The following is a 107,657-nucleotide window of genomic DNA, read 5'->3' as shown; positions in this document are numbered from 1 at the left end:
CAGCTAGAACTACACTCTCCACAAAAAAAAGGATAAGGCATTAATCAATAACACCTTATCCCATAAACATTTCCTTATCAAAAGAACTTCTTACAATTCCTGTTTAAGGATTATTCTTTTAACAGAGTAACTATTCGGTAGAACAGATCGCGATAATTAGTTTATCCAACCATCATTCTGAACCAGATTGCTATTTCTTTCACATTCCGTGCTTGGAATAGCCCAGGTATAAAGATAATCTCCACCCCATGAGAACGGATTTACGACAGTACCCCAGATTTCTTTGGAGCCATCACCGGTTTTACACCAGTCACCGATCGTTCTCCAACGTATTTCGTCATACAGGTTAACACCTTCCAAAGATAATTCCCAACGACGTTCGTTACGGATACGGGTACGCATATTGTCCTGACCACTTACATAAGTAGGTTTACCGGCATCTGTTGTCTGCAATAATGCAGCACCGGCTCTCTCACGTACAGAGTTTACCAAATCGACAGCTTCCTGCTTAAAGCCTTGTTCATTGATAGCTTCAGCCAGCATCAAGACTACGTCTGCATAACGGATCAACGGATAATCCCAGGGGCAATATTCACGATTAGGAGTTTCAGACGATCCTTCCGCAACAAATTTGCGATACAGATAGTAGAACAAAGTCTGGCTATCCGTTCTCAGGTCATACGGTTCGACTTCATCCGAGTTGGTTGCCGGCCAACGCAAGGTATAAGTATATTCTTTTGAACCGATTGCCCCGTTATATTCAGCATACGGAGTAATGACAGTCGCTTCCAGACGAGGATCGCGATTTTCATAGGCTTTACGCAAACGGGCTTCATTTCCGGAAGGTAGATATTTGGACATATCAGCTCCATTTTTCACGGCCAGTTCAAAACCTGCACGCAGTTTTGATTTTATATCTTCCGAATAAGTATCCCACTCACCGACAGTATCGCGAAGGAAGAAAACCACACGTTCTTTAGGAGTCATCTCATTATATCCCGGTAGGAAGTCATTCCAGTTAAACGGCTTACCGTCTGCACATTCAAATGATTCCACCCAGTTTACACTCGGCAGATAACTATTCCAGCAAGAACCAAAAGAAACACGTGAACCTAACCAGAATTGTGTTTTGGAACCATAATCTTTGATACCAATATTCTGTTCCGAGAAAATCATCTCATCACATTGTTCATTATCTGTTTTGAAGAGTTGTTTGTAATCCCCCTGAAACAATGCAAAACCGACATCTCCGACTTTACGCAAAGCAGCTTCCGCTTTTGCATAATCTTTCATCCACATATATGTCTGTCCCAGCAAAGCATATGCCGCACCTTTCGTTGCACGACCATAATTGGCATCACCTTTCGCATACTTATTCGGCAAATTAGCACTATTGATGCAGTCGTTTAAGTCGGAGATAATAACTTCCCATACTTTGTCAGCCGTTTCACGTCCATTGGTACACTCGCTGTCTTCCACCGGTTCCAGATAAACAGGAACACCCTGGAATACACGGTTCAAACGGAAATAATAGTAAGCACGCAAGAATTTGGATTCAGCGATCAAACGATCTTTCTTTGCATCATCCAATGGAGCTTCCGGTAAATGGGCTATGGCATCATTTGCACGGTGAATTCCTTCATACAACTGTTTCCAGGTATCAGAGAACAAACTATTGCCGGCAGTAATTGTTCCATTCAACAAATCCTGAGGATCACGGGCCTGACCGGCAAATCCCATAGCATCTTGTGTAAACATTTCATGTGCAACCTTTGCCTCGCGCAATGTGGCATAGATACCATTCACACCCATATCACACATCGTTTCATTTCCCCACATGGCTCCGGAACCTACCTTATCGTATGGATTCGTATCCAACAAATCAGGTTTACAAGCTGTCATAACCGAAGCAACAGCTGTAACAACTAATATTTTATTTACTAATTTCATTGTCTTTTCTCTTTTTTAGAATGTAACACTAATACCCGCAGCAAACTGGCGTAAAGACGGATAGTTTGTAGTTGCCCCCATTTCAGGATCCTGACCGGGGAATGATGTTATGGTAAACAAGTTTTCACCAGACAGATATACACGAACCCTTTCTGCAGAAATTTTTTCTGTCAGAGTTACAGGCAATGTATAGCCGATTGTCAGATTCTTCAATTTCATATAAGTACCGTTGTACAAATAATAATTGCTGGTTTGACGGCTCTGTTTCGAGTTTTCTACCAAACGGGGAATATAACCATTCAGATTAGTTCTCGAATCAGTTGGATTTTCAGGATCGTAGAAGTAATGATCATTCGCAACCCGCTCAGATGTAGCAAAACCATTTCTGATTGCTACACTATTATACGGGTCTTCTTCCCAATACAGTTTGAAACCACCGTTACCAGCCCACAACATACTTAAATCGAAGTTTTTCCAACTGGCACTGATATTGATACCATAACCGAACTTAGGCATAGCTGAAGATCCCTGAAAATCATAATCATAAGAACTACCGTAAATACCGTCGCCATTCAAATCCGCATAAATCAAATCACCGTAATAGATATTATTCCGACCGACACTCTGGTTTGGCATAAATTTGTAACCGGCATCTATCATGGCATTCAACCATTTCATATCACCTTCCGTACGGATCATACCATCTTTCGGACCACCATTTATATTTACGGAACCATCGCTGTTAAAATGGGTTCCATTACCGGAATAAGTATTCAATGTATAATATTCTTTGATCGGATGTCCTTCTACGATACGTCCCTTATCTTTATCCACAGATACATCACCGATATTCGATTGCCATACTTTCTTACCGTCTTTCTCTACCCAACCGGCTTCATACTTACCCAGGTATTTTGTTACCTCATTATGATTGTAAGAGAAATTGGTAGAAACAGCATAATTGAAATCACCTACATGGTCTTTCCAGCCTACAGTCAATTCAAAACCGCGGTTCGTAACCTCGGCCGTATTCATGGTCGGAGGAGTCTTAATACCCATTGTCAAGTGAAGGTTCGGAGTTGTCAGGATACCATCCGTTACCTTATTATATACGTCCAACTCAGCTGTCAAACGATTATTGAGAAAACCGGCATCCACACCAAAGTTCGTAACAGTCGTGCTTTCCCATTCCAGACGCGAGTTACCGATCCTGTTCTGTGCCAAAGCAGCAGCCTGAGCCCCTCCAAAAGAATAATTATAAGTCTTATAAGTAGCCTGATAACCGTAATAGTCCTGGTAACCATCCTTATCTGTAATGCGGTTGTTACCTATTTGTCCCCAGGAAGCACGGATTTTCAGGTTAGATAACCAGCCGATATTCTTCATAAATTCCTCTTCAGACAGACGCCAGGCAGCAGAGAATGACGGGAAGATACCCCAACGCGAATCTGAATTGAAACGGGAAGAACCGTCATAACGAAAGTTAGCCTCAAACAGATATTTAGACAGATAAGCATAATTCAAACGGCCGAATACAGAACGAAGTGCTTCGTCTTTCGCCGTACCGGTACTGGTCTGCATTTCTGTGGCTGCATCGGGAACACTGATACTCGGGTCTATCAAACCTTTTTTCTGTTGCTTATGCTCGTATTGTTTATAGAAATATTCGTTGTAACCAACCATTACATTCAAATCGTGACCACCTTTGAAGCTCTTGTCATAACGCAGGATATTTTCAAGCGTATATGTTTCTTCTGCATATGACTTCCAGGTTGTCGTCATCTGGTCCGGAGTCGTTGCTGTAGAAGCAATCTCACCATTACTGAAGGTATAGCGGGCCAACGGAACTGTATGTGAGTTATATTCGTCAAAACGACGTCCGTAATTAAAGTTGAAATCCCAGCTCAGACCTTCCATAAACTTGATCTTACTATACATCGTTGTATTAAAACGGGAAGAACGGTTCTGTCCGTCGGTCTGTTTCAGATATGCCCAAATATTATTAGCGGTAGAACTTTCTTCGGCTGCTTCCTTATATCCCATTTTTCCATCATACATGCCAATCAAACCCGGGGTAGTCTGGCGGATAAAGTTCAACATACCGGTATCAGCGTAATTACCCTGATCCTTATCGTTCATAATAGCATATGTACGGGTTCCCAAGGTCAACCATTTGTTTACATTCGCTTCTACGTTGGCACGCAATGTGTAACGTTTCAAACCGGTGTTTTCCACCAAACCTGGGTTATCCATATAACCGGCAGACAGTAAAAATGTAACCTTTTCACTTCCTCCGTTCACGGACACGACATGGTCCTGAACCAGATTATTTTTATACATTTCTTTGTTCCAGTCCGTATTCGGATAAGCCAGCCAGTTAGGGACACCGTTTGCATTTACGCCATTCGGATCTGCATTGGCAGCTTCCCAGGCTTCGATTGTTGCTGCTGAAAATACATCATTGTAACCCTCATTGAATTTGGCTTCATTGATCAAACGCATATGCGTAGGATAATCCGTTACAAAATCGAGCAGGTTAGATGGCTGAGCCATAGAGAAAGTACCCGAATAAGTTACACGGATCTTTTCACGGTTACCTTTTTTCGTTGTGATCAAAATTACACCATTGGCAGCACGTGAACCGTAAATAGCAGCCGATGCAGCATCTTTCAATACGGAAATCGTCTCAATATCCTGCGGATTGACAGCGTCCATCGAGGCTTCCATTCCATCGACCAAAACCAACGGACTGGCATTGTTCAATGTACCTGTACCACGAACACGGATCGTAGCACCGTCGTCGGTCGGATTACCTTTGCTTTGCATAACCTGCAAACCGGCAGACAGACCTCCCAGGGCTGATGATACGTTTGTAATAGGACGGCTGGCTGCTTGTTCTGTAAAATCTACGGAAGAAACTGAACCTGTTAAATTCACTTTCTTCTGCGTACCGTAACCAACAACCACTACCTCATCCAATGCCTGGGAGTCTTCCTTCATCTGGATTTTGAAGGATGTTTGGTTACCTACTGTGATTTGCTGTTCCGTATAACCAATAAAAGAAACAACCAGAACTGCATTAGGAGAAACATTCAACGTAAATTTACCATCCATGTCAGTAATGGTTCCGTTCGTGGTTCCCTTCTCAACTACATTTGCTCCGGCAACCGGACCAAATTGATCTTCTACTACTCCACTCACCGTTTTCTGTGCTTGCTGTGGAGAAGCCATGAAAACATCTGATTCTGGAACATTCATTCCCAGAGCTGTCGGACTGGCCGAAGCAACTCCCACAGATGCAAGGAACATCGTAGCTCCTATAAACATCTGTCTTGAAAAATAATAACGATTAAAATCCTTCGTCATAATAACACCAGATTTAGTTAATAAATTGATTTTGTTTGCGCACACTAAATCTTGTCGACTTAAATGTGCAGGAATTTTAGTTTTGTTCGTTTCTACCAAATGAAATAGTCCTGTGTGGACTATGGACTACTATTTTTCAAGAATCGTTGTTTTTTTAGAGTCAAATATTAGTTTTCACAACGTAGATAGTAGTTTTGACAGATTCTATTTTTCAATTGGAGAGCAGTGATTATCATAGGAGAATGACAGGAGAAATTTTCAGCATAGTATTAACGATGATAATCACCAATAGAATAATTACAATCTTTTTTTATCTTGTATTTCTACCCTTTTTAATTCGGCTGAATATAGAGATATCTTACTAACTGAAACAATCGGTAAAAATATACTTGGCTTATATACAACTTATTATATATCTGTTAATTTTTCAGCTATGGACAATTTATACATATCTATTAGACAAAAATGTATGTTTATATTTTATACAATCTGCTACTTTTGTCCCGTTCTGTTTAGTTAAATATGAAAGACATAGTCCACACAGAACTATATTCACAAAAATAAAAAGGGATAAGGCATTAATCACTAACCCATTATCCCATAAAGACTTTCCTACTAAATAGCTCCCAATAACCTTTATTAAATTACCATTCTTTTTGCAAGAACTACAATTCAGTAGAAAAAAACATCGTATTCTGACTTGTCTACAATAAATAACCCATTAATTAAGTTTCATCTCTGAACTCCGCTGATATGGCAAATACACTTTTATCAAGCAATAAATGTAACCAAACAACACTTTTATCAAGCAATAAATGTAACAACACAACATTTTTATCAATATTTAGGTATAAAACATTGGTATATTCTCTTTAAATATATACTTTCGTCTATTCGTAATAATCCTAAATATGGAAAGAGATAAAATAAATGAGTTAATAGCCTGGAAAAACAATCCTGCCAGAAAGCCTTTAATAGTAAGAGGTGCCAGGCAAGTAGGGAAAACCTGGTTGTTAAAAGAATTCGGAAATCGATATTATGACAAATTAATCTATATCAATTTTGAAGAAGCAACTCAATTGCAGGCTCTTTTTCAAAACGATTTTGATATAGAAAGAATTATACGAACATTGCAAATATATAGCCAAACTCAAATCATCCCCGAAAATACATTAATCATCTTTGATGAAATTCAGAGTATAGAAAGAGGACTAACAGCTTTAAAATATTTTTGTGAAAACGCTCCTCAATATCAAATAATCGCAGCAGGTTCATTATTAGGTATGGGACTGCACTCCAATCACTCTTTCCCTGTCGGCAAAGTAAATTTCATGGATTTGAGACCTCTGTCCTTTTTTGAATTTCTGAAAGCTAACGGAGAATCTCTTTTAATTGAATCCATCTTAAAATCAGAATGGGATACTGTCACTATATTCCATGAAAAGCTAATAGAATACCTACGTATCTATTTATATGTAGGAGGAATGCCGGAAGTCGTCAATACCTATATACAGACTAAAGACATATCATCTGTACGAAAAGTGCAACGGGATATTCTAAACTCATACGAAGCAGACTTTTCGAAACATGCTCCGTATGAGATTATTCCTAGAATTCAAATGGTTTGGCAAAGTATCCCCTCGCAATTAAGTAAAGAAAATAAGAAATTCATTTACGGAATGATACGAGAGGGAGCCAGGGCTAAAGATTTTGAATTAGCTATCCAATGGCTTGTGGATTATGGATTACTTTTAAAAACACATCGCGTCAGCAAACCTGATATGCCTCTAATTGCCTATCAGGATCTAGCCGTATTCAAACTCTTTTTATTAGATGTAGGCTTACTTTCAGCGATGTCACAATTAGATATCCGCACAGTCATCGAAGGAAACAGGATATTTACAGAATTCAAAGGAGCACAAACAGAACAATATGTAATGCAAGAACTACGTGTTGCAGAAGACATTTATATCGGTTACTGGACAAATGAGCGCAGTACAGCAGAAGTAGACTTCATCGTTCAACAGCAAGGATTAATCTTTCCTATTGAAGTAAAAGCAGAAACAAATATTAAAGCAAAGAGTTTTCGACTTTTCTGCGAAAAATATCAACCTTCAAAAGCTTATAGAACATCACTCAAAACATTTCACACCGAATCATGGATGGAGAATTTGCCATTATATGCAATTGGTTCTGTCAGGAAATAATACAAAAAGGGATAAGGCATTAATCACTAACACCTTATCCCATAAAGACTTTCCTACTAAATAACTTCCAATAACCTTTATTAAATTACCATTCTTTTTGCAAGAACTACAATTCAGTAGAAAAAAACCATCTATTATGTTTACTTACAAGTCCAGTTTACTGTATCAGTTATGTTGTTTTTCTTCTGTATGCCACGCACTTCAATTGTATTTTCCCCGTCTTTCAGGTTTACACCATTCCAAACAAAGGTGGCATAATTATCCGCTCCCTGTACACCTATACTTTTTCCGTTTACGAACAATTCAACCTGGGGAAGATTAGAAAATACCATTATATCGGTCACTTTCGTATCACGGTCACGATGACGACGGTTAGCGATATAAACAAATTTGTCATCCTTATTCCAGTTCGCCTTATAATAATAGAAAGCATCCTTCTTCACTTTACGGTCGAAAGTAACCAGACCTTTATCATTGATTCCCGGACGATCGCCTTCCGTACGGTGAGCGGCACCAAAGTCAAACAGGTTCCAGATAAATGATCCCCACACAAACGGACGTTCTGCAATAGCCTCCCAGTTACCCATATGATAGAAAGTCTGGAAGTTTTCCGGATGCCACCAGCCTGAAGCAACACCTGGTTTAATAGAGTCCTGCTGATGATAGATACTTGCCCCGGCACCATATTCACTGATACCGATTTTATAATCCGGATGCGCCTTATGATTAGCGTCCAGCCATTTTCCCATATCCGAAGGAGAACCACCATACCAGCCGAAATACTGGTTCCAGGCAATCACATCGGTTATTTTACTGATATCGCTATCGTACGACAGGAAGCTGGCAGCCGTTGTCGGACGCGTCGGATCTTCCTGATGAGCCAATTCATTCAACTCTTTGATATATTCAATCGGATTATCACCATGTGTTTTCAGTTCGTTGAACAATCCCCAAAAACAAATGGATGGGTGATTGTAGTGCTGGCGAATCAATTCTTTCAACTGTTCTTTACCATTTTCGCGGAAAGAAGGCAGGTCGTTGAATCCCCTGTCCTGATAACCACCCGGACCAATGAAAGGAATTTCCGCCCAGGCAACGATACCATATCTATCCATCAGATCATAAAAATAAGTAGCCTGCGGATAATGAGCCAGACGGATCGCATTCGTTCCCATCTCGGCAATAATGGCAGCATCTTCTTCATGGTGCTCTTTATACAATGCATTTCCACGTTCGGCACGGTCCTGATGGCGGCACACACCATGCAGTTTCAGATGTTCCCCGTTCAGGAAGAAACCTTTTTCTGCATCCACATGATAAAAGCGTAAACCCAGCGGCTGAGTTACCTTATCTATTTCCTGTCCGTCAGCCAGCAATGTCACTTCCGTACGATACATAAACGGATCTTTCCGCCCATTCCACAAATGAGGATTTTTAATGGAAAATTCCAGTCCTGCGGTATGTATCTGATTTGCATCCACAGTCAGATTTATATCCTGCTGCTGCACAATCTTGTTTCCATCCCAGATTTTCACATTCACCTGTACCGGTTTTGCCGTGGACGAACCATTTGATACCAACACTTTAGCTTTCACATCCGCCTGTTCTTTCGTCACATTATTTTGTATCAGATAAACTCCGGGAGAAGCATAATCGGTCAGTGAAATATTTACCGGATCGGTAATGATCAGGTTTACATCACGATAAATGCCGCCATAGAAATTGAAATCACCGACCAACGGCATTATATCCAGTTGCAAGGCATTATTCACCTTTACCAATATTTTATTCTCGGCACCATACTGCACCTTATCTGTTATTTCAAAAACAAACGCACCGTAGCCACCCCGATGTTCACCCAGGCAAACTGAATTAACAAAAACCGTCGCGATTGTATTAACGCCTTCAAAACGCAGGAATAAACGCTTTCCTTTCCACTCGGGTTTCACGAAAAGTGTTTTTTCATAGTTACCCATTCCACGATAATAATCCTGTTTACCGGATAAGGCGTCACCGCTATTCCATGTATGAGGCAGATTGACTCTTTGTTCACTCTTCTTCTGCACCTGATGCGAGAAACGGAACATCCAGTCGTTATTCAAAAGTATCTCCTTACGGGATGCATAAGTAAATGTGCTGCAAAGTACCAGCAACAAACCAATAATAATGTGTTTCATGTTCTTTATTTCTGATTCCGGTAACAAAGATAAAACGATCCTTTCAATAGGAAAGACACTTTTTGTCTAAGAAAAGGTACTTTTTTGTCCAAATATACCTTTTTATGAATAGCGGACAGTAAAAAATTCATTAGCTTTACATCGAATCTTCATACCGTTCTTCATTACTCATCTATAGTATGTTAGAAGATTTTTCACCCTATCTATTTAGCGGCCGATAATTGTAAGCCGCTTGGTCGATAATTATGAGCCAATCGGCCGATAATTATGAACCGTTCGGTTGATGGTTATCAACCATTGGTTAGTTGCCGTAGTAATTTGAATTAGTAAGGCTGGTAAATGAAAATAGATAGTAGGAAAACAAAAAAGAGGATGTATCCCCTATATTACGATCCCCCAATATATTGCACAACGAAAGTGCACAAAACTATTATTTTCTGCACTTTTGTTGTGCAATTATCGTATATCTGTTCATAAATGATATGCGACGGATAAACTATGATTCAGCAAACTAGGAGGTAAAAACAAAGGACAACGACAAATAGCCGATGCACAAGAAGGGTATGTAGTCAAGGGTGATATTGAAACCGGTTATGGGAATGTGATTCCACTCTGGAATTTTGGAATGAACTATTAATAGAAATATTAGGCATGGATTTCATAGATTAACACGTTTCTTATTTATTCAATCCGTGAAATCGTGAAATCCATGCCTAAAAATTATTACATTGACTGTCCGCCGCCACCGCCACTACTTTCACCACCACTTTTTTGATCATCATTACTGATGCCACGTCTTACTTTCTTAATCGCATCTTTCAATGTTCCAAATCGATAGGATACACTAATACGAAAATCACGAGAACTCCAATGGTTCACAGAATACATTCGGAAAGTAGGATCTGATGTTTCATTTTCAAACTTGAGAGTCTTCCAGAATGGATTATTGGCACTTAAGGAAACTGTTAATTTTTTCTTCATGAAACTCTTATTTACAGAGAACCCTACATTATAATAGGAAGACCCTTTTCCCTGTAAAGTAATCCAAGGAGATGAATAAGAGCCATAGACATTTATAACAAAATCTTTTGGTAGATTAAGCTGGGGACCAGCGTATATATATCCAGTGAAACCACTATTTGACATATTCAATTCCTGAGTAGAATTCGTTTGTAAATCCACATAATTACCACCTGCATTCAAATTAATACGGAATAACGGTATGGGATTCCAACTACCATAAAGATAAAGACCCGCTCTTTGTTGCTTTCCTATATTTCCATAAGTCGACTCAGCTATTCCATCCGAATTAACGAAAGTGTAACGTTCAATAGAGTTGTTTACAAATGTATAGTTAGTACTTACATTAATACTTAACTTCTGCGAAAACATACTATAATTGAAATTCACATTGTTACTCTTCTCTGAATCCAAATTCGGATTACCATAAGAAATATTTTCCGGGTCTGTTGTATTTCTATATGGATTCAAATACCAAATACCAGGACGCTGAATACGCATATTATAACCAATACGCATCTGTTGTGTCATCCCTATCTGATAAGAGAAAGTCACATTCGGTACAACATCAAAATAGTTCGTACTAAAATCTTGCTCATGTGCCTTGGCATACTTTACACTCAAACTTGTTCCTTCTGCACGTACCCCTGCTTTTACTCCAAATTTAGAAAATTTCAACGCATACCCCAAATAACCAGAGTATACATGCTGAGTATGCTTAAAATCACTATTTAATTCAGATTTATCTTCCCAAACAGATGTTGTAGAATTTAATATCTGCCGCAACGTTTCACTATCACTTTGACGGAATATGTATTTACCTCCTACTTCCAAGGTATGATTCTTCCGGATTGGTGTTGTATAATCTACCTGCCCGGTATGCTCCGTCGTTGCTGCATCATTGATATTCCATTGCGGATACAATAGAGAATCCGGATAATTAACCATATTTGTCAATTCTGAACGACCTTCGTTATCATTTGGAGAATTACTGAAACGATATGAGAAAGTAAGTAATTCATCTTTTTTACTGGTTGAATGCTGATAATCCACATTTAAATCTGTTGAACCAAACACATATTTAGCATAACTGTTACGATCATAATGATAAGCCAAATCAGGATTTTGATTAATCATTTCCACAAAATTCTCAGAAAGATTTTTACTATTTCCTCTATACAAATTGGCTCCAACACTAATAAGATTCAATGTATCAATCTCATAACTTGCTTCTAAATAACCATATTGAAAAGGTCCTTTACGCTTACTACGACCATTTTGATTCATGATACTCTCTTTACCCGGAATCAGATTTTCACGATTCATATAAGAATCAGTCCACGGGGAATTCTGATTATTATAGTTATAATTGGCTGTCAACCCTAGACTTCCTATTTTAGCTGAAATATACGCGCCACCACCAAAGCGTCCTAAAGTACTTGCGTTTGCACGAACATTTCCAGTATACCCTTGCAGCGCATTCTTTGTAGTGATAATATTAATAATACCACCCACACCTTCAGCATCATATTTGGCACCCGGATCAGTAATTACTTCAATATTCTTAATTGAACTTGCAGGCATACCTTTTAATACATCTGAAGAATTTTCCCCACTTAACAGGTTCGAAGGTTTACCATTCATATATATTTTAAAGTTGGTAGAACCTTTCAGCTGTATCTTATCTTCACCATCAACAGTAATCATAGGAACTTTCCGAAGCATATCCAATGTATTATTAGTTTGTGCTTCTGGATCATCTTCCAAACTATAGGTAAGTTTATCTATTTCTACCTTCACCAATGGTTTCTGAGCAGTAACCGTCACTTCCTTGATCTGCTGAGAATCGTCATTCATAAACAACTTACCCAGATTCAAGCTTTTCTTACCTTCAGACAATGTAAAACGTTTTACGGCAGGAAGCTTCCCCAATGATTGCATGGACATGATGTATGTCCCGGGTTGTTTTAATGTGGTGGTAAACTTACCGTCATCATCACAGGCCAGCAGTTTGATTGCTTTCTGGGGCGCATTTGCCAAAGCGATACTCAACGTGGCATAAGGAACTGTTTCATTAGACAGGGAATCAACTACCTGTCCCTTGATCGTGTAATCAGCGGCATTCTGGTTCTGCGCACACAAAGGCACAGTCATCATCAACACCAACACTAAGTAGAGCAGTTTTTCTTTCATCAAATTTAAAGAATTTAGAGGTTATCGATTGATTTATTATATTTATTACTAAAAAAATAGTGTAAACCCGATGCAAATGTATAAGATTCTACGAAATCTTCGTATTTAGCAGGATTAAAGATTTGTAAAAGATGTATTTTGCTGTTCGATTAGATGAATTTGTTTTAAATTTGTAGGAATTACTATTAATAAATATAGATATGAGAAAGATTTCAATCATTTTAACCGCTTTATTATTCATTTCCGTTATGAATGCACAGGATCTTAAAGTCATTAAACTCAATGCCCCGGACAAGGCTCGCGGGACAGCTGTTATGAAAGCATTTTCCGACCGTCATTCCGATCGCGAATATGCAGCGAAAGAACTAAGCGCACAGGATCTTTCAGATTTGTTATGGGCAGCCAACGGCATTAACCGTACAGACGGAAAACGCACGGCTCCGTCGGCTTTGAACAAACAGGATATCGATGTGTATGTTATTATGAAAGATGGCGCTTATCTATATGATGCAAAAGCCCATGCACTGAATCCGATAGCTAAAGGCGACCATCGTGCTGCCGTTGGAGGAGGACAGGATTTTGTTAAAGATGCTCCCGTTTGTCTCGTTCTGGTATCCGATCTTTCCCGTTTCGGTAATGTCGGTGATCATACAAAACTGATGGCGGCAATGGATGCCGGTATCGTTTCACAAAATATAAACTTATGTTGTGCTGGCATAGGATTGTCTACAGTACCCAGAGCAAGCATGGATCAGGCAGCTTTGAAGAAAATCCTCAAACTGACAGACAACCAGGTATTGATGATGAATAATCCGGTTGGCTATCCGAAATAAATCAGACATTGTCAGATGTGAAACATTTTTCTACTTATACGCCAAAACCTTTTTTCACAAATGAATTGAAGATTATTATGTACATTTGCCGAAAATTTGACAAAATGCCTACAATTTTCATCGCTCTTTTTTGCGCTTACTTTGCAGGGAATATTTATATATTCATCAGAGGGGCACAGACGCTTGTGGCCCAGCCTTTCGGCGTAAAGGTGCTTCTGACAGTTCTATTCTGGAGTTGTGCACTTGCATTCGTAGTCAGTATGCTGGCAAGGAATGTAAAATATCCGGACGTGGTGGCACATACCATACATGAGGTGGGAACCGGCTGGCTGGTTTTTACTTTGTATATGGTATTATTCCTGGTTGCGTTCGATATATTCAAACTTTTCAACGGGAGTTTTAAATATGGGTTTTACATCTCACTTCTACTGACACTCAGCCTGTTAAGTTACGGTTATTATCATTATCAACATCCGAAGACACAAGTTTTCAACATAGTTATCAACAAGGTTGTCAACAGTAATCAACAACCGATGAAAGTTGTTGCCATAAGCGACATCCACCTGGGTTACGGCACAAACAAGGCACAACTAAAGAAATATGTAAGCATGATCAATGCCGAACAACCGGACCTGATCCTGATCGGAGGAGACTTGATAGACAACAGCGTAACGCCTCTTTATGCAGAGAATATGCAAGAAGAACTTTCGCAACTGAAAGCGCCGCAAGGCATTTATATGGTTCCGGGAAACCACGAATATATCAGCGGAATAAAGAAAAGCGTTGATTTTATCCAATCGACCCCGATCAAACTGTTACGCGACACAGTGGTTACACTCCCCAATGGGCTTCAGATAGCCGGACGTGACGACCGTCATAATCCGTCACGCTTATCCCTTCAGGCTTTATCGCAAAACATTGATCCGGATAAACCTGTTATTCTTTTGGATCATCAGCCGTATGACCTGCAGGAAACGGAGAAAGCCGGCATAGACCTTCAATTCAGCGGACACACACATCGGGGACAAATCTGGCCGATGAGCCTGCTGACAGACCGCTTGTTCGAGCAAAGTTATGGATACAGACAATGGGGTAACAGCCATATCTACGTATCTTCCGGCTTATCACTCTGGGGACCTCCTTTCCGGATCGGGACGAGCAGCGAGATGGTGGTATTCAATATTGCATTCAAATAAGGCCCCGCAAGGCAAACTGGTATGAAAGTCTTTATTCAATCGATAGTAGCACAATTGTTACTGAATCCCTATATCTTTTGGAGGGGCTATCAGGCAATACCGGCTAAAAAAAGCTGGCGTATTCCTTATACATTATTCTTTATACTGGAACTGGCGATTTACTTCTTCGGATTTTTCTTCCGCAAGGAATTGCCGGATCATATAATGACCACGATCCAATATATCTGCAACACCTGGTATATTGCTTCCGTCTATATCACGCTTTCATTGCTGACGCTGGAAGTGCTCAGACTATCCGACCGTTTCTTCCATTGGTTTCCCCAATGGCTGACACAACATTGGAAACAGGCTAAGTTAACCCTGTTTTTTGTAATCATAGCCGGAGTATCTTGCCTGATGGTGAAAGCCTACCTGACCGTCGCCTACCCGATAGTCAAAGACGTATATGTCACTCTGCCCAAAGGGAGCAACGACCGCGACAGCCTGACTGTGGTTATGATGAGCGATTTGCATATCGGCGAAGTGATCGGTAAACAGCTGGTTCAACGCTATGTCGCACTAAGTAATGCCCAACACCCGGATATGGTCGTATTGGTTGGCGACATTATGGATTACGAATCCCGTTTTGCCGAGATGGAACATATAGAAGATGATTTACAGCAACTAAAAGCACCGCTGGGTGTATACGTCGTAAACGGCAACCACGAATACCGTGCCAACCGTTTTGCCAAATATCGCTGGCTGGCAAAAACCGGAGCCGTACATCTGATTGACTCGGTCGTACAACCGGATTCAACCTTTTACCTGATCGGCAGAGACGATTATATCAATAAAAAACGGCAGGCTTTACATACGTTAATGGCGGACATCGATACCACCAAACCTATTATTGTTCTGGACCATCAGCCCTGGTCATTTGCAGAAATGACCATGAACGGCGTGGATCTGGGACTCCACGGACATACCCATAACGGACAGTTATGGCCCTATCCCCTGTTAATGAAGCTGATCTATGAATGCCCCTACGGTTATCATAAAAAAGGTCCGACCCAGTTTTATGTATCTTCCGGCATAGGCATAGCCGGCCCTCCTTACCGGGTCGGAACTGTATCCGAATTGGTTGTTCTGCATATTAAATTCAAATAGAAAGCCGGAAATCCTTTTCACAAAATAAAAAAGGGAATAAACAATTTTGTTTACTCCCTCAATATATCGGTATTATAGATTCTATCCTACAGTCTGATCAAACACATAGGCTATATTACCTCCTTTGGTCGAAGAATCGGCTTTTTCGTCAGCCGGTTTGGTTTCTCCTTCTTCCGGGGTGCTTAATGTCTTGCTATATAATTCAGGGTTGCTCAGAACTTCGATTGCTTTATCCAGTACTTCGTCATCTTTCAGGCTTTCAAGCAGTTCGCCTTTCTGGAAATAATAGCGTTTTACGATCTCCGAAGCCAGCAACTTTTTAATCTGATCCTTATAAAGATCGAAATCCCTGTCCAGATTTGGAGTTAAGCGGGCTTCCAATTCAGTGAAAATAGTTGAATCCCTGTCTGTATAACCTTCTAACTGGGCTACTTCTTTCAGGTTTTTCAAGATCTTTTCGCTCTGACGGTCATAAGTGAAATTCTTTTCTTTCGCATAGTTTTTGAATGCTTCAAAATCCTCATCGGAAACAGTAAACTCTTCCACAGAAGGAATTGTCTTATGTTTCTGTGCCCAATCCGTAACAAAGTCCACCAGGACAAAATCGGTCACCAGATAATACATGATAGTCGGCATCTCTTCTTCCTCTATTTCAAACTCCGGACGTACACCGCCACCGTCACGGACAGGACGCCCTTTCGATGTATAGAATACAGAGGTCAGGCTATCCGGAATAGCAGCCACACTGCCGTCCGCCTTCCTGTGGGAATAATCCATCTGCTGGATGCAACGGCCGCTGGGGATGTAATATTTACTCATTGTTACTTTCAGACGCCCTTCATAAGGAAGTTCACGGGTAGACTGTACCAAGCCTTTTCCATACGAACGCTGGCCTACCAATACGGCACGGTCCATATCCTGTAATGCGCCGGAAACGATTTCGGCGGCAGAGGCCGAATTGCCATTGATCAGGACTGCCATCGGCATTACTGTATCAATCGGTTCATTGGATGTACGGTAAGTACGGTCCCACTGACTAACCTTACCTTTGGTCGATACTACCTCTTTCCCTTTCGGGACAAACATACCAACGATCTGGGTGGCACTTTCCAACAGACCACCTCCGTTATTCCGTAAATCCAGGATCAGTGATTTTATCTGATGATTCTTCTTTAAATCTTCCAGGGCATTTTTCACTTCCTGTGCGCTCTTATCGGTAAACCCTTTCAGATAGATATACCCGACACCATCGCCGCGAACACCATAATAAGTAACCTGGTCTACCAGGATCTGCTTACGGACCAGTTCCACTTCGAGGGGTTTCTTTTCGTTCGGACGCTGTATCTTCAATACCATTTTTGTATTGGGCACTCCTTTCAGCAGTTCACTGACTTCACTGGATGTTTTATTGCTCGTATCGACTGTATCGATAGCCAGGATGCGGTCTCCGGCTTTCAAACCCGCCAAAGCAGCTGGCATACCTTCAAAAGGTTCAATGATATACACTCCCCCTTCTTTCCGCTCACGGATATAAGAACCGATACCGCCATATTCGCCGGTAGTCATTATTTTCAGTTCATCCATATCCTGTTCCGGATAATAGACAGTATAAGGGTCCAGACCACTCAACATGGCATTGATCCCTCTCCGGACTGTTTTTTCAACATCCACCGAATCCACATAGAACATTTCGACCTCTTTCACCAAAGCATTGAAAATGTCCAGGTTCTTACTTACTTCAAAGCGGTTATCTTTCTGAGCCTGTCCCGGCAAAATACTCCCAGCCAGGAGCAATAAGCAAAACAAACCTATCAATCTTTCTCGTCGTACCTTCTTAAACATAGAATATTTAGTTAATTAACGATGTAAATGTATACATAAAACCCTTTTCAGGATAATATCGCATCTACTTTTAACTTTATTTGTTCCCATTTGTCATCCGGAATCTGAGCCCCGATCACATCTATAATATATCCGGCCAGAAGCGAACCGATCCGGGCAGACTGTTCCAATGTAGCCCCCACAGATTGCCCATACAGGAACCCGGCAGCAAAATGATCGCCGGCTCCGGTTGTATCGACCGGCTTGCCCCCTTCTGCCGGAACGGCAATGACCTGTCCTTTACTTCCCACTAACGCACCTTCCTTACCCAGAGTAACCAAAGACACCTCTACCATTCCGGAAAGCACCTTTACCGCTTCCTCTGCTTTCAGACCGGTAAAAGCCTCTGCTTCACTTTCATTAGAGAAAAGAATATCGACATATTCAGGAATAATATCATCCAGCAATCCCTTAAATGCATTTACAATATTAAAATTAGAAAGGTCGAGGGCCACTTTCAATCCCAGTTTCTTTGCTTTTTGCATGGTAGTACGAACCAACTCTTCGTTTACCAGCAAATATCCTTCTATATATATACAGTTATACCGGCTAAGGATCTCCTCCTTTATTTCATCCGGCGTAATCGTCGGAGCCGGACCGAGGAATGTACCCATCGTACGTTCGCCGTCTTTTGAGATCAATACGGTACAACTGCCCGAAATACCCTCTGTCTTTATAAAATAAGGAGACACGTTCGCATCCTGCAACGCCTTTTCATAATATTCACCAACCGTATCCGTACCGATCTTTCCTATAAAACCGGTATTTGCTCCCAAGCAAGCCATTGCACGCATCGTATTACAAACAGAGCCACCCGGAGCCTGGCTTTTCTCCAACCGTTCCTGTGTTTTACGGATAGCGATCATCTGTTCCTGACCAATCATATCCATTGCCCCCTTCTTTATACCCACTTCTGCAAGCACATCATCACTATCTAACCGAAGTAAAACATCTACCAAAGCGTTTCCTAAGCCTATCGTATTCATTTTTTCAAATTTTTTCTGCAAAGATATTGCATATTTCAAAAAGAACCTCTACTTTTGCAGTGCAATTTCAGAAAGGCATACAACAAGCCGCTGAAAGATTGAAAATTCTTCCTTAGCTCAGTTGGTTAGAGCATCTGACTGTTAATCAGAGGGTCCTTGGTTCAAGTCCAAGAGGAAGAGCAAAAGACATCGGGAAAGACTGAAAGACATATTTTCTTCCTTAGCTCAGTTGGTTAGAGCATCTGACTGTTAATCAGAGGGTCCTTGGTTCAAGTCCAAGAGGAAGAGCAAAAAGACATCGGGAAAGACTGAAAGACATATTTTCTTCCTTAGCTCAGTTGGTTAGAGCATCTGACTGTTAATCAGAGGGTCCTTGGTTCAAGTCCAAGAGGAAGAGCGAAAAAGAGATACCTCAGTGAGGTATCTCTTTTTTTATATAGTATTTCCTACCGGAATCGTTTATAACTAAGTCCGAAAACAACTTATTCTAAAGATAAAAACAATAGCTTTTAAACCTAAAAGCTATTGCTTTTGCAAAATACCATCCCGGTGACGTTCTATCATGACCGGGATGGCATTCCGATATCATCCTGGTGATACAGAATCAATCAAAGCATCTCAAAGTTAACGCAACAGGGAATGTTTCAGGTATAATCAGTTTTGAACTATTTTCTTTAATGGGGCAAAGCCCCATGCCGCAGGCTCTCTTTTGCCGTCAGTTTCAACTGACGATAGATAAACCTTCCGGTTTTACCGGATTCCTCTGTGGGTTTCACCCCCTTTTCCTGATATGTATAATGAAAGGGGATAAATCCCACAGAGGAAGAGGCTTTACCTCTTGTATTTAGAACCGTTGGTTGAAACCAACGGCAAAATAGAACCTGCGGCACGAGGCGAGCCTCATTAAAAGACACCGTAGATAGTTCAATTATTTCTACAAACAAACCAAACAGGTGCAAAAGCGAACATCTATCAAACAATATGTTTTCAAATGTTAACTATGACAAACGCAAGGTCAAAAGTAGGTACTTTTTTACCCCGGTTGTAAGCCATTTACGATGTAACACATTAATAATCAGCTATGACAAACTTTTTGCTGCCCCCTATAAAATAAAGAAAGTAAGATTGTGTTTGCCAGCCTCCAGTTTGATCACTTTATCTCCTTTGACATAGTCAGGTAAATAAAGCGTAGCCGTACTGTTTGCCGGAACAACCACTTCATAATTGATCTTCTTTCTGTTCCACTCCCATTTGGAGATGATCTGCCCGTAAGGAGAATCATGTTTTGCTTCGAAATGCTTCAATTCCTTTACAAAATTCGGACGCAATATAATATGTTTGAAACCAGGCTGTTCCGGATCAGGAAAAATACCTCCCAGACCTTTATAGAACCATCCGCCTATCTCTCCGAACATCATATGATTATCCGAAATATCACGTTCAGCCTTCAAATCCCAGTTTTCCAATAAAGTCGTAGCCCCATTGACGATCCACCAGCCCCATGACGGATAGGTATCCTGTGCAGCTACCTTATAAGCTGTCTCCGGATATCCGTTTTCGCTCAATGCATTCAGGATTGCTTTTGCCCCCAATACACCGACATCCAGATGGAATCCGGCTTCTTCCACTTTCTTTGCCAGATTCTTCGCAACTTTAGCGATCATATCTTCCGGTACGATCTTCCATTGCAGAGGAACACTTAATTCCGTCTGGGAACCACCGGCATATATTCCGGTCTCCTTATTCAGATATTTATTATTGACAGCCTCTTTGATCTTTTCGGCTAATGCCGTATAATATGTATAATCATCCTGCTTGTTAAACAGCTTGGCGGCAGTCGCCAATATTTTAGTGTCGACATAAAAATAGACGGATGATGTAAACTCTTTATTGGAACGGGACTTAACCGGAACCCAGTCTCCACGTCCCCAGGATGTCAGATGATTCGGACTCGTACGATCCACATAATTGACATAACGCTTGATATTCTCATAACAATCAGCCAAAGGCTTGCTATCTCCATAAAACATATACAGGTTCCAGGGGATAATAGCTATTGTACTCGTCCAGTCCAGTCCGTTATCCGTACCATACCCCCAGCCTCCGGTAGGTATAATATCGGGAAGTACCCCGTTGGGTTGTTGCTCATCCCGGTGGTCGGCCAGCCATTTTTCATATACGGTAATTCCATCGAAGTTATATAAAGCTGTTTCGATCGCAAAATGACCGTCACCCGTCCATCCGTTCTTTTCGCGTTGCGGACAATCGGTCGGATATCCCATCAGATTCGACAGATAAGCATTGTTGGTAGCCCACCACAATTTATTTACCAGCTCACTCGATGTCCTGATCTCTCCGGAAGCAGGCACATCGCTGTGCATAAAGAAAGCGGTCAGGCTGTTCTGATTTAATTCAATAGGTTTGTCACTGGTTACTTCCACATAACGGAAACCTTTATAATTAAACTTTGCCATAAACTCATCCTCGCCACCGCTAAGAATTAAAATATCGGTCTGGAAAGGATCTTTTTCCTTATCACCCCTGTAATACACATCAATATTGGACATGTCAATGCGTCCGTTATCAAAAAGCCGTTCTCCATGCATAATTCTGACTTCGGTACCTTCTTCGCCTGATACCTTGATATTGGTTACACCTGCCATATTCTGACCGAAATCAAAAACATATGTCTTGTCATTTATCTTATTGACCGACTTAGCCGGAATAGTCAGCACATTACGGATCGGACGGACCTGCTGTGCCACGACATTTTGAGAAGGAACGCCTCTGAGTCCGACGCCTCTCCACTTGGAATCATCGAAGTCCGGAGTATTCCAGCCTTTCTGTTCGAGCCGGGCATCATAATGTTCACCTGTATAAATACTATTGAATACCAATGCTCCTGAAGATGTTTTCCAGCTAAGGTCCGTCGGAATGGTCTCTACACTGCCGTCACTGTAAGTGATACGAAGATCCAGGCAGAAAGCCGGCCTGTTCCGCCAGGGAGCACGGTCAAAATCCCACACTGCTTTCGATTGATGGTTGTACCATCCGTTTCCAAGCAAGACTCCTATGGCATTGTCGCCATTCCGGAGTTGCCCGGTAACATCATAAGTGACATACAGGTTACGTCTGTCGAAACGGGTATACAACGGATCCAGACGGTGGTTACCGATCTTTTCACCATTGATATATAATTCATACAATCCGCCCACAGCAATATAGGCACGTGCCGATTTTATTTTTTTGCCTGTCGTGAATTTTTTTCGGAAATAAGGAGCCGGTTCATAATTGACATCCTGCCCGTCACCAATCCAGGATCCTTGCCAGTTCTTGATATCCATCATCCCTGTTTCAAAGGAACTGACAGGCGAAACGACCTCTTTATTTTCCAGATCTCCGCCTATTACTTTCCAATAATATTTGGTAAAAGGTTCTAGCTGCTTCCCCGCATAAGTAATCAACCTATCTCCGGAATTTATTTTACCGGTATCCCATATATCAGCATTCCCGTTTACAACTTTCATGGAATCTTTATCCAGCAACACACGATACGAAACCTGTTTTGCGCCCGGCCTGCTGTCTTCCATCTTCCACGAAAGACGGGGATTCGGATTATCGATACCTATCGGAGTCTCGAGATGATCGCTCTGTAATCCGGTCAACTGAACGACTGATTGCCCGTTCATTTTGGAATAACTAAAGAGAGCAGTAACTGTAAATAATAATATCAGCTTTTTCATTCGCATGCTATTTTAATAAAATCGTTAATATGAATTAGATGAGCCAGTACATTGGTCGCCCCAAAGCTCTGTATTCTGTTAAAAAGGCCGGTTATAAAAATGATTTTTGACTTAATAAATTTGATATTATCCGGAGATAATGTCAAAAATCATCCTCTATTCTAAAAACTGGCAAGCCAGGCCTTCAGATCCTGCAACATTTCTGTATGATACTTGAAATCTGTCCTATATCCCCATCCATGCCCACCGGAAGGATAAATAAAGATGGATGCCGGAACTTTATTTTCTTTTAATGCCAGATAATAATATACTCCGTTCGGTGTAGGTACGCCGTCGTCGTCATCGGAGAAAGCAATAAAAGCCCTGGGAGTTTCGCCCGTCACCTGCTTTTCATTAGAATAAAGATTTTCCAGTTCCCGGGAAGCATCCTTTCCCAGCAGGTTATCATGCGAACCCAGATGGGTAAATGATTTATCCATAGTTATTACCGGATAAAACAGTACCTGGAAAGCCGGCCGCAAATCCTTCTTGATATGTGTCGCTATTGTCGATGCCAGATGACCTCCGGCAGAAGACCCCATGATACCGATGTCTGTCGGATCAATGTTCCATTCCTTTGCCTTTTCTTTCACCAACCGTATCGCCTCTTCCGCATCAGAGAACGGGACCTCTTTATTTCCTCTTGGCATCCGATATTTCAGAACAACATAAGCAATACCTAACTTATTAAAAAAGGGAGCCCAGTCGTAACCTTCATGATTATAAGCCAGTCCGGCATAAGCACCACCGGGACAAGCAATTATAGCACGTCCGGTAGCAATATCCTTCGGAGGCAGAAAAACACGTAACGAAGGTTTGTAGTTCTGAATATTGTCATCAAACGGAGTACGGTCTATACCATTGGTATTCGGAAGTCCGTTCTCCCATAAGTCAAGATTAAACTCTTTTTCGGTAACCTGAGCAGCAACAGGGTTGCAGATGACAAGAAATGCCCAAAGAATAAATAAAGATGTTATTGTTCTCATGATAAACTTAGATTTAATTATACTTATAATGTCTCTTTCCCTCAAAAAACAAGAGCCCGGCTTCTTTTCTCAACAGAGCGTGAAACCGGGCCCTGCAACCGTCCGATTAAAAAAGTTTTATTTTCATTGACCGGTTGTGCAAACAATGACCAACTTGTTACCAGACGGTACAAATCTCAACACATAATCCGTATTATTGCCTTTGACTATACTACCTTTTTCACATGCTACATTATAATTGAATCCTCTGAACTCAGACTTTACGGACGATTTTTCAAAGTCTTTAAATGGCAGGCGGTCAAGTCTGTCCTGCGGAACCCTCAACTCAAGTGCCCAATCCAAACCACTTTCTGCTGCATTACATGAAATATCGATCTTGTCCTCGTTAAACGTGAAAATAAAATTATTCCCGCTCTTATCTTTAGACTCGACATTTAAAACACTCTTTGACGGTTCGCTGACTACGGGATCGGCCAAAACAAGTTCCGTCCCTTTTCCATTCTTATCCAGCTTCACAACCCGAAGTCCGATCTTATCGTCCGGCGTACTCCAATAGAATCTATCGATTACCGGTAAGGTATAATAGAAAAATTGTCCTCCCGTACCCGGAGTATCCAGATATTCAGACTTCATTTTTTCATCAAACAAATGAATATCCCGGAAACAGAAACCATCTTTTTCCCAATACAAATTAGAACGGTAGAAACGGCTGTTATACCATACGGATTTGTTTCCTTCATTACGGACATCAACTAAAGTAGTTATCGCAGTAGCCGGAGTTTTTGGGAATTGTTCCTTAAACCAGCGACCGGATTCTTCCAGTGTCTCTACCCGAATCTTTCCGGCTTTACTCAATGAGTCGAATAGAGGAAATTGCATGATCAGACCTTCTCCCATTCCTGACCAGGTAAATGAGTTTTCCTGACCAGCCTGTGCATAATTGAATGCCAGACAGGGTTCATCAACAATCGTTTTAAGGAAATATTCCACCCACTTTTTACTTTTTCCCCCTTCGGTATATACGGGTTCAAGTGTTATAACCCCCTGATGGTTAGAGCCTATTCCAGCATCATACTGGTACATCGGATCGCTACCTAACATACGGAATACAGGTACCGGGATCTGATATTCGTCTGTCTGAGCCGGCATATATGCATTCAGCTTACTGGGATAATAGGCTTGGTTCCAATACCCTCCCCACAATGTATAGCCATCAGTACCAACCTGATCTTTGCAGTTACAGGAAGCGACAATACCATATTTTTTATACATATACTCCAAAGTATGTGAATCAACATACCAGGAACCTACAGACTTAGGATATTTACCATAAATCTCCTTAAATTTCGCCATATAGACATCCACCAGTTTTTCCCTTTCTTCCAGAGTATATCCCGGAGTAAAAGCGATATTGGCGGTCGATACCCATGAATGTTCTCCGCGCCATTTCAATCCGGCAGCTTCCACATGAGGCTGGGTAATTTCCCACCATGCACCAAGTTCACATGTAGGATTAAGCTTGGCTTTCATTAGCTTCTGATATTCCGGATTGATCAGGGCATCATACTGAAACAGGAATGTTGCAGGAAAGTCATACTGATTAACCAGGTCGATTTGTTTCTCCACCGTTTCAAACATCAGTGCATCCGAGTTTTCCAGACGATAGTCTGTCTGGCGAATAAAATTGACTATATTGATTATTCGCGGAGCGGTATTTTTCTTCTCCTCTTTTGCCTTACTTGCCTCAACACAACCTGTCGGAAGCAGCAATACACTTAAAAGTATGAATATAAAAACTTTTGAGTTCATCTTTTTCTATTTAAATAGCACATAATGACACAAATTAAGGAACAAAAATGATAATAGCATGTTTGTTATTTGACAAATTTGTGTCATTTATGCGCTTTTTTAATCAATTACTTATACTCGAATTAATTATAATAAGGATTCTGTTCCAAAGTATAATTACTCTTTATAATTTCTGAGCGAGGAATTGGCAACCAATAATGCTGCGGAAGGAAATTACGTTCCAAAACTGTGATTTCAGTATATTTGAAATTACCATTTTCATCCTTTTCAATTTTTATGCCAATAGAATTCTTGTTTTCATACTCATCAGCAATTTTCCATCTTCTCAAATCGAAATAGCGTTGGTTCTCAAAACTTAATTCTATTCTGCGCTCATTACGAAGTTTTTCAAGTAGTTCTGTACCGGAGGCTGTTACCGGAGGCATTTCTACCCCTTCACGGGAACGAACTACATTGATAGCTTTACGGCATTCTTCTTCATTTCCCAAATAGTACTGAGCCTCAGCATAATTCAAATAGAATTCTGCCAGTCTGAAGAAAGTCCATGGAACAGTAGTTGCTTCCGATTCATTAATAACCTGATTTTCATCATGAAATTTATGCAAATAGTAACCAGTCTTCGAACAGTTCCAGCTTCCAATGGCTCCTTGTTCGCTATCTTGTCCGTTAGGAATAAATGTTTCAACCGCACGTCCTCTGAACATTGCACCATTATGAAGAACCGTTGCATAAAAACGAGGATCACGACCTTCATACGGATTTGCCGGATCATAACCGGAACCTGCTTCTGCCGGTTTTTTACCCGTTGCTTTCATTTCATAATCATCCACCAAATTCTGAATAGGACAGTTACCTCCCCAACCGCCGTAGCCATTAGGAGAATTAAACAAATTCACCCTGTTAGCATTCGCCTTCGTATAATAACGTCTGAAAATAACTTCGTCATTATCTTCCAAGAAAAGAGTTCTATAATCCGAAGCCAAGCTATATCCTGGCAGATCGATTACAGCTTTAGCCGCATCACGTGCCAATTCCCATTTTTTCAGATCATTAGAAGTATTTACCAAAGGGCTTGCAGCATACAATAACAGTCTTGATTTCAGTGCTTTGCAAGCATCTGCAGAGGCACGACCTTTATTTTCTCCTTCCATTTTTGCCGGTAAATGCTCAATAGCCTCATCCAGGTCTTTTAAGATAAAATCTACACATTCCTCATACGTATTTCGTGTGATAGAATAATCCGTATCTTCCAATGTATACGCTTTCGTAATAATAGGAACACCACCAAAGCGCCAGATCAGATTAGAATACACAAAAGCACGAATAAATTTCATCTCACCATACAGACGACTCTTTAATTCTTCCGTAACCTGCGCTTCTTCATATTTTGCAAAGAACGTATTGATGTTACGCAAATACTCATAAGCTGTATTCCAGTAATTAAAGTTGGAGAATCGACCAGAGTCAAAATTTTCAACATTATCCGGGTTCATTTCTCCCCTGGCTACAATGTTAGAACTACCATCTCCATGACGAGTATATGATTCATCTGTAGCCGAGGAAGACATTGCTTCATCAAAACCGTTCGGATAAGCATTGTAACAAGCTGTCACATAAGCTGTGAGCAAAGCATCATCATTAAAAACAGCATCCTCTGTAAGTGAATCCAACGGTTTTTTATCCAAAAAATCGCTACAAGAACTAAAGCTTAACAGTGCGGAAACTGCCAAATATATTATCTTTTTCATCTTTTTCCCTTTTTAAAAAGTTAAGTTACATCCTATATTAAAGATTCTCATTTGAGGATAATAGCTGCCTTCTCCGCTTCCTTCCGGATCCACATATTTTATATGATCCAGAGTAAACAGGTTCTGTCCGCTCAAATAAACTCTACAGTTTGATATACGTAGTTTATTAAACCACAAATTAGGCAAGGTGTATCCTATTTCCAGGTTTTTCAAACGTACGAAAGAAGCATTTTGTGTCCAGAAACTACACGGATTTTCGACTCCATAGTTGATAGTACCACCGGCACGGGGCATTGTTCCATCGATATTATCTTCTGTCCAACGATCTTCAGCTCTCCATTTATAGAAATTCGACGTTGCATCCATACGACTAATTACATCTTTTACAGCACGAGCTTGTCCCTGAAACAGTACACTAATATCAAAGTTTTTCCAATCAGCCGACAAGTTCAAGCCAAAGATAATCTCCGGGAAACCGGTCAAATTCTGACGAACACGGTCCAGTGAGGTTATTTTACCATCGCCATCAACATCTTCAAAAATCAAGTCACCAGGACGGGCCGCATCCAAATGAGGATAACTATCCAATGCTGCCTGATCTCTGAAAATTCCTATAGCACGATATTGCAGACCAGCTCCCATCGGACCACCTGTTTCATTCATATATTCATGTCCTTCACCCCATGGAGTTTCATCCATGAACAAAACTTTATTTCTGGCAAACATAAAGTTTCCACTTGCACGGAAGTTCACTTCACCGATCTTATTGAAATGGCTCAACTGTATTTCCATACCCTGGTTTTGAACCCGTCCGATATTTTCATTCGGCAAATCGATCAAACCTGTATACTTAGGAATAGAAGCATTGCGCTTTGCCAGAATATTAGAACGTTTTGTTTTGAAATATTCAACTTCAAAACCTAAAAGTCCATTCCAGAATGTTCCTTCAGTACCGATGTTCCAGGTATCAGCAACTTCCCATGTTACATTATTATTAGGGAAACCTTTCTGATATAAACCAACCATGTCAGTTCCGCCAAACACGTAATTACGGCCCAAATTATATTTAAGCAAATACTGGAAAGGATCGATATTATCGTTACCTTGCTTACCGAATGATCCGCGTATCTTCAAATTATTGATCCAGTCGATATTATCTTTGATAAAGCTCTCTTCAGACATTCTCCAACCGGCAGACACACCCGGGAAAAAGCCCCAACGCTGTCCTGCCTGGAAAATATATGAACCATCATAACGGAAATTAAACTGAGCCATATACTTACCTGCAAAATCATAAGCGACACGTCCGAAATAACTGCGACGTGCGCTTTCTGAAGCATCACCAGAGTTATCATAATAATCTTTGTTGGATGTACCGGCAAACAACTGGTCGATAGCTGTAGACATAAAACTACCACGAGATGCCCAGAAATTATCCTTTCTATAGCTGTTTTGTTCAAAACCGAGGATAGCATCTATCCCGTGACTGCCAAATGTTTTCTTATACTTCAATTTGGCATTCAATGTCAGCGACCAATCAGCTAAATGCTCTTGTCTCAATGAGGTCTGCTGAACAAGTGTGTTCATGTGTTCCGTATAAGTATCGGTAGCCTCATCCCATGTATAAAAAGACCAGGGCGTCTGCCATTTTTTATGGTCTTTTCCTATACGGTCATAAGCCATATAAGCATCTGCAGCTAAACCATCCAACAACCACGATAAATTCCAGTCTGCAGTAATAGTTCCATTAAATACTGCCTTCTTATCATATTCATAACCAGTTTTATCTGTAGCCATCACGATTGGGTTACTATCCAAACCATTTGTCGGTAACCCATTCGGATACTGAGCTAAAACAGTAGGATAAGATCTGGTAATACGCCAGAATATATCACCGGCACTCATGCTGGGGAAATTTGCATCTTCCAAACGAGACGAGATATCCACCGACACTTTCAGGTCTTTAGTAATTTTAGCATCGATATTTGAACGTATATCATACTGTTCATACTTTGTCGATCCATTTTTAAAGATACCATCCTGACTGGAATAACCACCACCTACATAATAACTAACAGCATCCGTACCTCCGGAAACAGATACATTATGTCTCTGTTGAAAAGCAGCTTTCTTTAGTACCTCATCTGCCCAATTTGTATTCGGATAATGTATCGGATCCAATCCGTTTCTGAATAATTCTATTTCATCAGCGGTATACCGGGGAACACGTCCGTCATATGATTCCAACTCGTTCGTCACTTCAGCAAAAGTAGCAGCATCTGCCAGATCCGGCACACGTGTCGGTTGCTGTAAACCGACATTGAAAGAATAGCTAATTGACGGTTTTCCTGTTTTACCTCTCTTGGTTGTTACCAGAATAACACCATTGGCAGAACGCGAACCATAGATAGCAGCAGAAGCATCTTTCAAAACAGTAATACTCTCAATATCATTTGGATTAAGTCTATCCAAAGAACCACGACCGGCAATACCGTCGATCAGGATCAACGGATCATTATTTCCGGTTGTACTCTTACCACGAATATTGATTGTTACTCCGTCAGCACCCGGTTCACCACTACCGTTAGTCACGATAAGGCCCGGCAAACGACCGGCCAAAGCCTGTCCTAAGTTCTGAGTCGGACTCTTGATAATATCATCACCCTTTGCAGTTGCGATAGATCCTGTTACGACACCTTTCTTCTGCGTACCATAACCCACAACTACAATTTCTTCCAAAGCCTGAGAATCTTCTTTCAATACGACCGCGAAAGTTTTCTTATTTCCGACTTTTATATCCTGAGTTATATATCCTATATATGAAACCTGAATTTTAGAACCGGCTGATACTGACAATGAAAATTTACCATCAATATCAGTCATAATTCCGTTTGTTGTACCTTCTTCAATTACATTGGCTCCAATAATCGGATCGCCCAACTCATCAGTAACCGTACCGGTTATAGTCTGATTTTTCACCTGCTGAGCAGTCTTAGGTGTAATTAAGATATGGCTTCCCTGAATTGAATATGAACAACTGGCGTCTTTCAATATAGCATTTAAAACTTCATTCAACTGCGTATTATTATATGCCTTTTTAATACGTTCATTCGCATTTATTAATTGATCATTATAGTCTACTGAAAGATTTGTTTGCTTTTCGATCTCTACAAAAGCCTCTTTTAAGGTCATTTGTTTTGAGAGTGTAATTAATTGATTCTGAGCCTTTACTATAAAAGAACAGCACAAGAATAATGCAATGTAAATAGATTTATAAAAAGTATTTACCACACATCTTCGTGATTTGTTATATATTTTCATAACTTTGTATATTTAAGAATTAAATTGAATACTATCTTTTTGATTTAAGGGCATATATAACGCCCCAAAAATCGGGATGATTTTCGATTTCAGTCCGGGAAGAAGTGATTGGCCGTCAGCTTCCCGGATACCTTTTTTTCATGATATTGTTGTTTTTTTAGTTGTTACTGAATATATACATCATTGTCTACAATTTTATATTTAAAGTTAACTCCAATTCTTTTTAAAACATCCAATGCCTCTTCCAGGGATTCCCGGGCATGGAAGCGAACAGTAAATGTCATGCTTGCATATTTGGTATCATTGTAATTGATCTTTACCTTATATTGTCTTTCCAACGCACGGAAAATATTCGCTAACGTTTCCTGCTGGAAAATCAGATACCCTTTCGTCCAGGTGCTTAACCGGGAAGCATCCACATAGCTTTTAAGAAAAGAAGCATCTGCATGGTTATAGGTCAGTTGTTCGTTTGGGTGCAGAATGACAGAACCCGATGAACCTATTTTATCGTCAACCCTGACACAGCCTGATTCCAGGATGGTTGTGGTTTCACTTTCTTCCGGATAAGAATGCACATCAAAGACTGTTCCTAATGCTTCGACATTCAAATAATTCGTTTTTACAATAAAAGGTCTTTCCTTATCTTTAGTGACTGTAAAATGCCCCTCTCCACTCAGGAACAACGTTCGTGTTTTTCCGAATTTCTCGGGATAGATTAAAACTGAATTTGCATTTAACCATACAATAGAACCATCCGGTAAAATAACCTGCTTTCTTTCCCCATTCGGAACAAAACATTCTACCATATGCATATCAGATGATATGCCGGCATATTTATAATACCATGTAGTAGTGACAATCCCTAATAAGGGTAATACAATAATTGCAGCAATAACAGCCAATCGCCGGTAGAAAGAGTTATTTTCAGGATGAATACGCTTGTTCACCTTTTTCAACTCTGCGTAAGATGTAAAATCTATCGTCTCCGGTAATGAGTTCCATATATCTTCTAATACCTCTTCCTTCTCATCGGCCTGTTCTTCCCGGATAAACCAGGCGGCAAACCGATTACGTACCTCTTTGGGAAAATCATTTCCAAAGAAGCGGGAAAACAAAGTATGTAGATGTCGTTTCTCCATTCTATTTTTAGTCTTATATAATTAAGACAAACAGAAAAAGAAACACACACAGTCTAAAAGTGATTTTTTTTTAGATAAAAAAAGGTAATACTATTTTCAGGACTTTTCGCAAGTCTGCAAGGGCTTGAGTTATATGGTTTTCAACAGTTCTTTTGTTTATATTCAGTTTAAGGGAGATTTCTTCGTTCGAAAGGCCTTCTTTCCGGCTCATTTTAAAAATCTGTTTTCGCTGGGGAGGCATATTCTCTACAGCAATGTCCAGCAAAAGCCCCAGTTCTTCCGCTAAAATACGTTCTTCCATCAAATCATCTATCCAGACAGATTGTTGGTAATATCTCTCCAGGTGGTTCTCATGAATTGCATTTAGTTTGTAATAGTTGTAAAGCTCATTACGGGCTATTCTAAACAAATAGGCTTTGAAAGAATCAGCCGATGCAGCCGATTTCCGATGGGTCCAGACCTTAATGAAAACCTCCTGGGCCAGATCCAACACCTCGTCTTCCTCTTTGATAAACCCGAAAAGAAATCGTTTTACCAAAGAATGATAAGACATAAAAAGCATATTGAATGCCTCGTGGTCTCCTTCTCCCAATGCTTCAAGATATTTTGCCTCTAACTCCTTCTCCATTCTTTCAATTGCTTACAATATTACTCCTGCAATTATTGCATCAAAAGTATATTATATTCGCTGAAAAAACAAATCAGTCAATTATTTAGAGCTAAAACAGATTCTTTCAATAGTTCAGCCATAGCTTGAAAGCACTGATCTTTTCACGGCTGACGATAATCTTATCTTTAAAAGGAGGAATAACTTTCACGACAACTTTACCCAGGAAATAAGATTCGATCTTTTGGATAGCCTGTACACTAACTATCGTTTGTCGGTTTGTCCGGAAGAAGCGGTCCGGGTCCAGCTGCTCGCACAACTTATCCAGAGACAAATCTATAATATGTTCTTTATTCTGATTAGTTACGGCAAAGGTTATTTTATTTTCAGAATAGAAATAAGCAATATCATCCACCTGCAACGTAAATAATTTGTCCTCCCCCGAAATAAGGAAACGGGTTCTGTATTTCTTCGCCGGATTGGTTATATTCTGAAGTATCTCCAGGATATCTCCTTGCTTATTAGACTCTTTATAGAATTTGGAAGTAAGCTTTTCATATTTCTCCAAAGCTTCGCCCAGCCGTTCCTTATCGATCGGTTTCAACAGGTAATCGATACTGTTCGCTTTAAAGGCACGGATCGCATATTCGTCGTAAGCCGTAGTAAATACGATCATGCTCTCCGGATTCGCCTGTTCGATAAAAGAAAAGGAAACGCCATCGGTCAGCTGGATATCCAGAAAGAGGATATCGGGATGGGGATTATCCTGATACCACTTTACGGCGCCTTCCACATTACCCGGCAAGACCAGGATCTCCCATTCAGGGCGCAACTCCGTCAACATTTTGTTCAGCAAACGTGCCGCCGGGATTTCATCTTCTATGATAGCTGCTTTTATCTTATTCATTTAATAATGGGATTTTAACGGTAAAACATTTAGAATCATTCTCTATCGATATATCCTGATCGCTAACCAGTTTACAACGGGTAGATAAATTCTTCAGTCCGGTACCCGACTTGACAACATTCTGCTTGAGCCTTATTTCATTGCTTACCACTAATTTCTTTTTATCATCCGAAGTACTCAGATAAATCGTCATCGGGTTATCCGAATTGATTATATTGTGTTTAATCACATTTTCAGTCAGTAGCTGCAATGTGAAAGACGGTATTTTCTTTTCCAGCAAGGAAGGATCGATCCGGTTATCCACATGGATACAATCCCCCAGCCTCACTTGATGAAGGAAGATAAAAGATTTCAGGAAAGTCAGTTCCGAACGCAAAGTGACCTGCCCCTCCTGTTGGCTTTGCAGAATATAACGGTAAACGTCCGACAGACGCTGGGTGAACACAACTGCATTCTTTGGATTATATTCTATTTCCGAAATCAGCGTATTCAGGTTATTAAAAAGAAAATGGGGATTCAACTGATTCTGCAAAGCGATATACTGTGACTTTATCGCACTCTCTTCCAGCTTATTTGCTTTTTCATGGAGAACGATCAACTGCCTGTAGAAGTTAGCCACCATCGTAAGACAAACAATCACCATCTCAACCAGCCATACCACAAACATCATCCGGAAGCCGGCTCCCTTCAACACAAACGGCGAAGGTATCTCCAACAAGACTTTTACGACAGAAGACAGCAGATAGTTTATCAAAAACAAAAGTCCCGCCATCAACAGGCAATTGATCAGTAACTGATTCTTCCTTTTCATCAGAACCTGATAGCTTTTCCGCTGCCATTCACTGATAAGGACAATACTGAACCCGATCACATTAAAAACAAATACAACCAACAGGAAAGCCCAGAAAGAAATCAACACGTTCTGATGCTGCGGTGAAAGGTCCGAATAAAGCACCAAAAACAAATGTGAGAAACAGGCTAATCCCGAGAACAGGAAAAAATTGAAAAAATGGTTGTATTTGCTCTGCATTGTTTGTTTTAATGTTCTGTTATAAACACAAATATAAGGTTTATAAAAATAAAGAGGCTATCTGATACCAATTTTCAGATATCCTCTTTAAAAGAAATAAATATATATCACCTGAATTTATCAGAAGCATAAACCGACACGGAAGCCGAGATCGTTCTGCCCGTTCATCGAGTAGGTCAGCAAATCTGTCTGATTGGTGGCATAGCTGTAATACAGAGCCACATGGAAGCCAAAACGCTTATCCGGTACGGGATAAATATTCACTCCGACCTCCGGAGAGACATAGAAGCCCCAGGGATTTGAATAATAACGGACAGTCGTCATGTAACTGGAGTTCTCCGCATACATCGCTCCCAATTTCACTCCGACATATGGCTTCAGATAATCATTATGTCCGAGACGGTAGGAAGTGGAAAGACCGAAAGGAAGCTGGAAAGCCGACAATTGCTGGTCGGTAGTCAGCGATTGGGTCGGCGACAATTGCAATGTCTGGCGGTCCACATATTTATGATTGGTATGGAAACTCAGGAATGCTCCCAACGACCAGCGCGGCGTCACATAATAACCAGCTTCGAAATTCATCCCCCAGCCACTGATCTTATCTGCAAAGTCGGTACTGATAGGTGCGTTCATCTGCCAGTCCACATTAAAATGAAGGTTATCTTCCACCTGTGCCTGTCCTTTCAAACAGAAAACGGACAGTATCATCAACAATATGAATTGTTTCTTAAAAATGTATCTTATCGTTTTCATAATCTTCCGGATTTATTATTTATCAGTATACAGTATATTAAGGTAAGGAGATTGTTCGAAGGCCTGTTCCACAGCACGAAGCGTCAGCTGCATGTCGATACGCGAATTGTTATAGACCAACCCCGAAGCATAAGCATGCCAGATAACCGGCAGATCGACTTTCTTGTTCTGATCGGTAGATTTAGCTGTCAGATCAACCATTTCCGCAACAAACGTCCCGGTGTCATAACTGTAGGAAACCGGATAAGGATAATACCAGTCATTCCAGAACGGGCCCCAGAAACCGGCACCCCACCAACCATAGCCGTAACCGTAACCCGGAGTTATGATCTGCGTAGTCTGCTGTGCATAGGACAGTTGCAAGCCGATATCGGCTTTTTCTTTGTCATCCACACGGGTATATCCCCGGTCATCCATCTCGGCAACCACCTCGCTGATGATCTTTTGAGCATTCTCGTCTTTCCAGTATTGGGCTTTCATACCGCCACCGGCGACCAGAATACTGTCAGGAAGATAATAAGAACTGAATTTGTTAAACTGAATACTGTTATCATAATTCGTATAAACAGCATAATCGCTGTCGAGCTTATTCAGATCGGGATCTTTTTCGCAAGAAGAGAATAAAGCCGTAACAGCCAAAGCAAATAAAAACAACTTCTTCATACGTCTTTAAATTTTAAGTAACAGAATTAATTCAATACACACAACGAATGTCAGCAAAAGACATCCGGCTTATTCATCGATCGTTCGTCCGCACTCATCAAATGGAAATCTATCCGGCATCTCCGGAGCCACTTTTTCTCCTTCCGGAACCGGTTCATGTGTTATTTGATCCAAACGATAATCTGCACACGTAAACGATGCCAACAAAGCTAATAAAAAAGTATTTCCCATCTCTCTACAAATTTAATCATCTTACCATTAATTCTGAAACAAACTTATTATATATAGGTATAAGAGGCCGGGATTATTTTACTGAAATGTAATCTGTATTTACTGAACTGTATTTTTTTGTTACTGAAATGAAACCGTTATTCCTGCCCGGGGTAACCGCATCAGGGTAATTACAAACTAACCCGCGGACACCGGAAACTAACCGCCCCCTCCCTACTAATTAATTGAAAAGTCAGGACTCCTTATTGCCAGGGTGTACAGGGTAGTCGGACAAGGTGTACAGGATAATTAACCAGGGTGTACAGCGTATCTGATTATCCTGTACAGGGTAATTATACTAAATAGGGTGTTAACAATTAGTTTGTTATAACCTTTAGCTTAATAAGTGCCTAAGATAACGATAGTTAATAGCAAGATGTATGATAATATAAACCGGTCTGGTCGACGATAAGAAGGATTCCGTATACTGGAAAAGCACTTCCGTCTACAAATTAAAAAGCACTTTCTATTGCAGGCTACCTTCGTGGCATAATCATAAAAACAAAAAGAGATGAACAAGAGAGAAGTTATTGCAGCAGTAGCAGAGAGGTCGGGAGTCAACCCGGAGGATTGCGCCAAGGTATTAGACTCATTTGAAGATGTTTTCACGGAAGAAATAACCGGAAGCAAATGGAAAAATGCCGCCTTTGAACAGATATACGGCCTGCTGAATCTTATCAAAGAAAAGAAAAACAATAAACAAAGCAACCTTTCATAGTAAGTAACAAACCTATCAGACAACTAATATATGTATCGTACAATACTCTTTTTACTCCTTTTTATCAGCCTGTTATCGCAAGGCAAAGCGTATAGCCAGAAAACAACCGGCAACCAGCCGTCGCAGACTATCCGTGGAACAGTTATCGACAAAGCATCCGGTCATCCGATGCCTGATGTAACCATCATGCTTTCAGATATGTCGGGCACAGGCACTACAACGGACGAACGCGGACAATTCGTTCTGCCGGAGATCCCGGTAGGGCGGCATAACGTACAGGCTTCTTTTCTTGGATACGAACCTGGTATCTTCAGCGAAATACTGGTAACATCCGCGAAGGAAGTATATCTGGACATCTCACTGAAAGAAAACGTCAACGAATTAAGCGAAGTCGTTGTCCGCCCACAGATTAACAAGGAACAGCCTCTCAACAAAATGGCGGCTACCGGTGCCCGGATGCTTAGTGTGGAAGAAGCCAGCCGTTATGCCGGAGGACTGGATGACCCCGCCCGCCTGGTGAGTTCGTTTGCCGGAGTAGCAGCCAACCTGTCCAGCAACGGAATATCCATCCACGGGAATGCCCCGCACCTGCTGCAATGGAAAATGGAAGATGTAGAAATACCGAACCCGAATCACTTTGCCGATATATCCATACTGGGCGGCGGTATCTTATCATCACTCAGCAGCCAGGTTCTGGGTAATTCCGACTTCTTCACGGGTGCCTTTCCCTCCGAATACGGGAATGCCGTTTCCGGCGTATTCGACATGAAACTGCGTAACGGGAACAACCGGAAAATGGAGAATACCTTTCAGGTAGGTATATTGGGGATAGATGTCGCTTCGGAGGGCCCTTTAAGCAAGAACCACCAGGCTTCCTACATCTTCAACTACCGCTATTCTACCACCGGACTTCTCAACAGCATTTATCCCGGCCTCGACATGGGCGGTACGCTTAATTACCAGGACCTGAATTTCAAATTCAACATTCCGACACGTAAAGCCGGTACTTTTGCCGTGTGGGGAACCAGCCTGATCGACAAATACGAAAATGATTTCGAAGACGATCCGCTGGAATGGGAACATACTCGGGATAATTTCCAGTCGACAGCCAAACAATATATGGCTGCCGGAGGGATAAGCCACCGGTACTTCTTTCCGAACAATGCAATGTTGAAAACAACTTTAGCAGCCACCTATTCCGGTATGAATGCAACAGAAGATGCCCATGCAGCCGATCACACCGTCACTCCGTTCACCTATCAGAAGAACAACACGACGAACCTGATCCTGACATCTTCCTACAACCGAAAATTCAGTGCACGCCATACCAACCAGACAGGTTTCACCTATACCCGTTTGTTCTATAATATGCGGTTAAACCTGGCTCCTTTTGAAACGGCCCCGCTAAACACTCTCTCAAAAGGAAAAGGACAGACCGACCTGATCTCAGCCTACACCAGTTCCTCTTTCGGTATCACAGACCGGCTTTCTGTAAATGCCGGCTTGAACAGCCAGGTTCTGACGCTTAATAACAGTTGGACACTCGAACCCCGGTTGGGGATCAAATGGGCGCCGACCACTAAATCTTCGTTTGCCCTGGCATATGGCTTGCATAGCCGGATGGAAAAGATGGATGTCTACTTCGTCAATTCCAAAAGTACCGGAAAGGAATCCGTAAACAAAGACCTCGATTTTACCAAGGCTCACCATCTGATGCTGACATTCGGCTATAAATTATCCGACAATCTGCTTCTTAAAGTCGAACCTTATGCACAATTCCTGTACGACGTTCCGGTTATTGCAGACAGCTCCTATTCCGTATTGAACCGGAGAGAGTTTTATGTGGAAGAGGCTCTCGTAAACAAAGGGAAAGGACGTAATATCGGGGTAGACATCACGCTGGAACAATACCTGAGCCGCGGATTCTATTACCTGGTCACAGCCTCTGTTTTCGATTCGAAATACAAAGGAGGAGACGGCGTCTGGCACAACACACGGTTTAACCGCCGGTTTATCCTCAACACATTGATCGGCAAAGAATGGATGGTAGGTTCCAAGAGACAGAACATATTAAGTGCCAACGCCAAATTCACCCTGCAAGGAGGAGAGCGTTATTCTCCCCTCGACCATGCAGCGAGCCTGGCACATCCCGACAAGGAAGCACAATATGACGAAACAAGGGCTTATTCCGAACAGTATCCGGTCATGTTTATAGCAAACTTTACGGTCAGCTACAAAATAAACAGAAAGAAAGTAGCACACGAGTTCGCCATCAAGGCATTGAATGTGACCGGAACGGAAGAATATTACGGTTATCACTACAATCTGAAAAGCGGTGTGATGGAACGGAACGGGAACAGCATTCCTATCAGCAATATCAGTTACAAACTAGAATTCTAACCGGTATGCAAACAGATACCAAATAAAATAGTAATTTCGGACAGTCTAAAGAGTAAGCCGCTGTATGGTCGACAACAAAATGAACAAACAAACTTTCTTATACCAGTTCCTGATTGAACCCAGATACAGGATAGCCCGTCATATTTTGTTGCTCGCGGCTGTAACAGTTGTATCGCTCAACCAGAACGTCTATACTTTTGGGGCCAGACTAGAGCAACTGGGAAATCAGGTCTATCTGGCCGGGCTATGTACCCTGATCTCCTATTTCATTGTCGGCTATCTCCATCTTTATCTGTTAGTTCCTAAATTATTACTAAAGAAAAAGTATCTGCCTTACCTTCTTTACTCTTCCATATCTGTCTTGCTACTCATATTACTACGATATGTACAGGAATACTGGATATTCACCTCATCCGGTATTCCTCCCGTCAGAGGTTCTTACTTTAATATGGTAAGCATCCTGGATAGTTTATCGGATTATATGCTGAACATGATCTGTATTACCGGTATTTCCATGACTGTCCTGTTAAAACACTGGATGACAGAAAACCAGCGTGTAAACCAACTGGAAAGGAAACAGATACAATCGGAAGTGGATAACCTGAAAGAGCAGGTGAATCCCTCCCTGTTGTTCAACACGCTGAACCGCACAGGGGTACTATCCAAAAGCGAACCGCAAAAGGCTGCCGATATGGTGCTCCGGCTAAGCCAACTACTCCGCTATCAACTGTATGACGGGGCACGTGATAAGGTTCTACTTAATTCCGAGATCAACTTCCTGACTCATTACCTGGCTCTGGAAAAGTTTTATTCGGACACTTTCGACTATCAGATCGTTTCCGACAAAGCATTGACAGGTGTCCTGATTCCTCCCCTGCTGCTTGTCCCGATCATCCAGTATGCCTTGAAAAGGACGATGAAACAGGAAAAACGTCCTTCCATCCTGTTGCAAGCCGACCGGGAAGGAGAAGAGATACATATCACCTGCCGATTCGACGATCCGACAGAACCGGACATGAAAGAACTGGATAGCTTAAAGGCCCGCCTCAACCTTCTTTATCCGGATAATTATTCCTTATCCGTCACGCAGGAAAAGATGACAGGAACAAGTACTGTTACATTAAAAATGAATACACATGGCAACTAAAACAGACCATATAGTACCCGACTTTCTGCTAAGCCCTCAGAAAAGGGTTTACAGACATCTCCTGCTGCAACTGATCGTCTTCTTTATTACGATCAATGTGTTCTGGGATACTCCGGATGAACTGATTATCAATCCACCCAGAATCCGCTCCTGGATCGGTTATTTCCTGATGATCGACATGCTTATCTATGTCAATGCCTATGTACTGGTACCGCGGTTCCTGCTCAAAGGGCGGTTTCTCCGTTACCTGCTCAGTTCAACGACCCTGATCCTATTATGTATCATCATACTCGGTACACTTCAAACCCTTTTCGAAGATACCCGGTTCGAAAGCATTCCGCCCAGTCCTTCGGTGATGTGGCTGAATATCATTTCTTCGACAGTCTCCTGCGGATTACTGGTTGCCGCCTCATCCGCCCTCGTCCTTTTTAAACACTGGATCAGCAACAACCAGCGCATAGACGAACTGGAAGCCGCCACCCTGCAATCGGAACTGAAATTCCTGAAAAGCCAGATCAATCCGCATTTCCTTTTCAATATGCTGAACAATGTCTACGTATTGATTAAAAAAGGACGCGACGAAGCAGCTGAAGTTTTATTCAAGTTGGAAGACCTGCTGCGTTACCAGCTTAACGACAGTTCGCAAGAAAAGATACAGCTCAATTCGGATATTCATTTTATGAATGATTTCCTGAATCTGGAAAAGATACGCCGGGATAATTTCAACTATATCATATCGAAAGAAGGTGATATAAATAAGGTATGGCTTCCTCCGCTCCTGTTTATCCCTTTCGTTGAAAATGCAGTAAAGCATAATACGGACAGCGAGAATGCTTCGTTCGTACATCTTTTTTTCATCGTACAGGACAACCGGTTGCTATTCCGGTGCGAAAACTCCATACCGCTCCCGGAAGAGGAGGTAAAAGAGCCACGTATCGGCGGCCTGGGACTGAAGAATATCAGAAGACGCCTGGAATTATTATATCCCGGCCGTCACTCGCTGGAAATCATTGAAATGAAACAAAGTTACACCGTTAATTTACAATTGGAACTATGAATTGCATAATCGTAGACGACGAACCGCTGGCCCGTGAAGCAGTGGAGATGCTGATAAATGAGACCGGACAACTGACACTGGCCGGCTCTTTCAACAATGCCGCCTCAGCAGCAAAGTTTATCCATGAGCACCCTGTCGACCTGATCTTTCTGGATATCCGCATGCCAAAGGTTACCGGACTGGAATTTGCCCGTACCATCCCAAAAAGCACTTTGGTCATATTTACAACGGCCTATGCCGAATATGCCATCGACAGTTACGAAGTGGATGCCGTCGACTATCTGGTCAAACCGATCATTCCCGAAAGATTTCAGAAAGCGGTTGAAAAGGCAATGGCTTACCATGCCCTCCTGCTGACCGGAGAAAAGGAAAACATTGAAAATGTAGAAAGCGAATTTATGTTCGTCAAGTCTGAACGCCGCTTCTTCAAAGTGAATTTCAAAGATATACTTTTTATCGAAGGGCTTAAAGATTATGTCATTATCCAGCTTCCCGACCAGCGTATCATCACCAAGACCAGTATGAAAGCAATCCATGAACTGCTCCCTAAAATATTCTTGCGGGTAAACCGCTCCTATATTGTCAATACCCGGCAGATTGCCTCATTCGATAATAATGATATCTATATCGACAAATACGAAATAGCCATCGGAAACAACTACCGGGATATCTTCTTCGACGAATTTGTTGCCAAAATGGGAAGAATGTAACCCGTTGACGGATAAAGTTAAAATAAAATGCTATTTTTGTTAAGTTCAACGAGAAACTCTGTTAATCATGAAAAGGCATCTATTCTTATATCTGTTATCCGTCTGTTCATCTGCAATCATTGCACAGAATACGATTTATGTATCTCCCGGAACGACCGGCATTCAAAAAGGAACTTCTGAATCTCCTTACGGGACAATTGAAGAAGCCCTGAAACAGGGACTTAATGCTACCGGCAACGATACAGTTCATATCCGCATCCAATCCGTTTTTTATCCATTGAACCAAACACTCCGGATAGATAAATCTCCTTCCGTACCGGTTGTTATTGAAGGAGAAGGGAAAGACAAGCCGGTAATCAGCGGGGCAATAACTCTCACTTCCTGGGAGAAAACTCCCGAAGGATGGTGGAAAACGCACGTCGATGAAGTTGCCCGTTACGGATTGAAGATCGAGCAACTGTATGTCAATGGAAACAGAGCCACCCGGGCCCGGACTCCCGACACCGGATGGTTCTTTGTGGAAAAAGCAGATGAGACAATCCATTATAAAGGAACGGGCCGTTCTCCGGAATATGCCACACAACGTATTCAGGCAAAGCCGGAAGATATGGTATCCCTGCAAGGTCTCTCCGAAGAAGAGTTGAACGAAGTAATGGTCATGTGCTATCATAAATGGGATAATACCCGTAAATATCTCTCCATGGCAATACCTGACTCCGGTTATTTTTTCCTGAACGGACAAGGAATGAAACCCTGGAACCCCATACAAAAAGGAAGCCGTTTCATCCTCGAAAACTACAAACAGGCCATGACGACCGAAGGGGAATGGTTTATGGAGCCTTCCGGCGACTTATATTATATTCCCCGTAAAGGAGAGATCATGGAAACAAGCATCGCCCATGCCCCGGTTTTAAACAGGCTACTCACAATAAAGGGAGAAAAAGGCTATCCGGTCAAAAACATCATATTCCGTAACCTCTCTTTTGAACATTCGGGATATGTCATGCCAAAGACCGGTAATGATCCGGCCCAGGCCGCTTCTCCTGTCGATGCTGCAATCCATCTCGACTTTGCGGATAATATCCGTTTTGAAAACTGTGAAATCAAACATACAGGAAACTACGCTATATGGTTCAGAAAAGCCTGTACGAACTGTAATCTGGAACATTCTTATCTGACTGACCTGGGAGCCGGGGCTGTAAAGATCGGAGAATATGAAACTCCCGATCCGAACCTTCTCACCAAAAAGATTACAGTCGATAACAATATCATACAGAAAACCGGATTTGTTTTTCCATGCGGGGTCGGTGTCGCCATTTTCAATTCTTCCGACAACAAAGTTACCCATAACGAAATATCCGATTTATTGTATTCAGGAGTTTCCGTCGGCTGGGTCTGGGGCTATGGTAAAAGCTACGCCGTTAATAATGAGATCGCTTACAATAATATTCATCATATCGGTTGGGGAGAATTGTCCGATATGGGAGCCGTTTACACATTGGGCATCTCTCCCGGAACCCGTATCCACAATAATGTAATCCATCATATTTATTCTTATGATTATGGCGGCTGGGGACTTTATACTGATGAGGGAAGTACCGGTGTCGTTATGGAAAACAATCTGGTATACGGTTGTAAAAGCGGAGGTTTCCATCAACATTACGGAGAAAAGAATAGCATACGAAATAATATTTTCGCCTTCAACCATCATCAGCAACTGCAATTTACACGGGTCGAAGAACATCAGTCGTTCAGCTTTACTTCCAACATCATACTGATGGATCACGGAGTATATCTTGCCGGTGCCTGGGACAAAGCAAAGATAGATATGGACTACAATTGCTATTGGGACCTGCGTAACAATATGCCTCCCAAGTTCCTGGATAACGACTGGAAAACCTGGAAAGGCATCAAAGACAAACATTCTATCATACAAGATCCTGCATTCAAAGATCCTTACCGCTTGGATTTCCATTTCAAGAATCAAAAAGCGATCCGGAAAATCAGGTTCAAACCGTTCGATTACGAAAAAGCCGGTGTCTACGGAAGTGATGAATGGATACAAAAAGCCCGGTTACCGAAAGAACGGGAAGACGAATTCGACAAGATCGTACGGGAAAGGGAAAAGTCGGTATCGGCATTGTTTGAATAAAGTATTATCTTTGCAGCATGGGAAAAAATAAGTTAGCAAAGTTTAACGATATGGCGGGATATCCGCATGTTTTCCAGTATCCGTTTGCCGTTCTGCAAGAGAAAGGATTTGAATTGAAAGGACACTGGCATAAGGAGTTTTTCAAGAATGACAACCCGATCGTGCTCGAATTGGGTTGCGGTAAAGGTGAATATACGGTGGGACTGGCACGCCTGTTCCCCGACAAAAACTTTATCGGCGTAGATATCAAAGGAGCCCGTATGTGGACCGGGGCCAAGGATTCCTATGACTCGGGAATGACCAACGTAGCTTTCCTGCGTACCAGTATCGAACTGATCTCACATTTCTTTGCAGCCGGCGAAGTAGCCGAAATATGGCTTACCTTCCCTGACCCGCAAATGAAAAAAGTAAACAAACGACTGACTTCCACCCGTTTCATGAAGATGTACCGCGAAATACTGTCAGGTGATGGCATCATCCACCTCAAAACCGACAGTAACTTTATGTACACTTACACCTGTGAAATGGTAAAAGCCAACAACTATCCAGTCCTGTTCAGCAACAACGACCTGTATCATTCAGGGTTGGTAGACGATATTCTGTCTATCAAAACCTATTATGAACAGCAATGGCTCGACCGCGGACTGAACATCAAATACATCAAGTTTGTTTGTGAAGAAAGAGACGAACTGGTCGAACCGGACGTAGAGATCGAACTCGATCCTTACCGCAGTTTCAACCGAAGCAAGCGCAGCGCACTGGCTTCAGGCAAATAAGACAACCAATTATACAATCATATTATGGCTATATATCCTAAACTTATCATGGACGCACTTGCAAAAGTGCGCTATCCGGGTACAGGAAAAGACCTTGTCGAAATGGGCATGGTAGAAGACAACATACGGATCGAAGGTAATAAAGTGAGCTTCTCCCTCCTTTTCGAGAAACCCAACGATCCGTTTATCAAATCAGTCGTAAAGGCAGCCGAGACAGCTATCCTGACTTATGTCGGCGAAGATGTCGACATCAAAGGAAACATCGAAGTTCTGGCACGCCAGGCAGCACGCCCCGAACCGGACAAACTGCTTCCGCAGGTTAAAAATATCATCGCCGTATCTTCCGGTAAAGGAGGCGTAGGTAAAAGTACGGTTGCCGCTAACCTGGCTGTAGCCCTGGCAGGACTCGGCTATAAGGTAGGTTTGCTGGATGCCGATATATTTGGTCCTTCCCAGCCTAAGATGTTCAATGTAGAAGACGCCCGTCCCTATATGGAAGAGGTAGACGGCCGCGAATTGATACAACCGGCAGAAAATTACGGAGTAAAATTACTATCGATCGGTTTCTTTGTAAACAAGGAAGATGCGGTTTTATGGCGCGGAGCTATGGCTAGCAATGCTTTGAAGCAGCTGATCGGCGACGCCAACTGGGGCGATCTCGATTACTTTCTGATCGACCTGCCACCGGGTACAAGCGATATCCACCTGACTCTGGTACAGACACTGGCTATCACTGGTGCCATCGTTGTCAGCACACCTCAAGAGGTTGCACTGGCCGATGCCCGCAAAGGTATCAGCATGTTCACCGGCGAAAAGATCAATGTCCCCGTTTTAGGATTAGTTGAAAACATGGCCTGGTTCACTCCCGCCGAACTGCCTGAAAACAAATATTACCTGTTCGGAAAAGAAGGAGCCAAACGTCTGGCAGAAGAGCTGAATATCCCCCTGTTAGGACAAATCCCCATCGTACAGAGTATCTGCGAAGGAGGCGACAACGGAACACCTGTCGCTTTGAATCCCGACACGATCACCGGGGCAGCTTTCCGCGAACTGGCAGAGAATGTGGTCGAACAGATCAACTACCGCAATACAAACATGGCACCCACTCAACGGGTACATGTTAGTAAAAACTAAAAAAGAAAGAGCAGAGCCTCCCGTCGGAAACTCTGCTCATCTTTTTTCCTGTACAGGAAATCAACATCACCTAGTCATCAAAAAGCAAATCTCACGCCGAACTGTACCGATGCACAGAGTGGCTGCTCTTTCCGGATCGTCTCAACCACACTCTTATCATCAAAATAATAGGCGATACCGGGTTCGGCATAGATACTAACGGGTTTTGCTATATCATATTGTACGCCAAGCGCTGCTAAAGCAGAAAACTGTACTTTATCAACATCAAGGTCTGTCTTACTTTTACGCTGACGGACGTTATTCAGATAATAATCCGTATTCAGACTGCCATCCACACACATCTCCGCCATAGCTCCGGCAGAAGCGTAGAATGACAAACGGTCTTTCTTCCAGATCGTATAATTCACCTTCAAAGGTATTCCCAGATAATGCAGGCGTTGTTCCTGTTTATAGAAATCACCTTCACCGGCAGTCAACTCCGAAGAAAGGAAGGTATAAATCAACCCGCTCTCCAAAGACAACCGGTCGCTTATCCGCTTCTTAACCGAAAGGCCGGCAGACAGAGGATATCTGTGCTTCATCTTCGTTCCGGTCGATTTCTGATAATTCGCAGCGGCAATCTTCTCAAACATTGTAAAGTCTGCCGGATCCCGGAAGTCAGGAGCATTCGACGCCACCTCTTTCATGTAGTCATCAAATGTCCCTGAACCCGGGTTATTATTCACACTTACATCCGAACGGGTTGCCGCGTTAAACATCTGCAATCCTCCTGTGGCAGAGGAATAGCGGTCAAACATATTCCCGGCATACAAACTAAAACTCCATCCTTTAGCAGAAGGAGCCGGTTTCACCGGTAACGGCTCGTAACTCTTCTCCGGAACATATTCGTACTGCCCGCTTTCCACTACGGAACGGTTATTGTACGAATTACTTTCCGTCGCATGCTCTTCTCCTATCTCCGCATGAAAATAAGCGGAAATAGACATGTAAACCTCCGATACTACCTGCGACAAGTCAGGCAACTGCGGTTCAGCCGTTTTCACTGTAGCCGCCAGTTGTTTCACTACCGGCTGCGTTTTAATCGGCTCTAACGGCACAACCGGAGCAGACGGACTCTCCACTTTTTCCGCAGGAAGAACGATATCCGACAAGACCGGCTCTATCTCTTTATCTATCCCCATAAAGTAAAGAGCAGAACCTAAAACTGCCAAAAAAGACACAGCTGCCGCCAACCAACGATAAGGGAAGCGACGAACTTCAGCAGGAGCCGGAGCGAACGCAGCTTCCAGCCTCTCCCAGCCATCCTCCGGCAACGGCAGACGGTATTCAACCGACCGATTCCGGTATTCCTCTATTAATTTATCTTCCATTTTCATCTTCCGGCTTGTTTCTGAATGTAATCGTTTACTTTCTTTACCAGCATTGCTTTTGCCCGGCACAGTTGCGACGATGATGATCGTTCGTTTATATGCAGAAGCTCGGCAATCTCTTTATGACTTCGTTCTTCAAATGTATATAAGTTAAACACGGTGCGATATCCCGTTGGTAACTCCTGGACAAATTGCATCAGGACCGACGTCGGGATCTGTTCGATCTCCTCCGGAGGCTCTTCCTCTGTTTCAGCAATAATATCAAGGGGGACTACTTGTTTGAGGACATCCTTTTTCCGAAGGTACTCCAACGCCGTATTTACAAATATACGACTCATCCACGCTTTCAAACTCCCTTCTCCGCGATACGAAAAACTTGAGCAAGAGGAGAATACTTTCAAGAATCCGTCATGCAACAGATCGTAAGCTACGTCCATACCTCCTGTGTACCGGAAGCAAATGCTTAACATTTGTTCCGCATAAGTATCGTAGAGTTCTTTACGGGCTGCATTCACACCCCGCATACACTGCTTTATCAGTTCTGCTTCACCCATCAACGCCGCGCGTGTTTATTATATAAATGTAATGACTGCGGGAATACTGCATGCGATTTCAAAAATTTTCAGCCAAAGTAGTAAAATAATACGGAAAATTGACAAATCAACAGGCAAAACTGTTATCTTACAAAGTATCTCATTCCGCTATTTTTGTAAAAGAATGATCTATAATAAAAGATGTAACATGAGAAAGTATTTATCTATTCTGGCAGGGCTCCTGTTTGCAGGAGTGGTGCTGGCACAAAAAGGAGAACGTAATATGAATAATCAGGCAAGCAAATTCAGTGTAGACAAAACGATGGGACGGATCGAGCAAATCCTTCAGAAAATGGATATTCCGGTATTCGCCAAATTCGATCATCAGAAAAACGCAGAAGAAGTAGGGTTAGATTTACGTCCTAACCAGGTAATTGTCTTCGGATCTCCGAAGGTAGGAACAAAGCTGATGCAGGAAAACCCGGCCATCTCCATCGAGTTACCTCTTAAAATTTCTGTTTGGGAAGACAAGAACGGCAAAGTATGGACTTCTTTCCCTCAAATGGAACGCTTGGCATCGGAATATGGGTTGGAAAAAGAACCGGTTATCGGAAAGATGCAGGAATTACTGGAAAAGATTGTCAATCAATCTACCGGCAAAACAGACATCTCCGCACCAGAATAAAAGTTTTCAGAAAAAATTCCTTCATTTATTCATTCGGCACATCAATAACTGATTACCAAAACATTAACAATGAATAATATGAACAAAACATCAATCCGAAGTAATAAATCTTCATGTTTTTTTACTATATCCTTCATCTAAATGCAGATTTTCCGACAAAGTATACTGTCAGTCTGAGATATTTCAGATAAGATGCAAGGTTATATAATACTAAACGAACAATAAGTATGACTTATCTCTTTTGTCTTTTACGGGTACTTGTTTCTCAAATATCGAACGCTTGTTTGACAGCTGTAGAATAAGCGTTCGACTATACACAAACAAGCGTTTGACAGATGGGAGATAACATAGGAGTAGAGACTTTAACAATAAAGAATGAGTAGTATCATGTTAAAAGGATATGAGATAACCCCTTACCGGAATAGAACAAAAACAATAAAATCTACTTGCCGATACTACCTGGCAGAAACCGTTCATGTATAAAAATATCGTAACCAGGAAATCGGGAGTCGCATGTTTTCTTCATTTCCTTCATGCTATATATATTGATAATCAATAAGCAGAATGAAACGATGAACAAATGAAGGTATTTTTTCTGAAAACTTTTATTGGAAGCAGAGCTTCCTCTTGGACAGCCAATACAGCTTGTTTTTCTGCGATACAGTGTCAAGCACGGTAACGAGACACTGTCCCCGTGCTTGACACAGGGTCGCAAAACAACTACCGATATCGGCCATCCTAAGAGAACGCTTAGCGTTCTTGTCAAGGCCTCAGCGGATGAACGTCCACGAAGGGGGAAGACGGAGCGTCCCGAGCATCTGCTGTTTGAGCGTAGCGAGTTCAGATGCGACAGCGAAGTCTTTCACCGAAGCAGTGAAGCCGGTGCAGCCTTGATCTTTTGCCTACTTTTCCATCAAGGGAAAAGTAGGTACAATTACAACGGATACCTCCGCAGGAAAGCTACTGTACGATGGATCTCCGTGTACATTACAATATCATCTTCTATGAAAGGGACCTCCTTCCGGAAGTCTCTCAGGAATTTTTCAAGGACAGGTGAAGTCCTGGCCGGACGGCGAAACTCCATTCCTTGTGCCGCATTCATTAATTCAATCGCCAGGATATGATCGAGGTTATCCATCACCTTGAACAGTTTGGTTGCAGCATTGGCCCCCATGCTGACATGATCTTCCTGACCATTGCTGGATACGATCGAATCGCTGCTGGCGGCATAACAATACATCTTATTCTGGCTGACCATGCTTGCAGCGGCATATTGCGGGATCATAAAACCGGAGTTCAGCCCGGGATTGGCAACAAGAAATTCCGGTAAACCGCGAAGTCCCATGATCAATTGGGCGACACGGCGTTCGGATATATTTCCTAGTTCAGCCAAAGCGATGGCCAGAAAGTCGAAAGAGATGGCCAGCGGCTGACCATGGAAATTACCGCCCGAGATGATCTTGTCTTCTTCCGGGAAGATGGTCGGATTATCCGTCACCGAATTAATTTCCGTGAGCAATACACCGGAAACGTAATTGATCGCATCCTTTGTCGCTCCGTGAACCTGCGGGATGCAACGGAAAGAATAAGGGTCCTGCACATGTTCCTTTTTCCGGTTGATCAGTTCACTTCCCTCCAACAACCGGCGGAAAACTGCTCCCGTTTCAATCTGTCCCGGATGAGGACGCATCTGCTGGATACAATCCATGAAAGGATCGATACGACCGTCGAAGGCTTCCAAAGACAAGGCCGCTATCGTATCCGCCTTTTGGGAAAGACGAAAGGCACGCATCAAGGCAAAAACGCCATTTGCACTCATAAACTGCGTTCCATTCAGTAAAGCCAGTCCCTCTTTACTTTTCAGGCGTACGGGTTTCCAGGCAAACTCATCCAATACGCTGATCGCTTCGCGCTTCTTTCCTTTATAATAGACATCTCCCACTCCGATCAGCGGCAGGAAGAGATTCGCCAACGGAGCCAGATCGCCGGAAGCTCCCAGGGAGCCTCGGTCATAAACGATCGGCAGGACATCATTATTGAAGAAATCGAGGATACGTTGTACGGTAATAACCTGTACACCGCTATGGCCCAAAGACAAAGCATGTGCTTTCAGCAGCATCATCAACCGGACAATAACGGGACTCACCTCGTCACCGACGCTACAGGCATGGCTTTTCACCAGATTTTCCTGCAAGGTACTCAGTTCGTCAGACGAGATATTTTTATTGCATAACGAGCCGAAACCTGTTGTAATGCCATAAAGCGGACCATCCTGTTGTTCGATTTTCCGGTCCAGGTAGTCGCGGCAACGCTGGATGCGTTCGCGCACTTCCTGGCTTAACTCGAGCTTCATGTTCTGAGTCAGGATCAACTCAATGCTGTCGAATGTCAGCGGTTCGGAACCTACATAATAGACATTGCTCATAATTAATAATTATTTAATTTGCCAATGTGCCAATATGCCAATAAAGGAAAACCATTTCCTAATTGGCACATTAGCACATTGGCATATTATAAAATGGTTTTAACCCAATCCAGTAACTTCGTTTCAATACGGATCGCTTCCGATTCCAGATGTTCGGCTTTCACTTTCATCTGCTTCACAAAGGCTTCGTCCTTGATGGAAGCCAGGTTGATACGTACGTTCAGCAGGGCTCCCAGGACACAGGTACGGGCAGTCATCATAGCAACACAGGCATCGGTAACGGCATTCCGGTTTCCTTTATGTGCCACATAAATGACGGTTTCCATCACAGACGCGATCTCTTCGGCAACCTGCATAGGGACAATAGCCGCCTCTTTCGTGGCATCTTCAATGGCCCGGGCACGTTCAGCGATCTGCTCTTCCGTTTCTTTCGGAAGTTTAAAGGCTGCAAACACACGATCGTAGGCTTCACTGTCACGGTCAATGTCGCGGATCAGACGCTCACGGATCAGAGCAGCTTCCGTAGCGATCGTTCTCATCTGCCCTTCTACATCGGCATATTTCTTTTTTCCGATGGTCAGATTGGCAACCATCTCCGTCAATGCGGTAGCGATAGCACCGTTTAAGGCTGAAATACTTCCGCCGCCCGGAACCGGTGCGTTACTGGCTGTCTCCGCCAGAAATCCTTTAATTGTCAAGTCTACAAGCATGGTATTTATATTTAAGGTATTAAACAATGAATAAACTGTTTCTCAGATCATATAAATGATTCCGTCCTTGATCACCGTATCCACGATATTCATTCCCACATTATAAGGCAGGAATTTGTAGGACGGATATTTCAGCAGGATCAGATCGGCCTTCTTTCCTACATCTATACTGCCGATCTTGTTGGCACGCCCCAAAGCCGCCGCCCCGTTGATCGTCAAAGCGGTAACCGCTTCTTCCGGAGTCAGTTTCATCTGAATGCACGCCAAAGCGAAAAGCATCGGGATAGAACAGGAAAAACAACTGCCGGGATTATAATCGGTAGCCAGTGCAACTGCACAACCGGCGTCAATCATCTCACGACCACGGGCATAAGGTTCGTTCAATGAAAAGGCCGTAAGCGGAAGCAAGGTAGCAATCACCCCGCTACGTGCCAGCCGTTGGATGCCTTCATCCGAAGCGTGCAGCAAATGATCGGCACTGACAACCTTCAGACGGGCCGCCAGTTCCGCTCCTCCAATAGATACGATCTCATCGGCATGCATCTTCAACTTAAACCGCTGACTTCGGGCGGCACGTAACAAACGTTCACTCTGTTTTACCGAGAATACTCCCTGTTCACAAAAAACATCACAGAAAGTAACCGTTCTCTCCAAGCGAAGTTCCGGCAGGACCTGTTCGATTATATAAGTAATATAATCATCCGTCTGATGGGTATATTCAGGGGGAATGGCATGAGCCCCCAAATAAGTGGACACGACGTCGACCGGATGTTCCTCGTTGAGGTCTGCCATTACACGCAGTTGCATCAGTTCGGTTTCGAAGTTCAGGCCATATCCGCTTTTACCTTCCACCGTCGTTACACCCATATCCAACATTTCGTCGAGCCGTTCATAACCGATACTCCACAGTTGCTCGAAATCACATTCACGGGTAGCATTGACCGTATTGACTATACCGCCTCCACGTTCCATGATCGACATATAACTATCACCTTTCAACCGCCAGGAAAACTCTTCTTCACGATAACCACCGAAAATAAAATGGGTATGGCTATCCACAAACCCGGGAAGCAATGCCCTTCCACTGGCATCGATTTCCAGGTATTCGTCCGGATCTACCTGACGTACTATTTCTTTTGTCGGACCGACATGCGTTATAACACCTTCGGAAACAACCACTGCTCCATCTTCTATAATATGGAGATCAGACATTGCCGTCCCTCTTTTTGCTTCAAAACCGGAACAGGTTACAACTTGCGATGCGTTCCTTATCAGTAATTTATCTCCTTTCATGTTTTATTCCATTATTCTAGCTTCTAACACCTGGTTCATGGAAAAGTTTTCCAACCCTAAATAAAAAGAAGCTGTATCAATCAATGCTTCCATCGGAACCAATCCGATAATCTCACTACCAACGACCGGAACGCCATAACGGCGAGCCTCTATCTTCACCAGTTCAAAAGCACGGTACAAGGCAGTACGGGTATAGTCGGTCATATTAATCGAGACCTGCACGATACCCCGTTCTTTCAGTTCGACTCCCATTGCTTTACAATAACGAAGGCCGCCGCCGATAAAACGAATCTTACGGGCAATATCGCTGGCAATATTCAGATCGGCCGTACCCAGATTGACATTATAAGCAACAAGCGGCATGCGGGCACCAACAGCAACCGTACCGGCTGTCGGATGGCGCTCCGCCGGTCCGAAGTCCGGCTGCCATTCCGCCAATTTAATCTTCTCAGCCATCCCTTCGAACTCACCTTTCCTGACTGCTGCCAGATTCTCCCGGTGAGGGGCGGTTGCCGACTTCTCGTATAAAAACACAGGAACCTGGTATAAGGTTGCAATCTGTTCACCAACTTCTTTAGATAAAGCAATCGCTTCATCCATTGTACATCCTTTGATCGGGATGAACGGGATCACATCGACTGCTCCCATCCGCGGATGTTGTCCGCTATGCAGGTTCAGGTCTATCAAAGCGACTGCCTGTCCTACAGCCTCCAACAGGGCGGCTTTCAATGCCTCCGGTTCACCGACTACAGTAACTACCAGGCGGTTATGATCTTCATCATTGCTATAATCCAACAGTTTTACTCCTTGCCTGGCTCTGAACGGCTCAATAATCTTTTCTATCTTCCCTAAGTCCCTACCTTCACTAAAATTGGGGACACACTCCATAATTTTATTCCAACTACTCATAAATTCAGGTATTTAAAGAGGTCTTTATTGTTTTTCGTATCAATTCTTCCTCCGGAATATAAGGAAGAGTGATATGATACTGATTCTCATTATTCTTATTAAATGTTTCACTTGTTTCCAGGGCATGCCGGTTACGTGCCCAGGCACGGCGCGCCACACCGCCCATTACATCCCATAACATGGCGGAACGTAATATTTCGTCGACACGGTTACTTCCGTCGAGAACCATACCGAATCCTCCGTTTATCGCTTTACCGATACCGACACCACCACCGTTATGAAGGGCTACCAGACTCATTCCGCGGGCTGCATTTCCGGCAAAACACTGTACAGCCATATCGGCCATGACGTTACTACCGTCGTAGATATTGGACGTCTCCCGGAAAGGCGAGTCTGTCCCGCTGACATCATGATGGTCGCGTCCCAGCATCACCGGCCCGATCTCTCCGTCACGGACCATCTGATTGAAACGGAGCGCAATCTTCAGCCTACCTTCGGCATCCTGATAAAGGATACGGGCCTGTGTACCTACTACCAGATTGTTCTTTTCGGCATCGCGTATCCAGTTATAGTTATCACGGTCCTGTCCCCGCCGATCCGGATCGATACAATCCATGGCGGCATGGTCGGTTTTGACCAGGTCTTCTTTTTTCCCGCTCAGACAAACCCAGCGGAAAGGACCGTAGCCGTAATCAAACAATTCCGGTCCCATTATATCTTCCACATAAGACGGCCAGATAAAACCATCTTTCTCATCGATACCATTCCTGGATATATCTTTTACACCTGCATCATAAATTGCTTTCAGGAATGAATTGCCGTAATCAAAGAAATAGGCTCCGGCATCTACCAGCCGTTTTATCACTTCATAATGTCTGCGCAAAGAACGGTCCACCAGGGCACAAAACGTTTCCTGGTCTTCCGAAAGCAAACGCGTACGTTCTTCGAAAGAGATTCCTGCAGGACAGTATCCACCCTCATAAACAGCATGGCACGAAGTCTGATCACTCAGCAAGTCGATAGGAATAGATTCCGATGCGGCATATTCCAAAAGGTCTACAATATTCCCATGATAAGCAATCGAAAGAGGCTCTTTGGCACGGCAAGCATCCGTTGCCAGGCGAAAAGCCTCGACCTCGTTATCTGTAACCAACTGGACCCATCCCTGCGAATGGCGTGTTTCTATTCGCGATCGATCCACTTCCGCCACAATGCAGGCAGCACCGGCAATAACAGCCGCTTTCGGCTGTGCCCCGCTCATTCCTCCTAACCCGGACGAGACGAAAAGATGTCCTCGCAAGTCTTTATCCTGCGGTATGCCGAGTTTAAGGCGACCGGCATTCAGGAGCGTATTGAAGGTTCCATGTACAATACCTTGCGGTCCGATATACATCCACCCTCCGGCTGTCATCTGACCATAGTTGGCAACCCCCATCTGGGCTGCCACATGCCAGTCCTTCTGATTATCGAACATGCCGACCATCATCGAATTGGTGATAATTACCCGGGGAGCATCCGGCCTGGAACGGAACAAACCGAGCGGATGGCCCGATTCGATCACCAGGGTCTGCTCCTGTGTCATGATCTCCAGATATTGTTTGATCAACCGGTATTGCATCCAGTTCTGACAGACCTGACCCGTCTCTCCATACGTCACCAACTCATAAGGATAAAGGGCGATGTCGAAACAGAGGTTGTTGTCAATCATGACCTGGAAAGCTTTTCCTTCCAGGCAGTTTCCTTGATAGTCATCAATGGGACGTGCTTTCAGATCACCCTCCGGACGATAACGATACCCGTATATCCTTCCACGGGTACGAAGTTCTTCCATAAATTCAGGTGCTAATGTCTCATGAAGTTCTTTCGGAATGTACCTTAAGGCATTTTTCAATGCCGTTTCAGTTTGTGCAGACGTAAGGGAATAACCGCGATCGGGGGCGCGGCGGATACCGGCAACAAAAGAAGGATATGCCGGCAATTGGCTACCTAGATGTATATCCATAACTGATGACGTTTTAAAATAAACTTACAATTTGTCAGAATAAAACAATTGCAAGTGGCCTACAAGGTAGATATTTCCGTGCAACCGGACAATTTCGGCTATATGTTTAGAAGCATATTGTAAACAAGAAAAAAGACCATCCCGCAATGAGATGGTCTTTTCATTATTTCATAAAAACTGTCTGTTACTTAGCAGCTTCGGCAGCTTTTTTGTTGATCTTTCTTTTCTGTATTTCGTATGCAATCGGAGTTGCAATGAACAGTGTAGAATATGTACCTACGATGATACCCAGCAGGATAGCGAACGTAAAGCTACGGATTGTGCTACCACCCAGGATAAAGATACAAAGTACTACAACCAACGTTGTCAATGATGTATTGAATGTACGAGACAGCGTTGAGTTCAAAGCGTCATTGATCACCTGGTAACGATCGCGTTTCGGATACAGACCGATTGTTTCACGGATACGGTCGAATACAACCACGGTATCATTGATAGAATAACCGATAATCGTCAGGATAGCCGCGATAAATGTCTGGTCGACTTCCATAGAGAACGGTAACACTTTCCATAATAAAGTATAGAAAGAGATGATACACAATGTTGTCACTGCTACTGAAGCAAATGCACCTACAGAGAATGACCAATCGCGGAAACGAAGCAGGATATAAGCAGCCATACAGAACATCGCGAAGACAACCGCCATGATAGCGCTGTTCTTGATGTCGTCGGCCATACTCGGTCCCACTTTCTGAGAACTCTGGATATAAGTTGTTGTGAACTGATCCAATGTTGTTCCTTCCGGAAGCAGCGGTTTAACGCCTTCGAACAATAATGATTCGATTTCCTGGTCTACAGCAGGATCGGCATCGTCGATTTTATAGTTGGTAGATACACGAACCTGGTCCGGTGTACCGATCGTGATAACACTTACAGCACCATCCAGTTTTTCGTCCAGCATATTACGAACTTCATCCGTTTTTACATCCTGTGCAAAACGAACGATATAGTTACGTCCACCGGTGAAGTCGATACCGTTATTCAAACCGATCGTCATCATGGAGATTGCTCCCAAAAGAACGATACCGGCAGGAATCAGATAACCAGTCTTACGAGCACCCAGGAAGTTGATCTTCGGATTAGTCAACAGGTCTTTCGTGATAGATGTTACGAATGTTACATTCTTCAGTTTATCCTTAGCCAGTAATGCTTCGTAAACGATACGAGTCAGGAAGACTGCAGTAAGGAAAGAAGCGAACAGACCGATAATCATTGTAGTAGCGAAACCACGGATAGGACCTGTACCGAAGTAGAACAATACAACACCTGTAATGATGGATGTTAAGTTGGAGTCGAAGATAGCAGAGAACGCATTGCTGTAACCATCGGCAATAGCCTTGCTTAACGACTTACCGGCTCGAAGCTCTTCTTTTGTACGTTCATAGATCAACACGTTAGCATCGACTGCCATACCCAGCGTCAACACCATACCGGCGATACCCGGCAAAGTAAGTACAGCCTGAAAAGAAGCAAGGATACCCATCGTGAAGAAGATGTTCAATACCAATGCACCGTCTGCAATCAGACCCGGGATAATTCCGTAGAATGCACACATATAGATCATCAACAGGATCAATGCCAAAGCAAAGGAGATAACACCTGAGCTAATAGCTTCCTGACCCAATGACGGACCGACTACGTCTTCCTGTACGATATGTACTGAAGCAGCCATCTTACCTGATTTCAATACGTTAGCTAAGTCCTTCGCTTCTTCCGGAGTGAAGTGACCTGTAATCTGAGAACGTCCTCCGGTAATTTCATCATTTACATTCGGAGCGGAATAAACCATATCATCCAGAACGATAGCGATAGCTTTACCGATATTCTCTTTTGTCAAACGAGCCCATGCCTTAGCACCTTCTGCGTTCATGGCCATACTAACCTGCTGTTCTGAACGACCAGCCTGCTGTACGAAGTCTGCATTAGCATCAGTTACTACGTCACCACCTAAAGCAGGCGTTCCGTCACGGTTAGTAACCTTGATAGCATATAATTCGAAAAATTGTTCTTTTTCGTCGATAGCCTTAACACCCCATTTCAAAGACAGGTTACGAGGTAACACGTCTTTCACCTGTTTCATTGCCAGATATTCGTTGATCTTAGGAATGTCTCTTACGTTAGCCACACCAACGGCAGCACCACGACCTAACTGACCGTTATACTGGTTGATTTGTAACAAGGCAAACAACGGATGCTGTTTTGCAAATTCTTCCATCGACTGGTTTGCCTGAGCTTCCGGTTTATCCTGAGCGATCTGCTGTAACAGAGAATCGGCTTCGCTTGTAGCGGCAGCATTATCTGTAACAGTCTCCGTAGCAGTTGTTTCAGTACCATCGGCAGAAACAGTTTCTGTTTCAGTTACGGCTGCTTCGTCGTTATGTTCTTTCAACACTGTAGCCAGAATATTGTCGGCAGCAACCAACTGCTGGTAAACTTCCGGCAACTGATAAGTTTCCCAAAATTCCAGGTTTGCACTACCCTGTAACAATTTACGAACACGTTCAGGCTCTTTTACACCCGGAAGTTCCACCAGGATACGTCCTGCTGTTTCCAAACGCTGGATGTTAGGAGATACCACACCGAAACGGTCGATACGGGTACGCAATACGTTGAATGAATTATCAATAGCACTCTTCAATTCATTTTTCAACACTGAAACGACCTGAGCATCTGTGCTCTGCGGAGTAATTTTATCTTTCAACTCAAATGTGCTGAAAATAGCAGACAAACGTGCGCCATTATCCAGGTTCTTGTACTCTTCTGCAAACAAGTCAATAAAGTCTCTCTGACTGGTTGCCTGGCGAGCATAAGCTAAATCCAAAGCCTTGTTGAAGTTCTCATCCTGGTTATTATTTGAAAGTGAGCGGATTACATCTGCCACATTCAATTCCAGAACGACGTTCATACCGCCTTTCAGGTCAAGTCCTAAACTAATTTCCATTTCACGGCATTGCTTAAGCGTATAGCCCAGCCACACCTTCTGAGTAGATAATGAGTCCAAATAAAGACTCTCTTTCGACGGATCCCCTCCTGCATACTCAGCGGCTTTATTGTTGTAATATCTTGTTACAAATGAGAACGATAGATAGAACAAACATACAAGCGTAAGTAATACCGCGAAGACCCTTACAAATCCTTTGTTTTGCATTTGAATCTTGAGTTTATGTTATTACATTATTTATTTTCGTTTTTTCACAGGGTGCAAATATAGGCTTTTTTTCTTTGTCAAATAGTAATTAGATTAATTATTTGTCACTCTCTTAGTTAATTTCAAGTACAAATATATATCTTTGCCTGTAAAAAAACACAGTATTGACCATGAAACAGCTATTATTATTCTTTTTATTTATTCCCTCCTTGCTTATAGCACAGGAAGATCAAAAGTATTTAGCCGGTGCTATTCCTGAAGAAGGAGGCAAAGTCGTATTTACCAAAGAGATAAATATGCCATCACTTTCGAAAGGGCAGATTTACGATATTATGTACCAATGGGCCGAAAAGTTCTTCAGCGAAGAAGGACGCCGACTGGTCTATTCTGACAAGGACAAAGGCGATATTGCTGCCGTAGGTGAAGAATACCTGGTATTCCAAAGCACAGCCTTATCATTGGACCGCACACTGATGGATTACCGCGTAACCATCGAATGCGAAGACAATGCTGCTAAAATTAAACTGGCTGGCATCCGTTACGAATACAATGTATCCTATCAGCGTGAACCTGAAAAGTACACAGCAGAAGAATGGATCACAGACAAATATGCACTGAACAAAAAGAAAGATAAACTGAATCGCGGCAACGGCAAGTTCCGTCGTAAAACAGTCGATTTTGCGGAAAATATGTTCCAGAGTGCCGATGCCGCATTCGGTATCCAGCCGGCCGGCACGGTAACACCTGCTTATGCCCTTACCCCTGCAACTCCGGTACAACAGCAACAACAAGCAGTCAGACCGGCAGCTCCTGCCCAGCAAATCGCACAGGCTCCCGTCGGCAACAACACAGATGTATGTCAGGGATTATCGGCTTTCGAACCGGATAAAATCCCTTCTACATTATTGAATATGCTGCCGGATAGCAAAATGCAGGTAACACCGGCAGATAATGAGAATCTGATCGAGAGATATGCCACGTGGAAGGAAATGGGCAAGATGTTCGGAAAGAATATCGCTTCTATTTCTATCAGCCCGGAAAGTGAAGTCTACAAAGCAGTCAAAGATAACGACATCTACACGATCACTTTCACCAAAAAGGATGATACGGAAACCTGGTTCATGATTCAGTGCGTTAAGCAGGGCGAGTCAAGCGAAGGACAACAGAAAATCGTTATTGGAGAGATACTTAACGTATGGATCAGATAAATACAAAAATGATAAAGAAAACAATATTACTGCTATTGCTGATATGTCCCGTGCTTGCTATGGCACAGGGACATAAAGGCAGTGTAGAGTCGTGTGCCCCGATGAAAGAGGGAAAGGTTTGCTACAGCGACGAAGTAGACGTTGAAGGCGTGAAGAAAGGCGAGTTGTTTAAAGCGATCGACAAATGGGCCAAGAAGAATTATGGGAAAGATGTTTTCCTGTCGAGTGTCAATTCCAGCAAGTCGAAAGGAACGATATTTATCAACTCAAAAGTCGAGCTACTTCTGAACGATACGGATAAAACAATCGTCAAGTACAAGATGAGAATCTATTGCCACGACGAGAAATATAATGTAGAGCTGACGGATATTTCATATCAATACGACCCAAACAACGAAAAGAAATATAAGACCTATCCGGCCGAAAACGTTATTGCCAACAACGGAAAGAGCAACACAATCGCATTGATCAAAGATCCGTTACTTTTCTGTAATGCGACCTTCTTTTTTGCAGAAAATTTATTTGCCGATGTGTTTAGTGCAGCAGATAATGACGAGTAAAAAACAAACAGACTATATATATTAATGTAAGGGGATTCCGGCAAGGGGTTCCCTTATTTTATTCTTCCAGGCTCAGATAGCACCATAACGGATAGTGGTCGGAATATCGTACCTTGTCAATAGTGCAGTTCATTGACTTCATATTCTTTGAATGCAATATATTATCGATGCGGAACCAGAACATATTCTGATTATAGGTTATTCCCATCCCCTGTCCGGATTCGGCAAACGAATCAATTAAAGGCCCCTGTACCGTACGATGTGCATATGAAATCGGCGTATCATTAAAGTCACCGCAAACCAGGATGTAATCACCTTTTGCCTTTGATATTTCTTCTGCGACGACATCTGCTTGCCGGGCACGTATCTTAAAAGCCGGGCCCAGCTTTTGTTCAAGCGCACCTTTAATCCCATCGAAAGTATCCGTGCCGATATTTTTTATAAAAGCAGTATAGCGGCTCCGGTCCTCCATCGTCAATTTAAAAGATTCCAGGTGATTATTGATCAAAGTCAGTTTCTTCCCATTCACATTCAACTCATGAATAGAAGAAGCATTGCTATCGCTCTTATATTTTATCTTCCGGCTGTTCGAAATCGGATATTTAGAAAAGACAGCTATCCCATAATCTGCATAACTGGTCTTATTTATAGGAATAACAGAACGGTACGGATACATATCAAGCGCCTTATACACCTTCGCCGATGTCAGGTACTTGTCGGATTTACTCACGGCGTACTCCTGCAAACAGACAATATCGGCCCCCGAACCGGCAATATATTCGAGAATCTTATTAGGAGATTCTGCCGTGTGGTTCAGGTAAGCAAAAGCCATCACATTATAAGTCAGCACCTTCAATACATTTTCCTTTGGAATATCTTTTGTCCGGCTATGATAAGGGAAATACTTTTTCACCGGCCCCCAGCAGATCAGGAAAGAACATAATCCGATCAGCAGGAAACGCCATTCCCATAAAAACAACCAATAGAGGATAAAACAAAGGTTCAGGACACATAAAACAGGGAAAACCAATCCCAGATAAGAAAAACTTAGGATAGTATCAGGAGAAACACGATCTGAATAAGCTGAAATAACAAACAGCACGACAATCAAAACATTGGCAAGAACGAACAATGATTTGAATAAAAGCTTCAGTGTTTTCAATCCTTCACTCATTTTTTACTTGCGTCAAATAATTGCCTTTTTTCATCAGCTGAAAGACTCTCATATCCGGAACGTTTCAATTTATCCAGAATAGCATCAAGGTCTGCCGATTCCCGATGTTTACGGGCATTATATTCATAATCGGTTTCTGCACGTTTGTGCGTCACCTTCATTTTGGGTTTTCTCTTTCCGAGATTCACCACCCAATCCAACAGGCGATTCATCGGTGCCGTCAAATCTTTTCCTTCTTTAATCCGCATGGCAAACCAGATACCGAATAAGGCACCGCCAATATGGGCAATATGCCCACCGGCATTCTCGGAAGTAATGGCCAACAGGTCGATCACAAAAGTGAAGAGCGCCAGATAGATCAATTTGATCCGCCCTATCAGAAACAGATTTATCTCCAGATCTTTCCGGTAGAACGATACGGCAAAAACTATTGCCATCACCGAAGCCGAAGCCCCCATCAGATAGCTTGAAGAAGCCACCGTCTGAAAATACGGAAAGATATTATAAGCAAGCATAAACAGTATTGCACCGGCAATACCTCCCAGCAGATACAATCCCCCCAACTGCCGTTCGCTGAAAAATGTCAGAAACAGCCCGCCAAACCAGTACAACCAAAGCATATTAAAAAGGATATGCAGGAAGTCGAAATGGGTGAACATATAAGTAATAACCGTCCACGGCCGGTACATCAACAACTCCGGCGAAGAAGGCATCTGCAAATATTGCAAAAAAGATATTCCGGGGATATTAAAAAGGAGAAATATCACCCCCATCAACCGGATCAGGATGAAAAGCCCTACATTAATATATATAAGCTTTGCCAGTATATTTCCTGCCCGGAACGTATTCTTCAGATTAGTAAAAATACTTTCCATTGTCTGCATCTTTCTTTTTCCAGTAGCGAACCATAAAGAAGCCGAACAACATACCGCCTAAATGGGCGAAGTGTGCGACCGTATCTCCACCAAAACTGGAAACACCCATAAATAGTTCTGCCAGACCGTAAAACACAACAAAATATTTAGCTTTAATAGGTATCGGAATAAACATCAGGAACAACGGCACATTCGGGAACAGCATGGCAAATGCCAACAGGATACCGAACACTGAACCGGAAGCCCCTATCGTGATCATCATATTCAATGAAGGATCCATACGAACCAGTTCAAACAGCGTCAGACCATTCGCACTGGCAAAAGATTGAACCGAATATGCCCATACCAGTTCCTGTACGATACCGGCACCGATACCTGTCACGAGATAAAAGGTAAGGAAACGTTTCGGTCCCCACACATTTTCTAGTACACGTCCAAACATATACACCCCGAACATATTAAAAAAGACATGTGCAAAAGAGTGCGTATCGTGCATGAACATATAAGTAACAAACTGAAACGGGTAGAAATCTTTCACACCCGGAAAGTGCAATCCCAATAGTTGCACCAAATCAATCCCTACTTTTGGCAACACCAGACTGGCTACCCAGAATAGCAGGTTGATAATGATAAGGTTTTTTGTAACGGGCGGTATACTATTCAAGAACCCGGAGCCATTTTGATTCATCATACATATATCAATTTGCGGGCAAAGGTAAATATATTTTGATTGTTTTTCCTTCAAATAGTACTAAAACATAGTAAATCAATAAAAAAAACAGATTTTTTCTTTGCAGAATATCAAATTAAAACTACATTTGAACCGACTTTTAGGCTATCACAGATTTGTTTAATATATTAATTATCAATCCATCATGAACAAAACAGAATTTATCACAGCTGTAGCGGAAAAATCCGGTTTAAGTAAGGCTGATGCCAAGAAAGCAGTAGATGCTTTTGTTGAAACAGTATCCGACGAAATGAAAGCAGGAGGGAAAATTGCTCTTCTAGGTTTCGGCTCATTCTCCGTAACTGAAAAAGCAGCCCGCAAAGGCGTTAACCCAAAGACAAAACAACCAATTGAAATCGCAGCTCGCAAAGCCATCAAATTTAAACCCGGCGCAGAGTTAAACGACAAGGTTCAGTAAGAAACGGAATATTTTCATATTCGAAGAGGTGTTGCAAAAGTGTCATTTGTCAGTTTTACAACACCTTCTTTATTCTTTCATTGTTGGAATGTTGTTTTATCATATATTGTGATACAGTATTCGCATATATTATGATACTGCATTCTCATATATTATGATATTCTTTTCGCATAATATATGATATAAAAATAATTCCAGAGAACATCACTGCCCCCTGGAACCCACACTAGTATTAATATTAAACTTACCTGATTACACAGGTTAGTATTGTTATTCCGAACAAAACATGATAACGGGACTTCGGTCCCGTTTCATCTATCACATTACAAAGATCCTGCTTTTCAATCAATTATCATTGTATTTATGGTTCTCATGCCGCACCAGGCGACTCCAGAAAGCCTCTTTGTAAGCAACTATCGCCACCTAAATTTCATTTTCCGCAACAACGAGAATACATCAAACATATATACGCTCTATTTGCAGACCATTCGCTCCGCACAGCACGAATAGAGTAAATCGAATGAATTATGCGATCAAAGACCACCCTCATGCTGGAAATACCAGGTCCATCCGTTAATATTAATCTGAAGAACCAGCCAGGGATCGTTGTCGGCAAAGAAAAAGACGATCTTGTATTCACTCTCCCGGTCGAGATATTCCTGTGCACTCATATTATGACCTTCTATCTTTGTCATTACCAAAAAGTCTGTCAGATTGATATTGAATACCTTTTTACCCGTAGCCTTCTCCGTCACTACAAAACGTGCGTTACGATTTTCCAGAAACCGCATTGTATTCAGTTCGACAATACCTGCTGCCAGGTTCTTTTGCTCGATATGATAAGGGCGGTAACTAAGATTATCATCTCCCAGTAATGAATTATCGTGTGCCAGATAACCGTTGGATTCGATTATTTCATAGGTATAGGCATTCACATCTACCCCCCAGGAGTCTTCATTGCTCCCCTGAAAAACAAACCGTACTTTATTGGTATCTTTTATCAGGTTGATGACCTCCGTCTGATCGGTGGTACCGGTAAAGTCCACGTTATTAATCTCGCCATACCAAAGCGGCTCGAGTTCCTTATCGATGATAAGTGTTTCCTCACGTTTCAACTGTAGCTTCAAGTCGGCGATGGAGGAAATACCTGCCTGCAACGATGTTATATCGTATGAATCATGTGCACCTGCCCATGCCATAAACTGGTATTGTCCGACAGGCAACTTAACTTCCATCAGATAACTGCCTGTTCCCAATGTACTCCCCTCCTCTGCTTGTTTGAACAGGAACTTGCCGTCTTTATCAAATACATAAAGCTCCACTTTATCCACCTGCGAATGGAATGCATCAGCAAATTCCATATTGTAATCATACTTAAACTTAACAAACAAACGGCACTCCGGCAGATCTTCGTTAAAGCTATCGCATGAAGTCATTATCAGGGAGCCGATAAGGACAAACCACATGGCTATGTGACGTAATAGGCTTTTTAGCTTCATATTTTTTAGTTTTCTAATTATTCTATATAGAGAGGAAAAGATATTTCTTCTTTTCTCGTTATTTCCAATTCAGTGGACAGAACTGTCTGTTCCGTCAAATATAAATCCCAGAGTTTTATCAAGTCTCCGGCAACTCATTCGTTAAAAGTAAGAAGGTGTAGCAAAAGTCTATTTTGCGATCCCGGGACAAGCTCGGGATGACAGGATAGTGACTTTTGACACACCTCCTCTTATATTAAAAAGATTTCGAATTTATAATTCTATCTCTTGTCTATACCAGGTCCAAGGATTGATGCCAATTTCAACAGAGATGAAACTTTCTTCTTCTTCATCTTTCTTGCCTGGATCCGGTTCAGGAATAATCGGATAACCCGGAGTCTTTATGTCCTTGATAGCAATGTCATATACAGAATTACGCACCACGCCAAACTCTCCGAGCTTATTGTTCGTGTTATCCGTATCATTATCATGCTTAATCATAATAACATGATAGCCTTCTCCTCCTTCGTAATAAGACACATTTCCATAAGCGGCTGCTCCATATGTTTTAACACCAGCCTGCTCAAATGATGCAGCAATTTTCTGAGCTCCATCAGCTATACTACTATAGGTATTATCATCAAGCTTAGCCTGAAATGCAGCAGCTGTAGGAAGAGTAATAGCAGTCACGTTTGGTACAGAATACTTTACCAACGAATCCAGATACGCACCAAATGCATTAGTCACCGAAGTCTGAAGATAATCATCCGGAGCTTGGTCTGTATATTTTGCTGTTAATTCTGCCTCAATGTACTTCACTACCAATTTGTAAGAATAATATCCATCAGTACCAATTTTAATCCAAGCACTTCCGGGATTAACTTTTCCTGAAGCATCCACATCGTTATCGCTATTAGTAGTCCCATTATAAGTTCCACCGTTATTCGGGAGTTGTAATCCTTTAGGCTGACTTACCACCTTCAACAAAACATGTGTAGTGTAGGCCTGGTAGTTATCATTTTCTTCCTGCGTATTCTCCAGGCAATACAAAGCTGGGATCTTAGAGGCATTGGGACCTGTAGAGTCAGCTGTTGCAGTGACCCAGGATGGCGCAGAAGCATGCGTATAATAAGCATAATTATCCGTATATGGAGTGGTTGTTATATTCGCCATAGACGTTTTCTGCCCATCGTAATTCGGGTCTACCCTGTAAGAACCGAAATGCCATTTATCAAACGGAGTGATACAACCACGAGCCGTTGTTTCCAACCACGTCTCAGTTCTCTCAGACATCGGGTAATATTTTTTATTAGTCACATTCAATGTCCATCCGACAGTATTAATATCAAGGGTAGATTGCGGATAATTATTATCTGCAAACAAACGTACTTTTGCAGCTACACGGTCTACGGTAACTTTATAAGGTTTGCCTTCCGCCTCACCTGCAGTCGCATAAGTTACCAGATCATTATCTGTTACAGTAACCGAACTACCTGCATCTGTAATCGTTGTCGGTTCCAGCTTGCCTTTGGCATTGGTCATCATAAAGCTATTCTGATTTGTACCGCCGATAACCGCACCGACACTGGTATTAGCAATAATTTTATTTACGTCATCGAATGTACTGGCAGAAGCCACGTTTGTTGTAAAATCAGAAGATGGATTTAATATGATCATAAAAGCTTTCGAATTCTTATCCACTTTAAAAGCCTTTGTCGGGGTTCCGCCAGGCTGTCCCGGAGTTCCTATTTCAGGGTCTCCCGTCCCCCATGACAATTTAGTCAACAATGCCGGATTATTCGATCCTGTAAGATGGCTATCAAAGAAAAGAGCCATCATCGTATTGACTTTCGATTCATCAGCCGTACCATTTTCCTGATCAGGATCATGCAAAGCCTTGGTAGTTGTCGTTGTCACAACATTCAGAGATACCCAAGCGTCACCTCCTGCACTGGAGTTACCACCACCATCCTCTCCTCCATCCGGGAGACTTTCACTACACGATGCAAACATAAAAGATGCAAGTGCAAACATTAAGAAGTTCTTCTTTTTCATTTCACTCAATTTTAATTAGTCATTTTTACTCATTTATTTATCTCATTTTATTCTCTATCTCAGCAATATTCGCTTTTTTCTTCGCCAACTCATTCAGATTATCTTTGGCTGTTTCCAACCCTGAATCAGCTGCTACTTTCAAATATTCCCCGGCCTGGTCATAGTCTCCTTTCAATAAAGCGACTACACCCAGCGAATTGATATATTCCGGTTCTTTTGAGTTTACCTTATTCAGATAACGCTCAGCTGCAACCAGATCATTACGCAGGATAGCTGCCGCTGCCGCATTCATATTGGCAATCTCATTTTCAGGATACATCCGTACGGCAACTTCGAAGACATCGACAAACTCCTGCGAACCGGCCGGATAACTATTGGCAACCATGAACATTTCATTCAGGCTCAGATTCTGCGGACGCGTTTTGATTACCTCCTTCGCTTCTTCCACATCGAAATTCTTTACATTAAAGTTTACTTTACAAACAGCAACACGCAAACGCGGATATACATTTCTCAGCAAAGACTGATAAGGCCCCCCTCCCCGAAACTGTTTTAACTTCGTTTTTCTTTCTGTGTCGACCGGATTATTATCGATGATTGCCAGTATCTCATTTTTATATTCTATATCGCCGGCATTAAGCGCTTTCACCAAACCGTCCCAGTTCTCACCACCGAAGACGGTATGATACTGGCTGCGTGAGAAATCGTAACGGGTCAACAGATAATCGCGCAACGCTACCGCACGTCCTTCGGACAATCGTTTATTGTTTGCCAGTGAGCCTTCAGGCGATGCGTAACCGATAATATCCAGATCTTTCACTTCGACACTCGGATCGGATTTCAATTCGTCGATCATCGAACGGATCTTTGCCAGTTCCTGCGGGTTGTTCATATATTCGGGCCGGATATTCGTCTTGTTCACTTCGAAATCAAGGAAACTTTCCACCTGTATGTCACGTCGTTTGGTCTCTTCGACTACCGGTTTAACAAAAGCCATATGAGGTACTATGACGTAGGGTTCCGGTATGTATTCCAGCGTTACTCGATCTGCAACCGGCTCCACCTTCATCAATAACGTCTCACCACAACCACATTCATCCCGCTGCATATCCAGATGAGCGTCAGCCATCCATGATTCATAGGGAAGGATATAGCGATACCGGATGGTTTCGTTTGTCGGTTTATTTACTTTCTTAACGATATAAGGTTTTTCATAACCAGCCTTCTCTGCCGCATTCATCAGAGAAAGCGAACGTTCGTAAACCCGGTATTCATCTCTCCCTTTCATTGTTACTTTAGGCAAATTACAGCCTTTTTCCGAAGAAATCAACTGCGGAATCAAGTCCACCCCACGGGTTGATTTGACTTTTACCCTGTTCAGGACAATGTCCATATCTATATAAAGAGAATCGCCCGCCTGTTCCAACCGTACGGGATTCACTATAATATTTCCTTCATAAGAACGTGACTGAGCCTTTACCTGAAGAATATTCAAACAGGTAAAAGCTAACAGGCATATAATGAATTGTATATTCCTTTTCATCATACTTCTTTTATTTAATCAGATAAATAATTGACAACGCGGCTTTTGTCGGACCGAAATAGTTCCGCCCGGTATCTTTCAGTTTGGAACCGCACTCCGCACAAGGATATTTTTCATATTCTATACGTGCATATCCCAGACCGATAGAGGCTTCTATACTCCACCGTTTCTTTAATATCCAGGAATGCCCAACCGAAAGACCTCCTCCATACAGATGCCCCTGATACCGGTTCTTTTGCATATTTTCACTAAAAAGACCCGGTAATCCGCCAACATTGAAATCGGCATAATGCGCATGCAACCCGACAAACGTCCGGTTGAAACTTTCGCAGAACCAATAACGAATTTCCGGCTGTACTCCCCAATGACGCAAACGCCTGCCATTGTCTGGTTTCCACGGATTATAGTTGACCGGAATGTCCAATGTCCATTTACGGGCCAACCCAAACTCCAATCCCAGATTCATCGTTGTAGTTGCGTCATACAAAAGATTACTTTTAAGCGCAATTTTCTGAGCCTTACTTTCTATGGTCAGGCATCCGAGTATAAAAATCAGGAGTATCAATGCTCTTTTCATCTATTTTATTTTTTACTTCCTAACTGAATAATATCTAATTTGGTATTGGATGGAATACATACAGAAGAGGTCACCAGCAATAAGATGAAAATAAAGCCTTTATATATTTTATATTTTCTTACAACCATTAATAACACTACTTACCCAATCAGTACATATAAACTATCCCAAATTACCATACTTCAAGCTTATCCGGCCTTCGATAGTATCCCAAAATCTTACTACTGAGCCATTGCTTAGAAGATGTATCCCAAACATTCCCATGAACACTCTTGCATTACTTGCAGTAAATAAAGCAGGTAATATTTCAAGCACTCATTATTATCCAAAAGAAAAAGGATCTTGATACTTCATAGAGTTTCAGCGCATTCTACTCAATACTAGCTTTACTGAATTTAGTATAACCGCTATATCCGACAAAAAAACTATATCCCGATCTCTCACATAGTGAAAAAGAATATATAGAAACTGTAAAAAGTTCTTTCGATACTAAATACTCGTTTCACTCTTTTCTTTCTCTATTATTTCCCAAATAACACTCTTTCTTTCAGTTACAAAGATCGTTTTTCTCAAACAAATTACTATTCTATTGTTGTTTCTGATATTATGCATTAACACTCTCCATCACTACCCATTTCAAAGGGAAAGCACAAAACGCTTACACTTTTCGCAACAAGCATTAAGCAATTCAACTTTATTTGCAAAAAGTGAAAAACAAACACACTCATACCGCACGATTTGTAAATATTATCAACAAATATGTAAACCCGATTTCCTCTCTTTTGGAGGATACGGCAAAGGACAGGCAAACTACTAATTCGGAATAGCCGGACGCAGGTTTTTAGAAAATAATCATGTACCTTTGCATGCAAAATAAAATCCGAATATATAGAAGTAAGAATATGGTTATTGAACAACAGATTACCGGTGCGATCATTGCCGGCATAAAAGAACTGTATGGAGCAGAAGTTCCTGCCGCCCAGACACAGTTACAGAAGACAAAAAAAGAGTTTAAAGGACATCTTACCCTGGTTGTATTCCCATTCCTTCGTGCATCGAAGAAATCGCCGGAACAAACAGCACAGGAAATCGGCGAATATTTGCAGAAAAACGAACCGGCCGTATCTGAGTTCAATGTAATCAAAGGATTTCTGAACCTGACTGTTGCCGGCCCGTGCTGGATCGACTTGCTGAACACGATCAATGAGCAACCTTCATACGGAATAGTTCCTGTTACAGAACAATCTCCGCTGGTGATGATCGAATATTCTTCACCCAATACAAACAAACCGTTACACCTGGGTCACGTACGAAACAACCTGTTGGGTTACAGCTTGTCTGAGATCATGAAAGCCAACGGTAACAAAGTAGTCAAGACCAATATTGTTAATGACCGCGGTATCCATATCTGTAAATCCATGCTTGCCTGGCAGAAATGGGGCGAGGGCGTTACTCCCGAATCATCCGGAAAGAAAGGCGACCACCTGATCGGTGATTTTTATGTATTGTTTGACAAACATTACAAACAGGAGTTAAAAGAACTGGAAGAAAAGGGCCTGACCAAAGAAGAGGCAGAAGCGCAGTCGACCTTGATGGCCGAAGCCCGCGAAATGCTCCGCAAATGGGAAGCCGGCGACGCTGAAGTCCGTGCTTTATGGGAGAAAATGAACAGTTGGGTATATGCCGGTTTTGATGAAACCTATAAGATGATGGGCGTAGACTTCGACAAGATCTATTACGAATCACAGACCTACCTGGAAGGTAAAGGCAAAGTGATGGAAGGTCTTGAAAAAGGTGTCTTCTACCGCCGCGAAGACGGTTCCGTATGGGCCGATCTGACCAAGGACGGACTGGACGAAAAGCTACTGCTCCGTGCCGACGGAACTTCCGTATATATGACACAGGATATCGGTACAGCCAAGTTACGCTTCGACGATTATCCGATCAATAAAATGATCTATGTAGTCGGAAACGAACAGAACTATCATTTCCAGGTTCTTTCCATCTTACTGGATAAACTGGGCTTTGAATTCGGAAAAGGTCTGGTGCACTTCTCTTACGGAATGGTAGAACTTCCGGAAGGCAAGATGAAGAGCCGTGAAGGTACGGTTGTCGATGCAGACGACCTGATGGAAGAAATGATCGGTACTGCTCATGAAATTTCGCAGGAACTGGGTAAACTGGATGAAATGACCCCGGAAGAAGCTGCCAATATTTCCCGCATTGTCGGATTAGGTTCTCTGAAATACTTCATCTTAAAAGTCGATCCGCGCAAAAATATGACCTTCAACCCGAAAGAGTCTATCGATTTTAACGGAAATACAGGACCATTCATACAATATACATATGCACGCATCCGTTCTGTTTTACGAAAAGCAGCTGAACAAGGCATCGTATTACCGAAACAATTACCGGCCAATACTCCCATCTCTGAAAAAGAAGAAGGGTTAGTCCAGATGATTGCCGATTACGCTGTAACAGTTAAAGAAGCAGGGAAAGAATACAGCCCGGCTTATATTGCCAATTACATTTACGACCTGGTAAAAGAATACAACCAGTTCTACCACGACTTCTCTATCCTCCGTGAAGAGAATCCGGAAATCAAACAATTCCGTCTGGTATTATCTGAAAATGTTGCCAAAGTCGTAAAATCAGGCATGTCGTTACTGGGCATCGAAGTTCCGGAAAGAATGTAAAGGAAAATGCCCTGTCCAAAGCGGGAATAAGTCTTATAATTTTCTGTAAGCGCTGTCCTCTCTGGGGATGGCGCTTATAATTTTCTGTAAATGCAATCCCCGGGGGGAACAACGCTTATAATTTTCTGCAAGCGCTGTCCCACCCGGGGACGATGTCTATAATTTTCCGTAAGTGTTATTCCCGGAAGAGCTACCTACTTATGCTTTCTTCTTGGTTGTCCGCTTTTTCGGTGTAGCAGGTTTCTCCGCTGCTTCGGTTATGATCTTCATACATTCTTCATAAGTCAATTTTTCCGGCTGGGTAACCGTCTTCGGTATCCGGTAATTGGCTTTCTTATACGTAATGTAAGGGCCATAACGTCCATTCAGGATCTCCAATTCAGGGTCCTCGTCAAACTTCTTCAGATAACGCTGTTCGTCCTTTTTCCGTTTTTCATCAATCAGTTCGATCGCTTCTTCCGCGGTGATGGAAAGCGGATTCAGATCTTTCGGGATAGAGATAAACTTGCCGTCATGACGAATGAACGGTCCGAACCGGCCTACGGCTGCAACCATATCTTTTCCTTCATATTCACCGATGGTACGGGGAAGATCGAATAACTTCAGTGCCTCTTCCAGTGTAATCGTTTCAATAGACTGCCCCTTCATCAATGTAGCGAACTGAGGTTTCGGCGCTTCCTTATCATCCGGATGAGCCTGTCCGATCTGTACAACCGGACCATAACGGCCGATCTTTACAAATACAGGATTTCCACTCTTCGGGTCCACACCTAACTGGCGTTCTCCCACTTTATGTTCAGTCTTTATGGCAGCCGTCTCTTCTACGATCGGATGAAACAGCTTATAAAACTTATCGATCGCTTCCGTCCAGACCATTTCTCCTTCAGCAACAGCATCGAATTCTTTTTCCACACTGGCTGTAAAGTTATAATCCAACACATCCGGGAAATAAGTCATCAAAAAGTCGTTCACGACAGTACCGATATCGGTCGGCATCAACTTATTACGGTCGGCACCTACAATCTCTTTCTTGTCAGCTTCCTTTATCTTATCTTTGGCAAGTGTGATCACGCTATAAATACGCTCTACCCCTTCCTTATCTCCTTTAATCACATACTCACGATTCTGTATCGTCTGAATAGTCGGAGCATAGGTAGAAGGACGTCCGATACCCAATTCTTCCAGGCGGCGAACCAGGCTGGCTTCCGTATAACGCGGAGGACGTTGCGTAAAACGTTCCGTAGCCACAATATCGTTCAGTGTCAACACTTCATGCAACTCAACCGGCGGCAATAAACCGTTCTCCTGTTCCTTTTCGTTTTCGTCATCGTAACTTTCACGATATACCTGAAGGAAACCGTCGAAAGTGATCACTTCACCGACAGCCACGAATTTTTCTTTCTTATTATTGATGCAAACAGAGATTGTCGTACGTTCCAGTTCAGCATCAGCCATCTGTGACGCAATCGTCCGTTTACGGATCAATTCATATAATTTCTTTTCCTGCGCCGATCCGCTGATTTCCGTATTACTTATATAAGTAGGGCGGATCGCTTCGTGCGCTTCCTGTGCACCTTTACTCTTTGTGTGATACTGGCGGAATTTATAATATTTCTCCCCGTAAGTATCCAGAATAGCTTCCTTAGCCGTACCCAATGCCAGGTCACTCAGGTTCACCGAGTCGGTACGCATATAAGTGATCAATCCCGATTCATACAAACGCTGTGCAATCATCATGGTTTGAGAAACGGAATAACCCAGTTTGCGGGCAGCTTCCTGTTGCAAAGTGGATGTGGTAAAAGGAGGTGCAGGTGATTTCTTTACCGGTTTCTTAGTGATCTCGTCAATAGAGAAAGAGGCTGCTTTGCAGGATTCCAAAAACTCCATCACCTCTTTTTTATCCTTCAGACGCTTGCTCAATTCCGCTTTCAGGATCGTTGTTCCGTCAGGAAGTATGAAATTGGCAATGACACGGTAAGCGGCTTCCGACACAAATTCGTTGATCTCGCGTTCACGTTCCACGATCAGGCGGACAGCTACCGACTGCACACGTCCGGCAGATAAAGCCGGTTTTACCTTTCTCCATAAGATAGGAGACAGTTCAAACCCCACGATACGGTCTAATACACGACGTGCCTGCTGGGCATTTACCAGATCGATATTAATATCGCGCGGCGTTTCAATCGCATGCAAAATAGCATTCTTGGTAATTTCATGGAAAACAATACGTTTTGTATTTTCCGGTTTTAATCCCAAAACTTCGTACAGATGCCAGGATATAGCTTCTCCCTCGCGGTCCTCATCGGATGCGAGCCATACCTGTTCGGCAGACTTCGCTTCGGATTTCAATTCGGAAACCAGCTTCTTCTTATCTGCCGGGATCACGTACTGCGGAGCATAATCGTGTTCTACGTCTATACTAAATTCTTTTGTCTTCAAATCGCGGATGTGCCCGTAACTCGACATGACCTTGAAATCTTTTCCGAGGAATTTCTCAATGGTTTTTGCCTTGGCGGGTGACTCCACTATTACCAGATTCTTTTGCATAATCACTTTTCACTTTTTAGAAATCGAGTGCAAACATACACAAATAATTAACGTAACCGTACATCAGTAACAAAAAAACAGTTTTTTAAACCGTGATTATTATGTATGTAACCTCTTCAGAATTATCTTTGTCCGTAAAATATCACATTATTTCAATATGGAAACTATCAGACAACTTATCAACGATAATAAAACAGACGAAGCACTCCATTTGTTGGACGAGTACATCAAAAAAAATGATTCAGACGATGAAGCGTATTATCTGCGCGGAAACGTATACCGCAAGATGGGCGATATTCGCCAGGCACTCAACAACTACCTCATGGCTATCGAATTAAACCCCGACAGTCCGGCACAAACCGCCTATAATGCCCAAATCAAAATATTAGATTTTTATAACAAAGATATGTATAATCACTAAGAGGCAATTTATAAGTGCAAAGTAATGCATATCACAACTGTGTTCCTTTTGTTTCACAGAAACCGGTCGGTGCTATTATTTCTACATTTGAATCTTTTTCCGTAGTTCCTTTAACAATGTAACATCGGCATCCCGTATCTTTCCTTCCCGGTTGGGCGGGCAGTTCAGGATCAGGATATTGTCGTTCTTTGTACACTGGTGGTACAAACCGGCTAATTCTTCTACTGTCTTATACTTTTTATCTGTAGTATTATAGAACCAACGCTCACTTATACAGATAGTAGATTCCCATGGCATATAATATAATTTGCCGTCATGCGAGAATAATTTCGGATCATTATCGGCGGGCAGGTACGGATCACCCAAACGGAAGTCACTCGGGAAATAACGGATCGGATAACCTTCTTTCTGATTTTCCGGTAATACGGGATGAGCATCCGGATTTTCAGGCAGGCCGATTGTCCAGTTTATACCGATCTGGCATTCCGGTTCCCTTGATTTGATTGTCTGATATATCTCTTTTGCAGGCCAGCGCTCATGTTCTTTCTCCCATCCCCCGTCAAACCAGAACTCGGCGATATGAGTATATGGCTGTACAATATCGATCAGCTCATTCAGTTGTTTAATCATATATTCGTTGTAGGTTGCATCCAGACTTTTATCCTTTACATCTGCATTCACCTTACGGTCCCACAATGAATAATACAACCCCAAACCTATATCATATTTTTTACAAGCCTTGGCAACCTCTTCTATCACGTTCGTTTTATTCCCCGAATTAGCCACATCATATTCGGTGTATTTGCTATCCCAAAGACAGAAGCCTTCATGATGTTTGGCTACCAATATAACATATTTCATGCCGGCATCTTTGGCTGTTTTGATCCATTGATCGGCATCGATAGCTGTAGGGCAATAAGAAGAAGCCGGCTTTGAGCCATCCGTCCATTCCTGATCATGGAATGTATTAATACCAAAATGAATAAACATCCCATACTTCCGGGCAATCTGTTTCTGTTGTGCCGGACTGGGCTGGTTAGACGGGACAGGCAAAATCTGATTCTGCCCATAGCCTAAGTGTAAGGACAAGGCTAAAAATAAAATCGTTATAAAAGAATATTTCATGGCAATAGTATTTATTACCACAAAAATAATAGATCTTTTACATATAATAATAGCCGGATTTCGACCTAAAGTTTGCTAAATCCGGCTTTTTAGATATAATAAATATTTTATCAACCATCAATATTAAAAGCGCCAGCCAACATTGAACTGAAGAACACCGTTACGACTCTTTCCGTCAAGATCGGAAGCACTTATTCCACTAACTCCCGAGGTTTTATTTATAAAGGAAGCTATATTATCTTTATCCAAAACATTTGTCAATCCAATATTATAACTTAAGGAGAATATCAACCCCATAGGCGACTGATAACCTGCCCCGATTGCTATTGAAAAATCAAATGTCTTAAACCAATCGCTAGCAACATCCGTCGAAACAGAGGTTCCGGACTCGGATGCTTTTAGCTTAGAAGAAACCTTAAATCCCAATTGAGGACCTGCAAATAAATTAAATCCTTCATAAACATACCCTTTAAACAAAATAGGAATATTCAGATAATCATTCTTATACTTCACGGTACTACTACCTACATCCCCTTTCGTTCCTTGCATCGAATAAAATACTCCCGGCTCAATAGCAAAATTATCGGTCATCATAACTTCACCGGCCACTCCTATATTCAGTCCGGGTTTCATGCTTCCTTCCATATTTGTCATATTGGCAAAATTCAAACCGATCTTCGGGATAAAATGAAACTCCTGTGCATTTACCTGAAATGCCACGAAAAGAAGTAATAAACATGCAATCTTTTTCATACTACAAATTGTTTTAGATATTAAACACAAAATTCTATCTCAAAAAAATTCAAACGATTCTATTTCAACAATGCCTGTCTTTATTTATACACTGACCAAAGATAAATATAACAATTATATTAACGCATTCTTTTTACAACTATTGCAGATAAGATGTAAATAAACACAGACAAAAAAAGAAAAACCGGAAGGGAGCTACCAACCGGTTTTTCTTTTTATTAGTAAGAATAGACTCGAATCTTATTTCAGCAAGCTGCAAGGACAAAGATTATCTTTTTCGATATCTTTAAAGTAGTTGTATGTACCTACTTTTATTTCAGCACAAGCAGCTTCGTCAGCTACGATGATACCTTTCGGATGCATCTGCAAAGCAGTGATTGTCCACATCTGGTTGATCGAGCCTTCAACAGCCTGCTGCAAAGCGCGAGCCTTGTTGTGACCGTTTACCATGATCAGCACTTCTTTCGCATCCAATACCGTACCGACACCAACTGTTACAGAAGTCTTCGGAACCTTGTTTACATCGTTGTCGAAGAAACGTGAGTTAGCGATGATCGTATCTGTAGTCAGTGACTTAACACGTGTACGTGAAGCCAATGAAGAACCCGGTTCGTTGAACGCGATATGGCCGTCAGGACCGATACCGCCCAGGAACAGGTCTACACCGCCTACAGCTTTCATCTTTGCTTCATAAGCAGCACATTCAGCTTCCAGGTCAGGAGCGTTACCGTTCAGGATATTTACATTCTCCGGCTTGATGTCTACATGGCTGAAAAAGTTATTCCACATGAATGAATGATAGCTTTCAGGATGATCTTTCGGCAATCCTACATATTCATCCATGTTGAAAGTGATGATATTCTGGAAGGAAAGGACACCTTGCTTGTTCAGTTCAATCAGGTTCTTGTACATACCCAGCGGAGATGATCCGGTAGGCAGGCCCAGAACAAATGGCTTTTCAGCTGTCGGATTCGCTTTCTTAATCTTCGCAGCTACATAGTTGGCAGCCCACTTCGAGAGTTGCTCGTAATCTGGTTCAATAATTAGTCTCATAACGTGTTTTGTTAATTGAAAATTGAGAATTGAAAATTGAAAATTGCAGGAACTTCCAATATCAACAGACAATCTTCTGTGTTTATTAATTAGATCTTTCGTTAATAATATTCTCTACATTACGAAAACCGGTCCTTTCAAATTTTCAATTCTCAATTCTCAATTTTCAATTTGTTAGCCATTGCCTCTCCCAAAGCCCAGCATTCTTCATACTTATCGGCTTTCAGACCTTGTTTTTGCTCCACAGGAGTACCAACGGTTTCCCATTTCATCTTTTCTCCGAAAGCAGTCAGGCGTTTCACTGCCGCACCCGCCCAGGTGAACGAACCGAAATAGCCATACAGGCGGTTTTTCACTTCGCGCATCTCGATCTTGCTCAGGATGGCTTCCACTTCCGGGAACAGACTGTTTGAATAGGTCGGACTGCCGATAATGACGCCTTTGTATTTGAATACATCTTTCAGGACATACGAAGACGGAGTCTTGCTGACATTATGCAACACAATGTTCTTTACACCGTTTGCCGACAAAGAAGAAGCGATTGCTTCCGCCATTTGTTCCGTATTTCCATACATGCTGCCATAAATAACGACAACACCATCCTCCCCTTCATAACGGCTCAGACGGTCATATATTTCAATTGCCTTGTGAGCATATTTGCGCCATACCGGACCATGTGTCGAACAGATCGTATTGATCTCCAGGGCAGACAGTTTCTGCAAGGCACGCTGTACCGGATTACCGTATTTCCCGACGATATTGGAATAATAACGGATCATCTCTTCCCAGAAATGATCTACATTCATTTCCTCATCGATCACACCGCCATCCAACGTTCCGTAGGTTCCGAAAGCATCGGCAGAAAACAGCAACTTATCGGTAGAATCGTAAGTCACCATTACCTCCGGCCAGTGCACCATCGGAGCCATATAGAAAGATAGTTGGTGACGGCCGATGTTCAGCGTATCGCCTTCTTTCACTTCGTAAAGCCCGGTCGTTATATTATGATAGCCGTCCAGCATACCGAATGTCTGCTTGTTACCGATGATCTGCACATCAGGATATTGCTGGCGCAACAGGCGGATACTGCCGGCATGGTCGGGTTCCATATGGTTCACGACCAGATAATCGAGCGTACGTCCGTCCAGCGCATCCGCTATTTTTTTCAAAAAGATATCAGAATAGCAAACGTCTACTGTATCGATCAATACAGTCTTTTCGTCTACGATCAAATACGAATTATAAGAAACGCCGTACGGAAGCGGCCACATATTTTCGAAGAGGGCCTTCTGACGGTCGTTTACTCCTACATAATATACCTTATCTGCTATTTCTTTTAATTTGTACATTTTATACTTTTTACTTTTTTATTTTTAGCTCTTCATAGTTATTCGGCTTCCTTGTAAGCGCCCTCCATACAAACCAGCAACCTGCCAGCACGAACGGAATACTGAGCCACTGGCCCATATTCAGGACCATGCTATCTTCAAACGCTTCCTGATTATTTTTCAGGAATTCGATAAAGATACGCGAGCCGAATATACAAATCATAAAGACCCCGAAAATAAGACCTTCCCGCTTCCACTCCTTTTTGATAAAGTAAAGCCACATGCATATACCGAATGTAACCAGGTAGCATAAAGCCTCGTACAGCTGTGTCGGATGGCTGGGAACGGTAAAGATCGGCTCTGCCCCCATTTTCCAGGCATGCAGGTTCTCGATGAAACGGAAACCCCACGGAAGATCGGTCGGATGACCGTATATCTCATGGTTCATCAGGTTTCCCAAACGGATCATAGCTGCGACCAGTCCGGTCGGAACAACCAGTTTATCGAATGTCCAAAGCATGCTTTTATGCGTGATGCGTCTGGAATAAAAATAGATGGCAATAACGATACCCAGCGTACCGCCATGGCTTGCCAGCCCGCCTTCCCAAACTTTGAAAATCTCTATCGGATTAGCCAGATAATATCCGGGATCATAAAAGAGACAATGTCCCAGACGGGCGCCGACTACAGTACCCACCATGGTATAAATCAGCAGGGAATCGATCCATGCAGGAGGAAGTTTTTCATTTTTCCACATACGGCTTACAATGGAATAACCAATCCAGAAACCGATAGCAAAAGCAAGTCCGTACCAGCGAATTTCGCGTGAACCTATGGAAAAGATGGCGGGGTCAGCCGTCCAGGTAATAAAATCGAGCATAATTTTATAATTGAAAATTAAAAATTGAAAATTGAAAATTGAGAACAGGGCGGGACCTAATTTTCAATTTTCAATTCTCAATTTTCAATTTATTAAACCAGTCTTTTAATCAAGTCTTCTCTATCGCCGCAGATCATATCGATCACCGGCAATTCGATCATGGTGTAAGCACCCGGCTGCTGTTTGAAGCTTGCGCGGGCAACGGCTACCAGGATCTGGGCAGTAAGAGCCGGGTTGTTGATCTTCATGTCGAATTCAACCAACTGGTTCTGAGTCTTGCCTGATACACCTTTGCGGACCAGGTTCACACCGTGTCCCATATCCAGCAGGTTGTCGACACATTCCACCTGCATTACATGTGTTTCGTCGTGTGCGAAATAATCGTCAGCCTTGATTGCGGCAGCTACCTGCTTGAAATCGTAACCGTCTTTTACTTCGATATAAACCATACGGCGGTGAACGCCTGTTCCCATCGGAATTGTCATGGACAAAGCAGCCTTGACACCTTCGATCGCTTTCACGGCAACCGTATGTCCCATACTCATCCCCGGGCCGAAGTTTGTATAAGTGATACCTTTCGGCACCATCGCTTCCAGCAGGGCGCGAACAACAGAGTCGCTTCCCGGATCCCATCCGGCAGAAATAACGGCAACCGTATTATGTGCTTTGGCTACAGCATCCAGCGAACGGCGCAGGTCTACGATACCTCCGTGGATATCGAAGCTATCTACCGTATTGATACCTAATGAAAGAATTTCTTTTGCGTACGTTTCAACGCTGCGGGTAGGAGTTGCAAGAACGGCAACGTCTACTTTATCTAACTTGGTGATACTGTCTGTCACAGTATAAGCTTTCAGTTCGTCCGGTACGTCATTCGGATTACGACGTACAACACCTGCCACTTCAAAATCTGGAGCGGCTTCCAGGGCCTCTAACACATACTTTCCAATGTTGCCATAACCAACGATGGCGGCTCTAATTTTCTTCATACTTTAGTTTTTACTTTTCAACCAACCGCAAAGTTAATTATAATTGCCGAAAATCCATCCGTAGCTTATAAAGAAAAGTTATGAGGTTATAAATGATATTTCTTATCATTTGGCCTCTGGAGCAAATATATATATGTAGAGCTCATATTTTATACACTAATATCCGGACAGGACAAACCTTACTTATTGCCTGTCGATAATTGTCGGCAGACCTGCTCACAATTGTCGACAAGCCTGCGCATAATTATCGGCAAGCCTACCGACGATTATGTGCAAGCAAAAACAAAGGGTACTGTTACTATTGTTTATCGAAAAAAGCGTCGAAAGCATGCCCTGAAGGCTGGAAATCCACCTGCTTAACAAACTGGCAGGATTCGCGTGCTCCATGTTCACGGTCCATCGCGCTGTCTTCCCATTCAACGGACAACGGCCCCTGATAACCGATATCGTTCAGAGCACGGATAATCTCTTCGAAACAAATCCGTCCGCGTCCCATACTGCGGAAATTCCAGAAACGGCGGGAATCGCCGAAAGTGGAATGGCCGCCGAACACACCGATCTGCTTAGGGGTATCACTCCAGTATACATCTTTCATATGTACGTGGAAAATACGATCGGAGAACTGATAAATGAAATCCACATAATCTACCCCTTGATATCCCATATGGCTCGGATCGTAATTGAACCCGAATGCCGGATGATTGTTCAACGCATCGAGCGCTTTACGGGCAGAATAAGTATCGAATGCTATTTCCGTCGGATGCACCTCCAGACCATAACGGATACCTAACTTCTGATATTCATCCATGATCGGGATAAAACGATGGGCGAAATCGGCATAACCGTCTTCAATCATCTGATCTGTAACGGGAGGAAAAGAATAAAGCCAATGCCAGATAGGACTACCGGTAAATCCGGCAACCGTATCGATACCTAAGGCTTTTGCCGCATGTGCCGTCTGCACCATATACTCGGCTGCACGCTGACGCACACCTTCCGGTTCACCGTCGCCCCAGATACAATCGGGCAGAACCGCCTTATGCCGCTGGTCGATAGTATCGCAAACCGCCTGACTGATCAGATGGATAGAGATACAATAAAGTTGCAGGTCATATTTGGCAAGCAATTCTTTTATGCCGTCATAATAGGCCTGATCCGTTCGCCGGACATCCAGATGGTTGGGTAAACCCAGTTCCAATCCGTCATATCCGAATGCTTTCGCTTTTTCACAAACTGTTTCGAGGGGTAAATCCCCCCATTGAAGGGTACATAATGTTACTGGACGTGCCATTTCTTTTAATTTTAAGGTTATTACATTGAGTCTGTTTTCTACAAATCTAAAAAAGTTCCGCTCATAATCTGCAAGTTCCCTCCTTAATATTTTCTAAATTCCAAAATAAGTATTTTCTTTGTGTAGATTTTATCATTAACATTTTCCTTGCTATGAAAAAGAAAGAATTATGTGCAGTAGCCTGCCTGTTTTGGCTGGCAGGTTGTAGTGATCCGGCTTCGGACGAAATTGAAATTGTAAAGAATTTATTTCCTGTACAATTTAGTGTTCAACTTCAAAAAGAGGTACTTCCGTTCTACTCTACCCGCAGTATGCCACCTAACACGGTGCCCGAACCGACTGTTCCGGATGGAGACAATCCAGACAAAGAGTTAAAAGAGTTATGTTCTGCCATCGAATATCTGGTTTACAAAGACGGCGACCAGCCGGAGTTGGTAAAACACCGGACTTACCATGCAGACACAGAACCCGACTTCGGCATTGTTTACGACACGCTTCTTGCCGGCAGTTACCAGGTTTACCTGCTGGCTCATCAGTCGCAAAAAGCTACATTTTCAGAAAACGCTTTCAGCTTTGACGAACTATCCGATTCATTCTATAAAGGCCAAAAGCTTCAGCTGAAAGAAGGAGACGAGACCAACGTCGATATAAACCTGCAACGGATTGTCAGCCGGATAGAGTTTAAGGCTGCCGACAAGATTCCGGAAGATATCGTCCGGTTTGAACTGGCAGTCAGCAATCATCCCGACCGGCTCGATATCCTGACCGGAAAAGGGATCGTGTCTTCTGGGCCCAACGATTTCTCTTATGAATTCAAAACGGAAGAAAAAGGACAATCCGGTAAAATCCATTCCTTTTATTCCTTTATTCCGACAGGCGATGAAAAGATATCCGTCACGCTCACGGCCACCGGACCGGATAATCAAATACTGCGAAAGCGGACAGTAACCGATATTATTCCCATCGCCAATAAAATAATCCGTTACACAGGCATCTTATATACGCCTCCCAAACCGGATGAAACAGAAAACACCTTCAACCTGATCATTGGGAACAACGGCGAGTGGGATGAACCGGAAGAGAATGAATTGCCGGAATAACTTCATACACAATTGTGCAGCTATAAAGTTGCACAATTGTAAAAACAAAGAGTATCTTTGTACTCAACAAAAGTAACCGTTATGAAAAAGGAAAACATACTCAGTCTCATCTTTTTACTTACCATCCTTTGCGGATTCAATAGTTGCGAGGATAAGCCGCTTGGTCCCATAGAGGAAGAACCGGAAGATATCTTATGCAATGGAACAGGATGGTTTCGTCAGTATAGAGACTATGACGGATTTGACTGTGACCAAAAGTTCGTTTTCTATTTTGACGGCGGAGGAAAAGAAACAGTTGTACGCTATCTAGATGATTTCATGGGCAGTACAGAGAAATTTACTTATACCTTTCAATGGTCCTGGGATGAAGAATATCCTTATTCCATATTTATAGACTATTCCGACGGAACCTATTCCTATTTTGGGGATATGTATATCAGTCCATATGAGTTATCCGGCGTACTAAACGATTATGATGTCACTTTTGAGCCATTTTAACCTTAAATAGTATCATCGAAACTAAATGTTATGTCAAAATTTCTTATTCTACATACTTTCTAAAACTTATCTGAATTTTAGTTGTTTAATTCATAAAGAGAGCAAGAATCTCATAGGGTAAAAATCAGACAGTCAAACGTCTATCGTAATAAGGGAGATTCTTCAGTGAGTTTTAACAATTAGTGAGTAAAAGTACGATGAAAAGAGGAATATTGATAATATGCATTATTTATGCATTTGTCAGTAGCATAACAGCACAAGTAAAAGATAATAAGAATAGTTTACCAGCTTACGCTATCAAGACAAACGCATTATATTGGGCAACTACAACTCCGAACCTGGGGTTTGAAATAGGTCTATCCGATAAATTTACACTTGACTTGTCAGGGAATTACAATCCATGGACATTTTCCGACAGCAAGAAACTCAAACACTGGCTGGTTCAACCCGAACTGCGCTACTGGACTTGCGAACGATTTAACGGACACTTTTTCGGACTTCATGCACATTATGCCGAGTACAACGTTGGCGGCATTAAGATGCTAGGACTGAAAGACCATCGTTATCAAGGAAACCTGTATGGCGCCGGAGTTTCATACGGCTACCATTGGATATTAAATAAACGGCTAAGCATAGAAGCAACCATCGGTGTAGGCTACGCTTATCTGGATTATGATAAATATCCTTGTGGTAAATGTGGGACAAAGCTCAAAGACGGCCATAAGAATTACTTCGGTCCTACCAAAGCAGGTGTAAGCCTCATCTACATCCTCAAATAGAAAGGAGATATCAATAAGAAAAATTTAAGAAAGAATATACATATATTTTTATATGTACGGCCATACTTATGCTTAGCCGGAGCAAAAGAGCCCACTAATGACAGGCAGGAAGGAAAGACTTCCACATAGAGTATTAATCATTAATTTCAAAGAGTTATGAAAATCAAAAATTTATTTATAGCATTATTCGCAGCTTCCACTTTATTTGCTTGTAGCGAAGACGACGAATCACCCGTTCCCGACAGTAAAGGTACAAAATCTATTTCCGTATCGTTAGCCGGATTATCAGGAGTAAAAACCAAATCGACAGAAGCCGGAAATTTCCTGGCTGCCGATACAATGAATGTCAACAGCATACTTATCAATCTGACAGACGGTAGTGGCGCAGTAGTTAAATCGGAGACCATCACAAAAGATGCAATTACGGATTCAAACTGGGATAAACTGGTTAGCCCGAATAAAGGATTCAAGTTTGTCAACGTGCCGCAAAGTGTATCTAAAGTATATGTTTACGGTAATCCGGGCAGTGCCGTTACAGATAACAAGATCAATACGACACTCGCTCAACAGCAAGGCTCTGAAGTCTTGTACTTCGGTTTTGACGACGACCTTACGCCAATCGTAAGCGAACCGATTGATCCGGATCCGACAGCCGGGCAGACCTATACAGCCAATGTATCCATTAAGCCGGTTGTGGCCCGTCTACAAATTACAAACATCAAAGTAAAAGACAGCGGATCCTTTGAATTCACACGCGTGATCAGTGGCAGTTCGCACAAAGCGACAGTAAGCTGGACCAGTTTTAATCCGAAGTTGAAAGGCATCTACCTGAACAATTTCTATACGGTTTATCAGGACCCGGCAAGTGCTACAGAATTGTATAATAATGCAACTTCAGTAAATAATATTAAGGAAGGCCAGTGGCTCTTTAATAATTCGTCCATAGATGCAGCTGCATATGCCAGCTATAGCAAATACACAGGTGGCAGCTATGAAGATCTGCCTCTTACACTGCCGGCCAACAAAAGTTATGCATTCAATATTTTCCCGGGCGACCAGTTGCCTAAAATTCATCTCGACCTGGCTGATCTTAATATCGCAGGCCTGTCATCGACTGATGTAAACGTATTCAACCCGACATTGATTAACACGGTCCGTTTCGCCAATATCGTAAAGTATTTCAAAGATACGAATACCGAAATGACAGCCGCCGATTTTAAAGCCGGTACGATCTACAATATGGAAGTCGAGTTGATCCCGATGCTGGACAACGACCTGCAGAATATACAGTTTAACGTATTGGTTAAGGTAACAATCGAGCCTTGGGCTGTTGAATACATCACTCCGGGATTCGATTTGGATCAATAATATCCGATTTCATCATCATTTCAACATACAGAACATATGAAACGAATTAAATATTTCAGCATTATGCTATTGGTTGCCCTGACGACCGGTTGTATCAAAGAAGACCTGGATAGTTGCGACACAAATCTAATCTTCAGATACTTCGGAGACGGGACAAAGGATATTTTCCCTGAAAAAATAGAAAAAGTGGATCTGTATGTATATAGCGAAAACGGAGCACTTGTAGAAACGATTGGACTAGATCAGGGTGATTTAAGAAATAATCAGGGAACTCCCCTCAACCTCCCGGCCGGCAAATACCGGGTCGTTGGTTGGGGTAACTCCAAGAACGATACCCGGATCAATCAGGCTGCGGCATTAAACACAGCTCTGGTTGCTGCCCCTCACTATTTTACAAAAGAAATAATTACCACTAATGATAGCCTGTACATTGGAAGCAGGGATATTGAGATTTTTCAGGATGCCTCAAGCACAGATACTGTTTATTTCAGCAGTTCACATATAAAGATGTATTTAGAACTGGACGGACTGGAAGAAATGGCCATGGCTGGCGGTACATCTCCGATCGAAATCGAGGTCGGTAACCTGAGTCCTACAGTCGACTTTGCGAAAACATTCTCTTCGGAGAATGTTTCGTACAGGCCGGTTGTACAGAAAGAAGGAAACACCTCCGGTTTTAAATCGAGATTCAACGTATTGCGGTTCAACAACAATAACGGTATCTATATCAACTTAGTCAGTAAAGAGACAAATAAAACAATATACACATTGAATCTGAAGGATTTTATGCAGGACAACCGGATCACGGTAGACGGGATCAATGAAGTCACAGTCGGAATCCGTTTTCGTTTCAATGGAACCTCGGTCACAGTTCTACCCTGGGATGAAGAGGTGATAAAACCGGGCCTCGGATAGCCCACAAACAATATGAAAAGGTATAACAATTATATAGCGTCAATAGGATTCTTCATTGTCGCCCTGCTGGTTACATCCTGTAGCGACGAGCAAGAGGTCGAACAGACAAGCTTAGAAATGAATGCCCGGCTAAACCTGACCATCTCTACCCGCGCTACAGCGGATGACCTGATAAAAGGCGGCGACGGCAAGTTTTCCAGCCTGGCACTTTACATATTCAACAAGGAAAATGGCGTATGCGAATACTCGGAATTAATCCCGGTTATCACTCCGCAATACGTGGACGAGTTAACTCGGTCAATCCAGGTCTCACCGCAGGATAAAATCATCTATGCCATCGGCAATTACAACGACGAGGAGAAAGTTTATTCGATGATACCCGACGGTTCCAAACTCTTGCCGGAGCTGGAAACGATGACTATATCGAATAAGAACGGGTTTAAAGATACAAACCTGTTGATGGTCGGAAAGCAGATGGTCCAAATCGATGGTCTTGTGACAAATGCCACTATTCCAATGGAAAGACTCGTTGCCCGCCTGGATGTATATATGTTCAAAAGCAGAAGGTTAGAGAACAACACGGTTATTTTAAAGTCCATCGAACTGGTCAACCAGATAACCAACACACGGGGTGAATATCAGAATACGATCATGGTATCGCCGGTCGAAACTCAAAATGACCTCAGAACGATCAGTAGCAACAATGTATTGGGAGTCATGCCGGATGATATGTCAGGAATTATTCCCGACAATGCGACGGAATCTTTTTACAGTTACCAGAATATTGCCGCATCGGCAGACCCTGATCCAAACGTTACTCCTTACCTGTTGATAACAGCAGACATAGACGGGGTGAGTCACCGGTATAAGGGGTACATCACCGACAGCGGACAAACGACCGATAAGTACAGCCTGAAACGCAACACGGTCTACCGTATTATCGCGATGCTTGATAATCCGGATAATCTGCTGATACTTAAAACAACCACTTTGCCGTGGACGAAATCATCCTCACAGATCGGCCATGTGGTTAATGAAGGAGATTACAGCTTCAGTGCCAATAACACGGAAGCGGCAACAGGAATCGTACAGTATCCTTATGTGCTGAACGGTGAATCGCAAAACGGTACATCGTATGCCAGTTACAACTTCAAACTGACGGCCCCGGCCGGAGCAGTCTGGACAGCGACACTGACAAACGGCCTGGAATTTACTTTCGGAACGGAAGGTTCTACCAATGGCAAACTTGCCATATCGAAAGGGATTGCCGGCGACAATACATATGAAATCAAGGTAGGAGCTTCCAGACCCTGGAACAGCCAGGAAAGGAAAGTCTATCTCTATATCACCGCCGAAGGGCAAAAGTTAAAGATCAATCCGGTCCGCAGCAACGGACAGCGGGCGCTGCCGGGTAACAACGACACGGATATTCTGATCACACAAACAGAATATAAATAAAAGGAGAAAAGGGTTATGAAACGAAATAATATCTACATCATTCAATTGATATCGGCACTGGTCCTGCTGTTCTCTTCCTGTAGCCAGGAGGAACTGATGGACCAACCGGAGGCTGTATCCGGTTCCGGCAAGATAGCCCTCCGGCTATCCCTGTCGCAACCGGCCGTCACCCGGGCCGATACGGAAGTTGGAGAAAATGATCTGAATGAAAACCTGATCAAGACACTGGACGTTTTCATTTACAGGGAAGATCAGGAAACTTGTTCTTTCTACGAGCATATCACCCCTTCTCCGGAGCAGACAGGAAGCGGGGAATATACCGCAACACTGCATGCTACGCAGGATCAGTTTGTCCAGAATGCAACTTATAATACTTATGTGGTATCCAACTATTCCGGGAACATACCGGCTGGCGGACTTAGCCGCTCTGACCTGAAGGCATTGAATGTATCAGCATTGAATCCCGATAAAATACAGGACAGTTTTCTGATGGACGGTACTGCCGCTAATATCCTGAATGACGGACGTATCGTTAACAAAGAAATTGCTGTATCACTGAAACGGGCCGCATCCAAAATCAGGGTATCGACAGCCTATACGAATGGCTTCTCGGCTTTCGTCGGCGGAACCATCAGCAAAAAGCTGTTCCAATACGCAACTAATACCTCCGTACTGGAAAACGGCAATCCGGTTGTTCCTCAGTTACAGAGCATGTCCGGTTTTACACCCGGTACGGGAACAGATAAAATTGTAGTCTATTCCTATCCGAACGACTGGAGCCAGAAGAAACAGAATGAAACCTATCTGATAGTCAACATCCCGGCAACAGGCCCTGATGGCAAGGAGTATGCACAGAACTATTATAAAGTGCCTGTCAACTTCCGTATTCCGGCCGATGATACGGCAAATCCGTCCGAAGAACAGGAGGCTGAACGTAATGCAATATACAGATTGGAACGCAACCACCTGTACGACATAACAGTTCTGGTAGACCAGCCGGGATCGCCCACTCCTGAGACTGCAATCGAGATCAGTGCCAATTATGTGATAAAAGACTGGACAACCAAAGAAGTGATCGTTGCAGTGGAAGGTTTCAACTTTATTTATGTAGAGAACACCGATATCAAATTACCTAACAGCATCAAGTATACGACAACATTCCAGTCATCCACACCGGATGTTGAAATCACCGATATCACAGTCAATGACAAAGCGATTACGAACGGAGATGAAGGCATACTTATCAGTTGCTCGCAAGGGGTAAAAACCGGTGACATCGTCATACTCAGCACACTGCCGGAAAACTTCGTTGCCAAAGAGATCACTTTCATCGTAAAAAACGGCGTAGGCCTGACACAGAAAGTAACGGTTTTACAATATCCGGCCTTATATATAGGCTCTGATATTTCCGCCGACGCACCGGGCGGCAGCCAGGGGCAGAACAATAACAAGATGTTCGTGATCGGTTCTTTCGTTGCCGACTTCTCTTCCCTACCCGACCCGGATGAGTTTGACGAAGACTTCGGAAGCGGATACACCCACTATGCAGCCAACCCCGCATTAGGTAAATCATATGCGGAATATATCAGAAACAATGCCGTATTAGGAAATCCGCTGACAGACAGCGAGGGCCAGACCATCGATACGGAAGAAAACAACCGCCGTATATCGCCACGTCTTATGCTGGCATCCCAGCACGGGGTGACAACGGCAGACAGCTATACGAACTCAAGGGATAAATGCGCAGCATATGTGGAAAACGATGCCACCACCAATGAGAGGTATTCAGACTGGCGTATGCCTACTCTGGCTGAGGTCTATCTGATCGATGTACTTCAGAATATCAAGGTGGCAGAAGTAAAAAAGATTCTGGAAGGTAGCTGGTACTGGAGTGCCAGGGCCAGTTCTGCCGTACAGTTCATGGACCCCAGAGTGGGTAATACAAATTCTTTCAATGCACTGCACTCGTCAGTTCGTTGTGTCAGGGATGTTAAATTCTAAAATTGAAATGTTATGAAAAATGTTATCATATATTTAATGGCTTCACTTGCATTGTTTGCCTGCCAGGATGAACTTGAAGTGGAGAAAGCAACGAAACCGGGCAAAGAGCTTTTGCGGGTATCGGTAAACATTCCGGAATACAGGATTGCCACACGTGCCGCCTCTTTCGAAAACAACCTCTCGGATGTCTGGCTGCTGGCGTTTGACCGGAACGGACTGTTCCTTGAACGTGTTCAGGCAACCGAACTGAACAGCGGGGAGGCAGACGGTGTAGGTAGCGGTTCTTTTAAAGCGGAAGTACCCGAAGAAACAGGGATCATCCATGTGGTAGCCAACTACGACAACTGGTCTTCCTTCAACGACAATGCTTCCCTGCAAAAAGATGAAAAGGAAGTAATGCCCTCTTTATATGGCAATAAAATGGTTTTCTGGGGAAGAAGCGAAGTTACTCCGTCTTCTTCACCTGTAACAGTGACGCTTTTCCGTAACCAGGCCAAAGTGACAGTGCAAAACGAAGCATCCAACTTTACGGTTACCGGTTATGCGCTCGGCAATATGGCAACCAGCGGTACTGTTGTGCCGTTTATGCCGGAGATGACTCCAAATCCGTTCATCATACAGGATAATGCCACCACATTACCTCCGGGTACACTCTCTAAAACAAGCCAGAGCGATACAGACTGCAACCTGGAAGCCAAATATATGTTCGAGAATCCTAACTACTTCAACGACCAGTCTTATCTTATTATCAAAGGCCACCTGGAAGGAGGAGGTCCGGAACTGTATTACAAAATACAGTTCCTGGACACCGATAAAAAACCTTATACGATCGTCAGAAACTTTCAGTATAAGGTCATAATCAATTCATTCAGTAATCAGGCTAATGGTAGTACGACTTTTGCGGATGCCAAAAATTCGGAAGTATCCAATAACATCTATGCCGAAGTCTTCAAGGATTCTCCTTCTATCTCCGACAGCGACAATAACCGGCTGACGGTAAGCAGGCTGAATTTCCTGTTCACACAGGGTGGCACGCTGAATGTTACAGCACATTATACGGAAAACGAAGTGCCGAACGATAGCAAGATCAGTGTCTCGGTACAGGAAGACAGAGGTAGCATCATCAGTAGCCTGTCGTATGACGGTAACGGGAATATCACAGCCCGTGTCGCCAAAGTTTCAGCCGGCCAGAATGAAGCGACCCTATTGGTGAAGGCGGGGGAACTATCCCGTATAATCACTGTTACTTCCAGTACATTATACAGTTTCGACCCGGCCACCTTATCTCCTGAGTTATATACCGGCAAGGATCAGGATATGACTTTATCATTCCGCATACCGGATGTTATTCCAAACTATCTGTATCCTTTGAAATGTGAAGTGACGACAAAGTACCTGTATCCGGTAGAACCGAATAAGAACCTGGAAATAGCATTCGAGGACGGCGTCTATAAATATGTATACTGGGTATACAGCCCCGGCATTAAAGAACTGAGTTTTAAAACAAGCTTGGACAACAGCAACGAGACAATAACGATAGAGAACGACTATTTCAAAACGGCTGAAGTCAAACTGATATCGCGTCAGCTTGAAGGAGTATCTGTCAATGGAAATAACATGGTAACTTACGGAACTGGTAATTCCGCAACCGTGAAGTTTACCATTCCCGAATATCCGGACTATCCTCCCAGATATCCGCTGACAGTATTTATAGCGACAAAGAATCTGACTACATCACAGGCCGGCTGGAATGCTGTCGACGGTGGGTATAGCTATACTTACAACACGGCACCGGCCGGAGAGCAGACCGTTCTGTTCAAATCGGTCCAACCTGACAGCCGTGAACAAGTAGTCATCAGTGCTCCGGGATTCAGTAAGGCTACTATTGCGGTTGACAATTACTTGGCTGCCAATATCGGTGTTTCGGGAGAATTGCGTGCCGTCTATAACGGACTGACATACACACTCCAGAGTCGTTCCGCAACATCTTCCAACACTAGTATTATCAATAATTTCACAACCAACAGGAGTAGTATGTATAACATCACCGTAAAATCCGGCAACAAACTTTCGGATACGGTCACAATAACCTGTTACGGTTATACCGGTTCATTTACAGTAGGAGAACTGCTTACAGGAATGCGTTTAAATTTATATCAATAAAAGGGAGAAAATCCGGGATGGATTTTCATTACTGGTTAAGTGAGAGAAGGACTGTACAAGCATATTTGCAGAGTATGGTCCTTCTATATTTTAATTCACAATTTCTTTACTATATGAATTATTTAATCTATTTTTGTCCACATAAATAAATATTCCATTTAGCAACCACTTACAAAACAGACTATGACAAAAAAAGAAGCAATCAAAATTTTTGAGGAAAAGAAAGTCCGTACCCTCTGGGATGACGAAACTGAAGAATGGTACTTTTCAATAATCGATGTGATAGCAGTCCTAACGGAAAGTGATAATCCCCGCAAGTATTGGAGCGTATTAAAGACAAGGCTTAGAAAAGAAGGCAATGAAACGGCTACAAATTGTAGCCAGTTGAAAATGCCTTCACTTGATGGTAAAATGAGATTGACAGATGTAGCGACTACCGAACAACTTTTTCGCCTTATCCAATCTATACCTTCTCCCAAAGCCGAACCATTCAAACTTTGGATAGCCCAAATTGCCAAAGAACGATTAGATCAGATGCAGGACCCAGAACTGTCCATCGAACAAGCTATGATGGATTATAAACGTCTCGGATATTCCGATAGCTGGATAAACCAACGATTAAAATCCATCGAAATCCGCAAGGACCTAACCGATGAATGGAAGAAACACAATTTACAGGAAGGCATACAATTCGCAACACTTACTGATATTATCTATAAAACGTGGGCTGGAAAAACAGCCAAAGAGTACAAACAATTCAAAGGATTGAAAAAAGAGAATCTACGGGATAATATGACAAATACGGAACTTGTTCTCAATATGCTAGCAGAAGCGGCAACAACAGATTTGTCAAAAGAAAAGTACCCCAAAGAATTTCAGGAACATGCAAACATAGCACACCAGGGAGGAAAAGTTGCCCAAGTTGCCCGTGAACAACTAGAAAGTCAACTGGGACATTCCGTCGTTTCACCCCTCAATGCAAAAACGACACTCGGATTGAACAAAGAAAACAAAAAAGACCATACTTCCTAAAAGTATGGTCTTTTGTACCCCCGAGCAGAATCGAACTGCTATCTAATGTTTAGGAAACATCTATTCTATCCGTTGAACTACAGGGGCAACTTTATATAAAGTGGGGGCAAAAGTATAATCTTTTCTGCAAACTGGCAAGTATTCAGGCAGTAATCTGATCAATCAAAGAGACTTTGCATCACGGAGAGGGATTTTATCTCCGGGAAGTCGGGCAGATGCAGGCGATAATATTCAACGATACGGTTGATAACTCCGACCCTGTCCTGACGGGAAAAAGAATACAACGACATATTCTCAAAGCTGATTTTCAAGAGGCGAGCAAAGACCTGACTCTCTTCCCGGTTCAGATAATGCCGGTGCATAGGAATGCGATCCACAAAGACACCGTTCTGCATATCGAAATAACAACCCGTCGAATACGAATCGGCATTCGGATAAATCCCCATATAATGAAGCAGGCGGAGCAGGAACACCAGATGGAAATTTGCCACTCCCTTATCGGCATACTCCAACAAGTGAATGGATTCATATAAATAATCGAACAGCCGCTGGTCAGGCTCCGTATCCTTTACCACCCGGAACAATACTTCCGCCAGGAAAAGCGCCAGCACATTCTTGACCGGATTACAAAAAACTTCAGTTAACGGATAACACAACTTCGTCTCACGAATCCGGTGCAGGTCACGTTTATTCAGATGCTCCACCTCCATCTCTAAAACCGAAAGGGGCATAAACAGCGCTCTGGAAACAGGCGACTTCTTTCCACGGCTGCGCGCCACCAGATAAGAAGTACGACCGAACGCCTCCGTATACATATATATAATAGAGTACTTATCGTTATAGGGGATGGCATGCAGGACGATCCCGCGTGTTTTACATAACATATCTTCCGTTCTTTATCGGATACAAAGATACAAAACAACAAACTATTTACGATATTTGCAGGTTATAATACTATAAATACATTTGAGTTATGTTAGATCTTACTACCCCGTCGCTTTTGTTTTCAGCCATATCATTAATATTACTGGCCTACACCAACCGTTTCCTGTCGTACGCCAGCGTGGTCCGCACATTGAAAGAAAAACACCAGCAGACACACGACCCGAAAGATATTGCACAGATTGCAAACCTCCGCAAACGGCTTTACCTGACCCGTTCGATGCAGATACTCGGGATACTCAGTCTGCTCCTTTGCGTAATTTCCATGTTCTTTATCTATATTTCATGGCAAATCATTGCTGCCTGGATATTCGGTGTCGCACTGCTGCTGCTGGCCGCTTCCCTATGCGTATGTATCTGGGAAATAAACATTTCCGTCAAGGCTCTCGAAATACATTTACAGGATATAAGTTCTAAATAGAAGTTAAAACGAGAATATCTATCAAATTTTCCCTTGAAATGTTTTGGTAGTTCAGGGAGAACATCTATCTTTGCACTCGCAATCGGGAAATCAACAATCCCAGAGCGCTGAAAGTGAGAACTTTGACATGATGGCCCATTCGTCTATCGGTTAGGACGCAAGATTTTCATTCTTGAAAGAGGGGTTCGATTCCCCTATGGGCTACAATAAACAAGATTAAAAAATTCAATAAAGAATAGCTAAGAAATGGCAAATCACAAGTCATCAATCAAAAGGATCAGACAGACTAACGCAAGACGTTTGCAGAACAGATATCATGCAAAAACTGCTAGAAATGCAATGCGTGTTTTGCGTGCTACTGAAGACAAAAACGAAGCTCAGGCTCTGTTACCGAAGGTGTGCTCTATGTTGGATAAGCTTGCTAAGAAAAACGTTATTCACAAGAATAAAGCTGGCAACCTGAAATCCAAATTGACAAAGCACGTTAACAAACTTGCATAAGGAATAGGTTATACTTATATAGTATGAGCCGGACTTTAACGCCCGGCTTTTTTAACCCAGATGGCCCATTCGTCTATCGGTTAGGACGCAAGATTTTCATTCTTGAAAGAGGGGTTCGATTCCCCTATGGGCTACTTTACAGAAGCAGTCGGATCAATTGTGATCCGACTGCTTTGTTTTTATACCTCCCATCACACTTTCTCCACCCTGCTTTTTTTGCTATTTTCACTACATTTGTACCATCTAAGTCAATTATTTTCACTACATTTGTTAGCATTTTTAGATATATAGAAATTTAGTGATTTTAAAGGATAGAAACTCATGAGTGAAGAAATGAAGAATACTTCCGGAGAATACTCTGCGGACAGTATTCAGGTACTTGAAGGGTTAGAAGCAGTACGAAAAAGGCCGTCCATGTACATTGGCGACACTAGCGAAAAAGGTCTGCACCATCTGGTGTATGAAGTTGTTGACAACTCTATTGACGAAGCACTAGCCGGATTTTGTTCCCAGATCGACGTAGTTATAAACGAAGATAACTCTATCACAGTAACAGACGACGGCCGTGGCATACCGGTAGGTATTCATGAGAAAGAAGGCAAATCTGCCCTGGAAGTAGTATTAACCGTTCTACACGCCGGTGGTAAATTTGACAAAGGTACCTATAAGGTATCCGGAGGTCTGCACGGTGTGGGTGTTTCCTGCGTAAACGCACTTTCCACTTACCTGAAAGCAGAAGTCCGCCGTGAAGGTAAAATCCATATGCAGGAATTCTCTTGTGGTAAACCGTTGCACGGTGTAGAAGTTGTCGGTACAGCCGATACGACCGGAACGACTATCTCTTTCAAACCGGACGGCAGTATCTTTACTGTTACTGAATACAAATACGATATATTGGCTACCCGCTTACGCGAACTTGCTTTCCTGAATGCAGGTATCAGCCTGACATTGACGGACAAGCGTGTAACGAAAGAAGACGGTTCTTATAAGTCGGAAGTATTTCGCTCGGAAGAAGGATTGAAAGAGTTCGTCCGTTACGTAGACCGTTCCAAAGAATCCCTGATTCCTGACGTTATCCATATCGTTACAGAAAAGCAGGGTATTCCTGTTGAAGTAGCCATGACATACAACACATCTTTCAACGAAAGCGTGTTCTCCTATGTAAATGATATTAATACGATTGAAGGTGGTACGCACCTCGCCGGTTTCCGTCGTGGTCTGACACGTACACTGAAGAAATATGCTGAAGACTCCAAGTTGCTGGAAAAAGCAAAAGTAGAGATCCAGGGCGATGACTTCCGCGAAGGTCTGACAGCCGTTATCTCTATCAAAGTGGCCGAACCGCAGTTTGAAGGACAGACAAAAACAAAACTGGGTAACAGTGAAGTGACCGGTGCCGTAGACCAGGCCATCGGAGAAGCACTTACTTACTATCTGGAAGAGCATCCGAAAGAAGCCAAAATAATTGTAGAAAAGGTTGTTCTGGCAGCACAAGCACGTCAGGCTGCACGTAAAGCACGTGAACTGGTTCAGCGCAAATCGCCGATGACTGGTGGCGGTCTGCCCGGTAAACTGGCCGACTGTTCTTCGAAAGACGCTGCAATCTGCGAATTATTCCTGGTCGAAGGGGACTCGGCAGGCGGTACGGCTAAACAGGGCCGCGACCGTGTATTTCAGGCTATCCTGCCGCTTCGTGGTAAGATCCTGAACGTAGAAAAGGCAATGGACCACAAAGTATTCGAAAGTGAAGAAATCCAGAACATCTTCCGTGCAATGGGTGTTACTATTGGTACAGAGGAAGATCCGAAGGAATTGAATCTGAGCAAGCTCCGCTACCACAAGGTAATCATCATGACCGATGCCGACGTGGACGGAAGCCACATTGCCACATTGATTCTTACTTTCTTCTTCCGCAGAATGCGTGCCCTGATCGAAAACGGATATGTTTATCTGGCGACTCCTCCCCTTTACCTCTGTAAGAAAGGCAAAGTCGAAGAATACTGCTGGACTGAACAACAACGCCAGGCATTCATCGATAAATATGGTGGAGGTAACGAGAACCAGATCCATACACAACGATACAAAGGTTTGGGAGAAATGAACGACCACCAGTTATGGGATACGACCATGAATCCTGAAAACCGTACGTTGAAGCAGATCACGATCGACAGCGCAGCAGAAGCAGACCAGATCTTTGCCATGTTAATGGGTGAAGAAGTAGGTCCGCGCCGCGAGTTTATCGAAGAGAATGCAACTTACGCAAATATTGACGCATAGTTAATTGAAAATTGAGAATTGAAAATTAAACAATCACTTCAACTCTCATTTTCAATATATTAATATTCAATTTTCAATTTATAATTTTCAATTATGCAAGTCCGTCGTCCGAGTTTAGAAGCCTTATTCAGGGAAGTTGACAATTTCAGTCCGAAAAAAGAAAAACTTCAGCCTCCCCGCATAGGAATATCTTCAAACCGGAAAGACGGACTTTCCTGTATAGCCGATACCTATGTGCAATCCGTAGTGAAAGCAGGAGGCGCACCGGTGCTGATCCCTGTCATTACGGATATGGAAGCACTTACGGCAATCGTATCCGGACTGGACGGACTGCTGATGAGCGGCGGCGGAGATATCAACCCGCTTTATGTCGGGGAGGAACCCGTTCCGCAATTACAGGACGTGGATACTTTCCGCGACGAGTTCGACCTGATCTTGCTCAGGCTGGCAACTAACCGCCAGTTACCTGTCATGGGTATTTGCCGCGGCCACCAGCTTATCAACGTAGTCTTCGGCGGTTCCGTGTACCAGGATATCCATTCGCAACACGAAGCCAGGTTGTTCAAGCACAGCCAGACGATGCCGCGCGAACAGGCTTCCCATTCCGTACGGATCACCGATACTTCTTCGCGCCTGTTCGATCTGTTAAAGAAAGAACCGGATATATTCGTCAACTCTTTCCATCATCAGGCAGTCAAAGATATCGCACCCGAATTTAAAGAAACGGCAGTTGCCCCGGATGGTATCAACGAGGCCATGGAGCATCCCGAAAAAGAGATCTTCAGCGTGCAATGGCATCCCGAAGCAATGGCAGCCAACGACGACGAACTTATGCTCGAACTGTTCAGGCATCATGTAGAAACGGCCCGCCTGTTCAAGGAAGCCAAACGCATCCATAGCCGGAACGTCATACTCGATTCCCATACGGACACACCGATGATCTTCCCCGGCCAGTTCAATATCGGGCTGAAAGAGGGAGGCAAAGTAAACCTGCCGCTGATGGAAGAAGGAATGGTCGACGCTGCGATCATGGTCGCTTATATCCCGCAAGGCAAACGGGATGACGAATCATTGCAGCAGGCAACCGATTTTGCCATGAACCGGCTGAACGAAATTCATCGCCAAATGGAAATTAACCGCGGCAGAATGAACATCGCCCGGACTTCACAGGAAGTATGGGTAACGAAAGATGCCGGCAAGAAAGCGATCATGCTGGGTCTGGAAAACGGTTATGCCATAGGTAAAGACATTCGAAACATAGCCCGTTTCAAAGAACTGGGCGTCAGCTATATCACGCTTTGCCACAACGGGAGCAACGACATATGCGACTCTGCCCGCGGAGATGCCGAATGGGGCGGACTAAGTCCTTTCGGAAAAGAAGTGGTTGCCGAAATGAACCGGTTGGGCATCTTGGTAGATGTGTCGCACGCTGCCGAAAGTACCTTCTACGACGCATTGGAAGTCAGTACACAACCGATCATCGCTTCACATTCTTCGGCACGCGCTCTGTGCAACCATCCGCGCAATCTGACAGATGAGCAACTGAAAGCACTGGCCGAAAAACAAGGCGTAGTACAAGTATGCCTTTATAAAGGCTTCATCAATGAAGATGCTGAAAAAGCATCGCTTACCGATGCCATACGCCACATTAATCATATAGTGGACCTGATCGGTATCAACCATGTGGGCATCGGCTCCGATTTCGACGGCGACGGCGAACTGATCGGATGCCGGGCAAGTAACGAACTTATCAATATCACCCTGCGCCTTCTGAAAGACGGCTACAAAGAGAATGATATTGCAAAGATATGGGGAGGCAACCTGCTGCGTGTCATGTCACGTGTGCAGTCGGCCTATAACGGATGATAATAAAGAAATACTAACAGATATGATGCACGTTTTGTATATAGCTCTATTTGCTTTTTCATTGCTCGCCTGTAGCCAGGCAAAGAACCAGCAACAGGAAGTAACGACAGTCAGCCAGACGCCAATGACAACAACGCCTTCTTTCAATGCCGACAGCGCCTATGTTTATGTTGAAAACCAGGTTAAATTCGGCCCGCGCGTACCGAACACCGATGCCCATAAAGCATGCGGCAACTATCTCGCCTCCGAACTGAAACGTTTCGGGGCCAAAGTATACGAACAGGAAGCCATGCTTACCGCCTACGACAATACCGGACTGGAAGCCAAAAACATCATCGGCTCTTTCAACCCGGAAAACGATAAACGTATCCTGCTCTTCGCCCATTGGGATTCGCGTCCTTATTCCGACCACGATCCCGACCCGGCTAATCATCGTAAAGCGATCGACGGAGCCGACGACGGAGCCAGCGGTGTAGGAGCTTTGCTTGAAATAGCCCGGCAGATCGGGCAAAAAGATCCCGGAGTAGGTATCGACATCATCTTCTTTGATGCTGAAGATTACGGTACACCGGAGTTTGTAGACGATTATAAACCCGACACCTGGTGCCTGGGTACCCAGTTCTGGGCAAAGAATCCGCACGTACCCAATTACCGCGCCGACTTCGGTATCCTGCTGGATATGGTCGGAGCTAAAAACGCCACTTTCTTCAAGGAACAGACTTCATTGAGCAAGGCTGGCAACATTGTGGAAATGGTATGGAGCACGGCACGCAACCTCGGATACGGCAGGTATTTCATCAATGCGACAGGCGGCGCCATCACCGACGATCACGAATATGTGATCAAAGGACGCAATATCCCTTGTATCGACATTATCAACTACGACCCTGACAGCAAAAGCGGTTTCGGTTGGTACTGGCATACACAAAAGGACAATATGGAAAATATCGACCGCGAAACCCTTAAAGCGGTAGGGCAAACGGTTCTGGAAGTAATATATAACCGACAAAAGAAATAATACAAACGATGACTATCAACGAACTTCAGGATAATGTTATTGAAGAGTTCTCAGCCTTCGACGACTGGATGGACAAGTATGCGTTGCTGATCGATTTAGGCAACTCACTTCCCCCGCTGGAAGAAAAGTATAAAACAGAAAGTAACCTGATCGAAGGTTGCCAGAGCCGTGTATGGCTTCAGGCAGACTACGAGGACGGCAAAATTATATTCAAAGGCGAAAGCGATGCTGTGATTGTAAAAGGTATCGTATCCTTACTGATCAACGTCCTGTCCGGCCATACTCCGCAGGAGATCCTGGATACCGATCTTTATTTCATTGAGCAGATCGGATTGAAGGAGCACCTTTCCCCTACCCGCTCAAACGGCCTGGTGGCTATGGTCAAGCAAATGCGAATGTACGCACTGGCCTACCGCACAAAGGAACAAGGATAATTCAAACAGAAAAGCGCTTCCCACACAGGAGCGCTTTTTTATTTACCTGCATCATTCGACAAACAATCCGTCAGCATACTTTATTATAATCCCCAAACAACGACCTCTTAGCCGCGTTATGCCTTATTCTTTTTTGTTTTTCATTTATCGTACGCTTGTTTGATAACAGTCAAACGCTTATTAGAAAGCAGTCGAACAAGCGTTCGACAGATGACAAACAAGATGGATATTGTAATTTACGGGACAAATGGTAGTTAGGTAATCTTTAAAGTCTGCTTAGGTAAGTAATTATTCAAAAGGAGGCCATTATCAAAAAGGTTCATCAACAAAAAAGGTATGCCGACAACCGCGACATACCTTTCTACTATTTCAAATAACCCTTCTTATTCAGTGATTTCGGTACCATAATACGGCCTAAGCTCATCATTAGACTTAAATACATAATAAGTCGTCGGATTCGTATACGGATTATTATAATGGAAGATGGCAGGATTGGCATTCAATTCAGCCTGGTTCCAGCCCGGAGTCCAACCTACATAGGCACCATCCATATCAATACAGTGCTGATAACGTTCACAGTTGGAACCTTTGTAAGCACGGTGGATACCAACTTCCAAACGTTTAGCATCAAAATAATTAATTCCCTCACCCCAGAACTCGATACCTTTCTGGAAAACATATTCATCCAGGAATGTATCGGCAGTAGTAGCCGTACAGGTATAAGCGGAGTTACGTGTTTTCACGATATCCTCTAATACTTTCGCTGCTGCAGGTACCCCTGATGTATGAAGTGCCGCTTCAGCTTTCAAGAAATACATTTCCTCAATACGCATAATCGGATAATCGACTGCACCGCCGACGGTATGAGTACGATAGTCTCCGTTATGCGGACGGAATTTCATATTTACATATAACCACGGCCACGACTGGAAACCATTAGACGAATTGATACGTGAACGAATCCATGAGGCAGAACTGTTGTACTTATATTGATATTTATCAGGACCGAATCCAGAATAATCATCACTCCAATCACTTTGAGTAGTACTTGTACTTACATCGTTCAATGCCCATTTGTTATTAATGAACTTACCATCAGCATCTCTCTCCACCAAATACGGCTCACCCTCTTTCTGATTTTTCGATTCATAGAAAAAGCTGGGATCCAACCATGATTTCTTACGGAAGTCGTTGTCCGAAAGGCGTTCGTACCATTTACGATCGAGTGAACGACCGACACGCCAACCATACACACTGAAAGTCGTTTCTGTTCCGAAGATCATAGCAAAAGAGAATGACTGATTGTTTCCCGTAGCAGCAGTGGTGTTACCTTCGGAAATAGAAGTCGCCCACATCCATGAATTCTGAGAGTTACGATTGTTAAAACCATTAACCGGGTCAGTCCACTCTGCTTCTGTCAATGGAGTACAACCGGCTACAGAAATAGCCTTATCTGCATATTCACCGGATTTCTGCCAATAGGATGCTTCGTCTTTATAGGTAGCGGATGTTTTCACACGAGAAGCCAGATTAGCATATGTACGGGCATACAAACCATACACAACCGCCAGGTTCGGCTGGGTTTTATCAGTACGGGTATATCCGTTCAGATATGTTTCTGCCTGTTGCAGGTCACTCAATATCAAATCGTAGGCTGCATCCACTGTTGCACGCGGGTTGTTGGAAGCCTCTTCCGATGTTGTCTTCTCTGTTACGATAGGCACCCCCAGATTCGTCAAGTCATTTTCAGGACTTACATAACTGTAACGGCTATCGGTTGGTTTCTTGTATTCCATAATCTGAACCAAGTCCAAATAATAAAGTGCACGGTAAGCATAGCTGACGCCCAAATATCCCTTTTTCGTATCATCCAAATCGTTTACATCGATCATCCCGATAATGTCGTTTACATTCTTAATATAAGAATAGTAGAGATAAGAAGGATACAATCCTCGATTGGAACCTGTAGCACTGATCGCTCCATAGCAATAAGCTCCCATGGTGTTATACCCATTCGCACCAGAACAAACAAACTGGGTCGTACTATGTTCAAGCATGGCACGCATACTACCATACGAAATCATTTCTATGCCACCGTCATCATTTATATACCCGCCCATCGAAGTATAAATAGAGTTGACCATCCCCTGTAAAGCCGATTCCGATGCTTGAATTTGGTCATTCAGCACATATTCTGTCGGCAATGTTTCTTCGATACAGCTACTTAGCCCCAAAAGAGCCGCAGTAGCCAATAAAATCTTATATTTCTTCATGATGTTTTCTTTTTAGTGTTTAGAATGTCAATGAAATACCACCCGAGATAGTACGTATCGGAGAATAAAGTTCCGGATTACTATATCCTTTCAATGTATATCGAGGATCGAATCCCTGCCGTGCCGAGAAATAGAACAGGTTTTCACCCGAGAAATAAACACGTATATTCTGGATATTATACTTCTGTGTCAGACTGGAAGGCAATGTATATCCCAAGTTGATGTTCTGGATATTCAGATAGCTTGCATTGGTTATGAAGCGGTCTGAACGCGGATTCTGTGAATACTTTTCTGCAAACTGTAAACGCGGAACACTTGAACCTGTATTTTCCGGTGACCAGGCATTTAAGATGTCCTTATGCCAGGTTGTAGACGTAGTGGTACTTGTGTGCATCAATGTCTGATAAGTATAGTCGTAAGCCTTTCCCCCCAACTGATAGTTCAAGTTGATAGAGAAGTCAAAACCACGATAGGATAATGAAGTACCCAAACCACCATAGAAAGAAGGAAGAGCATCACCAATCAGATAATCGGTTGCCTGACTTGCATCCTTGGTTGTTTCTTGTCCTGTGACATTTCCTGCCTCATCAAGAATATCTTTATAGAATAAAGATTCTCCTGTTTCAGGATCCAGACCGGCAAATTTAGGCAAGTACCAAGTATACAGTGAAAGACCTTCTGCCACAAAATATTTGTATTTGGATACAAACGATTTATCCAGATTGACATAACCGTTATGTCCGTCTACTTTTGTTGTTTTGATTGCATCCGGTAAAGTCAATACTTTATTCTTTACATGAGAAATATTGAAGTTAACATCCCATTTGAAATCCTTATTACTGATCAGGGTACCCTGTAAAACCAGTTCAAGACCGGCATTACGCATATCACCCAAGTTAACGAAATAACTAGTGTAACCAATAGAGGGAGGTGTATTCAAAGAAAACAACATATCACTGGTTTTCCGATAGAAATAATCCAAGCTACCACTTAGGCGTCCGCCGAAAAGATCAAATTCTGTTCCTATATTCCAGTTTGTATTGGTTTCCCAGGTAATATCACCGGAACCTTTCTGACGCCACTGGTAAGCAGCCTGATCATCATTATTTACCACTTTGTAAGAATCGGCATACAAATAATCACCGATATTGTCATTACCCTGCGATCCGACAGACGCTTTCAACTTCAGGGAGTTTACCCAGGGAGCATTGAAGAAAGCCTCTTTTGAAATAAGCCAAGCTCCGCCGACCGACCAGAAGTTACCCCAACGGTGTTCTTTCGCGAAACGTGAAGAAGCATCACGACGATAAGATACCGAACCGAAGTACTTCGCATCGTAGTTATACATGGCGCGGAAGAAGTAACCTTCATTATTATAGGAATTTGAATAAGAGTACGGATTATTATTCAAATTCAAAAGAGTAGCCAGTTCACGTGTTCCATCGATTCCGAAATTACGTCCGGAAGCACTCAATGATTCATATTTGTAATTATAATATTCATGACCGACCATTGCTCCGACATCATGTTTACCGAACTGCTTGTTATAATTCAATAACTGTTGCGTATTATAAGTGAAAGTACGGTAAGATGCTTTCGAGAGGTAACCATTATCAGAAGAACTGGTATAGTAATCGACAAAAGGACTGGTTGCATAGGTATAACGACGATCATAATCATATGCATTGGCATTAAACGTGAATGTCAGATCCTGAGTCAGATTAATATCTGCATAACCACTGGCAATAAAAGAATTACCAGTTGTTTCATCCGAACGGTATTTGTTAGAGAAGATACAGTTACCTCCTACACCGCCTGCACGAGTCAGATCATAAGCTTGTGCAAAGTCATACATTTTCTCTCCCCATTGGTCGATCATAATATTCTTGTTCGCATCCCGGAGATAAACAGGGTAAATAGGAGCCTGGCTCTTTATTGTACTCCAGATGGTTCCAGTACCGATCGTACCTTCGGACGTCTGGCTGTAATTATATTTTGTATAGTTGAAGTTTGCACCGACTTTCAACCATTTCTTTGCTTGGTAATCCAATTTTGCACGTGCAGTTAAACGTTTTTGCATGGACCCTTCCTGGATACCGTCCTGATCCAAATATCCTATAGAGGTATAATAGTTTATACGCTCGGAAGCACCGGATACCGATACGTTATACTCTTGACGGAAGCCGTTCTGCAACCCGATCTCTTCCCAGTCATCGGCCTGCAACCAGAATTTCTGACCATTATAATCATAAAGTGCTCCCATAGTCGCTCCCGGATTCATTATGCCACCCTGTTGAATAAAGTCTTGTCCTTCAGGAACCGTATATATCATATAACCCGGACCGACACCACTGGATGAATTTGTCAGATGTTGATTTGCCAAAGCATGAGCATCTGTTGCCGACATAGAACCGCCCGGTTCAGTTATATAATAGTTATACAACATCTTGTAATAAGTTTCGTAGAACTGCTGGGCGTTTGTCGTTTTATAATTCTGGAGACCATTCGAGTTAGCCCCCCATTTGGCATCCACTGATACTTTTGCATCACCATTCTTACCTTTCTTTGTAGTAATCATGATAACACCATTGGCACCACGGGCACCATACAAAGCATTAGATGCTGCATCTTTCAATACGGTCATCGACTCGATATCGTTCGAGTTTATCAGGTTCAGGTCACCATCGAAAGGCATACCGTCAACAACGATCAAAGGTTCTGTATCTGAAGAGATTGAACCGAAACCACGAATTGTAATAGAAGGCGAACTACCCGGTTGTGAAGATGAATTGCTTAGCTGTACACCGGCTACACGCCCTGCCAAAGCCTGAGCCGGATTACTAACCTGTGCTTTCAAAAGGTCGTCCGATTTCATTATACCGGCAGAACCGGTGAAGGCCTCTTTCGTACTTTTACCGAAAGCGACAACCACCACTTCGTCCAATGCCTGGTTATCTTCCTGTAATATGATTTGAATATTGTTTTTATTTCCAGGTTTTATAGTCTGGGTTACAAAACCTACATAAGAGACTTGTAATGAACCGTTAGCATTGACGGACAATTCAAATTTTCCGTCCATATCTGTCATAATACCATTCGTTGTGCCTACTTCAACAACACTGGCGCCAATTACCGGCTCCCCGTTTTCATCTTTAACGACACCAGTCACTTTGCGGGTATTCTGATTTACCGATGCAGCTTCCTCTATTGCTACGGCTTTCCGGATATCAAGGTCTGAAAGATTGCTTTCAGCCGCCATGGTCAAATTAAGACAAAACAAAGGAATGGCCATGCAGGCAACTTTCTTTGTGTAATTATTCATAACTTAATTAATTAACGATTAAAACTTGAATAAAAAAACTATTCACGGATTAGGTTAAAAGGAACGATCCTTCTATCTCCTCTATTAGCTACTATTGTACCTCATAATCAACCAGAAATAAAAAGTTAGACAATTCTATATAGACTTTTTAGATGTATAGTATCTCCCTCAATACAGATGACAGGAGTTTTTTAGCGTTTTTATACCATAACAGACAATTAGCGTTTTTTTTCTAAAAATCAACAATAACATTAATATCTTAGAAGTATCCAAAGAAGACAATCCAACAGCAAACTATCAGATCGATTTACCTGTATATTTTGCCAAACTAAGTTTTTCAAAATATCAATACTAGTGGCATTATTAACGTAGTTCACATAGGACTAGGT

75 protein-coding genes, 6 tRNA genes and 3 pseudogenes are annotated in these 107,657 nt (G+C 42.8%); 39 read left to right on the top strand and 45 right to left on the bottom strand.

What is annotated here, in order from left to right; all coding sequences use genetic code 11:
- Positions 1 to 156 precede the first annotated feature (156 nt).
- Positions 157 to 1,950: a RagB/SusD family nutrient uptake outer membrane protein gene (locus NBH14_RS18725; protein WP_186959761.1), complete on the bottom strand. Its 1,794-nt coding sequence runs from the start codon at positions 1,948 to 1,950 to the stop codon at positions 157 to 159.
- Between the two features lie 15 nt (positions 1,951 to 1,965).
- Positions 1,966 to 5,316: a SusC/RagA family TonB-linked outer membrane protein gene (locus NBH14_RS18720; protein ID WP_186959762.1), complete on the bottom strand. Its 3,351-nt coding sequence runs from the start codon at positions 5,314 to 5,316 to the stop codon at positions 1,966 to 1,968.
- 911 nt (positions 5,317 to 6,227) lie between these two features.
- On the opposite strand from NBH14_RS18720, the gene NBH14_RS18715 reads away from it, so the two are divergent.
- Entirely contained in the window at positions 6,228 to 7,523 is a 1,296-nt protein-coding gene (locus NBH14_RS18715; protein WP_186959763.1) for an ATP-binding protein, read from the top strand.
- Positions 7,524 to 7,663: 140 nt separating this feature from the next.
- Here NBH14_RS18715 and lacZ4 read toward each other — a convergent pair whose 3' ends face one another.
- A complete protein-coding gene (lacZ4, locus tag NBH14_RS18710; protein WP_186959765.1) occupies positions 7,664 to 9,700 on the bottom strand; it encodes a beta-glucuronidase LacZ4 in 2,037 nt (678 codons plus the stop codon).
- 508 nt (positions 9,701 to 10,208) lie between these two features.
- Here lacZ4 and NBH14_RS28850 point away from each other — a divergent pair.
- Positions 10,209 to 10,337: pseudogene (locus NBH14_RS28850) on the top strand (ATP-binding protein); the annotation flags it as partial.
- Positions 10,338 to 10,423: 86 nt separating this feature from the next.
- Here NBH14_RS28850 and NBH14_RS18705 read toward each other — a convergent pair.
- Positions 10,424 to 12,913: a TonB-dependent receptor gene (locus tag NBH14_RS18705; protein ID WP_186959767.1), complete on the bottom strand. Its 2,490-nt coding sequence runs from the start codon at positions 12,911 to 12,913 to the stop codon at positions 10,424 to 10,426.
- A 200-nt stretch (positions 12,914 to 13,113) separates the two neighbouring features.
- On the opposite strand from NBH14_RS18705, the gene NBH14_RS18700 reads away from it, so the two are divergent.
- From NBH14_RS18700 to NBH14_RS18690, 3 genes are all read left to right on the top strand, one after another.
- Positions 13,114 to 13,746 carry a SagB/ThcOx family dehydrogenase gene (locus NBH14_RS18700; protein ID WP_186959768.1) on the top strand — a complete coding sequence of 211 codons (633 nt, stop codon included), beginning with the start codon at positions 13,114 to 13,116 and terminating at the stop codon, positions 13,744 to 13,746.
- A 104-nt stretch (positions 13,747 to 13,850) separates the two neighbouring features.
- The gene (locus NBH14_RS18695; RefSeq protein WP_186959770.1) at positions 13,851 to 14,942 is read left to right on the top strand and encodes a metallophosphoesterase; all 1,092 of its coding nucleotides are present in this window, start codon (positions 13,851 to 13,853) and stop codon (positions 14,940 to 14,942) included.
- 21 nt (positions 14,943 to 14,963) lie between these two features.
- Positions 14,964 to 16,088 (top strand): metallophosphoesterase, encoded by a 1,125-nt coding sequence (locus NBH14_RS18690; protein WP_186959771.1) that lies wholly within the window; start codon positions 14,964 to 14,966, stop codon positions 16,086 to 16,088.
- An 81-nt stretch (positions 16,089 to 16,169) separates the two neighbouring features.
- Here NBH14_RS18690 and NBH14_RS18685 read toward each other — a convergent pair whose 3' ends face one another.
- Complete coding sequence (locus NBH14_RS18685; RefSeq protein WP_186959773.1) at positions 16,170 to 17,930, bottom strand: S41 family peptidase; 1,761 nt, start codon at positions 17,928 to 17,930, stop codon at positions 16,170 to 16,172.
- A gap of 47 nt (positions 17,931 to 17,977) precedes the next feature.
- Positions 17,978 to 18,955 carry an adenosine kinase gene (locus tag NBH14_RS18680; protein ID WP_186959774.1) on the bottom strand — a complete coding sequence of 326 codons (978 nt, stop codon included), beginning with the start codon at positions 18,953 to 18,955 and terminating at the stop codon, positions 17,978 to 17,980.
- A gap of 106 nt (positions 18,956 to 19,061) precedes the next feature.
- Here NBH14_RS18680 and NBH14_RS18675 point away from each other — a divergent pair.
- From NBH14_RS18675 to NBH14_RS18665, 3 genes are all read left to right on the top strand, one after another.
- A tRNA-Asn gene (locus NBH14_RS18675) sits at positions 19,062 to 19,135 on the top strand.
- 34 nt (positions 19,136 to 19,169) lie between these two features.
- A tRNA-Asn gene (locus NBH14_RS18670) sits at positions 19,170 to 19,243 on the top strand.
- A gap of 35 nt (positions 19,244 to 19,278) precedes the next feature.
- A tRNA-Asn gene (locus NBH14_RS18665) sits at positions 19,279 to 19,352 on the top strand.
- Between the two features lie 706 nt (positions 19,353 to 20,058).
- Here the strand turns inward: NBH14_RS18665 and NBH14_RS18660 are convergent.
- The 12 genes and pseudogenes from NBH14_RS18660 to NBH14_RS18605 all read right to left on the bottom strand — a co-directional run bounded on the left by NBH14_RS18660 (position 20,059) and on the right by NBH14_RS18605 (position 35,931).
- Positions 20,059 to 22,698, bottom strand: coding sequence for a glycoside hydrolase family 78 protein (locus tag NBH14_RS18660; RefSeq protein WP_186959776.1), 2,640 nt, complete (start codon positions 22,696 to 22,698; stop codon positions 20,059 to 20,061).
- A 164-nt stretch (positions 22,699 to 22,862) separates the two neighbouring features.
- Positions 22,863 to 23,726, bottom strand: a pseudogene (locus tag NBH14_RS18655) (alpha/beta hydrolase); the annotation flags it as partial.
- 120 nt (positions 23,727 to 23,846) lie between these two features.
- Complete coding sequence (locus NBH14_RS18650) at positions 23,847 to 25,532, bottom strand: hypothetical protein (protein WP_186959779.1); 1,686 nt, start codon at positions 25,530 to 25,532, stop codon at positions 23,847 to 23,849.
- Positions 25,533 to 25,654: 122 nt separating this feature from the next.
- Positions 25,655 to 27,280 carry a RagB/SusD family nutrient uptake outer membrane protein gene (locus NBH14_RS18645; protein WP_128135141.1) on the bottom strand — a complete coding sequence of 542 codons (1,626 nt, stop codon included), beginning with the start codon at positions 27,278 to 27,280 and terminating at the stop codon, positions 25,655 to 25,657.
- A 12-nt stretch (positions 27,281 to 27,292) separates the two neighbouring features.
- Positions 27,293 to 30,472, bottom strand: coding sequence for a TonB-dependent receptor (locus NBH14_RS18640; RefSeq protein ID WP_250817705.1), 3,180 nt, complete (start codon positions 30,470 to 30,472; stop codon positions 27,293 to 27,295).
- 293 nt (positions 30,473 to 30,765) lie between these two features.
- A complete protein-coding gene (locus NBH14_RS18635) occupies positions 30,766 to 31,740 on the bottom strand; it encodes a FecR family protein (RefSeq protein ID WP_186959783.1) in 975 nt (324 codons plus the stop codon).
- Positions 31,741 to 31,810: 70 nt separating this feature from the next.
- Positions 31,811 to 32,368 (bottom strand): RNA polymerase sigma-70 factor, encoded by a 558-nt coding sequence (locus tag NBH14_RS18630; RefSeq protein WP_128135143.1) that lies wholly within the window; start codon positions 32,366 to 32,368, stop codon positions 31,811 to 31,813.
- Between the two features lie 106 nt (positions 32,369 to 32,474).
- Positions 32,475 to 33,254: a LytR/AlgR family response regulator transcription factor gene (locus NBH14_RS18625; protein ID WP_186959784.1), complete on the bottom strand. Its 780-nt coding sequence runs from the start codon at positions 33,252 to 33,254 to the stop codon at positions 32,475 to 32,477.
- Positions 33,247 to 34,284 (bottom strand): sensor histidine kinase, encoded by a 1,038-nt coding sequence (locus NBH14_RS18620; RefSeq protein WP_128135145.1) that lies wholly within the window; start codon positions 34,282 to 34,284, stop codon positions 33,247 to 33,249. Before NBH14_RS18620 ends, NBH14_RS18625 begins: the two co-directional genes overlap by 8 nt.
- Positions 34,285 to 34,404: 120 nt before the next feature.
- Complete coding sequence (locus NBH14_RS18615; protein ID WP_122328175.1) at positions 34,405 to 35,037, bottom strand: outer membrane beta-barrel protein; 633 nt, start codon at positions 35,035 to 35,037, stop codon at positions 34,405 to 34,407.
- A gap of 15 nt (positions 35,038 to 35,052) precedes the next feature.
- Entirely contained in the window at positions 35,053 to 35,700 is a 648-nt protein-coding gene (locus NBH14_RS18610) for a DUF4136 domain-containing protein (protein ID WP_186959786.1), read from the bottom strand.
- A 69-nt stretch (positions 35,701 to 35,769) separates the two neighbouring features.
- Positions 35,770 to 35,931 carry a hypothetical protein gene (locus NBH14_RS18605; RefSeq protein WP_007655063.1) on the bottom strand — a complete coding sequence of 54 codons (162 nt, stop codon included), beginning with the start codon at positions 35,929 to 35,931 and terminating at the stop codon, positions 35,770 to 35,772.
- A gap of 550 nt (positions 35,932 to 36,481) precedes the next feature.
- On the opposite strand from NBH14_RS18605, the gene NBH14_RS18600 reads away from it, so the two are divergent.
- From NBH14_RS18600 to NBH14_RS18565, 8 genes are all read left to right on the top strand, one after another.
- Complete coding sequence (locus tag NBH14_RS18600; RefSeq protein ID WP_186959788.1) at positions 36,482 to 36,688, top strand: HU family DNA-binding protein; 207 nt, start codon at positions 36,482 to 36,484, stop codon at positions 36,686 to 36,688.
- 30 nt (positions 36,689 to 36,718) lie between these two features.
- Positions 36,719 to 39,088 (top strand): TonB-dependent receptor, encoded by a 2,370-nt coding sequence (locus tag NBH14_RS18595; RefSeq protein WP_186959790.1) that lies wholly within the window; start codon positions 36,719 to 36,721, stop codon positions 39,086 to 39,088.
- A gap of 64 nt (positions 39,089 to 39,152) precedes the next feature.
- Complete coding sequence (locus NBH14_RS18590; protein WP_186959792.1) at positions 39,153 to 40,235, top strand: sensor histidine kinase; 1,083 nt, start codon at positions 39,153 to 39,155, stop codon at positions 40,233 to 40,235.
- Positions 40,225 to 41,292, top strand: coding sequence for a sensor histidine kinase (locus tag NBH14_RS18585; protein WP_186959794.1), 1,068 nt, complete (start codon positions 40,225 to 40,227; stop codon positions 41,290 to 41,292). Before NBH14_RS18590 ends, NBH14_RS18585 begins: the two co-directional genes overlap by 11 nt.
- Entirely contained in the window at positions 41,289 to 42,002 is a 714-nt protein-coding gene (locus NBH14_RS18580; protein WP_046145405.1) for a LytR/AlgR family response regulator transcription factor, read from the top strand. Before NBH14_RS18585 ends, NBH14_RS18580 begins: the two co-directional genes overlap by 4 nt.
- A gap of 67 nt (positions 42,003 to 42,069) precedes the next feature.
- Positions 42,070 to 44,154 carry a right-handed parallel beta-helix repeat-containing protein gene (locus NBH14_RS18575; RefSeq protein WP_186959796.1) on the top strand — a complete coding sequence of 695 codons (2,085 nt, stop codon included), beginning with the start codon at positions 42,070 to 42,072 and terminating at the stop codon, positions 44,152 to 44,154.
- 17 nt (positions 44,155 to 44,171) lie between these two features.
- Positions 44,172 to 44,930, top strand: a complete 759-nt coding sequence (gene trmB / locus NBH14_RS18570; RefSeq protein ID WP_186959797.1) for a tRNA (guanosine(46)-N7)-methyltransferase TrmB — start codon at positions 44,172 to 44,174, stop codon at positions 44,928 to 44,930.
- Positions 44,931 to 44,954: 24 nt separating this feature from the next.
- Positions 44,955 to 46,064: an Mrp/NBP35 family ATP-binding protein gene (locus NBH14_RS18565; RefSeq protein WP_186959799.1), complete on the top strand. Its 1,110-nt coding sequence runs from the start codon at positions 44,955 to 44,957 to the stop codon at positions 46,062 to 46,064.
- Positions 46,065 to 46,141: 77 nt separating this feature from the next.
- Here NBH14_RS18565 and NBH14_RS18560 read toward each other — a convergent pair whose 3' ends face one another.
- Entirely contained in the window at positions 46,142 to 47,440 is a 1,299-nt protein-coding gene (locus NBH14_RS18560) for an outer membrane beta-barrel protein (RefSeq protein WP_186959801.1), read from the bottom strand.
- Positions 47,437 to 47,988 (bottom strand): RNA polymerase sigma factor, encoded by a 552-nt coding sequence (locus NBH14_RS18555; RefSeq protein ID WP_007655089.1) that lies wholly within the window; start codon positions 47,986 to 47,988, stop codon positions 47,437 to 47,439. The genes NBH14_RS18560 and NBH14_RS18555 overlap by 4 nt, the downstream gene beginning before the upstream one ends.
- Before the next feature lie 277 nt (positions 47,989 to 48,265).
- Between NBH14_RS18555 and NBH14_RS18550 the strand changes: the two are divergent.
- Positions 48,266 to 48,652, top strand: a pseudogene (locus NBH14_RS18550) (DUF302 domain-containing protein); the annotation flags it as partial.
- Between the two features lie 934 nt (positions 48,653 to 49,586).
- Here the strand turns inward: NBH14_RS18550 and hutH are convergent.
- The 6 genes from hutH to secDF form a co-directional block, all read right to left on the bottom strand.
- Positions 49,587 to 51,077: a histidine ammonia-lyase gene (hutH, locus tag NBH14_RS18545; RefSeq protein ID WP_186959805.1), complete on the bottom strand. Its 1,491-nt coding sequence runs from the start codon at positions 51,075 to 51,077 to the stop codon at positions 49,587 to 49,589.
- Positions 51,078 to 51,163: 86 nt separating this feature from the next.
- Positions 51,164 to 51,787, bottom strand: coding sequence for a cyclodeaminase/cyclohydrolase family protein (locus NBH14_RS18540; RefSeq protein ID WP_186959807.1), 624 nt, complete (start codon positions 51,785 to 51,787; stop codon positions 51,164 to 51,166).
- Positions 51,788 to 51,829: 42 nt separating this feature from the next.
- Entirely contained in the window at positions 51,830 to 53,080 is a 1,251-nt protein-coding gene (gene hutI, locus NBH14_RS18535) for an imidazolonepropionase (protein ID WP_128135470.1), read from the bottom strand.
- A 3-nt stretch (positions 53,081 to 53,083) separates the two neighbouring features.
- Positions 53,084 to 53,989 carry a glutamate formimidoyltransferase gene (gene ftcD, locus NBH14_RS18530; protein ID WP_186959809.1) on the bottom strand — a complete coding sequence of 302 codons (906 nt, stop codon included), beginning with the start codon at positions 53,987 to 53,989 and terminating at the stop codon, positions 53,084 to 53,086.
- A gap of 4 nt (positions 53,990 to 53,993) precedes the next feature.
- Positions 53,994 to 55,991 (bottom strand): urocanate hydratase, encoded by a 1,998-nt coding sequence (gene hutU, locus NBH14_RS18525; protein ID WP_186959810.1) that lies wholly within the window; start codon positions 55,989 to 55,991, stop codon positions 53,994 to 53,996.
- A gap of 184 nt (positions 55,992 to 56,175) precedes the next feature.
- Complete coding sequence (secDF, locus tag NBH14_RS18520; protein WP_186959812.1) at positions 56,176 to 59,199, bottom strand: protein translocase subunit SecDF; 3,024 nt, start codon at positions 59,197 to 59,199, stop codon at positions 56,176 to 56,178.
- 170 nt (positions 59,200 to 59,369) lie between these two features.
- On the opposite strand from secDF, the gene NBH14_RS18515 reads away from it, so the two are divergent.
- The gene (locus NBH14_RS18515) at positions 59,370 to 60,407 is read left to right on the top strand and encodes a DUF4468 domain-containing protein (protein ID WP_186959813.1); all 1,038 of its coding nucleotides are present in this window, start codon (positions 59,370 to 59,372) and stop codon (positions 60,405 to 60,407) included.
- Positions 60,395 to 60,967, top strand: a complete 573-nt coding sequence (locus NBH14_RS18510) for a DUF4468 domain-containing protein (RefSeq protein ID WP_007655123.1) — start codon at positions 60,395 to 60,397, stop codon at positions 60,965 to 60,967. Before NBH14_RS18515 ends, NBH14_RS18510 begins: the two co-directional genes overlap by 13 nt.
- Before the next feature lie 58 nt (positions 60,968 to 61,025).
- Here NBH14_RS18510 and NBH14_RS18505 read toward each other — a convergent pair whose 3' ends face one another.
- The 3 genes from NBH14_RS18505 to NBH14_RS18495 are packed head-to-tail and all read right to left on the bottom strand — an operon-like array spanning position 61,026 to position 63,707.
- Positions 61,026 to 62,141, bottom strand: coding sequence for an endonuclease/exonuclease/phosphatase family protein (locus NBH14_RS18505; protein ID WP_186959815.1), 1,116 nt, complete (start codon positions 62,139 to 62,141; stop codon positions 61,026 to 61,028).
- The gene (locus tag NBH14_RS18500; RefSeq protein WP_044245943.1) at positions 62,138 to 63,016 is read right to left on the bottom strand and encodes a rhomboid family intramembrane serine protease; all 879 of its coding nucleotides are present in this window, start codon (positions 63,014 to 63,016) and stop codon (positions 62,138 to 62,140) included. Before NBH14_RS18500 ends, NBH14_RS18505 begins: the two co-directional genes overlap by 4 nt.
- Positions 62,997 to 63,707, bottom strand: coding sequence for a rhomboid family intramembrane serine protease (locus tag NBH14_RS18495; RefSeq protein ID WP_007655129.1), 711 nt, complete (start codon positions 63,705 to 63,707; stop codon positions 62,997 to 62,999). Before NBH14_RS18495 ends, NBH14_RS18500 begins: the two co-directional genes overlap by 20 nt.
- A 184-nt stretch (positions 63,708 to 63,891) precedes the next feature.
- On the opposite strand from NBH14_RS18495, the gene NBH14_RS18490 reads away from it, so the two are divergent.
- Positions 63,892 to 64,164 carry an HU family DNA-binding protein gene (locus tag NBH14_RS18490; protein ID WP_007655130.1) on the top strand — a complete coding sequence of 91 codons (273 nt, stop codon included), beginning with the start codon at positions 63,892 to 63,894 and terminating at the stop codon, positions 64,162 to 64,164.
- 533 nt (positions 64,165 to 64,697) lie between these two features.
- On the opposite strand, the gene NBH14_RS18485 is transcribed toward NBH14_RS18490, so the two are convergent.
- From NBH14_RS18485 to NBH14_RS18470, 4 genes are all read right to left on the bottom strand, one after another.
- The gene (locus NBH14_RS18485) at positions 64,698 to 65,663 is read right to left on the bottom strand and encodes a FimB/Mfa2 family fimbrial subunit (protein ID WP_186959817.1); all 966 of its coding nucleotides are present in this window, start codon (positions 65,661 to 65,663) and stop codon (positions 64,698 to 64,700) included.
- A gap of 252 nt (positions 65,664 to 65,915) precedes the next feature.
- Positions 65,916 to 67,697, bottom strand: coding sequence for an Mfa1 family fimbria major subunit (locus tag NBH14_RS18480; RefSeq protein WP_186959819.1), 1,782 nt, complete (start codon positions 67,695 to 67,697; stop codon positions 65,916 to 65,918).
- 37 nt (positions 67,698 to 67,734) lie between these two features.
- On the bottom strand, positions 67,735 to 69,243 hold the full coding sequence (locus NBH14_RS18475) for a DUF3868 domain-containing protein (RefSeq protein WP_186959821.1): 1,509 nt from the start codon (positions 69,241 to 69,243) through the stop codon (positions 67,735 to 67,737).
- Positions 69,244 to 69,250: 7 nt separating this feature from the next.
- Positions 69,251 to 69,817 (bottom strand): DUF3575 domain-containing protein, encoded by a 567-nt coding sequence (locus NBH14_RS18470; RefSeq protein ID WP_186959823.1) that lies wholly within the window; start codon positions 69,815 to 69,817, stop codon positions 69,251 to 69,253.
- Between the two features lie 902 nt (positions 69,818 to 70,719).
- Here NBH14_RS18470 and argS point away from each other — a divergent pair.
- Complete coding sequence (argS, locus tag NBH14_RS18465) at positions 70,720 to 72,513, top strand: arginine--tRNA ligase (protein WP_186959825.1); 1,794 nt, start codon at positions 70,720 to 70,722, stop codon at positions 72,511 to 72,513.
- Positions 72,514 to 72,711: 198 nt separating this feature from the next.
- Here argS and topA read toward each other — a convergent pair whose 3' ends face one another.
- On the bottom strand, positions 72,712 to 75,060 hold the full coding sequence (topA, locus tag NBH14_RS18460; RefSeq protein WP_186959827.1) for a type I DNA topoisomerase: 2,349 nt from the start codon (positions 75,058 to 75,060) through the stop codon (positions 72,712 to 72,714).
- Between the two features lie 157 nt (positions 75,061 to 75,217).
- Between topA and NBH14_RS18455 the strand changes: the two genes are divergently transcribed.
- Positions 75,218 to 75,481, top strand: coding sequence for a tetratricopeptide repeat protein (locus NBH14_RS18455; protein WP_007655146.1), 264 nt, complete (start codon positions 75,218 to 75,220; stop codon positions 75,479 to 75,481).
- A gap of 81 nt (positions 75,482 to 75,562) precedes the next feature.
- On the opposite strand, the gene NBH14_RS18450 is transcribed toward NBH14_RS18455, so the two are convergent.
- The 7 genes from NBH14_RS18450 to NBH14_RS18420 form a co-directional block, all read right to left on the bottom strand.
- On the bottom strand, positions 75,563 to 76,606 hold the full coding sequence (locus NBH14_RS18450; RefSeq protein WP_186959829.1) for an alpha-L-fucosidase: 1,044 nt from the start codon (positions 76,604 to 76,606) through the stop codon (positions 75,563 to 75,565).
- Between the two features lie 123 nt (positions 76,607 to 76,729).
- Complete coding sequence (locus NBH14_RS18445; RefSeq protein ID WP_186959831.1) at positions 76,730 to 77,359, bottom strand: porin family protein; 630 nt, start codon at positions 77,357 to 77,359, stop codon at positions 76,730 to 76,732.
- 240 nt (positions 77,360 to 77,599) lie between these two features.
- On the bottom strand, positions 77,600 to 78,412 hold the full coding sequence (gene nagB / locus NBH14_RS18440) for a glucosamine-6-phosphate deaminase (protein WP_186959833.1): 813 nt from the start codon (positions 78,410 to 78,412) through the stop codon (positions 77,600 to 77,602).
- Between the two features lie 152 nt (positions 78,413 to 78,564).
- A complete protein-coding gene (locus tag NBH14_RS18435; RefSeq protein WP_186959835.1) occupies positions 78,565 to 79,761 on the bottom strand; it encodes an FprA family A-type flavoprotein in 1,197 nt (398 codons plus the stop codon).
- Positions 79,762 to 79,771: 10 nt separating this feature from the next.
- Entirely contained in the window at positions 79,772 to 80,620 is an 849-nt protein-coding gene (gene lgt, locus NBH14_RS18430) for a prolipoprotein diacylglyceryl transferase (RefSeq protein WP_122328147.1), read from the bottom strand.
- Between the two features lie 92 nt (positions 80,621 to 80,712).
- Positions 80,713 to 81,609 (bottom strand): diaminopimelate dehydrogenase, encoded by an 897-nt coding sequence (locus NBH14_RS18425; protein ID WP_046145430.1) that lies wholly within the window; start codon positions 81,607 to 81,609, stop codon positions 80,713 to 80,715.
- A 298-nt stretch (positions 81,610 to 81,907) separates the two neighbouring features.
- The gene (locus NBH14_RS18420) at positions 81,908 to 82,900 is read right to left on the bottom strand and encodes a sugar phosphate isomerase/epimerase family protein (protein ID WP_186959837.1); all 993 of its coding nucleotides are present in this window, start codon (positions 82,898 to 82,900) and stop codon (positions 81,908 to 81,910) included.
- 152 nt (positions 82,901 to 83,052) lie between these two features.
- Here NBH14_RS18420 and NBH14_RS18415 point away from each other — a divergent pair, with 152 nt between their 5' ends.
- The 9 genes from NBH14_RS18415 (at position 83,053) to NBH14_RS18375 (ending at position 94,214) form a co-directional block, all read left to right on the top strand.
- Positions 83,053 to 84,000, top strand: a complete 948-nt coding sequence (locus tag NBH14_RS18415; protein ID WP_186959839.1) for a DUF6562 domain-containing protein — start codon at positions 83,053 to 83,055, stop codon at positions 83,998 to 84,000.
- Positions 84,001 to 84,081: 81 nt separating this feature from the next.
- Positions 84,082 to 84,498, top strand: coding sequence for a hypothetical protein (locus NBH14_RS18410; RefSeq protein WP_186959841.1), 417 nt, complete (start codon positions 84,082 to 84,084; stop codon positions 84,496 to 84,498).
- Positions 84,499 to 84,695: 197 nt separating this feature from the next.
- Positions 84,696 to 85,277 (top strand): DUF3575 domain-containing protein, encoded by a 582-nt coding sequence (locus tag NBH14_RS18405; RefSeq protein WP_186959842.1) that lies wholly within the window; start codon positions 84,696 to 84,698, stop codon positions 85,275 to 85,277.
- Between the two features lie 156 nt (positions 85,278 to 85,433).
- Positions 85,434 to 86,645, top strand: coding sequence for a hypothetical protein (locus tag NBH14_RS18400; RefSeq protein ID WP_186959844.1), 1,212 nt, complete (start codon positions 85,434 to 85,436; stop codon positions 86,643 to 86,645).
- 36 nt (positions 86,646 to 86,681) lie between these two features.
- Entirely contained in the window at positions 86,682 to 87,560 is an 879-nt protein-coding gene (locus NBH14_RS18395; protein WP_250817703.1) for a FimB/Mfa2 family fimbrial subunit, read from the top strand.
- 12 nt (positions 87,561 to 87,572) lie between these two features.
- On the top strand, positions 87,573 to 89,018 hold the full coding sequence (locus NBH14_RS18390) for a DUF4906 domain-containing protein (RefSeq protein ID WP_186959846.1): 1,446 nt from the start codon (positions 87,573 to 87,575) through the stop codon (positions 89,016 to 89,018).
- 15 nt (positions 89,019 to 89,033) lie between these two features.
- Entirely contained in the window at positions 89,034 to 91,019 is a 1,986-nt protein-coding gene (fimD, locus tag NBH14_RS18385) for a fimbrial tip adhesin FimD (protein WP_186959849.1), read from the top strand.
- 12 nt (positions 91,020 to 91,031) lie between these two features.
- Complete coding sequence (locus tag NBH14_RS18380) at positions 91,032 to 93,182, top strand: FimE-like fimbrial tip protein (protein ID WP_186959851.1); 2,151 nt, start codon at positions 91,032 to 91,034, stop codon at positions 93,180 to 93,182.
- A 183-nt stretch (positions 93,183 to 93,365) separates the two neighbouring features.
- Positions 93,366 to 94,214 (top strand): BRO-N domain-containing protein, encoded by an 849-nt coding sequence (locus NBH14_RS18375; RefSeq protein ID WP_128134026.1) that lies wholly within the window; start codon positions 93,366 to 93,368, stop codon positions 94,212 to 94,214.
- A 15-nt stretch (positions 94,215 to 94,229) separates the two neighbouring features.
- Here NBH14_RS18375 and NBH14_RS18370 read toward each other — a convergent pair.
- Together NBH14_RS18370 and recO are read right to left on the bottom strand one after the other, a co-directional pair.
- Positions 94,230 to 94,301: transfer RNA gene (locus tag NBH14_RS18370), tRNA-Arg, on the bottom strand.
- A gap of 71 nt (positions 94,302 to 94,372) precedes the next feature.
- Complete coding sequence (gene recO / locus NBH14_RS18365; RefSeq protein ID WP_007655187.1) at positions 94,373 to 95,098, bottom strand: DNA repair protein RecO; 726 nt, start codon at positions 95,096 to 95,098, stop codon at positions 94,373 to 94,375.
- Positions 95,099 to 95,187: 89 nt separating this feature from the next.
- Between recO and NBH14_RS18360 the strand changes: the two genes are divergently transcribed.
- From NBH14_RS18360 to NBH14_RS18325, 8 genes are all read left to right on the top strand, one after another.
- Positions 95,188 to 95,577, top strand: coding sequence for a DUF2721 domain-containing protein (locus tag NBH14_RS18360; RefSeq protein WP_007655188.1), 390 nt, complete (start codon positions 95,188 to 95,190; stop codon positions 95,575 to 95,577).
- 132 nt (positions 95,578 to 95,709) lie between these two features.
- Positions 95,710 to 95,781 (top strand) — tRNA-Glu (locus tag NBH14_RS18355).
- 42 nt (positions 95,782 to 95,823) lie between these two features.
- Complete coding sequence (gene rpsT, locus NBH14_RS18350) at positions 95,824 to 96,078, top strand: 30S ribosomal protein S20 (RefSeq protein ID WP_007655189.1); 255 nt, start codon at positions 95,824 to 95,826, stop codon at positions 96,076 to 96,078.
- Positions 96,079 to 96,140: 62 nt separating this feature from the next.
- Positions 96,141 to 96,212: transfer RNA gene (locus tag NBH14_RS18345), tRNA-Glu, on the top strand.
- Positions 96,213 to 96,399: 187 nt separating this feature from the next.
- A complete protein-coding gene (gyrB, locus tag NBH14_RS18340; protein WP_186959853.1) occupies positions 96,400 to 98,355 on the top strand; it encodes a DNA topoisomerase (ATP-hydrolyzing) subunit B in 1,956 nt (651 codons plus the stop codon).
- Positions 98,356 to 98,448: 93 nt separating this feature from the next.
- Positions 98,449 to 100,221: a membrane dipeptidase gene (locus tag NBH14_RS18335; protein WP_186959854.1), complete on the top strand. Its 1,773-nt coding sequence runs from the start codon at positions 98,449 to 98,451 to the stop codon at positions 100,219 to 100,221.
- A 22-nt stretch (positions 100,222 to 100,243) separates the two neighbouring features.
- Positions 100,244 to 101,239 carry a M20 family metallopeptidase gene (locus NBH14_RS18330; RefSeq protein WP_436277967.1) on the top strand — a complete coding sequence of 332 codons (996 nt, stop codon included), beginning with the start codon at positions 100,244 to 100,246 and terminating at the stop codon, positions 101,237 to 101,239.
- Between the two features lie 8 nt (positions 101,240 to 101,247).
- Positions 101,248 to 101,673 carry a SufE family protein gene (locus NBH14_RS18325; RefSeq protein ID WP_010801855.1) on the top strand — a complete coding sequence of 142 codons (426 nt, stop codon included), beginning with the start codon at positions 101,248 to 101,250 and terminating at the stop codon, positions 101,671 to 101,673.
- Positions 101,674 to 102,056: 383 nt separating this feature from the next.
- Here the strand turns inward: NBH14_RS18325 and NBH14_RS18320 are convergent, their stop codons facing one another.
- Complete coding sequence (locus tag NBH14_RS18320) at positions 102,057 to 103,946, bottom strand: RagB/SusD family nutrient uptake outer membrane protein (RefSeq protein WP_186959855.1); 1,890 nt, start codon at positions 103,944 to 103,946, stop codon at positions 102,057 to 102,059.
- Between the two features lie 19 nt (positions 103,947 to 103,965).
- Positions 103,966 to 107,268 (bottom strand): SusC/RagA family TonB-linked outer membrane protein, encoded by a 3,303-nt coding sequence (locus NBH14_RS18315; RefSeq protein WP_186959856.1) that lies wholly within the window; start codon positions 107,266 to 107,268, stop codon positions 103,966 to 103,968.
- Positions 107,269 to 107,657 lie beyond the last annotated feature (389 nt).

Origin of the sequence: Parabacteroides caecihominis, from assembly GCF_023656785.1 — a bacterium.
GTDB lineage: Bacteria > Bacteroidota > Bacteroidia > Bacteroidales > Tannerellaceae > Parabacteroides > Parabacteroides segnis.
The sequence above is the reverse complement of the archived record's forward strand: the minus strand, read 5'-3'. Positions and strand labels throughout refer to the sequence as shown.

Excerpts from the sequence above, each read along its gene's own strand:
- NBH14_RS18725 (WP_186959761.1), bottom strand. The coding sequence starts at position 1,950 with ATGAAATTAGTAAATAAAATATTAGTTGTTACAGCTGTTGCTTCGGTT.
- NBH14_RS18720 (WP_186959762.1), bottom strand. The coding sequence starts at position 5,316 with ATGACGAAGGATTTTAATCGTTATTATTTTTCAAGACAGATGTTTATA.
- NBH14_RS18715 (WP_186959763.1), top strand. The coding sequence starts at position 6,228 with ATGGAAAGAGATAAAATAAATGAGTTAATAGCCTGGAAAAACAATCCT.
- lacZ4 (WP_186959765.1), bottom strand. The coding sequence starts at position 9,700 with ATGAAACACATTATTATTGGTTTGTTGCTGGTACTTTGCAGCACATTT.
- NBH14_RS18705 (WP_186959767.1), bottom strand. The coding sequence starts at position 12,913 with ATGAAAGAAAAACTGCTCTACTTAGTGTTGGTGTTGATGATGACTGTG.
- NBH14_RS18700 (WP_186959768.1), top strand. The coding sequence starts at position 13,114 with ATGAGAAAGATTTCAATCATTTTAACCGCTTTATTATTCATTTCCGTT.
- NBH14_RS18695 (WP_186959770.1), top strand. The coding sequence starts at position 13,851 with ATGCCTACAATTTTCATCGCTCTTTTTTGCGCTTACTTTGCAGGGAAT.
- NBH14_RS18690 (WP_186959771.1), top strand. The coding sequence starts at position 14,964 with ATGAAAGTCTTTATTCAATCGATAGTAGCACAATTGTTACTGAATCCC.
- NBH14_RS18685 (WP_186959773.1), bottom strand. The coding sequence starts at position 17,930 with ATGTTTAAGAAGGTACGACGAGAAAGATTGATAGGTTTGTTTTGCTTA.
- NBH14_RS18680 (WP_186959774.1), bottom strand. The coding sequence starts at position 18,955 with ATGAATACGATAGGCTTAGGAAACGCTTTGGTAGATGTTTTACTTCGG.
- NBH14_RS18660 (WP_186959776.1), bottom strand. The coding sequence starts at position 22,698 with ATGAAAAAGCTGATATTATTATTTACAGTTACTGCTCTCTTTAGTTAT.
- NBH14_RS18650 (WP_186959779.1), bottom strand. The coding sequence starts at position 25,532 with ATGAACTCAAAAGTTTTTATATTCATACTTTTAAGTGTATTGCTGCTT.
- NBH14_RS18645 (WP_128135141.1), bottom strand. The coding sequence starts at position 27,280 with ATGAAAAAGATAATATATTTGGCAGTTTCCGCACTGTTAAGCTTTAGT.
- NBH14_RS18640 (WP_250817705.1), bottom strand. The coding sequence starts at position 30,472 with ATGACCTTAAAAGAGGCTTTTGTAGAGATCGAAAAGCAAACAAATCTT.
- NBH14_RS18635 (WP_186959783.1), bottom strand. The coding sequence starts at position 31,740 with ATGGAGAAACGACATCTACATACTTTGTTTTCCCGCTTCTTTGGAAAT.
- NBH14_RS18630 (WP_128135143.1), bottom strand. The coding sequence starts at position 32,368 with ATGGAGAAGGAGTTAGAGGCAAAATATCTTGAAGCATTGGGAGAAGGA.
- NBH14_RS18625 (WP_186959784.1), bottom strand. The coding sequence starts at position 33,254 with ATGAATAAGATAAAAGCAGCTATCATAGAAGATGAAATCCCGGCGGCA.
- NBH14_RS18620 (WP_128135145.1), bottom strand. The coding sequence starts at position 34,284 with ATGCAGAGCAAATACAACCATTTTTTCAATTTTTTCCTGTTCTCGGGA.
- NBH14_RS18615 (WP_122328175.1), bottom strand. The coding sequence starts at position 35,037 with ATGAAAACGATAAGATACATTTTTAAGAAACAATTCATATTGTTGATG.
- NBH14_RS18610 (WP_186959786.1), bottom strand. The coding sequence starts at position 35,700 with ATGAAGAAGTTGTTTTTATTTGCTTTGGCTGTTACGGCTTTATTCTCT.
- NBH14_RS18605 (WP_007655063.1), bottom strand. The coding sequence starts at position 35,931 with ATGGGAAATACTTTTTTATTAGCTTTGTTGGCATCGTTTACGTGTGCA.
- NBH14_RS18600 (WP_186959788.1), top strand. The coding sequence starts at position 36,482 with ATGAACAAGAGAGAAGTTATTGCAGCAGTAGCAGAGAGGTCGGGAGTC.
- NBH14_RS18595 (WP_186959790.1), top strand. The coding sequence starts at position 36,719 with ATGTATCGTACAATACTCTTTTTACTCCTTTTTATCAGCCTGTTATCG.
- NBH14_RS18590 (WP_186959792.1), top strand. The coding sequence starts at position 39,153 with ATGGTCGACAACAAAATGAACAAACAAACTTTCTTATACCAGTTCCTG.
- NBH14_RS18585 (WP_186959794.1), top strand. The coding sequence starts at position 40,225 with ATGGCAACTAAAACAGACCATATAGTACCCGACTTTCTGCTAAGCCCT.
- NBH14_RS18580 (WP_046145405.1), top strand. The coding sequence starts at position 41,289 with ATGAATTGCATAATCGTAGACGACGAACCGCTGGCCCGTGAAGCAGTG.
- NBH14_RS18575 (WP_186959796.1), top strand. The coding sequence starts at position 42,070 with ATGAAAAGGCATCTATTCTTATATCTGTTATCCGTCTGTTCATCTGCA.
- trmB (WP_186959797.1), top strand. The coding sequence starts at position 44,172 with ATGGGAAAAAATAAGTTAGCAAAGTTTAACGATATGGCGGGATATCCG.
- NBH14_RS18565 (WP_186959799.1), top strand. The coding sequence starts at position 44,955 with ATGGCTATATATCCTAAACTTATCATGGACGCACTTGCAAAAGTGCGC.
- NBH14_RS18560 (WP_186959801.1), bottom strand. The coding sequence starts at position 47,440 with ATGAAAATGGAAGATAAATTAATAGAGGAATACCGGAATCGGTCGGTT.
- NBH14_RS18555 (WP_007655089.1), bottom strand. The coding sequence starts at position 47,988 with ATGGGTGAAGCAGAACTGATAAAGCAGTGTATGCGGGGTGTGAATGCA.
- hutH (WP_186959805.1), bottom strand. The coding sequence starts at position 51,077 with ATGAGCAATGTCTATTATGTAGGTTCCGAACCGCTGACATTCGACAGC.
- NBH14_RS18540 (WP_186959807.1), bottom strand. The coding sequence starts at position 51,787 with ATGCTTGTAGACTTGACAATTAAAGGATTTCTGGCGGAGACAGCCAGT.
- hutI (WP_128135470.1), bottom strand. The coding sequence starts at position 53,080 with ATGAAAGGAGATAAATTACTGATAAGGAACGCATCGCAAGTTGTAACC.
- ftcD (WP_186959809.1), bottom strand. The coding sequence starts at position 53,989 with ATGAGTAGTTGGAATAAAATTATGGAGTGTGTCCCCAATTTTAGTGAA.
- hutU (WP_186959810.1), bottom strand. The coding sequence starts at position 55,991 with ATGGATATACATCTAGGTAGCCAATTGCCGGCATATCCTTCTTTTGTT.
- secDF (WP_186959812.1), bottom strand. The coding sequence starts at position 59,199 with ATGCAAAACAAAGGATTTGTAAGGGTCTTCGCGGTATTACTTACGCTT.
- NBH14_RS18515 (WP_186959813.1), top strand. The coding sequence starts at position 59,370 with ATGAAACAGCTATTATTATTCTTTTTATTTATTCCCTCCTTGCTTATA.
- NBH14_RS18510 (WP_007655123.1), top strand. The coding sequence starts at position 60,395 with ATGGATCAGATAAATACAAAAATGATAAAGAAAACAATATTACTGCTA.
- NBH14_RS18505 (WP_186959815.1), bottom strand. The coding sequence starts at position 62,141 with ATGAGTGAAGGATTGAAAACACTGAAGCTTTTATTCAAATCATTGTTC.
- NBH14_RS18500 (WP_044245943.1), bottom strand. The coding sequence starts at position 63,016 with ATGGAAAGTATTTTTACTAATCTGAAGAATACGTTCCGGGCAGGAAAT.
- NBH14_RS18495 (WP_007655129.1), bottom strand. The coding sequence starts at position 63,707 with ATGATGAATCAAAATGGCTCCGGGTTCTTGAATAGTATACCGCCCGTT.
- NBH14_RS18490 (WP_007655130.1), top strand. The coding sequence starts at position 63,892 with ATGAACAAAACAGAATTTATCACAGCTGTAGCGGAAAAATCCGGTTTA.
- NBH14_RS18485 (WP_186959817.1), bottom strand. The coding sequence starts at position 65,663 with ATGAAGCTAAAAAGCCTATTACGTCACATAGCCATGTGGTTTGTCCTT.
- NBH14_RS18480 (WP_186959819.1), bottom strand. The coding sequence starts at position 67,697 with ATGAAAAAGAAGAACTTCTTAATGTTTGCACTTGCATCTTTTATGTTT.
- NBH14_RS18475 (WP_186959821.1), bottom strand. The coding sequence starts at position 69,243 with ATGATGAAAAGGAATATACAATTCATTATATGCCTGTTAGCTTTTACC.
- NBH14_RS18470 (WP_186959823.1), bottom strand. The coding sequence starts at position 69,817 with ATGAAAAGAGCATTGATACTCCTGATTTTTATACTCGGATGCCTGACC.
- argS (WP_186959825.1), top strand. The coding sequence starts at position 70,720 with ATGGTTATTGAACAACAGATTACCGGTGCGATCATTGCCGGCATAAAA.
- topA (WP_186959827.1), bottom strand. The coding sequence starts at position 75,060 with ATGCAAAAGAATCTGGTAATAGTGGAGTCACCCGCCAAGGCAAAAACC.
- NBH14_RS18455 (WP_007655146.1), top strand. The coding sequence starts at position 75,218 with ATGGAAACTATCAGACAACTTATCAACGATAATAAAACAGACGAAGCA.
- NBH14_RS18450 (WP_186959829.1), bottom strand. The coding sequence starts at position 76,606 with ATGAAATATTCTTTTATAACGATTTTATTTTTAGCCTTGTCCTTACAC.
- NBH14_RS18445 (WP_186959831.1), bottom strand. The coding sequence starts at position 77,359 with ATGAAAAAGATTGCATGTTTATTACTTCTTTTCGTGGCATTTCAGGTA.
- nagB (WP_186959833.1), bottom strand. The coding sequence starts at position 78,412 with ATGAGACTAATTATTGAACCAGATTACGAGCAACTCTCGAAGTGGGCT.
- NBH14_RS18435 (WP_186959835.1), bottom strand. The coding sequence starts at position 79,761 with ATGTACAAATTAAAAGAAATAGCAGATAAGGTATATTATGTAGGAGTA.
- lgt (WP_122328147.1), bottom strand. The coding sequence starts at position 80,620 with ATGCTCGATTTTATTACCTGGACGGCTGACCCCGCCATCTTTTCCATA.
- NBH14_RS18425 (WP_046145430.1), bottom strand. The coding sequence starts at position 81,609 with ATGAAGAAAATTAGAGCCGCCATCGTTGGTTATGGCAACATTGGAAAG.
- NBH14_RS18420 (WP_186959837.1), bottom strand. The coding sequence starts at position 82,900 with ATGGCACGTCCAGTAACATTATGTACCCTTCAATGGGGGGATTTACCC.
- NBH14_RS18415 (WP_186959839.1), top strand. The coding sequence starts at position 83,053 with ATGAAAAAGAAAGAATTATGTGCAGTAGCCTGCCTGTTTTGGCTGGCA.
- NBH14_RS18410 (WP_186959841.1), top strand. The coding sequence starts at position 84,082 with ATGAAAAAGGAAAACATACTCAGTCTCATCTTTTTACTTACCATCCTT.
- NBH14_RS18405 (WP_186959842.1), top strand. The coding sequence starts at position 84,696 with ATGAAAAGAGGAATATTGATAATATGCATTATTTATGCATTTGTCAGT.
- NBH14_RS18400 (WP_186959844.1), top strand. The coding sequence starts at position 85,434 with ATGAAAATCAAAAATTTATTTATAGCATTATTCGCAGCTTCCACTTTA.
- NBH14_RS18395 (WP_250817703.1), top strand. The coding sequence starts at position 86,682 with ATGAAACGAATTAAATATTTCAGCATTATGCTATTGGTTGCCCTGACG.
- NBH14_RS18390 (WP_186959846.1), top strand. The coding sequence starts at position 87,573 with ATGAAAAGGTATAACAATTATATAGCGTCAATAGGATTCTTCATTGTC.
- fimD (WP_186959849.1), top strand. The coding sequence starts at position 89,034 with ATGAAACGAAATAATATCTACATCATTCAATTGATATCGGCACTGGTC.
- NBH14_RS18380 (WP_186959851.1), top strand. The coding sequence starts at position 91,032 with ATGAAAAATGTTATCATATATTTAATGGCTTCACTTGCATTGTTTGCC.
- NBH14_RS18375 (WP_128134026.1), top strand. The coding sequence starts at position 93,366 with ATGACAAAAAAAGAAGCAATCAAAATTTTTGAGGAAAAGAAAGTCCGT.
- recO (WP_007655187.1), bottom strand. The coding sequence starts at position 95,098 with ATGTTATGTAAAACACGCGGGATCGTCCTGCATGCCATCCCCTATAAC.
- NBH14_RS18360 (WP_007655188.1), top strand. The coding sequence starts at position 95,188 with ATGTTAGATCTTACTACCCCGTCGCTTTTGTTTTCAGCCATATCATTA.
- rpsT (WP_007655189.1), top strand. The coding sequence starts at position 95,824 with ATGGCAAATCACAAGTCATCAATCAAAAGGATCAGACAGACTAACGCA.
- gyrB (WP_186959853.1), top strand. The coding sequence starts at position 96,400 with ATGAGTGAAGAAATGAAGAATACTTCCGGAGAATACTCTGCGGACAGT.
- NBH14_RS18335 (WP_186959854.1), top strand. The coding sequence starts at position 98,449 with ATGCAAGTCCGTCGTCCGAGTTTAGAAGCCTTATTCAGGGAAGTTGAC.
- NBH14_RS18330 (WP_436277967.1), top strand. The coding sequence starts at position 100,244 with ATGATGCACGTTTTGTATATAGCTCTATTTGCTTTTTCATTGCTCGCC.
- NBH14_RS18325 (WP_010801855.1), top strand. The coding sequence starts at position 101,248 with ATGACTATCAACGAACTTCAGGATAATGTTATTGAAGAGTTCTCAGCC.
- NBH14_RS18320 (WP_186959855.1), bottom strand. The coding sequence starts at position 103,946 with ATGAAGAAATATAAGATTTTATTGGCTACTGCGGCTCTTTTGGGGCTA.
- NBH14_RS18315 (WP_186959856.1), bottom strand. The coding sequence starts at position 107,268 with ATGAATAATTACACAAAGAAAGTTGCCTGCATGGCCATTCCTTTGTTT.